The organism is Chryseobacterium sp. FW101-FHT12H09, assembly GCF_058790395.1.
The window spans coordinates 57,672-173,014 of sequence record NZ_JBYTCP010000004.1; the positions used below are offsets into that span (position 1 = coordinate 57,672).

Here is a 115,343-nt window from a genome sequence, read left to right on the forward strand (position 1 = left end):
GCTTTTTCTATTCCATTTAATAAATGGCGGTATTTACCACTTAAAAGCAATGCACAACCATATGCTGCATCTACGTGCATCCATATATTGTGATGTGCTGCAATATTGGCAATGTCTTCTAAAGGATCTACATTTCCAAAATCTGTAGTTCCTGCAGTAGCAATAATCCCGATAGGAATATTCCCCATAAGAATTTCCCTCTTCATGTATTTTTGAAGTAAAGTGATGTCCATACGGAACTCATTGTCTGTAGGAACCTTGACGATAGATTTCTCACCCAATCCCATTATTGATGCATTCTTTGAGTTGCTAAAATGAGCTTTATCAGAAATAAAGATTCTAAAACGGCTGGCTTCAGGTGGAAGACCATCCTGTTTAATATTGTGATTTAAATTCTTTTGAGAATAGCAGTCTCTCATCATCACCAATCCCATTAGGTTGCTTTGAGATCCTCCTGCGGTAAAAACACCATCACTTTCAGTTGTATAACCTAATCTTTCTGCAGTCCAGTCGATCAGTTTTCTTTCCATAAAAGTACCTCCGGCACTTTGGTCGTAAGTATCTTGGGAAGAATTGATGGCGCTGACAAGGATTTCTCCGGCCAATGCAGGGATGACGATTGGGCAATTAAGATGAGCAACATATTGAGGAAGATGAAAAGCTGTGGCATGCTTTACGTAGATATCATCTACCTCATTTAATAACTCTTCATAAGAAGAGAGTTTTTGATTCAGATCGATGTGCTGAACCTTCTTTTTCATTGTTTTAGCTTCGATACCGCTAAATGGTTTGTCGTTTCTATGAAGAAAAGTTCCAACTAGGTTTAAAGTGTCATTGATAGCGGAACGATAGTGATCATAATTATCTTGATGAAAAATGTTTTCAAATTTCCCCGAAAAGTGATTCAAAGTGCTATTTATCACTTCCCCGTGAGGCAAAATTTCGTTGTTCATATATTTATTTATAACGTTGATTGAATAAATTGTGGTTTTTTTATTTCTATATAGAGATGAAGTATCCATCTCGTAATCAATACGTTAAGTTTTAAATTTTTTCATTTTTTGTTTGGTACTTAATTAAAAATTCATAAATTTGACAACCCTATTGTTATTTAGAATAATTAAAAACAAATATAATAATTTAATCCTAACACAAAATTTTTTTTAATGAATTCTTTAAAAATTCTAGAAAAAAGCAGTTTGACTGCAGAGCGGCTACTTCCTGTAGCTATTGAAATTACAGATGGCGAGCGCAAGATGATCATGGAGGCAGTGGATTATCTTGAGAAAAAATATAGTAATTTCGAAAACCGTGAATTTGTAATGCAGGTCCATCAGCTTGCCTCTTACTTTTTACCGGAGAGATTGCTAAAAGTATTGGCTTCTTTTGCCAGTGACTTTTCTGAAAATCAGTATGGGGCTCTTATTTTCCAGGGACTTTTTGATATTGATCAGGAAAAAATAGGCAGTACCCCTGCTAATTGGCAATCAGCAGATTATTCAAAATTCAATCAATATGGATTTGCCTGTGCATTGATACACGGAGCTCTTCCGTCTAAACCGGTACAATATTATTCACAACGTAAAGGAGGTGGATTGATCCATGCGATCATTCCGGATGAAAAAATGCGTGAAACACAAACCGGATCGGGATCTGCAACTGATTTATATGTACATACTGAAGATGCTTTCCTTAAACATCAGGCTGACTTTTTAAGCTTTATGTATATCCGTAATGAGGAGCAGGTGCCATCAACCCTATACTCTATCCGTTCCCATGAAAATATCAGGGAAGAGTACAGACCTTTATTCGATCCTATTTTTAAGATCCCTAAGGATGCCAATTTACAAACCGAAGCAGAAGAAGTAGACACTTTGGATGCGGTTCTGTATGGTAACAGAGATCTTCCTTTTATGCGTTTCGATGCTGCAGAGCAATTGTTTAATCCAGATATCAAGCAGACTGATCTGGCACATCATGCGCTTAGCAAATTCTGGCAGGAAGCAAAAAACCTGATCTATTCAGATTTTACTCCTCAGGCTGGAGATGTTATCGTGGTGAATAACCATTTGTGTGCTCACGGACGATCTGCTTTCCGTGCCGGTGTGAAAAGTATCAACGGTGTCGAACATACCTGTGAAAGAAGAATCATGCTAAGGATGATGAGTAAGGTAAGTCTTCTTGATATGAGAGGACATACACTGAAAGAAGATCCATTCTTTGTTATAGAAGAGCATTTAGGTAAAAACTTTGCGAACTTCTAAGTAATCGAAAGATTTAAATTTTTAATAAAAAATCCTTTCTGAGCATTTGTTCGAAAGGATTTTTGCTTTAAATAATAAAAGAAATAGTATTTTTTTATCTATTCATTTTCTAATTGACGTATTACTTTTTCTAGATCACTTTTATTTAAATCTGTTTCTGTTTTGTTCTTCAGAATCTCTTTAAGTGCCAAAACATGTGCGGTTTTAAAAGCCTTTTCAGAAGTTGTGCTTATATCCGGACTAACTCCGGTATGTTCCCAGTTTCCACCTGTTATTGCTGCTGTTACTTTTCCAGTAGGAATTAATAGAAGATATTTATTCCCAATTATAAACGGATCTACAGGGTTAGCTGCTCCACCGGTATTTTCACCAATTACCTGGGCTAATTTATATGCTTTTAAAAAGTAAGCCAATCCTTCTGCCGCCGAGAAAGATTGTTTACTGGTAAGAATGTAAACATTCTTATTGAGATATTTTTGACCAGGCACTTTTGATAGCGTGTTATTCTGTACTGTTTTTTCTTTATCTCTGAAATAGGTGGAATACAAATTGGTTTTCTCTTTAAAGAAATAGCTGCAAAATAGCAAGAGCATTCCATTATCCCCACCTCTATTTTCTCTAAGATCAATAATTAATGAATTAGTATGGGCCACAAAATCCATTGCTGATGCTAACGTTTTGGCACTCGAATTGGGCTCTGCAAATCCTTTGAAATTAATATAACCAATATTACCTTCTAATCTTTTTACATTCTCAAAGCCAAAATTCTCAAGACTATTGTGAAAATCGTTTGAAGCGGTTATTTCTTTTGTAATTTTCCGATCTTCAGGATTGAAATTCTCCACGTATTTAACAAAAAAGTGTTGATCTTGAGATATTATTCTTAATTGTTTCGTAAGTTCTTCGGCAAGATTTTTTCCATTAAGAGATTCGAAATTTTTCAACTGAAGTTCAGAATCCAGTTTTTTATAAAGATCTTTGTCTAAATAGTGGTCTTTGACCTTTCCCAAAATCTCTTTTATGACCGGACTATTTGTATTCTGACAAAAAGAAGATAAAGAGTAAAGTGAAAAAGCAAGAATTAGTATTTTTTTCATTAGATTAAAATTTAATGTATGGCAAAAATACTTTCGTAGGCAAAGTGAGAATTGTAAAAAAGGAAACTCATTCAAATAAACAACCATATATTTTTCTGTTCGGTATTAACTTTCTTAAAAAAAGTACCCGGAGTTATTTTGGTAAGTTCTTTAAAATCCTTTATAAAATGAGATTGGTCATAAAAAAGATTTTCATAAGATAGTTCTGTCAGGTTTTTTATTTGTTTATTCTGTATCAGTGCCTTTCTAAAACGATGTACTTTCCGATATTCAGAAGCAGATTTAGCGAGATAGCGTTTAGAAATTTTATTGACATACTGACGAGTTATTCCATTCTTCTGAGCGATATCTTCGATACTAATATCAGTTTCAAGGTTCTGCGTTATCTTTTTTACAAAGCTCAGATCCTTCTCTATAAATTTTGAAAGCCAATAATCTTCTAGTTTTTGTATTTGTGTTTCCCGGTCTGATTCATTGAGAATAGAATTCACTATTTCCGGAAAGTCAGAGGCAATGATTTCATCTTCAAGAAATACAATATTCTCATTATTGAAAAAATGATATATTCCTAATGGTTTAAAATAAATCGTAATTTCATTGATAGCTTGTATGTAGTATATCTCAGTAGAGCTGGTACACCGCGAAACGAGGTCAACAAGTACATTTTCTTCAGGAGATTGGGAAATTTCTATTTTATTTTCATTCTCCATTACTTCAGCATTCTGGCAAGCTGATACAATAAAAAAGTTATTGGGAAATGTAAGATACCGTAAGGCATGATCAGGATCATCTTTAGACATAAAATAATATCCCTGGATATATTTTCTTAGTACTGGATTCGCAGGTTGGTAAAAATGGATTTTCATTAATATTATGTACAGAAATAAAATAAAGGTCTTTATGGTAAAAATACAAATAGAAAAGAAGAAACCCGAAGAAATTCTTCAGGTTTTATGCAATGATTCTTTTTTTTTAAAATATCTCACTAAATACCGCATCCATCAGCATCACAGGCATTCTCTCCATTAGAAAGATCGGTAAATGATGAAACAGTTTCTTTGTATGTTTGCTGAAGTGCATTTTCAAAAACGTCAACAGGTTGGGCTCCTGATACAGCATATTTACCATTTAAAACGAAAAACGGGACACCTGTAATTCCATTATTTCTTGCCTGTTGAATATCTTCATTCACTTCATGAGTAAATTCCTCTGAAGTTACAGCCTGCTTTGCTTCCTCTCTGTCAATACCCAATGAGTCTGCAATAGATACTAAAGTGTCAGGATCACCTACATTCTTACCGTCAATAAAGTGAGCAATAAATAATGCTTCTTCCATTTCATTAGACTTATGATACTTTTTTGATAAGTGTAGAAGTTTATGAGCAGAAAAAGTATTGGTGATTAAAGCTTTTTCAAAATTAAAATCAATTCCAGCACCTTTACCCATTTGTGCTACCTGGCTGATCATTTGACTAGCCTGAGCCTCAGGAAATCCTTTCTTTTCTCTAAAATAAGTAAGGGTGTTTTTCGTTTCTGATGGATTCAGTGTCGGATCCAGTTGAAAACTCTTCCATTCTACTTCTACCTGATCTTTAAAGGGTAACTTTTCTAAAGCCTGTTCAAAATTATTCTTTCCTATATAGCAAAACGGACACATAACATCCGACCAGATTTCTATTTTCATTGTATTTCTTTTGATAAATTTAATCCTGCAAAGTTACCAAATATTTTTAATGTAACAAAATTTATTACATTTAACTGTTTCTTGCTGTCACCATTTTCTTTTTTCTCTCTATCATGCTTCTTAACCCTATCATCAGTAAGGCTAGCAGTCCAAAAAAAAGCCCGATCCATGGATTATACTGAACGTCATAACGGATAATCATCCAGCCTCCGAGTGTTGTTCCAAGAGTTACTCCCAAATTACCAAATGAAGTAGCCAGACTATTGGCAAACTCCAAAGAATTCGGTGCTGAAGAGATCATATAAGTGGACGCATTAAGAAAACTCGGGGAATACAGAAACCCCCAAATTCCAATGGCAATAATAGTCATGATCATACTTCCATCAGACCAATATAGAAGTACAGGCATAATAATAGTTCCTGAAAGAAAAAAAGCTGTAGTAAGTGTTATATTTTTGCTAAGCATTTTTCCCGCGATCCAATTGGCAATGACCCCGATAATTCCAAATAAAAAAAGCATATAACTCACCATGGTAGAATCCATCCCCTTAGCTTTATTCAGATAATCTGCAAAATAACTATAGGTAGAAAACCAAGCGGTAATCATAAAAAAATTCATTGCTGTGCTGATTATAAAAGTAGGCTGTGTAAGTATTTTAATCTGGCTTCCGTATGTTTTCTTTTCTTTTACAGGCATAGAGGGCAATACACAATAAATGGCTATTAGTGCAATTAAACTTACAATGGACTGGATGAGAAATGAATATTCCCATGACCACAAACTAGCAATCCAGGTTGCAAAAGGAACCGTAGTAACCATTGCAATAGCTACCCCACTAAATACAATACCCATAAGTTGATTACTGTATTTTTTGTCAGCCTGTGATACCGCAACAGACAATGCTGTTGCAATATAAACAGGCTGTAAGAAAGCAGGTAAGATTCTTACAAGCATTAAAAGCCAAAACGGAGGAGAAAAATAAGAGACAATTCCGGTGATAAGAAATATAAATATCGCAGTAAACATTACACTTTTACGGTTAAATCCTGATGTCAATAAGGTCATAAAAGGTCCTGTTAAAGCAATGATTAAAGCGAAAGCACTTAGTAAATAGCCTGCTTTATCTATGCTTATTTTGTAATAGTCTGCTATTTGTGGTAAGATTCCAATGACTCCAAATTCGGTCGTAATGACTGCAATAAACCCCAGACATCCAATATATGCATACTTTTTCATCCCTGCTTTTCTGTGATGGTTTCAAAATTCTGACAGGCAAAAATCGCCATCTCATCTACAGCTTTCTGAACTTCATTTAGAATTTCTCCCATATGCATAAAGCCATGAACCATATTTTTATAGAAGCTGATATGGACAGGGATCCCTGTATCTTTCATATGCTGTGCCAGTTCTTCTCCTTCATCTCTTAATGGATCATGCTCTGCTAAAATAACCATAGTAGGGGGTGTATTTTTAAAATCTTCAATTAGTATAGGAACTGCTAAAGGATCAAGTTGGTTTTCTCCCGTAGGATAATAATGTTTCCAGGCTTCAATTCCACCTTTTTTGTTTAAAACAGGTCCATTTTCATAGATTGACCAGGAGTTTGTATTGAGTTTATTATCAGCTGCAGGATAAATTAAGATCTGAAACTTAAACAGCTCCCCTAGCTGTGTTGAAACACTAGTAGCAAGTGCTCCGCCTGCACTGTCACCTATGATCCCAATCTGATGCCTGTCGATCCCCAGAGATACAGCATTATCAACAACCCATTTTACGACATGAGTACAATCATTGAGTCCGGCAGGGAAAGGATGCTCCGGAGCCAATCTATAATCTATAAAAATGACAACTGACCCAGTTTTATTGGCTAATTTCCGAACGACAGCATCATGGGTTTCAAAGCCCCCCGCAATAAACCATCCTCCATGTATATAGATGATGGCTGAAGAGCTTGGATTTTCCCTTCCTTTTGGACGATACACTCTAGTTGGTATTTCATGTTTTCCGTGGGTAATATTGAATTCCTCAATCATCTTTACAGCCTCTTTTTTTTCACTCAATTGAAACGTCATGGTATCAAGGTATTTTCGGGTTTCTTCTAATGGATTAAATGCATTGAATAGCTGTATTTTTTCTAAATGATTTAAAATTTGAGTTATCGGTAATGTTAATTGCATTTTTCTTTTTATTTTATGTTAAATATTTTATTGCAGGAAACTTTAGCGCTATTGTTCCCATTACTGAATATTTTCAGTTTGCAGGGACAAAATTAATTTTCAAATCTTACATTTGCACTGTATACAGTGAATTGTATGGGACTAACAAATTTGTAAGCCATGGGGGAAATAAAAGAAAATTCGACAAATAGCATCAATAGAAAATACATACAGGAATGTGATCTGTCGTATGCAGTTTGTAAAATTGGAGGAAGATGGAAATTATTGATATTAAATCAATTAAAGGATAATAAATTGCGCTTCAGTGAAGTCCGCGACCGAATTTGCGGAATCACAGAAAGAATGCTGACGCTACAATTGAGAGAGCTGGAAAAAGAAAGTCTTATCAAGAGAACTGTGTATGCTGAAGTTCCAACAAGAGTAGATTACGAATTGACAGATATTGCCAGAGAACTGATCCCGATATGGGAAGTGTTGGAAAAATGGGGTGAGAAACACCGGAAATTAATAAAAAACGGACATTAACAACTGATCTTAAAAATTAAAGGAAATCACAAATAGTATTTTAACCGGACACAATTAAGAATTACTGGTCACTTTTTTATTAAATAATATGTGGGCTATCAAAGCCAGAAGTCCGAAACTAGCCCCTACAAAACATACTCCATTCCACTGTGCGTAATGCCAGGCAATGGAAGCCAGCCAGGTTCCAAGTGATCCACCAATGAAATAAAAAACCATATAAACGGTATTTAATCTGTTGACTGCATTGGTTTTAATTAAAAAATAATTGGTCTGATTCATAATATGGCTTGATTGAACACCAAGGTCAACAAGGATAACACCTACAATCAATCCCCAATAGGTTTCACCTGCAAAATATGTAAATGCCCAACTTCCCAATACAATCAGTAGTGAATATAGGATAATCCTGTTCAGATCCATAAATTTTTGAAATTTCCCAACTTTAGCGGCAGCTAATGCACCAACCGCTCCTGCCAATCCGAAACTTCCTACAACAGATGAACCGGCATTAAAAGGAGCTTTTTCCATATGAAAAGCCAGAGATGTAAACAATGCACACATTGAACCGAAAGCCATTGCTCCACGGAAAGAGGCCAATTGTAAAACAGGTTGTGTTCTGGCTAAGTGAAATACAGAGCGCATCAGTTCTTTATAAGTCCCTTTGAAATTAGGAAGCAGATCCGGAAGCATTTTATATACCGCGATCCAGACAACGATCATTACACCCGCAGCAATGCCAAACATGGCTCTCCAACCCCATATTTCACCCACAATTCCTCCTACAAAACGTGATAAGAGAATGCCCATCAGTAAACCTGACATCACCACTCCAATATTGGAAGACCGCTCTTCATCAGATGAGAGCTCAGCAGCGATAGGCACAAAAAGCTGGGGAATTACAGAAGTCATCCCAATTAGTAAACTGGCAGCATAAAGCATCCACAAATGAGTGGCAAAAGTCATCCATAAAAGTGATCCGAAAACCAGAAAAAGATCTACCAGTATCAGTTTTTTACGTAGAAATTTATCCCCAAGAGGGACAATTAGTAAAAGTCCTAATGCATATCCTACCTGAGTAAGTACAGAAATTTTACTTGCAGCACTTTCAGAAACATCCAGGTCGTCAGAAATAAGAGCCAGTAAGGGTTGGTTATAATAATTATTTGCAACTACCAGTCCTGAAATAATAGCCATTAGCCAGATTACAGTACGTGAAATACCAGGAGATGAGCTCGTCTGCATAGCAAAATTTTAAATTTAAATTTAATGAAAGAAATTAGTGAACTAAAGAATGGAATATCTTTTAGATAGACACAAAGATACCTATTTATATGAAAAATATTTCTTAAAGATCCAGCTGTCTTTGAAATTCTTCCAGATATTTTGCAATATGAAGACCGTCAGCCAGACCGTGATGTGCTTCAATAGAAACAGGCAGGTATTTTCTCCCCTTGCGGATACTAAATTTTCCAAACGTAATTTTGGGGATAGATTCTGTTGGATCAAGATTAGTAGGATGTAACAAAGCACTGAAAGTATTCCACGGAATGGTAGAATGTCTTATTAAAGCTTTAGTCACAGTATCGGTACTCAATCTTAACCCTGAAGAATTTTGTACCGCTTTAACTTCTTCCTGAAGTTCAGCATTAAAAGTTTCAAATTGTTCTGAAAAAGGAATAAATGAAAAACCAAAGGTTCCATCAGCTCGGGCAATGGTGGTTCCGGCGTGGATGACATCAAATAGAACAACCTGATCATCTACGATCCGCATTTTTAATTCATTCACAGAATTTATTGCGGCCATTGATTTATGAAGGTAATAGGCAAAAAAAGAATAGCCATTTGCTTTTACCGTATCATAAGCCGTAGTACAATCTACTTCTGTTGTAAAACCAAAATATGGACTTGCCATTTTTGAAAAAAAATTAAAATGTTCTTTTCTGTTCCATTGTTCAACATCGATGATCTTCATTTTACTTACTGCTTTATCATTTCTGCAAATTTCCGTAAGTTTTCTGATTATAAAAAATTCCAAGATGAAAAATTTAAGCTTATTTCTACCATAAGATTGATATGTAATATTTATATTAATTAATGAATTTAAATAATAAAGGATCTGATTTAAATATTGTTTAACCACATATTTCCCTAAATTTATATGATGTAATAATGATAAAGTTTCAGAGTACAAAATGTGCAGTTTTAACACAAATCATCGATGTCAATTTATGATAAGTTGCTGTCTGTCATCAATACTTTTTACATTATACATTAACACAAAAAATATGAATTACAGAAAATTAGGATGCAGTGAACTGGAAGTCTCAGCGATCACGCTTAGAGCTTGGGCTACTGGAGGTTGGATGTGGAAGAGCAAAGATCGAAAGGAAGCTGTTGAAGCAATTAAAGCGTCTCATGATGTTGGAGTGACTTCTATTGATACTGCCCCAATTTATGGACAGGGAGCCAGTGAGGAAATTGTTGGAGAGGCTATTAAAGGATTTTCTCGTGATAAAGTTCAAATTCTCACAAAATTCGGGATGCGTTGGGATTTGGAGAAAGGAGATTTTGCAATGAAAAGCTATGATCATAATGGAAATGCGATCGAAGTTTATAAATATGCGGGAAAAGAAAGCATTATTTATGAATGTGAACAAAGCTTAAAGAGATTAGGAACTGATTATATTGATCTGTATCAAATTCACTGGCCAGATTCTACCACTCCCATCGATGAAACTTTTGAGGCTGTTTTAAAATTAATAGAACAGGGAAAAGTGCGTTTTGCAGGAGTTTGTAATTATACTGCATCACAGATACAGCAAGCCGAAAGAACGCTTCCTTTGGTTTCTAACCAAATTCCATTCAATATGGTCAACCGCACCGTTGAAAGCGAAACAGTTTCTTACTGCATAGATCACAACAAGTCTGTGTTGGCTTACAGCCCATTAGAAAGAGGATTGCTAACAGGGGAAATACATTCCGGTTATGAGTTTAAACCCGGTGATCATAGAGCTAGTTTACCTCATTTTCAACCCCAATTTGTTGAAAAAACAAATGTCTTTTTAGATAAAATTAAACCTATTGCAGAACAGCATAATGCAAGTTTGAGTCAGTTGGTTTTAAGATGGACTATTGAAAGACCTGGAATCACTATCGCCTTAGCAGGAGCCAGAAATGTGGAACAAGCTGTTCAAAATGCAAATGCAATTCATATTAATTTAAGCAAAGAAGAACTGAAAACAATCGATGATCTGGTAAATACTTTTTAAAAACTAAAGATTAAAAGTTGAAATTATCGACCATAATAGTCTTTTCTCTTTACTCTTTACTCTCATTATCATTAATATTATAAAAGCTATGGAAAATACAAAATTAGGGTTTATTGGATTAGGAAATATGGGAAATCCAATGGCCAAAAATCTGGAAAAAGCGGGATTTCCGCTATCTGTTTATAACAGAACAATTGAAAAAGCGGAAGACTTTAAAGAAAAATCAACAGTTTACAGTAAGGTTTCAGATGTGATTAAAAACAGTGATGTTATTTTTACAATGCTGACCAATGATGATGCAGTAAGAGCAGTATATGAAGAAATACTATCAGTAGATATTCATGGTAAACTGTTCGTTGATATGAGTACTATTTCTCCTGAGGCAAGTAATGATATTTCTTCCGCTGTTAAAATAAAAGAAGCCGGATTTATTGATGCTCCTGTTGCCGGAAGTACAAAACCTGCTGCTGATGGTACCCTGATTATTATGGTAGGTGGCGAAGAAAAAGATGTAGAGCGTGCACAACCTTATTTACAAAAGCTTGGAAAAACCATCAAGCATTTGGGAGAGAATGGAAAAGGAATTGCTGCAAAATTATCAGTAAACTATTTCATATCTACCCTATATCAAGGACTTGCTGAGACTGTTTTATTTTCGGATAAGCTAGGAATAGAACGTAAAGATATGCTGGACATTATTAATGAGAGCGCAAGTGGTAGTGGTGCTACAAAAGTTAAAACACCACTACTGGTGAATGATAACTATGAACCGGCATTTGCATTAGATCTTATGTTAAAAGATATTCTTCTCGCCAAAAAAGCGGGAGCTGATTATCCATTATCAAAAACATTAATTGATACCTACCAGTCGGCTCATGATGCGGGATTTGGAAAAGATGATGTGATCGGTATTATCAATTATCTGAAAAAATAATCATTATAAAAACATGGTATGAACACGGATATTTTTAAAGGAACTCTTTGGACTGCTAAAAAAGTAGATGAGATCTATATTGTAAGTGTAAAAGACAGGTCAGGTATTGTAGAAGCATTGACGGACTTTGTTAAGGTTCAAAAAATACAGTCCGGAGAGATAACAGGAATAGGTGCAGTAAGCGAGGCAACACTTCGGTTTTTTGTTCCTTCGACAAAAAATTATGTCGATAAGACTTTCAATGAACAAATGGAGGCCTCTAATATTTCAGGAAATGTTTCAGTAATGGATGATAAACCACTACTCCATTTGCATATCACGTTGGGAAGACAGGACTATACCGCTTTGGCAGGACATCTCTTGGATGCAAAGATCCGCGGTGCAGGAGAATTTATTTTTTATCCTTTGAACACAAAAATGGTAAAAGTTAAAGATGATGAAGTTGGGATTAATTTTTATGATTTTGAAAAATAATGCTCCAAATCCAATCATAAAAGATACTATATATATGCACTTTTGTATGCATAAAAAGAGAACTTAACAAATACAAACAATGAAATTGGTTTTGAAGCCATCAGAAAATCAAGCCATCCACGATTTGGTTATACCTTTGGTGGATTCAGTTAAGTAGAATTTTGTTTTCCTTATGATCTTTGTATCATCAATTAAGATCAAAAAATAAAGAAAATGGAAACAAAAAAAGTATGGTTCGTTACTGGTGCCTCTAAAGGATTGGGACTTAATTTAGTTAAAAAATTACTAGCCGAAGGATATCGTGTAGCAGCAACGAGTAGAAATGCGGATTCTCTGATTAAAGAGATTGGTAGTGCATCTGAAACATTTTTACCCCTGGAAGTCAATTTGAAAGAGAATTCAAGTGTTAAGGAGGCTGTTGAAAAAAGTATAGCTCATTTTGGACAACTTGATGTTATTGTAAACAATGCCGGATATGCGCAGGTTGGTTCTTTAGAAGAGCTTTCTGATGAGGAATCACGTGAAAATTTTGATGTTAATGTATTTGGAGCATTAAATGTTGTCAGAAATGTAATGCCTTATTTACGAAATCAGAGATCAGGAAATATATTTAATATTTCTTCAGTAGCAGGTTTCTCCGGAGGTTTTGCAGGTTGGGGGATCTATTGTTCCACCAAGTTTGCTATGGCAGGATTTACAGAAGCACTGGCAGAGGAAGTTAAAGAATTTGGCGTAAAAGCTACTGTTGTATATCCTGGATATTTTCGTACAGAATTTCTTACAAAAGGATCAATCAGAACTCCTGAAAATGCTATCGAAGATTACAAAATGGCACGTGAATCTCAACAACTGCATCTTGATACCATTAATGGAAATCAGATGAATGATCCAGAAAAAGGAGCAGAAGTTCTCATTGCGATGAGTAAAGAAGAGCATCCACCTGTACATTTGTTATTAGGAAATGAAACGATTGATTTACTTAAAAATAAAATCGATATCCTAACCCAAGATGCTGAAAAATGGAAAAATTATACCCTATCTACAGCTTATACTGAACTTTCATAAAAAGTACCTATGAACAATACGATAGAAGAAACAAAAGAATATATCGGAATGTGGGTAACCAAAGACGGTCACATCCGCCATGAATTATTACCCGACAATCGATACGACGAAGCCCGTGGTTCGCGTGAAAGTGCCTACCAGGGAAGTTATTGGGTTTCAGGAGATCATATTGATTATAAAGATGATACTGGATTTACCGCAGACGGCGACTTTAAAGATGGGATATTATACCACGGTGGTATGGTTTTTTATAAAGAAAATTGATTTACTAAATTAGCACGATGGAAAAGATGTTTCGCTTTAATTCGATTTCCGAGTTTCATAACTTTTGTAATCTACCTGGTCCTGAACATCCATTGATCAGCCTGATTGATTACAGTAAGGTTTCTTATCCTATAGATGATAATGAAATGAAATGGATTCAGAATTTCTATTCTGTAGGCTTAAAAAGGAATGTTAATGCCAAATTCAACTATGGCCAGCAACAGTATGATTTTGATTCGGGGGTTCTGTCATTTGTTTCTCCACTTCAGTTTTTAAAAGTAGAGATCAATCAAAATGTAAAAGTAGAGCCAACGGGCTGGATACTTCTTATACATCCTGATTTTCTATGGAATACTTCACTGGCAAAAAAGATAAAATCGTACGAGTTCTTTCAATATTCAGTAAATGAAGCTCTTTTTTTGTCAGAAAAAGAAGAAAATGCAATCGCTGAAATTCTAAAAAACATTGAAAAGGAATATCAATCCAACATCGATAAGTTCAGTCAGGAATTGATAATTGCCCAATTAGAATTATTGCTTATCTATTCCGAACGATTTTATGAGCGACAGTTTCTAACCAGGAAAAAATCCAATCATGAGATTCTTGAACGATTTGAAGAGACCTTATCCCGGTATTTCAATAATGGGCATATCCCGGAAAATGGTTTGCCTACGGTAAAAGCTATTGCTGAAGAAATGAATATATCCCCCAATTACCTTGGAAGCTTATTACGGATTCATACGCAGCAGAACACCCAACAGCATATCCAGAACAGACTTATTGAATATGCTAAAGAGCGGTTGAGTACCACGAATTTGTCTGTTAGTGAAATTGCTTATGAACTTGGTTTTGAACATCCACAATCATTTAGTAAACTTTTCAAACAAAAAACGACCCAATCCCCTTTGGAATTCAGAAAATTTTTCTCGTAAAAGCATTTACGAAATGACCATATACAAGGTGAGCTGTTTATTGCAGCTCATCTTTTTTTAACTAATTTATTCTGTTAGATTCTTGTATAAAAGAAAGATACGTTTTTAACCTTGCATGAAAGAAAGTATCTGTCATAAATAGAACCAGGAATAGAATAATAAAGCCAAATGAGAGACCCTTCATGTAGCAGCTGTCAAAAAGTAAATATATGGAAAGTATGAATAGAGAAACCCAAATTGTTTTAAAAATGACATAACTCTTACTATCTTTTTTCGCTTTGATGTATTCTTTCGTAAGAGTTAGCTGATGATTTTTTGAATATTCTTTTTCAACCCTTTGTATCTCTTTACCTTTGGTTACCAAAAGATAGCCTCCATAACTTAAAAGCATTAATGATAAAATACTTAAAGGGATAATAAGCCCTTTAAAAAAGACATCACTTGTTTTAGTTGAATAAAAAATAAGAGGAATACAAAAAATAATAATACCGGCTATCATCAGTTTAGCCTGAATTAAGTCTCCTTTAGTCCAATTACTAAACTGTTGAATAAAATCCATTATAATACAATTGATAAATTAATTCTAATCAGACTTCAGTGGTTGTTACTCCAAATTTCTTTTTAAACGAATAATAGAAATGCGACAAATTCTCAAACCCAAGATCAAGATAAATATCAGTGGGTTTTTTATTTTGATGTTTAATTAAATAATAGGCTTCTTCCAATCGTTTTTCTTTAAGCCATTTTTGGGGAGGTATGCTGAATGCTTTTTGAAAATCACGCTTAAAACCAGATAGACTGCGGCCTGTTAATTTTGCAAAAGCTTCGACAGGTAAGTTGAAAATAAAATTCTGATTCATGAATTCTTTTAAATCAGTTTTATATGGCTCAGAAAAATCAAAAAGCAAATTCTTAAAATCAGGATTACTTTGTAAAAGAAGCTCAATTGCTTCCTTTACTTTTAACGAAGCTAGTTTTGAGCTTGCATTTTTAGTTTTATCAATATAGGGAATCAGAGAAACAAAATACTTCGTAAAAAAATCATCCGACTCAAAAAAGAATTTTTGTTTATTCTTAAATTCGTTATCAACAATAATTTTGTTTTCTGCTGCATATTGCTGAAGTGTATTTTTATCCAGAGTAATTGAAATAAATTGATACTGGGTTTCTTTAGAAGGATGTTTTATAGTTCTTACAAGTTGATTTTTTCTGACCAGAACAACTGTATTTTCTTTAATAATAGTCTTGCCCTGATCATGAAAAGCATGAGTCTCACCAGATAATTGGAATCCTAAAAAATGATCTGGAATAAATTCTTCCATTCCCCTGTATTTTTCAAAAGCACAAGAGTATACCAATCGATCAAATATTATTTCAGAACTTTTTGTCATAATACAAATATCTGAAATTTAAAAAATACCAGCAGCCCCTTTGTTTGCTATTTCCTTATCCTGCTCCGGCGAACCTCCGGAAGAGGCAATAGCTCCTATTATTTTTCCCTCTTTATTTTTAATAACCACGCCACCTGCTATTGTTAAAAGTCCGTCGTTAGAATTTAACATACCATATCCATGAATGTCAGCACCTGAAACAATAGTGCCCATTGTATCACTGTCGACACCGAACATTACTGCAGTTCGGGCTTTTTTAATAGCAAAATCGATGACGCCATAAACGCTGTCCAGTCTTGCAAATGCGACCAAATGTCCTCCTGTATCTACTACGGCAAGGCTTACAGGAATATGTAAAGATTTTGCTTTTTCTATGGATGCATTTATTGCAATTGTTGCTTCAGAATAAGTGATATTCATTTGTTTTTTTTATTTAATGATGTTAAATGAATGCGTAAACAAAAATATTTACGCATTCTCTGAATATTGAATATTGTGTTTTAACTTTTTACACTCCAGGCTTCTGTTTGTAATTGTTTTACAAAATCCTCTGTTTCTTTAGGGTGTAAATTTCTGAAATTACTATGATCATCTAATGCAACATTTACAATTACATCAGCCATAGATTGTGGATCAAGTTGGTTGGCAAGAGCTTCAGTAGTTCCTGCAAAAACTGATTCTGGGGTGAAATTTACCTTAGGATCATACCAATGCATAATAGAATCTACTCCCCTATCATTAAATCCAGTTCCAAAAACTCCCGGATTACAGGTTGCTATTTTGATGTTAAAAGGTTCTAATTCTGTCTTAAGACCTTCTGCGATAGCCTCTAAAGAATGTTTTGAAGCACAGTAAGCAGCAACGTAAGGAACAGTCCAAAGACCTCCCATTGATGATGTAAAAACAATTTTACCACCTTTCTTGTCGATAAATTTTTTAATAAAACCTTGAGCCAGCTCCAAAGCTCCGAATACATTTACTTCAAACATAGAACGGATCAGATCCAGAGGCTGCTCAGCAATAGGTCCTCCTTCCATGATACCGGCATTACTTATTAAAATATCAATATCATATTTTTTTAAAGTATAAGCAATGTCTTTAGGATTGGTCACATCTAATTTATCAACAGTCATCTGAACACCCTGTTCTTTGGCTTCTCTTATTAAATCACTCATCTGCGGGTAAACCTGTGTCGTCGCAATGACATGGTGTCCCTTTTTAGCTAGATCGAAAGCTGCAATTTTACCAAAACCACTTGCAGCACCTGTAATTAAAATTGTTTTACTCATTTTGTATTTTTTATTCTGTTTAGTTAGTAAAACAAATTTCAACTTTATGTGAACTTATGTTATTGGTGGAAAGCCCAATGTTTTATTGCTGGAAAGTTCAATCTAAAAAAATGTTATTTTTAAATATTTATTGGTGATTGGTCAGCTTTTTGAATGATAAAATCAACCAAAGTCATATAAATACCAAAAGTTTTTATAGATCATAATATATTATTCATTGAAACTAATTACATTCACAAAAAAAGGAATTTATTGTCCTCAAGGTCAATTTTACATAGATCCCTGGCGGCCTGTCGATCTGGCGGTGATCACTCATGGACATGCAGATCATGCCCGTTGGGGAATGAAAAAGTATTTTTGCCACCATTTTACCAAACCTATTTTATACCAAAGAATAGGACCTGAAATTGAATGCCAGAGCGTAGGTTATGGTGAAGTTACAATAATTAATGGAGTCAAGGTTTCTCTACATCCTGCAGGCCATATCATAGGATCTGCCCAAATCAGATTAGAGTATAAAGGATATGTAAGTGTAATTTCAGGAGATTATAAAGTTCAGGATGATGGATTAAGTACTCCTTTTGAATTGGTAAAGTGTCATGAATTTGTGACTGAAAGTACTTTTGGGCTTCCCATTTACAACTGGTTGGAAATTGAAGATCTTAATAAAAAACTTCAAAATTGGGTATTAAGAAATAAAGAAAACGGGAAAACATCTGTTTTTGTGGGCTATTCTCTTGGAAAAGCACAACGTATTATGAAGGCAATAGAAGGATTAGGAAAAATCCATGTTCACTATTCTATTGGGAAGCTCAATGAAGCTTTTGAAAGTGTGGGAATAAAACTTCCTGAATATGAGGTTCCTGACTTTAAAGAAAGTACCAAGCATCTGCAAAGTGAAATTGTTATTGTTCCGCCGGCTTTATTAGACAGTAATATCATTCGTAAAATACCCGAAGCGGCGACAGCCATCTGTTCAGGATGGATGCAGGTTCGGGGTGCCAGAAGATGGCGAAGTGCTGATGCAGGATTTGCAATGAGTGATCATGCAGATTGGGGTGGATTACTGCAGGCTGTAAAAGCTACTGAAGCAGAAATTGTTCATGTTACCCATGGGCAAACGGAAGTTTTTTCAAAATACTTAAATGAAATAGGTGTTAAAGCTGATGTTGTACAAACTCAGTTTGGTGAGGATGAAGAAGAGGCTGAAAAAGAAAACATTGAAAATCCTGAGCCATGAAACATTTTGCAGAATTGATCAATGCTTTGGAAAGCACTAATAAAACCAACGCTAAAATAGATGCGATCATCGATTATCTTGAGCGTGCACCTGAAGAAGATAAAGTATGGTTTATTGCTTTGTTTACCGGCAAAAGACCCAAAAGAAATGTCAATACAAATTTAATGAAGGAATGGGCATTGGAAATTACCCAACTTCCCTTCTGGCTTTTTCAGGAGAGTTATTCATCTGTAGGTGATCTTGGTGAAACACTTTCCTTAATTCTGCCACAGCCTACAGAAAAAATAGAGCGGACTCTTTCACAGTGGATGAATGACATTGTAAATCTGAAAGATAAAACTGAGGCCGAAAAAAAAGAATTCGTTTTACAATCGTGGAATGGGCTGGATTATACGGAGCGACTGATTTTCAATAAATTATTAGGTGGAAGCTTCCGTATAGGTGTTTCCGATAAAACATTGATCAATGCTCTGACAAAATATTCAGGGCAGGAAGCAAGTGCATTAATGCATAGCATGATGGGAAAATGGAATCCTGGTGAAGTTTCTTTTCAGGAATTGATCTCAGCAGAAAAAGTGAATGCTGACAACTCTCGTCCTTACCCATTTTGTCTCGCCTATCCTTTGGAAAAAGAACTTTCCGAATTGGGAGAACCTAACGAATGGCTGATCGAATATAAATGGGATGGAATACGTGGTCAGATCATCAGAAGAAATGATGAAGTTTTCATCTGGTCCCGGGGTGAAGAACTGATCACTGAACAGTTTCCTGAAATTGTAGAAGCTGTAAAGGCTATGAAAGGGAATTTTGTTTTAGATGGAGAAATACTTGCGGTAAAGGATGGTAAGGTTTTAAATTTTAATGAATTACAGAAAAGGTTAAATAGAAAAAATGTTACTAAAAAGATGCTTACTGATATTCCTGTTGAAGTATTTGCTTATGATTTAATTGAACTTGAAGGCAACGATCTACGGGTGAAGCCCATCTCTGGAAGAAGAGCTATGCTCGAAGAATTATTCCTTAATGAAAATCCTGAAAAAATTCGGCTTTCAAGGGTTATTGAATTTGAAAAATGGGATGAATTAGATCAAATCAGAGAAAGTTCACGGGATATTAATAGTGAGGGATTAATGCTTAAACAAAAGAATTCTCCTTATCATTCAGGACGAAAAAAAGGCGACTGGTGGAAATGGAAGATCAATCCAATGACCATTGATGCAGTATTGATCTATGCCCAGAAAGGAAGTGGAAGGCGAAGTGCTTATTATACTGATTATAGTTTTGCTGTAAAAAATGGAGATTCTCTGGTAACAATTGCGAAGGCCTATTCAGGGTTAACGGATAAAGAAATTATGGAGGTCAGTCGTTTTGTAAATAAGAATGCTATTGAAAAATTTGGGCCGGTCCGCACAGTAAAAGCTGAGCTTGTTTTTGAAATTGCTTTTGAAGGAATAGGCTTCAGTAGTCGCCATAAAAGTGGTGTAGCATTGCGTTTTCCAAGAATCGTACGGTGGCGGAGAGACAAAACGGTAAATGAAATAGATGATCTTGAAGAAATAAAAAAACTGATACAATAATTTGACTGCTTTTGAAAATACCAATGGATTTAAGGTCATTCAGCAATGGATGGCTGAAAAAGGTAATTCCCCTTTCAAATTTCAGACAGATACCTGGTGGAAGTTTGGAAATGGATACAGCGGAATGGTTATTGCGCCAACAGGATTTGGAAAAACTTATTCTGTATTTTTAGCTCTGATCACTGATTTTCTCAATCATCCTGAAAAGTATAAAAAGGGACTGAAAATGATCTGGATCACTCCTCTTCGATCCCTTTCTAAAGATATTGCAAAGGCAATGGAAGAGGCTATCAATGAGATAGGACTGGATTGGACTGTTGGAGTGAGAAATGGCGATACTGATCCCAAAACAAGGCAGCAACAGGTCAGAAATATGCCAGATATTCTAGTGGTAACTCCTGAAAGTTTACATCTTCTTTTGGGTCAAAAAGATCATTTGAAATTTTTCAAAAATCTCCATTGCATTGCGGTTGATGAATGGCATGAACTATTGGGTTCCAAACGGGGTGTAATGGTAGAACTGGGTATTTCACAGGTTAGAAAGTATGTTCCTTTATTAAAAATTTGGGGAATTACAGCAACAATCGGTAATCTGGATGAAGCACTGGAGGTCTTAATTCCATATGATATCAAAAAAACAAAAATTACTGCGAAACAGCAGAAAAAAATTGACATCATTCCTGTATTTCCGGATGAAGTCGAAATTTTACCATGGGCAGGGCATTTGGGGGCTAAGCTTGCTGATAAAATTGTTCCTATTATTCTTGAATCTAAATCTACGATCGTATTTACCAATACCCGGAGTCAGAGTGAAATGTGGTATCAGTTATTGCTTAATGCATATCCTGATTTTGCGGGCCAGATTGCTATTCATCACAGTTCTATTGATGCTCATTTAAGAATCTGGATCGAAGATAATTTAAGCAGTGGTAAATTAAAAGCTGTTGTTTCTACTTCATCTTTAGATTTAGGTATCGACTTCAAACCTGTTGATACTGTGATTCAAATAGGTTCTGCTAAAGGTGTGGCCAGATTTCTGCAACGCGCCGGACGAAGTGGACACTCTCCTTTTGAAACCTCTAAAATCTATTGTGTTCCCACACATTCTCTGGAACTGATTGAAGTGGCTGCCTTAAAAGAAGCCGTAAAACAAAAAGTTATTGAACCTCGTGAACCTCAGGTGTTGTGCTTTGATGTTTTGGTACAGTTCCTGATGACTTTAGCTGTTGGTGACGGATTCTTTCCTGATGAAACCTATGAAAGAATTAAAAAGGTCTATACTTTTCAGGAGATGACTCCTGAAGAATGGAAAGAGATCATTGATTTTCTTACTATTGGCGGCAGTGCATTAAAAAGCTACGAAGAATTTCATAAAGTAGTGATTATGGATGATGGGTTATTTAAAGTGACTTCCAGAAAAATAGCTATGCTGCACCGGATGAATATGGGAGCGATCGTAAGTGATGCAATGCTAAAGGTTAAATTTATTTCTGGTGGTTATATTGGAATGATTGAAGAATACTTCATTTCAAAGCTTAAAAAAGAAGAAAAATTTATTTTGGCCGGAAGAGTTCTTGAAGTAGCAATGGTTAAGGATATGACCGTTTATGTACGTCTGTCGAAAGGAAAAGCCTTAGTTCCCAGTTACCTTGGCGGAAGATTACCTTTAAGTTCCAATTTGAGTACTTTTTTAAGGGAAAAGCTTTCCGGGGCATTGAATCCTGCTTCTTCAGAAAAAGAACTTAAATTTTTGCATCCTCTCCTTGTCAGTCAGGAAAAAACATCCCATATTCCGAAAGAAGATGAATTTCTGGTGGAACTGATTAAAAACAAAGAAGGGTTTCATTTGTTTATGTACCCTTTTGAAGGACGTCTGGTGCATGAAGTCATGGCTGCATTAATTGCCTTCAGAATTTCTAAACTCGCTCCTATTTCCTTTTCAATGGCCATGAATGATTATGGTTTTGAGCTGTTCAGTGATAAAGAAATTCCTTTAAATGAAGGCAACCTGGAGAAGATTCTAACCCGTGATAATCTGATGGTTGATGTTATTTCAAGTATTAATTCTGCTGAAATGGCACGTAGAAAATTCCGCGATATTGCCGTTATTTCAGGAATGGTTATCCAAAATTTCCCTGGACAGCAACGATCAAATAAAGCCTTACAAAGTTCAGCGGGACTCATTTTTAAAGTATTTGAAGATTATGATCCAAATCACTTTCTTGTAAGACAGTCTTATACAGAAGTTTTTAATATGCAGCTACAAGAACAAAGACTTGTAGAAGCCTTCAAAAGAATTGAAAAATCGAAAATTATTTTAAAATATTCTAATACTTTTACACCGTTAAGCTTCCCAATTAAAGTAGATAGTCTTCGTCAGACTCTTTCAAGCGAAGGTTTAGATGCGAGAATACAAAAATTGATAGAACAGGCGGGTAAGAGAAGAGAATAAAGAGTTGAAATATGGATATTGACGATTTAGAAGTTAGATTTAATAGATTAGCTATACCTGAATCCCGGTCTGGAAATTCAGAAAGCTCTCGAAAATAAACATGTATATAGCCACAAAAAATATCAGTATTCAAAATGAAGTTTTTACTTTAACGAATCAGCGTGCGTTGTTTTGGAAAAAAGAAAAAGCATTGATTCTGTCAGATCTTCATATTGGAAAAACGGCTCATTTTAGGAAAAATGGAATTGCACTGGCAAATCATGTGATGAAGAGTGACCTTGAGAGATTGTCGGTACTAATTGCTTATTTTCAGCCTGAAAAATTTATTGTTGTCGGAGATCTGCTGCATGCGGGAAACAATTCTGATGTCGAAGAATTTTGTGAATGGCGAAATCAATACTCCAAACTGAAGTTTTATCTTATTGAAGGAAATCATGACCGTATTTCAAAGGAGCTGGAAGAAAAATTATGTCTTGATTTTAAAGCAAAAATTTTAGAATTGGCAGATATTCTTTTTATTCATGATTTTGATAGGTTCAATCCGAAGTTTCAGATTACAGGACATATTCATCCTGGATTTGTCATTAATTCCACTGTTAAAAATATCCGTCTACCCTGTTTTGTACAAACTACACATCAATTATTACTTCCCGCTTATAGTGAGTTTACAGGATTAGATACAAAAAATCTCCCTAAAGGAGGAAGATTCTATGTTTTTACGGATGCTGAGATCTACCAAATCTAAGCTTTATTCTAATATTTTTTTCATCATGAGATCGGTCTGTTCCTCATTTCCTAAACGGAAAATATGTTTATCGAATTCGACAAAACCATTCTTTTTATAAAAATTCACGGCTCTAAGGTTCTCCTCCCAAACTCCTAACCATATGTAAGCTTTTTTCTGTTCTTTTGCCACATTTAAAGCTTTGTCATAAAGGAGTTGGCCAACCTTTTTACCATGATGACTGCTTCTTACATAAATCCTTTCAATCTCAAGTGATGTTTTATCCTGCAGTTCGGTTTGTGCAGTGCCTGCATTAAGTTTTAGATAGCCAATTGGGTTGTCTTCTTCCCAGGCGATAAAGAAAAAAGAATCCGAATTATTTAGTTCATCTGTCAGCTTTTCTTTGTTAAAGCTTTTTTCAAGATAGAGATCCATTTCCTCCTTCGAATTATCTCCGGAAAATGTTTCTGAGAAAGTTTCTTTTCCAATGGTCTGCAGCGTTTCCCAATCCTCCAGAAATGCCTGATTTATGATTATTGAGTTCATATTCACTTATTGTTTTAATTCTACTCATACAAAATTACGAATACCATATAAAATAGTCTTGTATACCCTGATGAAATTTAATTTTTTTTGGGCCATAATCGGTTTTGGCGATAGCTTAAATCGAAAAATAAAGTTTTTAATATTTAGAAATATTCAGGAAATTTGTATCATGAAAATCATCCCGTTAAAAGAAGGCAATTTTGTAGCCAGCCCAACAAAAGACTTTAGTCTTTTAACGACAGAAAAAACAGATCTGGCTCAGGGAATAAAAATGTCTGTACAGCTCTTCCTTATTATCACAAAAAATGACTTTATTATTTTAGATACTGGTTTAGGCTGGAAAAGTGAAACCGGTAAAACAATCGTTTCAGAGATTTTAAAGAGAGAAAATATTAACCCAAAACAAATTACGAAGGTCCTGCTCTCCCATCTTCATAAAGACCATATTGAAGGAGCAATACAATATACGGAAGACGGTTTTGAAGCGACATTTCCAAATGCTGATATTTATATTCAAAAGCGCGAACTTGATTATGCTATGGAGAATAAAGGAAATCCTTCTTTTGATTTTAAAACACTCGAAAAACTGATCCAACTTCCTAATATCATCTGGATGAACGATGACAAAGGATCTATTACTGATGAAATCTCTTATGAAGTGGTTGGTGGACATACGCCTTTTATGCAGGTTTTCTGGATTACCGAAGATGGAGAAACTGCTTTTTATGGTGCTGATGATCTTCCGCAAGAAGCTTATTTACGGTATCATCTTGCCTATAAAAGTGATTTTGATGGTAAAAAAGCAATGGAACTAAGACAGATCTGGCAAAAAGAAGCTGAAGAAAACCATTGGAAAATACTATTTTATCACGATCTTAATAAGCCATTCATTCAATTTTAGCAGGATTCTATAAATTATTAAACCACTTATAAATATCTACCTCAGATGGAATAAGCAGTTTCTTTCGAAGTCTGTTCTTTCGGTTCTGAACAGCTTTAGGCGTTACATACGTATAGGTTGCTACTTCTTTTGTAGATAAATTTAGTTTTAAATAAATACAGAAAATCAATTCTGAGTTTCTCAGATTAGGTTGTATAGCGAATATTTTATCAAAAAAACCAGGATAAACTAGTCTGAATTTATTCAATAGACGGGGGGAATTTTCTTTGGCTAATGCTATAATTTCATCTTGAGCAAAAATTTTTTCGTTTAAATCTTCTAAATTGAATCCAGGTTTTTCGTTTTTCATAATATTGTTCTCATCTCTGCTAGTTCTGTAGCTTTTTTATTGTTTACAGAATTAAATCCACTTTTTCACTATTATTATCTGTCTCTTCGCTGTGTCAAATTAATATTGCCAGTACAAACAGTAAGATACCAATTGATGTTTTTAATCTACTATTTAAGATTTCAACATGTCTCAAAAATAAAATCTACTATAATGAAGACAAAGAAAGAAAAAATGATTAAAATTTTGTTGAATTGAAATACCACATAGATACCACGCGAACCCTTATATACACGGAGTCTGCTTTATCTTAATTAATTTTTTCTAAAATTTATTAGTTTTTAAAGTGAGAATTCAAATTTACACCAATACCTAATTTATTTTTTATGATTACAATCACTGTATATAAAATTTACTGGTCTCTTTAAAGCCCGCAAAATAGTAAAAAAATACGAAGCATGGTACCTATGTGGTATCTCTGTTTTAGGAAATTTGGAAAAAATATTTTCTCTTTACTTAAATGAATTAAGAAGCTCATGTAAGATTAGCTTAAAAGATATAGTATGTCTAAAATATCTTACTCTTTTAGAGTATTAAATAAATCACAATGTGGTTCTTTTACAGGACTTTAGATGAACTTACTAGTCAGAATTATAAAAATAAAGAAAGAAAAGCTTTAAAAAAAATTGTGAACAGAAAAAAATCTATTAATTTTAAAAAAACTAACCATCATGAATTCACAAATCGTTACGGGTAACCTATGGACGGCTCACAAAATAGAAGATTGCTATATAGTAAAGCTTCAGGATAAGGCCAATATCACAGAAGCTTTAAATGATTTTATAGCGTATGAGAAAATTAAATCCGGAAATATTTCGGGAGTTGGTATTGTAAAAGAAATGACGCTTCGCTTTTTAGATCCCACTGTAAAACAATATTTATACACCCATCTTAATAATCCAATAGATGTTCAGGATATTTCGGGTTGTATTTCAGAAAGTGAAGGAAAACCTGTATTATTTTTAAATGCTACTATGGAATGGAAAAATGAAACCACTTTATCAGGTCAGTTAATGGATGCTAAAGTGTATGGATGTACAGAATTCCTTTTTTATTCCATTAATAATACTGAAATGTTCACGGAGAAATGTTTAAACCTTGGCAAGACAAGTTCTTGGAGTTTCAATTAATAATCCCCCATTACCATAATCTTTAATCGATCTTTATTGTATAAGGATCGGATTGTGCTTTAGGGATCCACAGCCAGCCATCTTCTGTTTTGCCGATATATCCGATTCCCGGCCATGGAAGATGGCAGGTTGTTACCAGTCTTTTATCATTATAGCAGTTGTCAAAAATCTTTTTTCTTGTTGTAACACCTTCTTCAAAATTGATATCCCACTGCGTACCCCAGTCGGGATGATTGATCAATAAAGGGGAATGAACAATATCTACGAGATGGGTAATCGATTGATTTTCTGAAAATACATGAAAGATAATATGCCCCGGTGTATGTCCTGGTGCAAATTCTGTTTTTAAACATGAAAAAAGGATATCGCCGGGTTCAAAGATTTCCAGATCATTTTTAATGGCCCTAAGTATTTCTGTCTGTAGTTTTCCTGTTGGGTAAGAAGACATTTTACTCTTAGAAAAGTCTTTTTCATCATTATTCCAGAAGCTATATTCCGGAGCAGAAATATAATATTTTGCATTGGGATATATTCTTCTACCTTCTTTTGAAAGAATTCCGCCAATATGATCCCGGTGAGCATGGGTGATTAGGATATCTGTAATCTCTTCAGGTGAAATTCCTATTTCTAAAATACTGTTCTGAAGCCATCCCGCATTAACGGGATCATGATAACCTTCTCCTGTATCAACAAGAATGTACTGATTTCCCTTTTTGATCAGAAGTGTCGTGATAGGCATTTCATAATCAGATTCGGATAAGTGGAGAGTTTTCAATGCATTCTGTACCTTTTCTTTTTCTATTTCAGGAGCTAGAATTGGCTGTGGATCTCCGATTCCAAAATATCCATCTGATAAAACATAAATCTCAATCTCTCCCATTGGAATTCTGACCGATGCACTTCTTTTTGATCTCATTTACTTTGCTGAATTTGATTACTATCTTATCAATATTAAATAGCAGATTTAAATAAAGACCACCAGATCGGATATGATCTGGTGGTAAATGTTTATTTATACTGTAAAATTAAATAATTTTCAGCTATTAAAGTCTATCAAAGTTTCAAAATTAAAGGGTTAATTCTTGAAATATATTTAATTATTTAAATAAGAGTTTCTTAAATGCTTCAGCAGCAAGATGTACCTGTACAGCCCAATCATCCGCAGCGTCACTTCCTGCATCATCGGAAATGTACTTCAGGCATAAAAACGGAATTTCTTCTTTCATAGCAATAAGAGCTAAAGGATAAGCTTCCATATCCACGATGTTATAATCAATTTCTACATGATCCATTTCAAAACTGTCTCCACTTCCACATGTTCCTTCTTTTACGTTATCCATTTTCAATCCATATTCCAACACTGGTGGAATTCCTGATAATGGAGTTTCGTATTTTTTAAAACCAAGTCCTCTTACATCCATATCACGTTGAATAAACTTCGTACAACAAACGATATTTCCCTTACTAAAAGTCTTACTTCCCGCAGAACCCAGATTAACGATGAGCTTGGGTTTCCTTAAATAGATTTCTTTTGTAAGTGCCGAAGCTGCATTTACCTTTCCTATTCCTGTGATCAGTTTATGAGTGTCATCAAAAAGATCAGCTGCTTCAGATTCCAGAGCAAAAACAAAAAGGATATCAGAAATGGAATATGTATGTTCAGTATTGATTGTTATCATGAGTGAATAATTTAGAAATAACGGTTGCAAATATATTATAATAACAGGATGTATTCATCAAAAAGGGCATAAAAAAAGCTGAACAAATCGTTGAACAGCCTTAATTGTAAAATATGGTAATAACTATCTCAAAAGCTTCTTACCAAGCTTGATACTATACAATGTAATAAATACTGTAATCACAAGGAATAAGGCTCCTATCCAGGGTGTACTACCAATTCCTAAAGATGATGTTACGATAAGTCCTCCGGAATAAGAACCAATAGCAATTCCTATATTAAAAGCGGCAATATTAATTCCTGATGCAACATCTTCTGTTCCCGGCAATTCCTTTTCTGCTATCTGAACGACCAAAAGTTGTAATCCCGGAACAGTAGCAAAGGATAATGCTCCAAGGAAAAATAATGTTATAATACTTAGTATTGGGCTGTGTACTGTAAAGTAAAATAAGAAAAGTACGATACCTTGAGCAATAAACATCCATAATAAGGCTTTCAAAGGATTTTTATTGGCTAATCTTCCCCCGATAAGATTTCCTAGCGCGATAGCAATACCGTAGATCAGCAGGATAAGTGTAACTAAAGATTCTTTCAATCCTGTAATTTCCTGTAGGATTGGAGACAAATAGGTGAAGACTACGAACGTTCCTCCATATCCCATTGCGGTCATTAGAAAAGCAAAAATCAAACGTTTATTCGTCAATACTTTTAGCTGTTGTTGGAGAGATGCTGTCTTTCCGTTTTGTAAATGACCAGGAACAAGGATCATACTGGCTATTAAACCAATAATTCCCAGAATAGCCACTCCAATAAAGGTTGCTCTCCATCCAAAATGCTGCCCTATAAATGTTCCCAGCGGAACCCCGGTTACAATAGCCAACGTTAATCCCGCGAACATAATGGAAATTGCCGTCGCTCTTTTTTCTTCAGGAACCAGAGATGCAGCAATGGTAGATCCAATGGAAAAGTAAACGCCATGTGCAAAACCTGTTAAGATTCTGGCTAAAATTAAAGTAACAAATCCTGGTGCTATAGAAGCTAATCCATTTCCGATTACAAACAATAGCATGATTGAAACCAAAAGTGTTTTGCGAGGTACCTTTCCTGTTAATGCTGTTAATACAGGTGCTCCGATAGCAACTCCTATTGCATACAAGCTTACCAGTAATCCTGCTGATGGTATGGATATTCCAAGATCTCCGGCTACGGTAGGTAAAAGCCCTACAATAACAAATTCTGTAGTTCCAATACCAAATGCGCTGATCGTTAATGCCCATAATGCAGCAGGAAGTCCTTTTCTTATCTTTTTGTTTCCTGTTTTACCAGAAACTGAAATTTCATTTTGATAGTTCATTGTATTATGTTTTTCACTGTTATTTTAACAGGACAAATTTCCGACGAAATAATGTATTATAAAAATAACTTAAATAGTAGTTTATTATCAGAAAAATAATAGATAAAAAATAAGCCTACTACTGCTTTATCTGTGAATTGAATTTGAAATGATTAAAAAAATTGTTTATTTGTAGAAAATACCAACCAGTATCTAAATGAAAAAATCTGAAGCCACCCGACTGAATATTCTGCAAAAGGCGTTTGAACTCATTTATTCTCATGGATATCAGACGACAAGTGTAGATGAAATCATTGCCACTACTCAGGTAACAAAAGGTGCTTTTTATTATCATTTTAAAACAAAAGATGAAATGGGGCTCGCTATCATTAATGAGTTAATGAGATCTTCATTTAAGAAAACTTTTATAGATCCATTTCAAAATACCGATAATCCGTTGGATACTATTTATCAGTTAATGAATTTTATGCTGATGGAAAATGAATTTTTGAAGGTCCAATATGGTTGTCCTACAGCTAATCTCACTCAGGAAATGGCTCCATGGAATATTGAGTTTACAAAAGCATTGAATGATCTTTCAAAGCAATGGGAAGATGCTATGATTAAATCCATTGATCATGCAAAAGAAACCGGAAAGGTGAACAAAAATGTGGATTCTAAAGGAATTGCTGTTTTCGTAATGTCAGGGTATTGGGGAGTCAGAAATTTAGGAAAACTGGAGAATAACAAATCAGTATATGTAACTTATTTAAAGCAACTTAAGGCTTATTTTAGCACAATGCAATAATTTTTTTCAACAAAAACATACTAATTAGTATGTTTTTGTTATATCTTTGTCTGCGTATTAAAAATGATCTATGTACCAAACGCTTACTTTCCTCCACTCCATCTTCCGATGGTTGGTTTTACTAAGTCTTATTTACACCATATTCAGAGCTTATAAGGGATACTCTTCGGACAAAGAGTTTTCTAAAAGTGATGATTCATTAAGACATTGGACAGCCACTATTGCGCATATTCAGCTCGTTTTAGGAATTACACTCTACTCCCAAAGTCCAATTGTTTCCTATTTCTGGAAAAACTTTGCGACAGCAAAAGAAAGTTTTGATCTGTTATTTTTTGGACTGATCCACATTTTCCTGATGCTCATTTCCATTGTACTTATAACAGTAGGATCATCTTTAGCAAAACGTAAACAAACAGATAAGGACAAGTTTAAAACGATGCTTATATGGTTTGGTATCGGGTTGCTTATCATTTTTATCGCCATTCCCTGGCCCTTCTCACCTCTTGCAAACAGACCTTATTTCAGATAATTATGACAGATTTATTTAAAACTAAAATCGGACGTCTCCGAATTCTCGCTATCCTGGAAGGAATTTCATTATTAACGTTAGTGTTCATCGCTGTCCCATTGAAACATTGGATGGGAAATCCCACTTTTGTAAGGATAATGGGACCTATCCATGGGACATTGTTTCTTTTATTTCTTTTCAATACCCTAAGTGTCGGTGTTGAACAGCATTGGAAGTTTAAAGAAACCACATGGAAAGTTTTACTTGCATGTTTTATTCCCTTTGGAACCTTTTATATCGACAAGAAAATATTAAGTAAGTTATGAAAAGCTTATTGATTTTCTGGGGAATTCTCCTTGTTATCTATGTAAGCTATCGCGTTTACCGATACCAAACATTGGATAACGGATTACCCCAACTAGTAAAAAAAGGGGCAATTATTCTTGATGTAAGAACGGAAAAAGAATATGAAACAGGACATATTGAAGGTTCTGTTAATATTTCTCTGGGAACGATCAGGGAAAGATATATTGAATTAGATAGGGAAAAAGCATATATCACAGTCTGTTCACATGGTCTTAGAAGTGTAAAAGCTGAAAGCATTTTAAAAGAAAAAGGTTTTACAAAAATATATAATGGAGGTGCATGGAGTGATCTGGAGAAAAGCTTAAAGAAAGAATAAAAAAAATCGAAAGAGCCTAAAAACTCTTTCGATTTCTATCAGAATAACTGAACTCTGTATTTTATACTTTTTGTTTTGCTTCAGATAGATTTACCGGTTTTCCCAGTGCTCCGAATTCATGAAGATCACCAAAAACTTCAATTCTAATCGATTGATCAATTCCTCCAATTCTAACAGCGTCAAAACCATTGTCATGAATTAGTTTTTCAACCTGATCATCAATGCTTGTATCGTCGGTTGCATAAAATAAGACTGATCTATCGGGAGTTTGATAAGCCGCATCAGATAAAGTTCCCGCTCCTAAAGTTCCTAATGCTTTAACTAGTTTTGCGCTTTTGGGTAAGAAGCTCTTATTAATTTCTCCTGCTGATTCTTTTTCTCCAATGATTTTTTTGAATCCACCGTTTTCAGCCGGAGCAATAGGATTTGAAGGATCTACAATAATTTTACCTTCTAAATCTGCAGCATATTCTTTCATAAATCCAGCGATTGTTCCAAAAGGAATGGCCAAAACTATAATATCTGCAGTTTTTACGGCTGTTGGAATATCACTTGATTCAGTGTTCCATTTTTCAGAAAGCTCTTTTGCCTTTTCTACATTTCTGTCCGCAGCAATAAATTTATTATTAGACTTTGCCATATTTCCGGCTACAGCCTGTCCGATATTTCCTAAGCCAATTACAGCTACTTTTGATGATGTTGTCATAATGATTTCTTTTTAAAATTTATACTACAAATATCTGCTGAAAGAAGATCTGCTTCCAATAAACTAAATTAAGAAATACTATTGATCTGGTTTAAGATTTCGGTTTAACAAGTCTGTTTCTTAATCTGCTTAGGAATTCCGGAGTAATTCCTAAAAAGGAAGCAATCTGTGTCTGTGGCAAACGATTAGACAGCTGAGAATAGGTTTGCATAAAAGAAAGATACCGCTCTTCGGCTGTAGAACTTATATTTTGCAGCAATCTGTTTTGTAAAGTAACAAAACTGTTTTCAAGCAAAACTCTGAATATCCGGTCGAATTTTGGTGCCGTTTTGTATAGTGTAATTAAATTTTCATGACTGATCTGCAAAACCATAGTATCTTCTAAAGCATCAATATTAAGTTCTGAAGGTTGCTTTTTGTGAAAGCTTCGGATGTCATTTATCCACCAATTTTCGGGAGCAAACTGGATAATATGGGTATTTCCTTTTTCGTCTATTTTATAAATACGTAAGCATCCACGGACTACAAAATTAAACTGATTGCAAACATCTCCTTCCTGAAGAACATATTGCTTTTTTCGGTATAATCTGGGTTTGAAAAGTTCTGTAACAAGCTCGCGCTCCTCCACATTCAATGGAATATGTCGATTAAAATAATCGATTAAGGGTTCTACTGAAGCTTGTACAAGATTTTCTTTCATAAATATGGATTTTATAATAACAAATTTACTATTCCTTCCTTAATTATAATTGTTTTTATCCTGTTACCTTTTAATAAAAGCTTAATTAAACAAAACAAAGGAGTACATTGGAAGTGCTCCTTTGTTAATTAACCAAACCTTTATTTTTAATTATTCATTTTCTGATGTAAGCCAAACCACTTTTTGTTCCGATTGATGCTCCTGACCAATAATATCTCTGTATAATTCGGGTCTTCTTGCTTTGATATAACGGTAACCTCCAGCTTGAGTCAATTTTTCGGGATTGATAATAGTTGTTACAAAAGAGTCTTCAAACGAATGACATTCTGCAAGAATATCTCCAAAAGGATCGATGATCATTGAACAGCCATTCTTTAACTGATTATCATCCATTCCGATGGGATTGGAGAAAACAATATAGGCCCCGTTATCATAAGCTCTTGATGGCAGCCATTTCATCAGCCAGTCTCTTCCTTTCATTCCATCAAACTCAAGGCGTAAAGAGGTAGGGTCAGTTTCCCGGTTCTCCCAAAGTGTTGGATCTACAAATCCTGCTCCAGGTCTTGAAGAAGGCGTACACATGGTGACATGGGGCATGAAAATAACATCTGCTCCCAAAAGTTTAGTAGCTCTCACATTTTCAATAATATTATTGTCATAACAGATCAGAATTCCAAACTTCCATCCATAGATCTCAAAAACACAGTATTCCTGTCCTGCTGTAAGGTGTGGGTTTATAAAAGGATGTAGCTTCCTATATTTAGCCACCAAACCATTTTTATCTACACATATGTATGCTTTAAACAGGTTGTCGTGCTCATCTTTTTCAAAAAGACCTGCTAAAATGGTAATATTATTTTGAGTAGCAATCTCCTGTAACTTTTGGACGCTTTTACCGTCAGGAATCAACTCAGCAATGTCAAGCATTTCCTCTCTATTAAGCCTTCTGGCAAAGGTGTAGCCTGTGATGGAACATTCATGGAAAGCAATAATATGCGATCCTTTAGCAGCTGCTTCTCCGCTTAACTTTTCTATTATTGAAAGATTATATTCTTTATCTCCGCTTTTGTTTTCGAATTGTGCGGTTGCGATTTTAAGATTGATCATATTTTTTTGAGCAAAATTATATGACAAGAAGATCTAAAAATTGTAAAAAACCGACATTTGCTTATTAAGCTCTATTTTGAGTGATTCTTTTTTTCTCTTGCGGATTTTGCAGATTAAGCAGATTTCTATTAAATAAAACTTTAGAACGATACGAAATAAAAATCATTCTCAAACATCCGAGTAATCTGTGAGATCTGTGGGAAATAAAAATCTTAATGAAGCTCTATAAAGTTTACGGCTAATTTATTCTTAGTTTTAAGATACTGAGAAGGAGTTAATCCTATGGTATTTTTAAATTCTTTGATCAAATGGGATTGATCTGAATAGCCTGCTTCATAAGAAAGATTGGTCATACTTGCTTTGTCTATGTCATTTTTCATGAGACTTAAAAAGTGATGAAGCCTGATGATCGTGTTGTACTTTTTGGGTGATATTCCAATATGTTCTTCAAACTTTCTTTCAATATGCCTTTCTGAATATCCGGTGAAATATTCCAGATCTTTTAAGGAGATTGTTCCTTTATTTTGAAGGAGGTACTGTTGAGCTTTTATAAGCCATGAATCCGAAGTGTCTTTTTTAGAAATAAGTTTTAGGAAAAAGTCATTTAATGCATTAATTACAGATTGAGGATCTGCCTTATTATACAGACTTTCCTGAAACGGAATCAACTGATCTTTCAGGATATCTGAGGCTGAAATTATTTCATTTTTAATTTCTTTAGCGGCAACATTAAAAAGTAAATTAAAGAAATAAGGTTGAAAAACGACTGCCAATAATGAAAACTTCCCTTTTGTTGTAAGATCTTTATACTGTGTTGGCTGCCCGTAAAAAAAAGATGATGGTAAATTGGTTTCCGCGTTATCTTGCATATTGATATCAGCAGAAATGATAAGTCCTGTGTTTCCGTCGGCAAACAACCGTAAATTTTTACTGACCTCTTCAGGATTTTCTAAAAAGATATAATGTTTGATATAAGATGCTAATTGCTTAGGTGGCGAAATTTGCATTCTTCAAAATTAATCAAAAATAAACAAACAGGCGGCCTCATATCTGAGACCACCTATTTAAATCTAACTGAATATTTATTTAATGGGTATATTTTTGCTTTAAAATAGCGATTTCATTGGGGCCTATTCCCATTTCTACCTGGAAAAAGTTTTCTACACTTCCGTATTTTTTGCTGATAACAGCAAAGAAGTTCCTGATCAGTTCCGGTCTTAATTCCATCTGTTTTTTGATCTCATCATCACTCATTCCGGACATTTTAGAAAGCCCGGAGTACATTTGCTTCATCGTTGGATTTTTTGAAAGATAAAAATTAGATGCGACATAATCACTCTCTATTACTTCCTGGGGAACTCCTAATATTTTAAGAAATAATGCGGAGGCCATTCCTGTTCTGTCTCTTCCACCGGTACAATGATACAAAAGAGATTCGTTAGGCTGTAAGGTAAGTAGCTTTACAAATAGTGGTCTGTATCTTTCTCCAAAATAGGGTAATCCTCCTTCACCATACATGTCAAACAGAAAGTTTTTATCCTTCAGGAATTTTACCATATCCTGAGCTGTCGGTAGATTATTACTTCCTGCCGGACAAAGAAGATAACTTGTATTTTGCGGAAGCCTGTCCGGAGCTTTTTTAGCTTCTTCAATCCCTCTGAAATCTACTACAGTTACAATTTTTTTGTCTTTGAAGGTTTTAAGATCTTTATCCGATAATTTATCGATGGCATCACTTCGGTATACTTTTCCCAGTGCGACTTCTTTACCATCTGTTGTTTTATAGCCTCCCGTATCTCTGAAATTATAAGCGCCTTCCATTTTCACGACACGACGAAGGCTGTCACTGATCTGTGCATTTACTGTCGTACCCAAAACAACCATCATGGTCATTGTTATTCCTAATTTTTTCATGTATATTATTTTAAAATATTTGCCAACGAACTCCCATTTGTCCTCTGCTTCCATACCATTCATTTGAGGTTACCCTTTTCTTATTATCACCCATATATAACCTTAAGCTTTCATTGCTTAAGTTGTTGAGTTCGATGAAGATTTTTACTTTTTTACTGATATCATAACTTGCAGAAAAATCGACAGTAAAGTTTTTATCTGACCAGATGTAATAATCAGGACCTAATTTTTGATTGATCGTTTCCACTGATTTCCCTCTATAATTTCCAGCCAGACGGATCATTAATTTTTTACTTTCGTAATATAAGATAGCATTAAAGAGGTTTTTAGACTGATTGGGAAGTGTTGTTTTATCGAAGTACTGAATACCGTCTACAGTTCGGGGAACTTCAACGGTTGAGTTTATAAATGTATAATTAAATTCGACTCCAAAGCCATTCCAGAATCCTGGTAAAAAGTCGAGACGCTTATTGATTCCTGCTTCAAAACCAAATAGATTAGAATCCTGAAGGTTTTTAGATTGAGTGACCATATAATCTGTTCCACCGATATTCAGCATAGAGGTGTCTGAAAATACAATATTTGAAATTTTCTTATAAAATAAGCCCCCTGAAAGAATCCCGATATTATTGAAATAATATTCTGCCATCATGTCAAAATTATGACTGAAAGTAGGCTTCAAATCAGGATTTCCTCTGGTAATGGTAAATGGATTTGATGTATTATCAATACTGGATCCCGGCGACATATCTCCAAAATTTGGTCTGATGAATGATTTGGTATAAGCAAATCTTAAACTTACTTTAGGTGAGAAATTATATCGTAAATGAATCATAGGCAGAAATGCATTGTAATTGCTTTCTATCACAGATGGACTGATAACTGTTGTAGCAGGAGTTCCTTCTTTTGTTGCTTTAGCCCCATTCAAAGTCAACCTTGTTGTTTCATTTCTGAATCCACCAACGATTTTAAATTTTTCACTGGCTTTAATTTCAGCCATTGCGTATGTTGCGAAGACAGACTCTTCTCCTGTATAAACACTGGTAGCATTAGATTCCAAACTTGAAAAGTCTCTGAAGCCAAATTGTTGAAGAAATTCAGGGGAGAACATCTGGAAAAGCTGATCTTTTGTTGGTGGATTCATAATGTATGAATTATAATTTCCATTCATTCCATTTAAGAAGCCGGTTCCTTTTGGAGGATCTGTAGTTGTCAGTTGAGAAAGGCTTAGTAATGCCGGAGAATTTGGAATTCCTAAAGATGCACCAGGAAGAAAAACAGCATTGTATCCGAAAGTGCTTGTACGTTCTTTGTCCCGGTATTTTGCTCCTACTTTTAAAGTTATATTGGAATTGATATCATATTTCAAATTCACCCTTGCAATCTTATCTCTTTCATTGTTGTCCAATTTAGAAATGACCACTTGTGATAACAGTAATTTATTAGGACTCATTACTTCATTAGGATCTTTCACATCTGATCCGTAATCCATATATTCACCCCCTATCCCATTAGGAGAATCGAATCCCCAATACCGCTTTCCATCACTGGAAAGATTATTGAATCCACTATTTATTTTTTGTCTGAAGGTGGAGATCGGAAGCCCTTTAATTTCATTGGTAGGTGGTGTATCCAGGAAATATTTAGCCTGATAATCACTTAACATCCAATCCAAACTTAATTTAGAAGAAAGACTATGCTCGCCCCCTAACTCCATTCCATACAATTCAGTCTGATAATGAGAATATCTGAAATTATATTGATAACGACTGTTTGTATAATCTACATAAGATTCATAAACAGGACGGATATCGTCGAATTTATTAAACATTCCCCGGAAATAAACCTTATTATTGGCATTGAATTTATATTCCAATCCACCATTCAATCCTATGGTTCTTCTGGTTCCCATATATCTTTTCATCATGATGGTACTGATCGACTTTTTCTGAAGATCAGTTGCTGCTCCGGTGTTATAAGTAACATCAAACGAATCTGCTCCCCATTGTCTATCCCAGATTGCTCCCGACAGGAGTACCCCTAATTTATTCTTGAAAAAACGGTCGCCGTACACTATCGATCCATTATAAGTTCCATCTTGAGAGAACGTATTATATCCTCCTGCACCACTTACAATCAATGTTTTCTTTGCTGGAGCTGTTCTAGTAATGAAATTGATGCTACCACCGATTGCATCACCATCCATGTCTGGAGTTATAGCTTTGGAAACCTGTACAAACTGGATCAATTCGGAAGGAATGACATCAAGAACAAAAGAGCGGTTTCCCAGAACATTAGCACTAGGTAAACGATTTCCATTGAATAATGCCGATGTCCAGGAAAAAGGAGTTCCTCTTACAGTAGCCTGATCTGCTTCACCATGATATCTGGCAACAGCAACTCCCTGAACCCTTTGTACAGCTTCTGCAGCATTTCGATCCGGAAGCTTTCCAATAGCATCAGCTGCAATAACCTCCATAATAGCGTTGTTGTTCTTTTTTATTTCATAAGCTTTAGCTTGGGTTAAGGCATTAGATCTGGTAAATACCACTTCCTGTATACTTCCTGTCCTGTCTTTTGTTGATTTTTCTTCTGGAGATATAGTGATGTATCCGATATCATTAGTTCCTTCTTTAATGGTAACAGGAAAAATTTTTGTTTCGTAGCCAATGTATTCTACTTTAAGGTTCATCTCGCCTAATTTTGGGGATAGGACATTGAAATCCCCATCTAAAGAAGAAACGGTTTTGGCATCAGCATCTACAATCGAAATATTAGCTCCGGGAAGAGCACCATTTGTTTTGCCTACAACAGTACCTTTTATGGTTTGTGCATGGATGGTTCCAAAAGAAGCAATTAAGAAAAAAGCGGATATCTGAATGATCCCTGACCTTCGTTTTGAAAAATCAATAAAATAGTTCATAGATTTTTTTTGATGACAAAATTGGACAGATTCTTACTTTATATCGTCCTTGAAAAAAAATCATATTCAGAAACGTGTCACTTGTTGGCTTAGGACCTTTAATGTATTGAATATTAAGTATTTATGCTAATTTAACTAATTGTTATTTATTTATGAACTCAATATTAATAATTTAATAAAAACTTTAATAGATAAATAATAATTTCATAATCACTAAGTCCTTTTTTTGTATTTATTTTTGTACAAACCTAAGGAATGCAGTATATCATTATCATCGGAGCTTTTCAGGCACTTGTGGCACTTTGGCTTTTACAGTTCAGGGAGAAAAAATCATCTTCGAATTATCTGTTTATTTTCCTGCTTTCGGCAATTGCCGTCCATTTAACAATTAAGTTTGTTATATTCAATTTTATTCCTGATGAGAGTATCAGGCAGCAGATGAATACGTTTATTGGCGTCTGTTATGGTCCTTTAATTTATTTATATACTTTAAGCAAAACAAAAAAGAGATTTTCTATTGCTCGTAAATGGTATATTTTCATCCCACTCTTTTTATTGATGATTGCTTATTTCACAATCTCATGTGTCTTCGTTATTCTAAATCATGTTGATCAGAGACTGCTCGATCTATACAATAATTTGAGCTTAAATTTAATCTTCATCATTAATCTATACTACCCTGTAAAAAGTATTTTAATTGCGCGAAAAGCTAAGTTTAAGATTCTGGAAAAGATTGAGTATGATGCTATACTGAGGATCTCTTACTGCCTATTATTAATGGAATCCGGAGTTGTTATTTCCAAAAGTTTGCTATATATCTATCCTGAAGAAGCTCAGATCATTACTATTTCGATTAGAAGTATTGCCTACTTTTTATTATTGGTGATTTGTCTATTGATCATAAGGAAAAGCCTGAAAACTGAAATTGTTTCTCTTCCTCAAACCCATTCCGATGATAGGTTAAAAATATCCATAGTACAAAATTCCACAAAGGACAGTCCATTAAATACGGTTGATTATGATTTAAAATTCAATGATTTATGGCAGAAAATGGATAATTCGATGAAAAAACAACAGCTCTTTAGAAACTGTGATCTAAATCTAGATGAGCTGGCACACCAAACAGAAATCAATAAATATCAGATCAGCGAAATGCTGAATGGTTATAAGAACAAGCCCTTCTACCGTTACATCAATGAATACCGCATTGATTATTTTAAAAATATTGTAGAAAGAGCTATTGAAAAGAATGAGAATATCAATTTTTTATCCTTTGCTTATGATGCTGGATTTAAATCTAAATCTTCTTTCAATCGCTATTTTAAAGAGATAATCGGACAAACCCCTTCCGCTTATTATAAAAGCCTGATACAGGAAAATAAAGAATCAGGATTTGGTAATTTATATGGTAGAAGCGTTTAATTTTCAGAGTTTAAACTTTTTCACAATCCAGGGTAAGGTTAGCCCCTGTCCTAATAGCGAGATCAGAACCACAACTACAGATAGAAAAATAATTTCATTACGCATTGGAAAAGGTTCACCTTCATTAATGGTTGTCGGAAGACCTAATGCAATAGCTAAAGAAACAATTCCCCGCATTCCGGACCAGGTTATAATAAAGCTGGTTTTAGAATCAAATAAAGCCTCTTCACTAATCCTCCTTTTCCCCTGAAAAGCTTTTTGAAGATTGAACTGTTGTAGATATACCCGCGCCATTCTGATCAATAAAGTGACGATAACAATTATTCCTGCATAACCGGCATATGTCCATAACTGAATTTGAGGCATTTTCTTTAAAATAATAGGGAATTCGAGGCCTATCAATAAAAATATCAACCCATTAAGAAGAAAAATAATAATATCCCAAAAATTACGTGATTGTTCCTTAACATGATCAGGAAATTTTGTCCTGCTCAATTTAGACATTCCTAAACCAAGAACAACAACAGCAATTACTCCTGATACTTTGAAATGCTCCGCAATAAGATAAGTTACGAAAGGCATTAAAAGAATTAAACTGTTTACCACCATTGCATCTTTACGAAAGAAGCCGATCGTTAAGGCTAAAGCTCTAAAAATAATCCAACCAACCAGAAAACCACCACCTAAAACACATAAAAACTCAACAGATGCTTTCCACGTTACGAAGGCAACTCCCGTTACGGCAGCTACTGCAAATCGATAAGCAACCAAGGCTGAAGCGTCATTAATTAGACTTTCCCCTTCCAATATGGTCATTGTTTTATGAGAAAGACCCAACCCTTTTGTTACACCTAATGCAGCGACAGCATCGGTAGCAGAAAGAATAGCCCCTAAAACAAAAGCCAATGGCCAGGTCATTCCCGGAATTAAATAATAAGCTAATACAGCAATTCCCGCCGTTGTCATAAAAACAAGTCCTATTGCCAACGTACCAATCGTATTGAGATTGGTTTTAAACTGTTGAAACGAAATATTAAAAGCGGCATCGTATAATAACGGTGGAAGAAAAAGTAACATAATGATCTCTGGATTCATTTCAACTTCAGGCATAGCGGGTACAAAACCTATCATTACACCTACAATTAAAAGTAACATCGGTACGGGAATCTTTATTTTACCCGCCAAACCGGATACCCCGATCATCAAGGCCATTATCACTAAAATGACAGCATAGTTTTCCATCAGGCTTATCGTATTTCAGAAAGTTTACAGTTATAATTGATTGTTGAACTTATAAAAGTAACAAAAATAATTATTTCGAGTAAAGCTCTATATTTTTTATTAGTCATTTTAAACGGAAGACTATTGAAAAAAAACAGATAGAGCTCTTTAATGGAATGTAAATTTTGATATTATAAAATATGGTCAGGTTTTTGAAGTATTAACTCTGAAAATGATCATTCATTTCATCCTATATTTTTAACCAATCACTCAAAATATTATATTATGTCAACAAAAAATATTACCCATCTAGAGGCAATTAAAAAAATTCAGGAACTTTCTACGAAAGCAAGAATTTGTATGTTTTGTACTGAACTAGAGACAGTTCCGGTCAACTCACGACCAATGACTCTACAGGAAACAGATGACAATGGAAACCTATGGTTTATCAGTAGTGAGACCAGTAATAAAAATTTCGAAATTAAAGAAGACCGCAGAGTTCAGCTTTTTTTTATGAATAATGATGATTCACAGTATCTCTCCGTGTATGGTGTTGCTTCTGTGTATAAAGACAAAGCAACCATTGAAGAAAAATGGTCAGCTATGGCTAAAGCATGGTTCGATGGTAAAGATGATCCAAATGTATCTATTATTCGGGTAGAGCCTAAAGAAACCTATTATTGGGATACAAAGGCCGGAAAATTAGTGAGCATTTTAAGTTTCGTGGCAGCCGCGGTTACAGGAATTAAAACAAATAACTCTGACGGCATAGAAGGTAATGCCACTTTATAATAGAAAGTAAAAAAGAGGCTGTCGCAGAAAACAGCCTCTTTTATTTATTTCTTTACATCTTCCAGTGACGCTCCAAAATTAATATGCAATACATTTCCATTAGGAGTAACCAGAGCAGGAACAGATTGTACACCTGCCCTCTCAGCTGCCTTGATCTTGTCTGTGTCTTCTCCCAAATGAATGATTTCTACATTTTCGACGCCGATAATGTCGATGATATCGTGTTCCGCACTAAGACATACAGGACATCCTGCATGATAAAAAACTGACTTTTTCATTATGGATATTTAAGGTTTTTAATAATTATTTTTAATTCTTCAACTTCTTTTTCCGGTAAAGGTTTTAGAGGGCTTCTTAAGTTTCCGCCTTCTTCGCCCAAAATATTAAGACCCGCTTTTACTGTTCTTGGAAGTCCTTTAGCCACAATGAATTTGAGTAATTCAACTTGCTTGTAAAAGATATCCTGCGCTTCTTTTAATTGGTTATTTTCAATGGCATTATACAAGCCTATAGTGAGTTCAGGAATTAAATTAGGTGCTGCTGTACACCATCCTTTTGCTCCTGCAGCAAATGCAGCAAGTGCTAACGGATTTGAACCATTATAGAAAGCAACATCTTCGCCCAGTTCTTTTCTCAGATAGTGCATTCTCTGGATATCTCCTGTACTTTCCTTGATCATGGTAACATTAGGGATTTCCAGTAGTCTCTTTAATAAAGCAGGAGACATATCTACTCCACCGGTTGCAGGATTATTATAGGCCATAATAGGGATGGATATTTTGCTTGCTACCGCATCATAATGAGCAACGATTTCATCTTCTGTTAGTTTCCAATAGCTCATCGGAATAATCATTACTGCATCAGCACCTGCTTTTTCTGCAAACCGGGCATGATAAACCGTTCTTTCGGTCGTGAGATTAGAAACTCCTACAAGGGTTGGAATCCTTCCGTTTACCTGGTTTATTGTAGTTTCAGTAATTGCCTCTTTTTCCTCATCGGAAAGATATGGCAGTACTCCTGTACTTCCTAAAGGAGCAATACCATGATTTCCTGATATTACTAATCTTTCAACAAGTCTTTTAAAGAGTGGAATATCTATTTTCTCGTTATGGTCAAAAGGAGTAATGGGATACGCAATGATCCCTTTAAATGGAACATTTTTCATGTAATTTCTTTTTAGTTGATATTAATAATCTAATGCAAAGACTTCAAATGGATAATATTGATCTTTATAAATGACAAATATGCTGTAATGTGTGTTTTTTTGAGTGCCATTTATGCTTTGTATCAATGAAATTTACTTCCTAATCTCTTCCTTCTTCTTCTCTTAGTGCAACTCCTAAATTCTGTAATTGGGGTGCATTTTCACAGGCAATATATTTAGCCGGTTCCGTATCACTCAAATTTTGATGCTTATGCCATCCCCAAGATGGAATATACACTGCATCACCTGCTTGCCACTCCACTTTCTCACCTTCTATTTCTGTCCAGCCTTTTCCTTCGATAACATACAATACAGTCTCATAAGTATGGCGGTGTTTATTGGTTTGTTGCCCAGGTAGCAAACCTCCGATGGTCATACTCACATTTTTACTGGGTAGATCGACAAAGAATACGGGATGTTTTCTTTCGGTTGAAAATTGATCGTGTTCACCAGCTTTTTCTACATTTTTATGAATGAGGTGACTTGGTTTTTGGTACTCGGGTCTGGCAAAAGTTTTGTGAAAGTCTTTTGAACTGAATTTTTCATTTTCCATGATTTAAAAAATTTAATGTTTCTTGCATTATTGCTTTACAAAAATATTTTATATTTGGACTAGTTAAATGATTCAGTTTTAATAAAAATAGATAGTCCAGATGTTGCGTCCTTGGAAATTGGAATTCAAAATAGATAAGAAATTAGCAAAAGCAGTATATCTTCAAATTGCAGATACTATAATTGCAGACATACAATCCGGAAGGTTAAAAGCAGGAGATGCTCTTCCGGGAAGCCGTATTCTGGCATCTATGCTGATGGTCAACAGAAATACCATAGTTGAAGCTTATCAGGTCTTGATCAATGAAGAATGGGTAATCTCAAAAGAGAGAAAAGGAATTTTTGTATCTGATCAATTGCCCTCGTTAGGTATAAGATTTAAAAATGATAAAAAAGAGACCAGCGAGAATACAAATTCTGCTGATCCATTTTTAATCAATTTTGATGATGGTCATCCGGATAGTAAAATAGCGCCTATAACTGAACTCGCGAGGGCTTACCGGCAAATATTCAACAGAAAAGCCAAATGGCAGATGATGGGCTACACTGAGGTACATGGAGATATCGAATTCCGTAAGGCCATCTCCCAGATGCTCAATCACCAAAGAGGAATGAATACCAATGAAAATGAAATTTCAATTACCAGAGGAAGTCAGATGGCCATGTTTCTTACCGCAAAAAGTCTGCTAAATCCTGGTGATCATGTAATTGTTGAAAATCCTGGTTATAAACCAGCCTGGAAAGCTTTTGAACATGCTGGAGCAAAACTTTTACCCATATCAGTCGATCATGAAGGCTTAATGGTGGAAGATATTATGAGACTTTTAAATAAGAAAATAAAAATAAAAGCTATTTACGTAACCCCTCACAGACAGTATCCTACTACGGTTACTTTAAGTTTAGCTCGAAGATTGAAATTGATTGAACTTTCAAATGCACACGGGATTACCATCATTGAGGATGACTATGATAATGAATTTCATTTTGGATATCGTCCTATTCTTCCACTTTCAAGTTTTCCTGAATTAAACAATTACGTCTACATTGGAACGATGAGTAAAGTTGTCGCTCCGGCATTAAGAATCGGATATTTAGCTACTAAAAATCAGATACTTCTTCAAAAAATAGGCGAACTACGAAAAATAATAGATGTACAGGGGGATGTTATTATGGAACAGGCTGTTTTGCAGCTTATAAAGGATGGAGCTATTAAAAAGCACATAAAAAAAGCAACGATCCACTATAAAAATAAAAGAGATTTTGTAGATGACCTTTTAAAAAGACATATAAATGAGCATGCAAATTTTAATCTACCAGATGGTGGATTAGCTTTCTGGATTGTACCTAAAGTAAATATAAACTGGGACAATGTAACTGTTTTACTACTAGATAATAATATTAAAATAATACATCCTGAGAGATATAGCTTTAAAGAGTCCGTAAACGGATTCAGATTAAGTTATGGTTCACTTTCTGAAGACCAATTGGAGCAAAGCATAAAGATCATTGGGCAAATATTGAGTGGTCAAAAATAGAATGGCTCTCCTATTGGAAAGCCAATTTAAATAAGAATTTCTATACAGTTATTCTTGTAAGTTTAACATTAAAAATTTTTAACCAAGCCAATTCCAACATTCCCCTGTTGATAAAAAGGCATTATCATGGTTTGTGATTTTTCCTTCTTACCACCCAAAAGGCTATTTATTTTTGGATATAACCAATATGCTAATTCCGTAGATAAAATACCAAAACCGGCACCACCTACTACATCTCCAAACCAATGCTTATTATTTAACATCCGGTATACTCCCGTAAAAACAGCCAATGAATATCCTGAAATACCTAACCAGAAATTGGTGTCTTTATATTCCCTGAACATAAACTGGGCAGAAGCAAAAGCCATTGCAGTATGACCGGAAGGAAAAGAAAGGTTATTGGAACCGTCCGGCCTTTCCTCCTTGGCAATATGCTTAAGAGGCATTACAATGGCAGAAGAGATTAACAAAGAAGTTCCATAGATAATACTTCGGTCCCTGAAGTTATGTTTTCCTTTTATTCCTGCGGCATTTAAACCATAAACAAGAACAGCTGGTGCAAATTGAGTGTAATTATCCAATCTTATATGATCAGGTTTATGTTCACTGATTTCGTACTGTGTTGAAGAATTCAGGTTTTTGAGCTCTTTGATTCCTAAGCTTGCAACACCATAGGTAATTAGTGCCGTCGGTATGATAAGTTTTTTATAAGTAAACTGATGGCTTGTATCATTCCTATCCAATGGTAAGGGAGCAGATGTACTGTCTTTAACAGTACTGACAGCCAAACTATCCTGAGCATTGATATTTTGAAAGCTTGCGAAAATTAAAACCAAGCTTACGATTAAACTTTTCATTTGAATTTTGTTGAATTAAAATTTATAACTGTATCCCAATCTGACAACCTGAGTTTCATAATAATCATCACTGGTATATCTGAATCCGGCACCCTGTATTTGTTTTTTTATGACCATTGTATTCAATAGATCGGAAGCATTAAGAAACAATTCTCCCTTACCATTTTGAATTGACTTTTTCATACCCAGATCCATCGAAAACCTTGAACCTATTCTTCCCTGCGGAATAATATCAGGAGCCAGATAAACTGCAGTAAGCTGTGCACTGATCCCCTTAGAAAATTTAAAAACATTATTTAATTTTATATTTCCTGAAATAGCAGTCTGTTGATCAGCAGAAAAAATATTCGGTCGTGGATATAGATTTTCAACGGTAAAAGCATTGATCTGATTTCTGTACATATTTCCGTTGATATTGAAAGAGTAAACTGATGAAATCTTTTGATTCCAGATCGCTTCAATTCCTGAATTGTAACTTTTTCCTGCATTCTGAAATATGGCATATATCAGTGTGCTTTCAGGAACAATACTTGAAATTCTGGTAATCGTTCCATTTGAAAAACGATGATAAAATGAGGAATATAAATAGCCATTATCCCAATTGTACTTATATCCCAACTCTATTGAATTTGTAAATTGAGGCCTCAGTCCCGGATTTCCTACTTTAATGATTTCAGCATCATCATATTTAGGGAATATGCGGATATCTACTTCATTAGGACGGTCTACTCTCCTGTTATAAAATATAGAAAATTTATTCCGGTCATTTAGTTTATAGGCAACCCTAAGGTTGGGAAATGGTTGCGTGTAGTTATATCCACTACTTGTATAAGTTGGGTGGTTAGGATTTACATCATATTGAATTCTTACATATTCCATTCTTAACCCCAATTCAGCTTCCCATTTTTTATTTTCAAAAACATAATTACCATATATAGCCGGAATTAATTCTTTATAATTTGCCCATCCTCCGGCATTAGCGTCGATCACAGAATTTATTCCTGGTATAAAATTCATATTTGTAGGAATACTTCTGTTTCTCAGTTTAATACCAGCTTCAATTCGTCCGTATTTAAGAGGTTTTACATAATCAATATTAAAGTCATACACCTGTTCGTCAGATAAAAGCTTAAAAGCATCAGTACCTGAAGATAAGGGCAGAAAATTGTCGTAGAAATACTTTTCATCTTCCCTATGGAATGTATAATTAAAACCAATATTCAAGAGATGCCCGGCTTCTTTAAACTTATGCTGATAGGCCGCAGTAGCCATTACGGTAGTTTTCAGTTCATCTTCTAAAAATTGCCATAAACGGAGCCTTTGAGAAAGGTCACCATTAAAAAATGGCTGATCACCCTTGTCTGTAATCTTTTCACTTCCATAAAGCCCTGAAATGGTAAGCGTGTTCTGACTGTCAATATTCCAGTCTATCCCTGATTTTGTTGTCAGAAAATTAGTATTTCTGTTTCTTTTTAGCTGAGAGTTAATAACTGTTCCATCATCATAAGTACGGGTTACAAATTCGTTTTTATTAAGTGTTTCTGTGTATAAATTATCAGCCTGTAAAAAGACATTTATTTTGTTTTTCCTGTAATTAAGGGAAACAGAAGGATTTATTTTTGGAGTTGTCGTATACTGTGGTCTGATCGTTGGAAGATTTTGTTTTCTTTCCCAAAGAGAACCTAATCCCAATGTTAATCCCACTTTACCATTCCAGCCATTTTGTTTATTTTTCTTCATAATAATATTGATAATTCCGGCATTTCCATTGGCATCATACTTTGAAGATGGATTATTAATGATTTCAATTTTATCAATAGCTGAAGCAGGAATATTATCCAAACCGGTCTGACTTCCAAATCCTGTTAAGGCAGTTTGTTTACCCTCAATTAAAACCGTTACCTTATCATTTCCCCGCAGCTGAATTTTACCATCCTGAACGGTAATACCGGGTAGATTCTGCATGCTTTGAAGTACAGATCCGCCATTCTGACTGATATTATCGGCAACAGAATAGGTTTTCTTATCAAGCTGATTACTTACCTCGTTTTTTCTACTGCCTGTTAGCACAACTTCTTCAATTTTTGTCTCCTTAGCATTACTATTTGATTGAAGTTCTATAGGCGGAATATCCAGGAATTCTGAAAGACTGCCAATAAAAAGAGACTGGGTATGGGAATTATAGCCTGCCATAGAAATTTCTATCAGATAATTTCCTGGTTTTATTTCGGTAAGAGCAAATCTACCCTCTTCATTAGTAATTGTTCCGGAAATAAATACACTGTCTTTAGGAGATTTTAAAACAATGCGGCTGTAAGGAAGTCCGGAATGATTGGTATTGCTTACAATCCCTGAAACAGTTACTGAGGAAACCTGAGCAATGGCAAAAGAGGAAAACAACAATACTATTGAAAATATGAACAGCTTGATTCTAATCATTATTTTTAGTCTTTAATCTCTCTTAAAAATTTTCCGTCAATGTCAAAAATTAGGTCATTTCCATTTACCTCTGCCTCATAAGTTATAATACCTTTTGAATCTTTTATTTTTGCAGCCTCTTTTATTTTCTGATTAGGATAGTTTTTAAGAATGAATTGTTTAATTGATGCAGAAAGAGCATTAACATTGATAGGGACTTCTGTTTCGATAATGTTTCCTGAGGCATTGAACAAAACGGATTGCTCCAATCCTTTTGATAGGAATCCCGCTTCATAATTGTCCTTTTCTTTTTCCCATTTTACTTTTTTAGCTTCCGGATACTGTTCCTGTAATGCAGAAGTAACAGACACCGGAACACTTTTATGTTGGATTTTTTGCGCATGTATTAAAACAGCACCGGCAATGACTGTTAAAATAACCATTAATTTTTTCATTGTATTACATTTTAATTTATGATACAATGATCGGATATGATTTAGAAGAAATTTAGAATATCTGGTCTTGAGATTTCAAATTCTTTATCTCTTTATGCGAAATAAGGATCATTAAAAACAATAAGGCCAACGATACTAAGGATGCATTAAGAGTTCCAAGATCAAGCCCACCCTTTAAAATGGGTTTAGTAAGGAAGTCACCGAATGTAGCGCCAAATGGTCTCGTAAAAACAAAAGCAATCCAAAATAGGAGAACATGATTAATTTTTGTGAAATAATGAACTAGAATAACGATAAGAATAATTATTCCGGTGACAGACGCTCCAGTTAGGTAAGTTAACCCCAAATTGTCGCTCAGAAAATCACCAAATGCCGTTCCCAGACTATTTGAAAAAAGAATGGCTATCCAGTAATATATTTCCTTAGACTTTTCAAAAATAGGATATACTTCAAGATTTTTATATTTTCGGTACCATAGGAAAAGGGTTGCTAAAAGCCCAGTGATAAGGAGTAAACTTCCCAATAGATATCCGGTTTTTAATGTTCGGTCTATAAAATCTGAAATTTCTGTACCCAATGTTGTTGTTCCCACAATGACCAGCCAGTAAACAATAGGAATATATCTTTTTACCTTTAGCTGAATGGATATCGTGATGATAAAGAGTAAAAATGTGATAAAAATTCCAATTGTATAACCAAAATTAAGGGTCATAGAAATAAAATCACCCAGAGTCTCCCCCAAAGTCGTAGCCGTTATTTTCATCAACCAGAAAAGAAGACTTATCACAGCTACTTTATTCAGTGTTCTCATATTTTTTTATTCAAAGTTCATCCTCAATTTTGTAGATATTTCGAATAAAATGAATAATAGAAAACGAGCCTTAAAATTTTATAGAGAAAGTATGTTGATTATCTTTAAAGTAATAATCTAAAATCCATCCCTGATGAGTACAGATCTCTTTTACAATAGCCAACCCTAACCCACTCCCATTATGATCTGTAGATGCTTTTGAAAATCTTTTAAACAGATTGTCTCCATTTAATGAAAAAGATCCTGAATTAGAAATCATCATCTGTTGCTGAGAAAGTTCGATCCTAGATGTTCCATTAGTTGACGTATGTCTTACTACATTAATCAGAAGATTGTTAATAAGAGTTTCAGTTAAAGTCCTGTTTCCGGTAGCATATACGCTATCCATAATTTCAGCCTGAATCTCAATATGCTTTTGATCAAAATGCTCCTTCAATATTTCCAGACTTTGATGAAGCAGTTCGCTTAAAGGTAAATTTTCATTTTCCGCAAATTGGAGATTTTCAATTTTTGCAAGTAATAAAAGATTTTTATTAATCCTCGAACTTCTTGTTAAAGCCCTGTTGATCTCTTCAGCAATCTGATACTGTTTCTCAGTAAGATCTTCATTTTGCATTAAAATATCAAGTTTATTTTTGATAATAGCTAAAGGAGTCTGTAATTCATGAGAAGCATTTTCAGTAAATTCCTTCTGAGTTTTATACACTGAAACATTATGTTCTATCAGTTTTTTTAATGATAAATTCAATTCTTCAAATTCAATAATATCTGTTGAGTCAAATTCAATTTTGTTTTGAGTGTTAAGATTGAAAGTCTTTAACTTTTCTAATGTATTTCTAAAAGGTTTCCATATAGAAGTAGAAAGTTTTCGATTTAAAAATAAGAGTCCTAAAACAATCAGCATAAAGAAAAAAACAGTGATAGCAGCAATAAGAGCAATTGTCTCATGGGATTCTTCAATATTAGTTTCTACTGTAAATAAAAAGGGTTTATGATTAATATAAACTACTTTTTTTAGACATCTGTATCGTTCTATTTCGGGCTTATCTACGAATGTTTTTTGTTTTTCTACTGTAAAGGTTTGTTCTTTTTTTAAGGAATTAAAAGGAATTTGTTCAATATTAGTTCCAGGCTGAATTTTGTTCCATAGAAGAACACTTTTTTCGAGTTCTGATTCCGAGAGATTCAAATGATTAAATTCAAAAGCGGTCTTTTCTACAATAGTAATATTGTGCTCGTCCAATTCCCCTTTCCAAATGGCATCCACAACCCAATAATAAACAGGAATACTAATGATCAATATGATAAGCACATAGATCAGAAAAGGTTTTGTCGTTTTACTTAGAAGTGGTTTCAATGGAGTTTACAGTTTAGAAATTAGAAATTAGAAATAAAATTACAAATTATTGAGAATGATAGTCTTCTCTCTCATTAGTCCCTGCTTCCCATTTATATCCTGTTCCATAAACTGTTTTTAAATAATGTTCACAGCCTGCATCATAAAGCTTTTTCTTCATGTTTTTCACATGTGCATACACAAAATCATGATTGTCAAGCATATCAGCGAAATCACCTGAAAGATGCTCTGCTAAAGTACTTTTAGAAATTACTTTATTTTTATTTCCTATGAAATAAATAAGCAGATCAAATTCCTTTTTAGTAAGAGCCACTGTTTTATCGTTAATTAATACGGTTTTAGCAAGAAGATCAATTTGCAGTTCATTTTGCTTAATGATATTCGAATTGTTAAACTGCTTTCTTCGGATAATAGAATAGATCCTGGCCATTAGTTCAGAGAGATGAAAGGGTTTGGTAAGATAATCATCAGCGCCCAGCTGTAAACCTTTGATCTTATCATCCAATGCATTTTTAGCAGAGATAATAATCACACCATCCTGCTTGTTCTGTTTCTTTAACTCTTCTAATATGTTCAGTCCATTACCATCTGGAAGCATAATATCCAATAAAATACAGTCATATTGAAACAACTCTATTTTATTCATTGCTTCGTGAAACGTGGTAGCAAATTCACATAAATAACTTTCCTCTGAAAGATATTCAGCGATGCTTTTTGCCAGTTCAGTTTCATCTTCTATGATCAGTATTTTCATTGGACCAATTTACAGATCCAATTTAGAAGAAATTTTGAATATAATAAAATAGCTGTAAAATATTAATGAAATTAATTTTTTGATGGCTGAAAGTTGATTTTACTGAATTTATTTTAAGATCAATACTTGGTTAAGTTCACTTTTAAAACATCCCAGAATAAATTCTGTAAAATATAATTGAGCATCTAGAGCTTGTGTTTTATGATGTAATTCCAGTCTTTTCGTTAAAATAATTTCGCCTTTATATGAAAAAGAGAAATAGCAGAAAATTTTATATGATGAACTTCTTACAGGAGTACAGTAACCTGTAATAGCAATGGACCAATCCGTTTCAAATGATTTTGCAACATTTAATGCCATCGTTTCTGCTATATTTTCTGATACACAATCGTATACTTCTGCCTCCTCCTTATCTATATTGAGAAATTTTACTTTTTCAGACATTGTATAAGCCGTGATTCCGCCATTATAAAACAATGAGCTACTGGGCATTTGCGAGAAAGCAAGTTGCAATAATCCTGAAGTTACACTCTCTGCTACAGATATCGTTTCCCCGGTGGTCAGTAGGGACTGACTGATGTATTCAAGTAAATTTTGTTGAAACTGCATAATCATAATTTTTATGTGATTGGTAATACCCTTTACTTAAACGCTAAATTTTCTGCACTTACAATAACTTTAAATAATACTTTGATTTACAACACATTAATCTATCTCTAATGGTTAGATCTGATTAAAGTATTCTCACAAAACAATCATGTAATGACATAACTATTTGTAAACATCAATTTATTACTCAATGTTTTTTTAAGTATTAAAGTAGCATTTATCCTGAAATAGAATATCAAAGATAGATCAACCAGCTTCCCATTCTTATGATTTGAGTCATGTTTCTAATAGAGAATTCTTCTATTTTCAAATTTTAATAGATTTTCCTTGCCCATTTTTTTTAAAGTTCTGATAACGGTTTCTACCCTTAAACCCGTTAAATTTGCAATCTGTTGACGGGTAAGTTCTATAGGAAAACCAAACTGACAGTCATTTTCAGAATAGCTCTTTAGATACTCCATTAATCCTTTAAGTCTTAATGTTGGATTTTGATAAGCCATATACTGTGTCATCAATACTTTATAATATAATCTTTGAGAAAGACAGGCATTCATTCTTAGGGAAACCTCAGGATGCATTTCCAATAGTTTCAGGAAATTATCCTTTGATATTCTAATGATTTCTGATGATACTAAAGCGGTTGCATCAGTTGGATAAACTTTATCCAAAAAAAGTAATGAATCTCCAAAACTCTGATTTTTACCTAGAATATTTTGAATGAATTCTTTTCCTTCCTCATTGTAATTATTAAGTTTTACTTTGCCTTCAGCAATTTGAAAGTAATGAAGAGCATGATCATTTTCTTTAAAAATCAATTCTCCTTTTTTGTAGGTTTTATTTTCAGCACCAAAAGAATATAAAATCTCATGGTCAATGTTCATACAGCTAATTGTTTTCATAATCTTGTTTTTATCACTTAGAAAAAGAAAAATAGTAAAAATCATTGATTAATACAAAGGTTTTCATTAATCTAAGATAATAGGAATTTTCCAGTATTGGCTATTATTAAAAGGCTATTAATACAAAAGCCACACCATCATCTTCGAATAGGTTTTAGGTAATTTTAAAGTTAGAAATTAAATTTTTGTAAACTTTTTGTAAACAGATTCTCACAATTAACTTCCAATGAAGCATTTACCTGTTAACATTGGTTTTAGAGGGAAATGCTATGATTTTAGAAGTATGAATTATGATTAATTTCGCATCCTGTTTGCTGATTGGTTTAAAAATAAATCAGCTTAAAAAAGAAAGTATGACTTCCAATTTAACAAAAATCTCTACGCTCATTTTATTTGTATTCTCTCTACACGGATTTGCACAAAATCCTAAAGTCCATTCTCACAATGATTATGAGCAGAAGATACCATTCTGGTATGCGTTGGGATCTGGAGCATCCTCTATAGAAGCTGATGTATTTCTGGATAATAATGAGCTGTATGTTGCTCATCATGAAAATGGAATCAAAAAGGAAAGAACACTAGATGAATTGTATCTGAAACCCATCGAGAAAGCTTTAGAACTTAATTTAGCTTCCGATCGCCCTATTCAGATTCTCATTGATATTAAGACTGATGCCGAGCCAAGTCTTCAAAAAATTGTTTCAGAAATCCAGAAACATCCCAAGATTGCCAATCAAAAACGCTTTACTTTTGTTATTTCAGGGAATCAGCCTAAACCGGAAAAATATAACTCTTATCCCGATTTTATAACATTTGATTATCAGAGTTTAGCAGATCTATCTCCAAAACAATGGCAAAAGGTAGCTATGATCAGTCAGGATTTTAAAAGATATTCAAACTGGAATGGTAAAGGAGGTTTAATGATTGATGACCTCCCTAAAGTACAGGATATTATAAAAAAAATTAAAGCATTCAAAAAACCAATACGTTTCTGGGCTACTCCGGATTCAAAAACCTCTTGGGAATTTTTTGTCAATGCAGGGGTTGACTACATTAATACGGATCATCCAAAAGAATGTGTGACCTATGTTCAGAATTTAAAAGACCATACATTTAAAAACAGTCTTTTTTCTGAGATTTACCAACCAAAGTTTTTGTATGAAAATAAAAATGAACTGGTAAAAAATGTAATCTTACTCATTGGCGATGGAAACGGACTTTCTCAAATTTCCGCATCTGTTCTGGCTAATAAAGGACAGCTGACACTAACACAACTGAGGAATATCGGATTCATTAAAACAACGGCTGTAGATAATTTCACCACAGATTCAGCAGCCGGTGCTACGGCATTTGCAACCGGTAAAAAAACAAACAACCGTTTTATAGGTGTGGATTCTGAAGGAAAGTCTATACAAAACCTTACGGAGGTGCTCTCTGAAAAAGGATTTAATACAGGGGTCATTACTACAGACGAAATTGTAGGAGCCACACCTTCAGCATTTTATGCACATCAAAGAGACAGAGGTATGGAAAAAGAGATAGCTTCTGATCTTAGTAAAAGTAAACTGACTTTCTTTGCTGCAGGTGGCAAATCAAAAGTCTCTGATCTGTCAGGTTTTTCTAAAGTAGATCAGCCGAAAGATATTGCCGAAAGCAAATCCCCACGATTAGCTTATTTTATGTCAGAAAATGGTGTTCCATCAGTTTTAAATGGCCGTGGAAATCTTTTACCAGAAGTCGTTCAAAATGGTTTACAGTTTCTTAAAAATAAAAATAAACCTTTCTTTATAATGATAGAAGGTGCGCAGATCGACAGCGGTGGTCACGCCAATAATGTTGGAACAATCGTTACCGAAGGAATTGATTTTGATAAAGCGATTAGTCAATCAATACAGTTTGCTGATCAGAATCCCGGAACTTTAGTGATCATTACTGCTGATCATGAGACTGGTGGATTCAGTATTCCTCACGGTAATCTAAAAAACAGTATAATTGAAGGTGACTTTACTACAGAAGACCATTCTGCTACGCTAATTCCCGTATTTTCTTATGGTCCAAAAGCTGATCTTTTTATGGGTGTTTATCAGAATAATGAAATTTTCCATAAAATTTTAAAAGCCCTGAATATAAATAATTAATAAAATAACCTGGTAATATAAAAAGACCGCCTCACCTGCGGTCTTTATTTTTTATAAAAATAGATTATTTAGCGAACTTTTTTGTTCCTGCAACACACAGAATTACGCCAATCGTTACTCCAAGCATGCCTATGCTTACGGGTTCATGAAGAAAATATGCCGCTAAAGCCAATCCAAAAAATGGCTGTAATAGTTGTAATTGACCTACTGTACTTATTCCTCCTTGTGCTAGCCCTTTGTACCAGAAAATAAAACCAATGAACATACTGAATAAGGAGATATAAGCCAGACCAAACCATGCTTGATTGCTCACAACTTGAATATCTTTAGGAAAATATATAAAAAACAATGGAATCATTAAGGGTAAAGCGAGGATCAAAGCCCACGAGATCACTTGCCATCCACCCAATGTTCTGGATAATTTCGCTCCTTCAGCATAACCTAATCCACATAAAATTACAGCTGCCAACATCAATATATCGCCTATCGGAGAGGCGGAAATTCCTTGTGAAACAGCAAATCCTATAACCAACAGGCTTCCTACAATAGAGAAAAACCAAAATACAGGATGAGGACGCTCCCCACCCCTGAATACTCCAAATACAGCTGTTGCTAATGGAAGCATTCCCAAAAATACAATAGAATGCGCAGAAGTTATATACTGAAGTGCTAAAGAAGAGAGTAACGGAAAGCCGATAACACAGCCTATGGAAACTAAAATCAAAGGTAATATCTGTTCTTTTGCAGGTCTCTTTTCCTTATAAATTAGAATAACAGCCAAGGCAAGTATCCCAGCGATTGCTGCTCGTGCGATTGTTACAAAAATAGGACTCATATCCATAACAGCTAATTTTGTCGCAGGTAAAGATCCACTAAATAACAATACTCCGATGAAGCCATTAACCCATCCATTGACTGCCTGATCTTTTGAAATTTTATTTGTAATCATTTTATATTTTTTGAATAGGTCAAAATTATAGAGGATAAATAAATAAACACAGTCTCAGTTTTGTATATTTGCATGAGCACAGTTTGAAAATATGAATAAAGAATTTTTGTACACAGAGATTACCAATGGATTGGCTTCACAGATCAGGAATGGGGTTTTAAAACCTGGAGATAAATTACCTTCAGTAAGAAAGCTATGCCTTGAGCATCAAATAAGTATGAATACAGCAAAGCGTGTATTTCTCGAACTGGAATCACAATCACTGGTTGAATCTAAACCACAGTCAGGCTATTTCGTCAGTCAGTTGCTTTCCATCAAACTACCCCTTCCCGAAGTAAGTCGTCCCTCATTGATCGCTAACAATAACGAACCCGACGAACTGATCAGTAAAGTCTATGAAAATATGGGTAAAAATAATCTCACCCTTTTCTCAATAGCTATTCCTTCAGGAGCCCTACTTCCTCAAGCTAAACTTAAAAAAGAAATTATTCAGGCCACCAGAGAGCTGAAATCAGGAGGAGCCGAATATGAGGAACTTCAGGGCAATTTAAAATTAAGAAGAATGATTGCTCAAAGATCATTAGCATGGGGTGGAAATTTTCACGAAAATGATCTGGTAACAACAAATGGGGGGATGAATGCCTTGTCTTTTTGCCTGATGGCTTTGGGAAAACCCGGAGATACAATAGCAATAGAAAGTCCTTGTTATCCCGGAATATTACAGTTGGCCACAGGTTTTGGTCTTAAAGTATTAGAATTACCTACTCACCCTGCTCATGGGATAGAAATTGAGGCCTTAAAAAAAGCAATTCCCAAAATCGATATCTGCCTGCTAATTCCTAATTTTAATACTCCTTTGGGAAGCTGTATGTCTGATGAAAATAAAAAAGAAGTTGTAAAACTCCTTTCTGAAAATAATATTCCACTCATCGAAGATGATGTTTATGGTGATATTTATTTTGGATCACACCGTCCGAAATGCTGTAAATCGTTTGATAAAGAAGGAAATGTTTTATACTGCAGTTCGGTATCAAAAACCCTGGCACCAGGTTATCGTGTAGGTTGGATTGCTCCCGGAAAGTATAAGGATAAAATACTGAAGCTTAAACTACTCCATTCTACCTCTTCCATTGCTATTGTAAATGAAGCGGTAGCCAATTTCCTAAAAACCGGGAAATATGAAAAGCATCTACAGGAACTTCGCCGAACTCTTCAGACTAATTACCAGAATTATGTACAAACCATTATTCAGTATTTTCCGGAAGGTACAAAAACCAGCAGGCCACAGGGTGGACTCTCCCTTTGGGTAGAATTTGATAAAAAAATACAGACCAGAAAACTATATGATCTGGCCATTAAACAAAATATCAGTATTGCGCCCGGAAGGATGTTTAGTCTCCAGGATCAGTTTGAAAATTGTATGAGATTGTGTATTGGTCTCCCATGGTCAGAGGACACACAGCAAAAATTAATTGAGGTCGGAAGACTTGCCAAAATGATCGACAGACAGTCTTAATCTACAACGAAATTTTTTCTCGCTAGTTCTTTTCTTACCCGGCTTAAACTTTCAGGAGTAATTCCCAAATAGGAAGCAATCATCCATTGTGGAACCCTTAACAGTAAGTCTGGATACATTTTGATGAATTTTAAGTATCTTTCTTCGGCAGTTTCCCCCAACAAAGAATTGATCCTGTCCTGAAGGCTTCTTACATGTTTTTGTATTAAAATATCTCTTCTTTCAGCACTATCCGGAAATTGAGAAACCAGTTTATTAAAGAAATCCGGGTGTAAAAACAAGACTTCAGAATCTTCAACGGCTTCTATATAGTACACAGACTGTTCGTTGAAGTAAATACTCGTTCTGTCAGAAATGAGCCAGCTCTCAGGAGCGAATTGTATAATATGCTCTTTTCCGTTTTTATCGATGGAATACATCTTCAAAAGCCCTTTCTCCACGAAAAAAACATAGCGGCAGATTTCACCGTATTGTAAAAGAAATTGGTTTTTGGGTATCTTTTTTACCTCGTAATGTAAGCTACAGCTGTTTACCTGCTCTGTGGGAACATTTAAAACTTTAGCTAAATAGTTATTAATATTCTTCATCGTGTAATTTGGGTTATGGATATATCTTGGTGTGAAGCGTTGTTGACTGCCTTTCCGCTTTCTATTACGATCAACTGTGGGCTTTGATGGGTTACATCAAGATCTTCCGCAATTTTATTGGAAATAGACCTGTAAGCAAGGAGATCTAAAAAATAAAGATCAACGTCAGTACCAAGGTTTTTAATTTCTGATTCAAAATTTCTCAATACTGTTTTACTGATGAAACAACTGGTAGAATGTTTGAATATTGCAATTTTATCATGATACGAGTTTTCAATAGCTTTTGCTAAATCTTCCTCAGATTGTATTTTTTTCCAGAAAGATTTCTCTTCAGGTTTCTCTTCTTTTCCACCAAATATTTTATCAAAAAAACTCATATATTAAATTGTTTAAGATGATGATTGAGGTGCTTATACTCCAAAAAGCCCCAGTCGCTTTCGGTCATTTTTCCAAAAAGCTCATGCTTTTCTGGTAGATTATGGTGAGTATAGTTTTCCCAATATTCATTCATTGTTTTTAAAAGCCCTTCTCTGCTTTCATTAAAGTCACATTCAAAATTAACGATTAGTTTTTGAAAAGTCGGCATATTTCGGGGAATTCCATTGTTAAAAATCTGCATCTCTACTTTTGTAAGAATTCCTATTGTCCCAAAAAGAAGGTTAACAGGAGGAAGGTTGATCTTTCTTAATGAAATCTGAAGAACCAGATCACAATGTTTTAGCATCTGTGAAACGTTCATTTTGCCCCACTTATGTTCATAACTCTCGGTCAACATAGAGATTCTGTTGATGATTTCATCAAAATAAATACGATTGTGAAGACTCTTTTTTACCAACCTTTTTCTTTCTTCAGATTTTCAATATGAGCAAAATGATGATTACAATGCCAGGCGTAGAAAGCAAGATAGTATCTCAAATCATAATCCTGATTATTTTCCGGATGATGAAAAGTTCTTTCAAACTGTTTATTAGTTAACGTTTTAAGCAAAACATGCCATCTTTGATGTGTTCCTTTGATCATTCTCATAGCAGGCTTTACAGGGATGTTGATGCTATCCTGGAGTTCAGCCCATTTTGCTTCTTCATATGGTTTTATGGTTGGATTATCTTCCGTTAAAGCCAATTTAAAACGAATATAACTATTGATATGACTGTCAGCCAAATGATTAACAAGTTGTCTTACTGTCCAACCTCCTTCTCTGTAAGGGGCATCTAATTGATCGTCTGTAAGATCTTCAATAAGCTCCCTTAATTTATCCGGAAAGTTTTTGATCACTTTCATGTACTTATCCAATTCAATATCACAAATATGATCAGGTTTTTCAAACTGACCTATCGGATATCTCTTTTGTTCTAAATTACTCATTTTTAATTATCTTGGTTAATATGTTCTTATCTTTTAAGGAGGCAATAGACAATTTTCTATCCTTCTGAAACTTGACCTAAAATTACTACAAGAAAAGCAACAAAGCAATAAGTAGTAAAAGAATAAGAAAAATAACCTTAGGATCTATATTGTTTTACAGAAAATTGAATCTTTAATCTATTTATGTTTCAAAATTTAAGATAAAAAAACTTCAATTCTATTAAAATTGAAGCTCTTGTTATTTAAATTCATCCACTAATAACCATGCAGATCAATACCTTCTGTTCTTTGTAAAGTCACTTTTTTACCCATTTTCTTTTGAATCACTCGAAAGTGCTGCAATTCATCATCCGTCAGAATGGTAATGGAAGTCCCTTTTTCGTTGGCACGACCCGTTCTACCGATACGGTGGATATAATCTAAGGGTGAACGTGGCAGTTCATAATTAATAACGCAAGGTAAAGACTCGATGTGAATACCACGGCCAAGTAAATCCGTAGCGACCAAAATTTGAGCTCCGTTTACTTTAAACTCTTCTAAATTATTTCTACGGGCACCCTGTGACTTCTGTCCGTGAATAGCTACTGCTTTAATTTTATTTTTTTTAAGCTTTTCAACTAAATTGTCTGCAGATTTTGTAGAAGAAACAAAAATTAACGCCTTTTCAACCTTCTTTTCTTTAATTAAATAACGTAAAAAAGGGCCTTTATTTTCAGGAGAGACATGATAAGCCAATTGCTCAATATTATCAATTTCAACTTCTTCTTTTTTAATTTCAATAATCGTAGGATTAATCGATAAACGCTCTTTCATTTCAGAAACCTTATCATCTAAGGTCGCCGAAAACATAGTCGTTTGTTTCATTACGGGCATCAGAGCGAAAAGCTTATTCATTTCTTCTCCAAACCCTAATTGAAACATTTTATCCGCCTCATCAATTACTAAATGTTTAATTTCTGAAATACTCAACGCCTTATGATCTATTAAATCTAACAAACGGCCAGGCGTTGCAATAAGAACTTCTACCCCAAACATTCCCTTCATCTGTGGATTGATAGAAACACCACCATAAACAGCCATTGTACGGATCTCACGCTTCAGATTCTCTGTAAAAGTTCTGAAAACTTCATCTATTTGAATCGCTAACTCACGGGTAGGAACCAATATTAAAACCTGAACATTACGATCTTTTTTAACCTCTAAGTTTTGTAATTTTTCTAAAATAGGCATCACAAAGCTAGCCGTCTTTCCGGAACCGGTTTGTGCAATTCCCATCAAATCCTTTCCTTGCAGAATAACAGGAATAGCCTGCTCCTGAATTGGAAAAGGCTTCAGATAGCCCAACTTTTTGATAGAACGAATAATGTGGTGTGATAATCCCAAAGACTCAAATGACATAGAATACTTATTTTGCTGCAAAGATAAGCTATTGATATTTGGTTTACACGTGAAACTAAATTATGCCAATGATTATTAATTGTACAGGTACATTCAGGCTATTAAAATTTACATTTTGGAAATTTCTTTTATTCCTGATTGCTCATTTTATTCATTTTAAATTTTATTGTTGTCGTTTTGTCCGATAATTTATTTTTGGACAAATTTTTGAGTATTAGTTTTTGTAAATTTATCAAAAATTCGAGAAATCTAAATATGAAAAAAGCGTTAATAATAGTAGATGTGCAGAATGATTTTTGTGAAGGTGGAGCCTTAGCTGTTCCGGGAGCCAATGAAATTATTCCCTATATTAATCTTCTTATGGAAGAAAATGAATACGATCAGATTGTTTTAACCCAGGATTGGCATCCTGCAGACCATAAAAGCTTTGCAAGTAATAATGGAAAAAAGGTTGGCGAAAGTATTATTTTAGGAGGAGTCCCTCAGTTTATGTGGCCTGATCACTGTGTTCAGGGGACTTTTGGAGCCGAATTTCATAAAGATCTGAACAGAGATAAAGTAACCCATATTATTCAGAAAGGTAAAAATACTGAAATTGATGCCTACAGTGGTTTTCAGGATAACAATCACTTTATGAAAACCGGTCTTGATGACTTCTTAAAATACCACGACATACAGCTCCTAGAAATTGTAGGTTTGGCAATGGACTATTGCGTAAAATTTACTTGTACAGATGCTGTAGCTAATGGATACGTAACTTGTCTGCATTTTAACGGAACCCGTGCAGTGAATGTAAAACCGGATAATGGAAGGGATGCAATTTATGAGATGATCCAAAAAGGAGTTACCATTTTAGGATAGTTTTAAATTTCAAAAAATATAAAAAAGCGCAGTAAATATTTACTGCGCTTTTTGCTTAAATAACCTTGAAATTTATAAATCATTAAACACATCGTTATAAGATAATTATCTACATTTGGAAAAATCTCTTCAATGAAAAAAGTTATTTTGTCAGCAGTATTTTTTAGTGCATTTTTAGCAAAAGCCCAGACCTCGCCTGCCAATGAATTTAAATATTTGGAATATGATATCCAAAAGATTCAAAGCTTATATAAAAGCCACAAAACTTCCGTAAAAGAAGTGGTTGAGGCGTATTTAAAACGAATTAATGACATCGACAAAAATGGAGTTCAGTTAAATTCTATAATTACTATAAATCCCGATGCCCTTAAAATTGCGGACTCTCTTGATCATCTTGATCTAAAATTAAAGGACAAACCTTTATTCGGAATTCCTGTCTTATTAAAGGATAATATTGATACACACGATAAAATGCCAAATACAGCTGGTTCTTTAGCTTTAAAGAATTCGTTCCCTTTACAGGATAGTTATCTGGCAAAAAAATTACGGGAAGCAGGTGCCGTGATCATTGGAAAAACAAATCTCAGCGAATGGGCTAATTTTCGGGGTATGAAATCTACGAGTGGCTGGAGTGGTCTTGGTGGATTAACCAAAAACCCTTATATCCTGGATAGAAATACCTGCGGATCTAGTGCCGGTTCCGGAGCAGCCATTTCAGCCAATCTTGGTATTATTGCCATTGGAACAGAAACCAATGGATCTATTGTCTGCCCTTCCAGCCTCAACGGAGTGGTAGGACTGAAACCTACAGTAGGCTTAATTTCAAGAAAAGGGATCATTCCAATTTCAAGCACCCAAGATACACCCGGGCCAATGGCCAGAACAGTAAAAGATATTGCAATTAGTCTCGGAACAATAGTCGGTGAAGATAAAAACGATATTAAGACAGTGGGGTCCAGTCAGTTTTTACATAAAGATTACACGAAATTTCTAACCTTAAATGGACTTAAGGGTAAAAGATTCGGTTATATAAAAGGGATTACCAATGGTGCCAGCAAAAAAGTAGATGAATTATTTTTAAAAACCTTACAAAACTTAAAAGATCAGGGCGCTATTATTGTAGAGATAGGAAAAGAGCTTATTTCTGAGGAAGTACAGCAGAAATCTTTTGAACTGATGGTTGCAGAATATAAAGATGGACTTAATGATTACTTTCAATCTTTAGGAAAGAATGCTCCAATAAAAAATATAGATGAACTGATTGCTTTCAATAAAAATAATAAAGAAGAATTACAATATTTTGGACAAGAGTTTCTGATACTTTCAGCAAAAGGAGATGGAACAAAAGACAAAAATTATGCAAATGCTGTAAAAGTAGCTAAAGAAGGAAGTCAGGATAATGGAATTGATTTCGCAATGAAAAAATACACATTAGATGCCATCATTGCCCCAACCACCACAGAAGCCTGGAAAACAGATTTAAAAAATGGGGATCATTATTCGTATGGAAGTGCAGATGCTGCTGCTATTGCTGGATATCCAAGCATTACTTTACCTATGGGATATGTTGATGAACTACCCGTTGGTATTTCATTTTTTGCCGAAAAATGGCAGGAAGGAAAATTGATTACTATGGCTTATACTTTTGAACAGAGTAATCCACAACGAAAAGTACCTCAGTTTTTAAAATAAAAATAAAACTCCGGTTACAAAAAACTATTATCATTAATTGGAATGGGCTTCTTTATCACACTCTATTGATGACAATTTATGTTTATAACAGAACTAGAAAAACAAAACAGAAGTCAAAATACAGTACAAAAAAAAGCGTGGTCATATTTGACCACGCCTGTATTTTTAAATGCTATGTTGTTTTGGATCGCGATTAAAAGTCTTAATTCATCACTCAAAACAGATAACTCTTAAAGCATTTTTAAGTTGTTCACCTCTAATTCTGAAAGAATTCTCCAGTGTCCTCTTTTGATATTTTTCTTTGTCAATCCTGCAAACATCACTCTGTCTAAGGCTTCAACTTCGTATCCTAATCTTTGGAATATTCTTCTGATAACACGGTTCCATCCAATATGGATTTCAATCCCAACCTCATTTTTAGGTTTCCCTTCGATATATGAAATTTGATCTACCACTGCTACACCTTCATCAAGACGAATACCTTCAACAATTAGCTTCATGTCTTCATTGGACAATTTTTTATCCAATGTTACATGATAGATTTTTTTAGCATCAAAAGATGGGTGAGTTAGCTTCTTTGTCATGTGTCCGTCATTAGTAAGAAGAATAACCCCCGTTGTAGAACGGTCCAATCTTCCTACAGGAAAAACACGGTAAGGAGAAGCATTAGCAACAAGATCCATTACAGTTTTTCTTGCTTTGTCATCTTTCGTTGTAGAAATATATCCTTTAGGCTTATTTAAAAGTACATAAACCGGTTTTTCAGGAGTGATGTTTTGCCCGTCAAAGATCACTTTGTCACTTTTCTGAACCTGGTAGCCCATCTCAGTAACTACTTTTCCGTTTACTTCTACCAACCCTTGTGTGATCAGCTCATCAGCCTCTCTCCTGCTGCATATCCCTGAGTTTGCGATGTATTTATTAAGACGGATCGTATCCTTATGAATATCTTTTTCGATTTTGCTTAATCTTCTTTTCTGTACAAAAGATCTTGCTTTGTCTTCATCTCTTTCATTTCCTGCAGAAGCTCTTCTGCCATACTTTAAGCTGCCTCGCTCATATTTATCTCTACTGTCGAAACTTTTTCCGCCTCTTTTTGGAGCTGGTTTCCCGTAAGTCTTTCTTTCTCTGCTTTCGCTTTGATTAGTAATATAAGGTGGTCTCTCAGATTTTGGGTTACGATCTTCATCTCGGCTTTCAAAATTTGTTTCACCTCTCCTAGAATCAGGTTTTTTAAAAGGTCTAGAGCTGCCATCTGTGTCTCTATCACTTCTACTGAAAGGCTTTTTCTCAAATTTTGAATTGCCACTTTCATTTCTATCTTTTTGTCCAAAACTTTTGTCACCGCTTTTCGAAAATGGTTTTTTGAAAGGTTTTGATTCTGAAGAATTTCCAGATTTAGGAGCACGAGAACTGCCTGAATTTCTAGTTGAAACTCTGGGTCTTTTAGGTTTTCCTGAATTATTATTGTCTCTGCTCATTCTAAATATTTTTGCAAAGATAGTAATTTAGTTATGAGTTAAAAATTAAGAATCATAACTTTGCGATATTGTTTTACAATTAATTATATATTATTCCGGAAATGATAACACTATTAAATGATCAGTTTTCTCAATTAAATGCTTTTTTACATGGAAAATCTTTCAGTAAAATCTTTATATTAGTTGATGAAAACACGCATGAATACTGCCTTCCTGTTCTTTTAGGCAATATGGAAACGGATTTAGGTTTCGAAATTTTGGAAATAGAGGCAGGCGAAGAAATGAAAAATATTCAGACTGCCAATCAGCTTTGGGAGATTTTAACGGAAATGCAGGCCGACAGAAAAGCATTGGTTATTAATCTTGGTGGTGGTGTTATTACTGATATGGGTGGTTTTGTTGCTTCTACTTATAAAAGAGGCGTTCAGTTTATTAATATCCCTACTACCCTTTTATCAATGTGTGACGCTTCTATAGGCGGAAAAACAGGAATTGACCTGATGCATTATAAAAATATGGTGGGAACATTTACATTCCCTGAGCAGATTTTTGTATACCCACCATTTTTGGAAACCCTTCCTTTTAAGGAGTTAAGAAGTGGTTTTGCTGAAATGCTGAAACATGGTTTAATTGCTGATAAACTGCATTGGGATAATCTGATAAAAATTCAAAAACTTGATGTAGAAGCATTACTTCCTCATATTCAGACCTCCATGGCTATTAAACAGGACGTTGTTGAGCAGGACTTTCATGAAAAGAATGTTAGAAAAACACTGAACTTCGGCCATACTATTGGTCACGCCATCGAAAGTTCTTGCCTGGAACAGGGAAATCCTATTCTGCATGGTGAAGCTGTTGCTGCAGGAATGATTTGCGAAGCACATCTTTCTCATCTCGAAGGCTTGATCTCAAAAGTAGACTCAGAAATGATCATTGATAACGTTAGAAGATACTATCCTTATTTAGATATCAGTGACTTTAAAGATGAAGATCTTTCTGCATTATTACTGAATGATAAAAAGAATACCGAAAAGAAAATTAATTTCTCCCTGCTTTCAGGAATAGGGTCATGTGTTTATGATCATGAATGCAGCCAGGAAAATATAGAAAAGTCTCTTCATTTTTATAGAAAACTAAATGATGCCTAAAAGCTTTTTGAGAATATAAAGTAGAATCCTGATTGTAAAAATCGGGATTTTTTTATAGAATTTATTTGAGCATAGTGAAAAGATAACACCAATACATGGACTTCTAACGGACATTGAACCCTATTTATCATATATCACATAGATCAGCATTAACCTTTCATACAATAAGTAAAGTCTAAAAGGATTTATTAAAATAGCAAGTGATTTTCGCGATTACTAGTATTTTTTTTACCAAAATTAAGGTATAGTTAAATTTAAGTGATTTTTAAGTTGTGTTAAACAAACATTTGTTTAATGTAAATTATCATCTGATAATCAATGATTTGAGTTTGGATCATGATCATTTCCTTTGTTTTAGCCTACCTGATTTTTGTCATATTTCATTCTTTGGCATCCAATTTGAAAGATACTCCCCGTCAACGGAAAATTGACAGTAGTAAAATTTAAAATTAAGAAAGTAAAATATTAAAAAATTAAAGTTATGAAAAAGTTAATTTTAGGATTAGCAGTAACTGCAAGTTCATTCGCATTTGCTCAGCAAACAACATCAACTTCTACTTCATCTTCTAGCCCAGTTACATTTGGTGTTAAAGGAGGTATGAACGTTTCATCTCTTTCTAAAGATAATGGTTTGGATGATCAAAAATCTAAAATAGGTTTTAATGCTGGTGTATTTGCAAATATCCCAATTGCAAGTTCTTTCAGTATCCAACCTGAGGTTCTTTATTCTCAGTATGGTAATAAAACTGATTATACTGTATTAGGTACTAAATATTCAGCTTCAACAAAATTAGATTATATTACTGTACCGGTAATGTTCCAGTATAATTTTATTCCTAATCTTTATGTAGAAGCAGGACCTGAATTTGGATTAATGGTTAGTGCCAAAAATAAAGTGAAAAATGAAAGTAATGGTAACTCATCTACGACCGATAATTATAAAGATAATTTAAATACCTTTAATTTTGGTATTGGTCTAGGTGCAGGATATTACTTTACTCCAAACTTTGGTGTTACAGCAAGATATGTAGCAGGATTAACAGATGTAGCTAAAAACAGACCTAGTGGATCTGATGCAGTAAGAAATAATGTATTCCAGGTAGGTTTAGCTTACAAATTCAAATAAGCTTAAGAAACACATTCAGATAACAAATTTTGATTTCAATAAAATGGTTAGATTTACTGGTTAAATCTAACCATTTTTCATATATTTTCAATAGTTCTACTCCATTGGTAAGGTACTTGCTCCGATAGTTTAAATTTTAAAAAAAATTTAAACTATGAAAAAATTATTACTAGGTTTAGCTGTTATTTCAAGTTCTTTATTCTTTGCTCAGAAATTTGGAGTAAAGGCAGGTCTCAATCTTTCAACGATCAATACCAGTGATTCTAAAGCAAAAGCAGGATTTTATGGTGGCGTCCTTATGAACGTTCCTGTTGCACCCCATTTTAGTGTTCAGCCAGAAATCTTATACAACGGTATAGGGACTAAGGTTAAAGGGAATAATGATCTTCAAACCAACTTGAATTACATTTCAGTTCCTGTTATGTTTCAATACAACCCTACTCCACAATTTTATCTTGAGGCGGGTCCTCAATTTAGCTTTCTGATTGATTCTAAATTTAAAAATGGCTCAACGTCAGTAGACGGAAAGGATTATATTAAAAGTTTTGACTTTGGAATTGGTATCGGCGCAGGATATTTCTTTATCCCAAGCCTTGGTCTTACAGCAAGATATATAGCTGGTGTTGGAGATGTTATCAAAGAAATCGGAGGTATGCAACCTAAAGGAAAAAATAATGTTTTCCAGATAGGATTAGTGTATAAATTCAAATAAACTTCAGAATTAAATTTTGAATTTTTATAAAACAACTTGGGTTTCAATCATTAATTTTAAGAAATCACATGTATATTTTAACTATTTTAACATTTTTTGGCAAGAAATTTGCATAAAATAGCTAAGATTAAAAAACAATTTAAACTATGAAAAAATTATTATTAGGATTAGCAGTTGTTGCAAGCTCGCTAACATTTGCTCAAACATTTGGAGTTAAAGCCGGTCTTAACATTTCTACGGTTTCTGGTGATGATACTAAAGCAAAAGCTGGATTTTACGGAGGTGTTTTAATGAACGTCCCTGTTGCTTCAAGTTTTAGTGTACAGCCTGAAATATTATATAATGGGGTAGGAACAAAAGAAGATGGAAATGGTAATGGAAAGTTGAATTTAAGTTATATTTCAGTTCCGGTAATGTTCCAATATAATGCTACCCCACAGCTTTACCTCGAGGCAGGACCGCAATTCAGTTTCCTGATCGATTCCACTCTTAAAAGACAATCCGTATCAGTAGATGTTAAGGATGCTCTTAAAAGTTTTGATTTTGGTATAGGATTAGGTGCAGGATATTTCTTTACCAAAAACATTGGTGTTAATTTAAGATATGTAGCAGGTGTTACTAATATTACTAAAGAAGTAAATGGTTTTCAGGCTGATGGAAAAAATAATGTATTCCAAGTAGGTCTTACTTACAAATTCAACAAATAACACTGTTTTAATTACGGTATAACCGGTTAGATTTACTTAAATCTAACCGGTTTTTTATTCTATAAGTTGACATTCTTTTTATTTTCATTAATACTCTATTCTTCTATTCTCTCATATTCTTTTAAAACCACTGTACATTGTTTCATGAAGATCCGTGATTTGATACTTCTATTATAAGAATTAACAGATAATCTTTATATTATTTAATGCTATTTGTTTTATTAAAATGTAATAAAGTAACCATAAATGATAAGTAAATAAAGTATTTGGCATCGTAGATTTAAACATTAAACTATAACATTTATAAGAAAAAGCATGGCAATGATCGATGAATAAAGATAATATTAAAAAATATTTCAAAAAATGCACATATTTTTTTTCAATTGAATTTAACTTAAAAATTTAACCAAACAATTGAAATTAACTAAAAAAATCCCCCTCAAGTGTAATATTGAAGATTGTTTTAAATAGGCGCTTCTTGACATATCTTACTGCAAATCATCAAATTATAATTATGGCAAGCCTTTTGCAAAATACATCGAGTCTGAATGAATAATCCAGGCGAAAAGAAATAGTAAAATTAAAAAATTAAATTATGAATAAGTTATTTCTAGGACTAGCAATAGTTGCTGGCTCATTAGCTTTCGCTCAAGAAACACAAACGACAACGACTACTATTACCACCGTTAATAAGGAAAAGGAACCTATTAGATTTGGTATTAAAGCAGGGGCAACTTCTGCTTATTTCAGTCAGCAAAAATTAAGTGCAAACAATCAGAAAATAGGATTTAATGCAGGTGCTTTCGTAAATATCCCATTATCTAAACAAATTAGTTTACAACCGGAGGTATTGTATAACCAATTAGGGGCAAAGAGTGTTCTTTCTTCTTCTGAAGTTACAACAGGTGCTACAACTGTAAAAAGACAGTCAGATTTTAAAACTACATTGAATTATATTTCAGTTCCATTAATGGTACAGTTTAAACCAGTAGATAATTTTTATTTCGAAGCTGGTCCTGAGTTCAGTTATTTCATCAACGGAAAAAACAAAGGTGAAACAACTGTTACAAGTACTACAGCAGGTATAACCACTACTCAGAGAGAATCTACTTCTGAAACCATTGATAAAGATAACATCAACAAATTCAATTTCGGTTTAGGTATTGGTCTTGGTTACTACTTTACTCCTAATTTAGGAATTAACGCAAGATATGTTAACAGTTTAACTAAGATTGATAATAACCGACCTGCAGCTGAAAACAACAACAGAGCATTTCAGTTAGGTTTGAACTATAAGTTTTAATAACCACAACCAATTTTTTAACCATAAAATGCAGCTTTTTGCATTGTAAAATGGCTGGAAGAACTTCTTCCAGCCATTTCTATTGAATCAAGAAAGTAAAAATAAGGTAAAAGTTTATTCAAATATTCGTGGATCATCACTAATCAATCCATCTATTCCCATACCTTTTAGTTCCTTTAATCTCTCTTTAGTATTAACGGTCCATGGTATAACTTTCATCCCCATTGTATGGCATTCCTTCACCAATTCAGGAGTAACAAGAGACTGATCCGGACTGTAGATAGTAGGAATAAAGCTTAGAAACTTCATATCTCCGGATACACCATTAAGATGATTCGGGTATAGTTTGAATTTCTCTGCTGGTATGTTTTTAAAGTAATACTGTTGTTGTGCGAGCTTTTTATCATCAACTTTTTCAACCAGTAAAGCCGTCATTATTTTAGGATATTCTTTATGGATAATTTCAAGTGTTCTTGGATCAAAAGATTGAATAATAACGCGATCTTGAATCTTTTTTTCTAAGATAACCTTCATCATCAGATCCATAAATTCTTTTGGTTCCGGGTGAAAGATATTATCAGAGAAAGGACGGGTTTTAGTTTCTATATTATAGAAGGGCAAAGGTCTTTTCAACTCTCGGGAATAAGTCTCACATGCATCTATTACCTCTGAAAAAAGAGGTTTCTGTACCTTCATTTTCTTCTGATCAGGATAATTGTCAAGTTTTTTTAAGCCTACATCAAATGTTTGAATTCTCGCATAAGACATATCATAAATTTTATAGTAAAAACCAGAGTCTTTGGGAATATAGGTTCCATCAGGCTTTGTTACCAGTTCAGGTGAAAGAAAAGCATCATGGGAAAGAATTACTTTTTTATCCTTTGTGATGGCTAAATCCATTTCAAGTGTGGTAATACCCATTTTTAATGCATTCTTCATAGCTGGGATTGTATTTTCCGGATATAGAGATTTGCCTCCACGGTGTGCCTGCTTATCGAAAGATTGAGCAGAATACAATTGAACAAATACAAGAAAAATAGCTGTGAAAAATGTGTGTTTCATATCCTGAATTTTCATTTTACAAAATTAAAACTTACTTGTGCACTATGTAATACAAGAATATTAAGCTTATGCTACATTTATATGAAAAAACAAAAAGTTGAGCCCTCAAATTTGGATTTATGTTTTACAGAATAAGAAAGGCCAGATAATTATATCTGGCCTTTTTTTTATTTAATGTAAACAATTAATTAAACAGTTCTAATTCCTCTCCTTTTGCTACAGGATATTCTTCTGTAAAACATCCAAAGCAATGATTAGAAGAACCTAAAATCTCCTTAAGATTGTCGGTGCTTAAAAACTCTAAAGAATCAACTCCTAAATAATCTCTAAGCTGTTCTGTTGTCATATTTGCAGAAATCAGATCATCTTTAGACGGTGTGTCAATTCCTAAATAACAAGGTGCGATGATAGGTGGTGAAACACTTCTAAAGTGGATTTCTTTTACACCAGCGTCTTTTAAGATCTTAACCAACCTTTTGGAAGTAGTACCACGGACGATAGAATCGTCGATGATCACTACCCTTTTTCCTTTGATCTCAGAAATGATAGGATTCAACTTTAAATTGACAATCCTTTCTCTCATTTCCTGAGTAGGAACAATGAAACTTCTACCAATATATCTGTTTTTGATCAAAACTGGACGGAAAGGTATTCCTGAAGCTTTAGAAAAACCAATTGCAGCTGGTACTCCAGAATCCGGAACTCCAATTACTAAATCGGCATCTACAGGTGCTTGCTCCCAAATTTTCTCACCAGACTTTTCTCTGATCTCATAAACATTAATATTTTCTAATGTAGAGTCGGGTCTTGCAAAATAAATATATTCAAAAGAACAGATTCTCTGTCTTCCTTTATCATTAACCATATAAGAATGTAATCCAGTTTCATTCTCATTCGTATATACGATCTCTCCAGGTAAAATATCACGAACATATTGTGCTCCAACAGCATCAAGAGCTACAGACTCAGAAGCTACTACATATGATTTCTCATCAATAGCTCCTAATACTAAAGGTCTGATCCCATTGAAATCTCTGAATGCAAAGAATTTATTTCTCGTCATTCCTACTACAGAATAAGCTCCTTCGATCTTTTCCATAGTTGCTTTGATTGCTCCTCTTAATCCTAAATCAAGATTTTTTTGAATTAATCTCAATATTACTTCAGAATCAGAAGTTGCTCTGAAAACAACTCCTTCAGCTTCCAATTCAGCTTTTAATTCTTTCGCATTGGTTAAGTTACCGTTATGTGCAATCGAAAGTATAATCTGGTCATATTCGTTTTTCGCGAAAAATGGCTGAAAATTGTACTTCTTTTTGTCTCCTGCAGTGGTATAACGAGTATGCCCTATTGCAGAATTTCCCATAAAAGCTTCAGGATTCTGAATATCTTTATAAACATCTAAAACCAATCCCTCATCTTTCATATTGTTGATCCTTCCGTCTTTCAGAACGGAAATACCACAAGCTTCCTGGCCTCTGTGCTGTAATGCAAAAAGCCCGAATTGAGAAAGAGAGAACGTATCCAGATCATTATCAGAATATAATCCGAAAATCCCACACTCCTCATTGGGAGCATCAAGTCTTTCTTCTTCATTGGTTCTGAAAAGATTCCTACCGTAGGCCTGGTTTTTAAACTGTTTTAAATATTCACTTTTATGAATGTCTAAACTTTCCATTTTTTCTAAATATTAGAAGTTAGATCTTAAAATTAAGTCTAAGTTAACTTCAAATTATAATTTTAAACTTTTCTGTAATGAATAAATCAGAGGCTATTATACAGCATCTGAGATCTACTGACTGAAATTATTTACCTAGTAAAGTTTTCAATCTGTTATAAATTTCAACGTACGCTTCAGTTACTTCTCCTAAGTCTCTACGGAAACGGTCTTTATCCAATTTCTTCATAGTGTCCTTATCCCATAATCTACAAGTATCTGGAGAAATTTCATCGGCTAAGATGATCTCACCATCTGAAGTTTTACCTAACTCGATTTTGAAATCTACAAGGATGATATTCATCTTATCAAATAGATCGATCAAAATTTCGTTGATATCTGAAGTTAACTCATACATCTCATCAAGTTCTTCATAAGTAGCTGCACCTAAGAAAACAGCATGGTGATCATTGATTAGTGGATCTCCTAATTCATCCTTCTTATAACAGATGTCAAAAATAGTTACCGGAGATTTTATTCCTTCTTCTACCCCTAATCTTTGAGCCATACTTCCTGCAGAATAGTTTCTTACAACCATTTCTAAAGGAATAATGGATACTTTTTTTACCAATTGTTCTCTTTCGTCCAATTGTTTAATGAAATGAGTTTTAATCCCTTTTTCATTTAAATACTCAAAAATCAAAGTAGTGATCGCGTTGTTCATTTCGCCTTTCAGATCAACTTGTCCTCTTTTCTGAGCATTAAAAGCGGTAGCATCATCTTTAAAACGCACTACTACTTGATCAGGATTATCGGTAGCAAACACTTGTTTAGCCTTACCTTCGTACAACATTTCTTTCTTTTCCATTTTCTAAATTGTCTTTTATAGTTAGATTTATAATTATTTAATTAAAATTCCTGTTAGAACAGCCATTCCAAAACTTAAAAGTGTGCCGACGAGTACATACTCCGTTAACTTTCGTTGTTTGGCCTGTGCAAGATCACTGAATCTGAAAACAGATTTTGCAGCAACCATAAAACCTACGCCTTCCCAATGATTCACTAAAATAAAAATGAATACCAGTAGACGTTCCAAGATCCCTATATATTTTCCGGCACTCGTAAGAGATTCGGTTTGTATATTGTTTTGTGCTTCAGCAACCGGAGTCCATGAAGACAATAATATTTTAATGATAATAGATGATGGAGTCGTTAAAAATAAAACAGCCATCAATACTTTTAAAAAATCCTGATTTTCTAAAATTTTAAGGTCGAATTCCTTAAAATAGAATGAAACTCCGACGATTACCAAAACATGAAGGAATTGATCAATAAAAAACCATCTTTTTTTTGTTTTTACATTTTGAAAACTTAGCTTACATACATCAATAATAAAATGAGAAACTCCCACTAAAATAGCGATCCACCAAAGCTGCAGATCCCAAAGGAAAATGAAAGTTAAAACAGTATGAATAAGAATATGTAAGTATAAATATTTGCTTTTCAGCTTACGATTTTCTTTATCAGCAACCCATGAATTTGGCTGAAGAAGAAAATCTCCGAGTAAATGTGCCAATATGAGTTTAGTGAAAATCATTTTACAGTTCTGAAATTTTCTTTCTAAAATATTGATTAGTTTCTATAATAAGGTCATAATTTGCACGTTTTAACCTCTGGCTTACCGAGGATTGTGAGATGGCAAATTTTTTGGCAAGATCTTCCTGTGTAATATCTTGATTCATGATCATTTCATGAATAATTTCGGCTGTAGCCATTGTCCAGTTATCAAAATCCTTGGATGACCACTTCAAGAGCATGTTAAGATCTCTATCTACCGCCTCATTAGAAGTCTTAATAGCAACAGTATCTCCGTCACTCTTCAGTCCATTAAGCAGTCTTCCGGAATGTACATATGCCGTTCCATTGGATTCCGTAATTTTTTCAGATGAAAAATTTTCTTCACCAATACCGATGGCCATTCTTACATCTAAATTTTCCTGACTTTTTATAATAGATTTTATGGCAAGAAAACGCCAGAAAACTTCATCGATAGTACATTTGAATTGGAATTCGTCACCTCTGTAAATTTCCCATGTTAGGGGTGAGCTTCCCCAATTCTCCAGGAGATTCTTTAGTTTGGTGATCCAAACTTCTGTGTCTGCATGTTGCGAATTTATAATATCACCGGTAATGACCGCTATCATTTTGCAAATATAAGCATAATTACTTATAAATAAAAGATATAAGCAGAAACACTTATAGATATTAATTATTAGTGAATCTGCTTATATCGATTATCTCTAAAACAGAAGATTTTACGGGATTTAGAGATTATAAAATAAACGTGTAAAATCTATTTTCATTATATTTTGTTATCCTAAAACAGGTATCTTCTTTAAAATTATTTCTTAATAAGCTTATATGTTTTGTCATCTAACTTCAACAAATATATTCCTGGCTGTAGATTTTGTACTGAAATATTGGTCTTGTTTTTAAATGGCAGCTTTTCAGTAATAATGCTTCTTCCTGACCAATCTATGATTTGAGCTATTTTTATGTTTTCTGTTTTTCCACTTACAAAAATACGATCCTGTACAGGGTTTGGATAGATTTTGAATGTATCATTTTCAACAAAACGAATATCAGGTAATGCAGACAAAGTTCCCAGATCCTCACAATAATTACTGGAATGAATATCCCATTCATTAATATTGAAAGAATTTGTTGGTTGATTAATACTTGCTTTTCTATATAAAGAGACATTACCCAGCACTGAAAAATTAGATTGAGATTTTATTCCGATGGCATCAACTGTTAATGACTTATATCGCAATTCAAGGTATTGACTTCCAGAATAGGTCATTTGAGGAGCTGCTGTAACAAATTTAGCTTCGTCATTTGTATAGCATGAAAAATTAGCATTTGGATTTAACAAAACAAAGGCTTCATTATCTTGAATAATCCCTTCCAATTCGTAAGGAGCTGGAAAGTAATAATTGTTTGTGCTCGAAAACTGAATTGACAACCTATAATCACTTAAATTAACCGGATGTCCGGTTCTGTTTGTAATTTCTATTGCTTTATTATCTGATGTTCCTTCTAAATATTTAGAGATAAAAAGGTCTTTTGCATAGACATCAGAGGCAAGTGTATTTACCGAAATCACATTACTATCCGGCGAAAGTAAGTACCCATTATCGTATGCCTTTACGGTAAAAGAATAATTTGTAGAAGGTAAAAGATGATCAATGCTTATAGAAGTACTTTTTGTAGAAGCGACCAGTGTTCCATTTTGATAGATTTTATATCCAATAACATCTGAGCTTGAACTTGGCAGCCAACTTAGCGTTGTAAAGTAATTACTTATCTGAGTTGCGTTAAAATCAGATGGAGCCTGAGGAGCAACATTATCCGGGGTTTGATTCCAAATAGCATTTACCCATTGTGGATGATCTATAAATGGATTCCTATTCTTCTGGATTGCATACACCGCATTATTTCTGTCAATTTCTCTTTGGGAAACAGGATCTTGTGTATGCCATTGAAGCAACATTGCAATATAAGCATCGTCAAAAGCCTTTTCCTCAGTACCATTTAAAGGATTGGTGTCCGAGGCTGGATTTGAATTATTATTAAAGTTAAAAGTACTTAATTTCCCTTCATATCGGACAGCGAAATACAATAGACTCCTGGCTACATCTCCTTTAAACTCATCAATAGGTTCATAAACACGACCTGTATATACATAATTAGGAATGGCACTTTTTCCGATCTTTGAGGAATTGGTAAATGTATAAAATACATTAGAAGGTGTGGTCATAGAAATTCCGTAAGGATAATTACTTCTTAACTGATTGATTCTCGCATCAGTAGGGACAACATAAAACAGATCGGAATACATTGGATAGTTGCTGTAAAAAGTGCTTTGAGGCATCATATGCTCCCGATTCCACCCTAGTCCTTCAGCAGATGAACTTCCTATTAAATTAGCTGTTGTATACTCGTAAGCATCAGGGCCTGTCGGGATTTCAGAGTACATATCCAATAACAAAGTGGTATTGCTTGCGTCATGATCATAATATACATCCAGATCAGTCTGATTATAATAATTGGTAAGATCACCATAATGCCAACTGATATTCTTTGCTGAAATAATATCATGCAGTTTCGACTTTAGAGCGTAACCCGTAAGCCCGGTTGTTCCGTCATAATATCCAGCAGGAGCTTGTGCGAAAATAAAAGACGAAAATAAAATGACAGGAAATAAAAGTTTTTTCATATTTAAAATTAAAGCTTTAAAGTAGAGAAATAATTCATTTACAAAGGTCTCCTGATTATTAAAAAAATATTAAATCTCCTGTTGTAAAAAACTGATAATTAAATTATTGCAAATGTAATATTGTCGCCGGAACAATTATTTTTAGTATTTCCACAATTTAAGTATCTTTGAGCACTAACTATTTACTTATTATATGAATACAGAGATTATTGAGAACATTAAAATGATAGCAGAAACAGCGAAGGAATTTGCTGAAAAAAATATCAGACCCAATATTATGGAGTGGGATGAGAGCCAGACTTTTCCAAAAGATTTATTTCATCAGTTAGGAGAAATGGGCTTTATGGGAATTGTTGTTCCTGAGCAGTACGGAGGTTCTGGGTTAGGTTATCATGAATATGTTGCTATCCTGGATGAGATTTCTCAAGTAGATCCTTCAATCGGACTTTCTGTAGCAGCACACAATTCTCTTTGTACCAATCATATTTATGAATTCGGGAATGAGGAGCAGAGACATAGATGGTTGCCTCAGTTAGCAAGCGGAAAAGTACTTGGGGCTTGGGGATTAACAGAACATAATACAGGTTCAGATTCAGGAGGGATGTCTACAACTGCTGTGAAAGATGGTGATGAATGGATCATTAATGGAGCTAAAAACTTTATTACTCATGCTATTTCAGGAGATATTGCCGTAGTAATGACAAGAACAGGAGAAATTGGAGCTAAGAATAACTCTACTGCTTTTGTTTTAGAAAAAGGAATGCCAGGTTTTACTTCGGGAAAAAAAGAAAACAAACTGGGAATGCGTGCTTCCGAAACAGCAGAACTAATCTTTGATAATGTTCGTGTACCGGATTCTCATCGTTTAGGAGAAGTTGGAGAAGGATTTAAGCAAGCTATGAAAATTCTTGATGGAGGAAGAATTTCTATCGCTGCTTTAAGTTTAGGAACTGCAAGAGGTGCTTATAAAGCAGCTTTAAAATATGCTAAAGAAAGACATCAGTTTGGAAAATCAATTGCTAGTTTCCAGGCTATCAACTTTATGCTTGCTGATATGGCAACTGAAATTGATGCTGCAGAACTTCTTATTCAAAGAGCTGCAACATTGAAGAATGCAAAGCAAAAAATGACAAAAGAAGGTGCTATGGCAAAACTATATGCATCTGAAGCTTGTGTGAGAATTGCTAATAATGCGGTTCAGATCTTTGGAGGTTACGGATATACGAAAGACTTCCCAGCTGAAAAGTATTACAGAGACTCTAAACTTTGTACCATCGGAGAAGGAACTTCTGAGATCCAGAGATTAGTAATAGGAAGAGATATTACCCAATAATTTAATTCGAATACCATGATTAAACAAGCCCTTTTAGGTGAGTTTTTACATGAAGCAGAAAATAGCAGAAGAATTTTAAAAGCCATTCCTGACAGTGCTCTGGATTGGAAACCTTCAGAAAAAAACTGGACCACAGCCCAATTAGCGTCCCATATAGCAGAAATATACAACTGGTATGAATATACATTCAATCAGGACGTTTTTGACATGGGAGTGTATCAGTATGATAAAGGAGATATTTCCAAAGCCGAAAATATTGTCGCTAAGTTTGAAGACAACGTTGCCAAAGCTCAACAAGTTTTAGAAAACTGGGATGAAAAGACTTATCTTAATGAATGGAAAATGGAAATGCACGGAAAAATATTCTTCCCGCCTACTCCAAAAGTTCAGGTAATTAGAGGTTTTCTGTTTAATCATTTGTACCATCATAGAGGTGAATTGGTTGTCTATTTAAGATCAACGGGAAATAAAATTCCCGGAATATACGGACCCACAGCAGACGATAGAATATAATTTTAGAATTATTTCACCGATAAATGAATAGCACACGTATTTTATGTGTGCTATTTTCTTTTTTTGATACAATACAAATTACCGCATATTCAATGTATCGAATAATATTTTAAATCAACTTTCAAAAATCTTCTTAAAAAATTTTGTTTTTCGTAATGAATTTTTTATTAGCTTTGATATTCCACAATCAAAATAAATATTTTATGAAAAAACAATTAACTCTGATCGGAGTGCTTTTTATGACGGGCATTTCTTTCGCGCAGACTGATCGTCTCTGGTCTCAAAGCTCACAAAAAGCATCTACAAATGTTTTTGAGAACAAAACCAGCATTAGTGATCCCAAAGTTTACACTCTGGATATTAATGGCTTAAAGAATGTACTTTCAAGAGCTCCTAAAAGACTGGCAGTTGGAGAGAAATCAGAAATCATCGTTTCCTTCCCTAATTCTGAAGGAAAGATGGAAAACTTTAAAGTAAGAGAAAACTCAAACTTTGATCCTCAACTGGCAGCCAGATACCCGGATATCAAATCGTATGTTGGTGAAGGTTTAGGAGATTCTAATTCCACTGTCTATTTCAGTATTTCTTCATTAGGGCTTTCTTCTATGGAAATCTACGGTGATAAATCAGCTGTTTTCATTGAACCCTACACAAAAGATCTATCCACTTATGTTGTTTACAAAAAATCAGACAAAAAAGATGATCTCAACAAATTTGAATGTACTGTAATTGATGTTGCTCAAAAAGGGATTGACAACACCAGTCTTGCAGCCAGACCAAATGCGGATGATGCAAAATTAAGAACATTCAGACTGGCTCTTTCCTGTACAGGAGAATACACCACTTATTTCGGCGGTACAAAAGCCAATGCTTTAGCAGCAATGAATAACACAATGACCCGTGTAAACGGTGTCTTTGAGAAGGATTTTGCAGCAAGAATGGTTCTTATCTCTAATAATGATGCTGTAATTTATACCAATGCTTCCACTGACCCATATTCTGCAGCATCCGGAATGAGCAGCTGGAACTCACAACTTCAAAGTACTTTAACTTCCGTGATTGGTGAAGCTAATTACGATATTGGCCACTTATTCGGTGCTACCGGAGGTGGAGGAAATGCCGGCTGTATTGGCTGTGTATGTACAAATGGATCTAAAGGAAGTGGGTACACCTCTCCTGCAGATGCAATCCCTTCTGGAGACAACTTCGATATTGATTATGTAGCTCACGAAATGGGGCATCAGTTTGGAGGAAACCATACATTCTCTATGAGTAATGAAGGAACAGGTGCCAATATGGAACCTGGATCAGGATCAACTATTATGGGATATGCAGGAATTACCGCCCAGGATATCCAACCCCATTCCGATGCTTTTTTCCATGCGATAAGCATCCAACAGATTACCAATAATATCAAAGCTAAAACCTGTCCGGTAAGTACTGCAACAGGAAATTCAATTCCAACAGCAAACGCAGGTTCAGACTATACTATTCCTAAAGGCACACCATTTATGCTGACAGGAACGGGTACTGATGCAAATGGTGATTCTTTAACGTATGTTTGGGAGCAAATGGATAATGCATCCTCCTCTCAAACAGGAGCCAGCTCTGCAGCAAGTGCAACAAAAGCTTCAGGTCCTACATTCAGATCATGGACTCCAACTACTTCGCCAACAAGATATTTCCCTAGAATGGCTTCTGTATTAACTGGTGCTACCACAACGGCAGGATCAGAAATTACAGTTGAAGCATTATCTAATGTAGCCAGAGCTCTGAACTTCAGATTTACGGTTCGTGATAACAGAGCTGGTGGTTCAGGAAATAATTCTGACGACGCTGTGATCACAGTAAACGCTACTGCAGGACCATTCAGTGTTTCTTCACAAAATTCAGCAACAACATATACGGGTGGAACTTCTCAAACGGTAACATGGAATGTTGCAGGAACTACTGCCAATGGAGTGAATGCTGCTAATGTAGATATCCTTTGGTCAACTGATAGTGGGAATACATGGACTACCCTATTAGCCGGAACTCCAAATGATGGTACTCAAGCGGTGACTATACCAAATGCTTCTACAACAACTGGAAGAATTATGGTTAAAGGTTCCGGTCACATCTTCTTTGATGTAAATAATGCCAACATTACTGTAAACGCTGGATCTGGAGGAACAGATGTTATAGCTCCTACAGCACCTACCCTTGCAGCTTCTGGAACGACTTCTACAACTACCAATCTTTCATGGAGCGGAGCTACAGATAATGTAGGAGTTACAGGTTATGATGTATATCAGGGAGGCTCATTAATTGGCTCTACTGCTACTACTTCGTATACAGTAACAAGTTTAAGTCCAACCACTACTTACAGCTTTACAGTTAAAGCAAAAGATGCGGCAGGAAACACCTCTGTATCTAGCAATTCTGTAAGTGTAACTACTCTTGGAGGAGGTACTGTAACCTATTGCTCTGCATCTGCAAATAATACGGCTGATGAAAGAATCGGAAACGTAAAATTCGGAACCATTAATAACAGCTCTACAGGAACTGCAGGATACGAAAACTTCACTTCTGTTTCTACCAATGTAACAAGAGGAAGCGCTTATACGGTTTCTATAACTCCAGTATGGACTTCGACAGTTTACAGTGAAGCATACGCGGTGTATATCGACTATAATCAAGATGGTGACTTTACTGATAGCGGAGAGCTAGCCTGGACAAAATCAGGATCTACTACAACGCCGGTAACAGGAAGTATTACAATTCCGGCTTCAGCAACTTTAGGGGCAACAAGAATGAGAGTAATGATGCAATATAGCTCTATTCCATCATCATCTTGTGGAACTTACACCTATGGACAGGTTGAAGATTATACTCTAAATATTGGTTCTTCAGGAAGAGGAGATATGCTTAATACTCAGGATTTATTGACTGAAGTTAAATTATATCCTAATCCGGTAAGAGATATTTTAAATATCTCAAATACAACATCAGAAGAATATAAGATCTTCGATATGGGTGGAAAACTAATCAATTCAGGAAAACTTGAAAAAGGTACTGTAAATGTGAGTCATCTTATAAAAGGTGCTTACATGATTCAGATTGGCGAAATCGCTAAGAGATTTATTAAAAATTAATTATTTATAATTAAACCTTGTGAGGGCCGTCTAGAAATAGACGGCCTTTTTTATTGCAAATTATAGAATCCAGTCTTTAAAATGTAAAATATTATCATAAATTACAGATACTAATGAATTTAATTTATAAATAATATTTTATTTAAATAAAATATTTAATATTTAAGTTTTTTGATTAAATTTATCATTCAGTATTATTCTTTTATTGTACCGTTTACCCAACTTGTATTTAAGGGAGCATCAGCTCTTTTTTTGACGGTAAATCACCTTACTTATTTCTGTGATCCTGCTTTAAAAAACACGTGCAACAAACTTGTTGGCAAGGAAATACCTTCTCAAATTGATGCTACATGCAACCCTTCAAATAATACTCACTCAATTTTTACATTTAAAAAACTATTAACTATGAAACATTTATTTAAGTACATCTTCTTCTTAGCTATTGCATTTTTTTCAATTGCCTGTAGTTCTGACAGAGATGATGAAATCGACAACACAAATGGAGTCACACATGTGTTCTACAAAAATGCTGATGAATTTGCTTTAACATATGATACAGCTGGGCTTGTTAATCAGACGATTAGAAATCAGGCATTTGATTTATACAAGCAAGGTAAATGGAGCGAACTGGAAGCATTATTTAAAGCCAATAATTTAAATGGTGGATGGCCACCTGCAAATGGAGGATACAATATCGTAGATGATGTTTCTTTTCAGGCTGGACAGAAATTTGACAGATACAGCGGAGCTATTAATTATAATGGAACTGGAATTCCAACTTTAGGGGGAAGTTTTACAAGTCCCATAGTAAATGGATATGTTTACACCTTCTCACAAAGAGCATTAAATCAACCTGAAAATGCTTATGATTTTTATTATGAGATCGATGTTTTAAATAATTCATTACCTTTCAAATCTCAAACAGCAGATGTCATTCCTTGGTTCAATCAAATAGGTGGCGGTAAGCAAACGATGTGGAAAATTCCTATAGATCCTGCTACCGGTTATCAGAAAACATGGAATAAATTAGCTGCAGAAGGATATGTGAAAATCACTATTAAAAAGAGTCCAAGTGGTCACTATAATAACTTAGTAGGGACGGTTATTCAGCAATAAATAAACTCAAATGTATTCAATATCAAAAAAAATAAACATTGGTGAAAAAGTTCCTGTTGATAAGGATATTTTCACAAATGATGAAATCACTCCGGCAGCTGTAACCAATTTCACCTGTTGCGAATGTGGCCATAAAAATACCATTGAAATAGTCCCATATCAATCAGGTTTTCCAATCCTTCAAATTTATAATGAAGATAAAGTATTATCAAAAAATGAATTATTAAAGAATGGAGCTGTTGCTGAAACCTCACAAGGCATGTTGCATTTTGGAGCGTTAACGGTAAATAACTTACCAACTTTATATTTTGGAACTGACTGCTCATTTTGCCATTCAAAATATTTTTGTGTATTTAGTTACGGAGAAAAGCAACCTGGATTAACGGTCTTAAACATTTCAGGAATCTGGAGATATGAGAATTTAGAATAGTCGATCCTACACGATCAACAAAGTCTTTTTTATATACTATAAGAGAGGCTGTCTGATAATAGGCAGCCTTTTTTGTTTAATTAAAAGTTGAAGGCTAAGATCTTAGAAATTAAAACCACATAAACATAATCTATTACTCTCACCACTAAAATCCAGTATTTAATATCTTGCATCTGACTTTAATTTTTCAAAATCCTTTTCTATCTTTGCTTTAAATAAAAAAATTCATGGATAAAATTGATAGTCTGAACCAAGTAGCAGAATTCCATACTACTTTTAAAGCCCCTATTTTAGAAACCCCACAAATCCCTTCTCAGGAAAGGTGCAGTCTTAGAGTTGAACTTTTACAAGAGGAATTAAATGAATTAAAACAAGCTATTGCAGATAATGATATCGTAGAAATTGCTGATGCTTTGTGTGATCTGCAATATGTTTTGAGTGGTGCTGTTCTGGAATTTGGACTTGGCAGTAAATTTGTAGAGCTATTCAACGAAGTTCAGCGTTCTAATATGTCAAAAGCTTGCGACAATGAAGAACAGGCAAATGAAACAGTTGAGTTTTATAAAGAAAAAGGAGTAGAATCTTTTTATGAAAAGTCAGGAGAAAAATTCAATGTTTACAGACAGGCGGATCATAAGGTATTAAAAAATAAATACTACTCTCCTGCTGATTTAAAAACGATCATCGACAAATAAAATATGAAAAAATTTATTACAAATATTGTTGCCATTTCAAGTCTCGTTTTGGCTGCCCAACAGTTCAATGCTCAAAAAGTAGTGATGAACCGTGAGGTAGAAACTCAAAAAGACGGGAAAATGCTTTTGGGAAACCAGCTAAAAGAACAATTTCTAAAAGAGCCTTATGCCGATTGGTATGTGAAAGAGCATGATGAATATGCACTTGACCAGAAAGCCATCGCTGAGCTGAAGAAAGCCAAAATAACCTCTTATAATATTACTGTTTTCATGGGAACCTGGTGTGAAGACAGCCATAGGGATTTCCCAAGGCTAATGAGGATTTTAGAAGAAGTGAAATTTCCTGATAATAAGCTGACTATTATTGCTGTCAATCGTAAGAAAGAGTCTCCATCGGGCGAAGAAGGTCTTTATAACATTCAAAAAGTTCCTACGATCATTGTAGAAAAATATGAAAAAGAGATTGGGAGAATTATAGAAATGCCTAAAACAGGTTATGTTGAAAGAGATTTGGTTGACATTTTGAAAAAAGATGACAAATCCGTAATTCGGGAAATATTTAAAAAATAAATATTGAAAAATAATAAACTAATACTATCATTTGCAGCAGGAATTCTTGTCATGTTATTCCTGTTTTTTGGTCTTAAATCGTGTTTTAATTTTGGTGGAAAAACGGAAAAATCAGATTATTATATTCTGACCAACCAGATTTCTAAAATGAATAAAATGGTGGTTTTAGAGCAGAATACTTCCAGCATGCAAAAAACGAAAATGGGTTATGAGGTATTTGGAAATGAAGTTTCAAGTAACAGCATCATTACCTATACCAAGACCAATGCTCAGGTTTCTTATGATCTTAATAAGATGAAAATGGAAGTTGATTCTATCAATAAAAAACTGATCATTACTGAATTGCCAAATGCAGATGTCAGAATTACACCAAGCGTAGAAATACAGTCTTTGGATGATTCTTTTTTAAATAGAATTACAGAGAAAGATATTAAGAATGTCACTCAGAAAGCAAAAGATACAGCCATTAAAACAATTGATGAAAATCGATTAAGAAATGAGGGCCGTAAACAGCTTATGGAAAATCTTAATAATATTTTCGTTTTGGCAAAGGCTTTGAATTATACCATAGAAGATAAAACAGGTCAACTAGGTATTTTAGCACTTTAAAACTTAAAGCTATGAATTCAAAAGACAATAACAAAAAGAAAGAATCTACAAACGCTGCAGAGTCGAAAAAACAAAATGAGGATTTTCCCAATATCCCGGCGTCCTCTAAGAAGACTAATCCACCAGATATTGATAAAGAAGATATTGAAAAATCTTCTAAAAATAAAACCGGAAAAACGGATAATACTAAACAATAAAATATGAATAGTCTGCTTCAAAAGAGGCAGACTATTTCAATATAAAAAAAATAAAATCAAACTTCTCGTTATACAATTGTAGATTTTCCGATCTTAATATTCTCAAAATTATAATAAGATTTCTCAGAAAACTTAATATAATCAGCAATAAAATCCCCTACTTCACTTGTAGAATAAGGCTGCTTGGCATTAAGATCAACGGTTACATATTTATTCTCAATAGCATGTTCCACAGATTCCCTTAATTTATTTGCCGCCTGTTCCAATTGCAGATAATCAAGCATCATGGCTGTACTCAATATCGATGCGATAGGATTGGCAATTCCCTTTCCTTTTGCCTGCGGATATGAACCGTGTATAGGTTCAAACATCGCATTAGAATCACCTATAGAAGCTGAAGGCAACAATCCGATCGAACCTCCTATTACACTGGCTTCGTCGGAAATAATATCACCAAACATATTCTCTGTTACGATAACATCAAATTGTTTCGGATTAAGAATTAACTGCATTGCAGCATTATCAACAAACATAAAATCCAATTGAACCCCAGGATAATCCTGAGCAACCTCTTTACAGATCTTTCTCCACAATCTTGAGGTATCCAACACGTTAGCTTTATCAATAAGTGTTACTTTGTTTTTCCGCTTTTGTGCCTCCTGAAAAGCCATATGAACAATTGGAATAATATCTTCTCTGCTGTATTTGCATACATCATATGCGTAAGCTCCTTTTTCTTCGGTAAATTTCTCCCCAAAATAAATCCCACTTACCAATTCCCTGAAAATCTGAATATCTGTCCCTTCAATGATCTCTTTTTTCAAAGGACTTTTCTCAATCAGTGAGGAATATGTTTTTAAAGGTCTGATGTTAGCAAAAAGCCCCAGCTCTTTACGAAGTTTTAGCAGGCCTTGCTCAGGTCTAACCTTAGCATCAGGGTTATTGTCGAATGAAGGATCTCCGATAGCTCCGAAAAGAACTGCATCTGAATCTTTACAGAGCTCCAGTGTTTTCTCCGGTAGCGGATCACCAGTCTGATAAATAGCTTCGGCTCCTACCACTCCATATTTGAACTGAAAGTTGCACTGGAAAACTTCTCCGATTACTTTTAAGATTTTCACACTTTCATTAACCACCTCCGGACCAATCCCGTCTCCGGGAAGAACCGCTATTTTAAAATAATTATTGCTCATAAACTTTTTGTGTTTTTAATTCGAATTCTTTTATTGTGTTTTTTTTACTGATTAAAAAATCAATATCATCATATCCATTCAGAAGGCAGATCTTTTTGTAAGAATCAAGTTCAAAGCATTCAGTTTTATTTTTAAAACTAATCGTTTGCTGCTCCACATCAATAATTACTTCCTCTTCAGGATTCTCTGTAATATCTTTTAGAATATCTTTTAAAAAATCCTCCGAAACTTTTACGGGCAATAATCCGTTATTTAAAGCATTTCCTTTAAAAATATCGGCAAAATAACTTGATACAATCACCTTGAAACCAAAATCAGTTAAAGACCAGGCTGCATGTTCACGACTGCTTCCACAACCAAAATTATTACCTGCGACTAGAATTTCTCCTTTGTACTGAGGTTTATTTAAAATGAAATTAGCATTCGGTTCATTGGTATGAACATCATATCTCCAATCCCTGAACAAATTATCTCCGAATCCTTTTTTGTCTATACTTTTCAGAAATCTTGCAGGAATGATCTGATCAGTATCTATATTTTCTACAGGCAATGGAATTGCACTGGATTTTATAATAGTTAGCTTTTGCATTTGTTTGGTTTAAAATATTCTAAATGAAAGACAATTCTTTTTATGTACATTTTTAAAAGCTGCTTTTGAGAAAATAATTATTCAATTCTTACAAAAGCAGCAATCTTTAACATCCTCTATATGTATTTTATGTCTTATTGATTAATTTAAATTTTCAAAGGCAGTAATTTTGCCTTCTATAGCTACTTTAGCAGCCGTTAATGGACTTGCCAGAATAGTTCTGGCGCCTTGTCCCTGTCTGCCTTCAAAATTCCTATTTGATGTTGAAACGCAATATTCACCTTCCGGTATCTTATCATCATTCATAGCAAGGCAAGCTGAGCATCCCGGCTGCCTGATCTGAAATCCGGCTTCACTGAAAATCTTATCGAGTCCTTCTTCATAAATCTGTTTTACAACAAGCTGAGATCCTGGAACAATTAAAGCATTAACATGTTCAGATTTACTTTTCCCTTTAATATATTCGGCTGCTGAACGGAAATCTTCGATTCTAGCATTTGTACAACTTCCAATGAATACGTAATTCACTTCAATATCAGAGGGAGATTGCCCAGCCTTTAATCCCATATACTGTAATGCTTTTTCTTCTGATTCATTTTGTGGTACAGGAATTACATCATACAATGAAATTCCCATTCCCGGATTGGTTCCATAGGTGATCATAGGTCTTATTTCTGAAGCATCAAATGTAAATTCGGCATCAAAAACAGCGTCTTCCTCCGTTCTAAGACTTTTCCAATAGGTAAGTTTTTCTTCCCATTCTTCCCCTTTTGGTGCAAAGGGTTTTCCTTTTACATATTCAAATGTGATCTCATCCGGTGCTATCATTCCTCCTCTGGCTCCCATTTCAATACTCATATTACAGACTGTCATTCTTCCTTCCATCGACATTTCTTCAAAAACAGATCCTGCATATTCACAAAAATATCCTGTCCCGCCATTGGTTCCTACTTTAGAAATGATATAGAGAATAACATCTTTTGGCTGAACATGATCCTGAAGCTTTCCATTTACCGTTATTCTCATCGATTTCGGTTTGTTAAGCAACAGACACTGACTGGCAAAAACCTGCGCCACCTGACTTGTTCCGATCCCAAAAGCGATCGCTCCGAAAGCACCATGTGTAGAGGTGTGACTATCTCCGCAAACAATACTCATTCCTGGTTGGGTAATTCCTAATTCCGGAGCAATGATATGTACAATCCCCTGATAATGATGTCCAAGCCCATACAATTCAATATTGTTTTTCTTACAGTTTTCCGTCAGCTGTTCCACTTGATTCCTTGATGATTCATCACGGATCGGTAACTCCTGGCTGAGTGTAGGAACATTATGGTCCGCTGTAGCCACAATCTGTTCCGGTCTGAAGACTTCGAGGTTTCTGGATTCAAGCTCTGCAAAAGCCTGTGGGCTTGTTACTTCATGAATCAGATGTTTATCGATATATATAATCTGTGGTCCATCCGGAACGGTTTCTACAACATGAGCGTCCCAGACCTTATCAAAAAGCGTTTTATTATTGTTCATTTTTAGTTTGATTTGATTAGAAAATAAATAGAGATCTTTTAACTGATTTTTCTGGTCAATGCTGTCATCATCAGATTAAGATCTTCGTTATCTATTTCTTTTTTCATATCTGCTACTTTTAAAAATTCTTTGTATAAAAAGTCGAGTTCATTTTTAGTAACATCAAACCCGATATGTTTAAAACGATAAGCTAAAGCCGATCTACCACTTCTGGCAGTAAGAATAATGGAAGACTCACTTACCCCCACATCCTCAGGATTCATAATCTCATAAGTTTCTCTATTTTTGATGACCCCGTCCTGATGGATACCAGAACTGTGGGCGAAAGCATTAGCTCCAATGATTGCTTTATTCGGCTGCACAGGCATTCCCATAAGATCTGAAACTAAAAAGCTCATCTCATTAAGCATTTTAGAATTGACATCGGTATGCAGGTTTAGATTCTTGTGTTGCTTCAGAATCATGACGACTTCTTCCAATGCTGTATTTCCGGCTCTTTCTCCCAAACCGTTGATCGTACATTCGATTTGTCTTGCTCCATTGATCACTCCGGCAATAGAATTTGCAGTTGCCAGTCCTAGATCATTATGACAATGACATGATAAAACGGCTTTGTCTATTCCACTTACATTTTCTTTTAAATACTTAATTTTTTGTCCATATTCTTCGGGTAAGCAATATCCTGTTGTATCAGGAATATTTAAAACTGTTGCTCCAGCCTTAATAACAGCTTCGCAAACTCTTGCTAAAAATTCATTGTCTGTTCTTCCGGCATCTTCAGCATAAAACTCGACATCTTCTACAAAACTTTTAGCATACTTTACAGCATCTACCGCCCTTTCTAGAATATCCTCTCTTGTAGAATTGAACTTATATCTTATATGAGAATCTGAGGTTCCAATACCGGTATGGATTCGCGGTCTTTTGGCATGCTGTAATGCTTCAGCAGCAATTTCTATATCTTTTTTATTGGCTCTGGTCAATCCGCATACTTTTGCATTTCTAACCAGTTTTGAAATTTCAGAAACAGAATGAAAATCTCCCGGACTTGATACCGGAAATCCGGCTTCAATTACGTCAATCCCTAGTTTATCAAGCCTTTCGGCTATAATTAATTTTTGTTCTGTATTCAGCTTACATCCCGGAACCTGTTCCCCATCACGCAATGTGGTATCAAAAATTTCAATCTTTTCGGAATTCATAATGAAGTTTTTTACTTAATTTTGATTCAAAACTAAGGCTTGCATATTTTTTATATTTTCAATTTTAATGAAAATTACAATATTCAAATAATGAAAAACTAAATGTAATAATATGATATCCAAACATTTAAATTAGCAAATTTTACAATGGCAGAATTGCAGAAAGACTTCTTATTTGTACTTATTAAATCATTAACAACTTCCGAAAAGCGACAGTTCAAGCTTTATGTTAACCGTTTAGGAATTAACGTGGATGCTAAATTCCTTTTGCTTTTTTCAGAACTGGACAAGATGAGTGAGTACAATGAGTCTGTTATAATAGAGAAAAAAATTTCAACGAAGCAACAGCTTTCTAATCTTAAAGCGCACCTTTATAAACAGATTTTGGTAAGCCTCCGTATGAACCCCAGTCACCAAAACTATAGGATTCAGCTCCGCGAACAGCTGGATTTCGCTAATATACTTTATCAGAAAGGACTCTATAAGCAGGCTCTGAAAATATTAGATAAAACAAAGCAGTCGGCATTAGAATTAGACGAAAAGAGTATTGCATCAGAAATCATAGATCTTGAAAAAGTAATCGAATCCCAATTCATTACGCGAAGTATAAATGGTAGAGCCGAAGAATTGATAAAAGAATCAAAAGCGATCAGTAAACAAAATCAGTATACTACAGAACTTTCCAATCTTTCATTGAAATTATATAGTGAGATGTTAACACATGGCTATGTAAAAAATGATGCAGACCGACAGGAAGTATTAGAAATCTTTAATGCACAGATAAAAAATATAAAACCTTCTAAGCTTAATTTCACAGAAAAGCTATGGTATTACAAAGCTCATGTCTGGAAAAACCAACTGTTACAGGATTATAAATATACATTGAAATATGCCTATCAATGGGTGGAATTGTTCCATCAGAAACCTGAAATGATCTTCAGCCATCCGGTTTGGTATATTAAAGGGAATACCTATTTACTAAAGATCCTTTTCCTATATGGTAATATTGATATTTTAGAGAAACAGTTTGAAATTTTTAATAAAACAGTTTATTCACCAAGCTTTGCTCAAAATGAAAACTTACAGGCACTTACCTTTCTTACCTATTCTAATACTTTAATGAATATCCATTTTGTAAAAGGCGAATTTTTTAGCGGAACAAAACTTATCCCTGAAATTGAAATGAAGATGGATAAGCTTAGGGATAAGATCGATGAGCACCATTTCATGATTTTATATCTTAAGATGGCAGCTATGCTTTTCGGAAGTAAGAAATATAATGAATCCATGCGTTACTCTATGAAGATCATTGAATCTAAAGGGAATGTGCAGGAAGATCTTTTGTTTCATACCAGAATTCTGATCTTAATGTCAAAACACGAATCGGGAAATGATGAAGATTATGATGAGTTTATAAAAGCGACTCTCAAGTTTGCCTTAAAAATGAAAAAGCCTGAAGAGTTTCACTTTGAAAGTATCAATTTTTTCAAAAATCTGAATAATTTAGTTCCGGATGACAGGCAAAAAGCTTTCGAAGCATTTGATCAAAAACTTGAAGAATATTCAACCAATGAGTATTATAGAAGATCTTTATTTTATATTGATATCCATGGTTGGATAAAATCCAAAGTTCAGCATGTAGATGTTATTGAAATTATAAAACAAAAGGTCCGGTATAAAAGGAAAAAATAAATATAAAAGGTGGCTGAGGCTCTCGAAGCCACCTTTTAATACCCCCAAATTATCTATAATCTTTTTATAAATTCCAGTGCATTTTTATGACTGATTTTCTCCATAAGCCCTGGAGAAAAGTCTTCAGATAACTTTTTATTGATCGAATTATAAGTTGTAGCATCTTGAAATTCGTCAAAGAAAAAGGGATATCTTGACTTATCCGGATGCTCTTTATCGAAGAAAAAATCACCTCCGTATGCAATACAATCTTCAGCGCCTAGGGACAGTGCATATTGAATATGTTCATAAAGTCTTTCAGGATGATGATGGTCAATATAATCTTTAATAAAATTAAGCCCGATCAAACCCTTTCTTTTGATCACTTCATTCACTAATTCATCGGGAAGATTTCTATTATTTTTATATACACTTCTATAGTTAGAATGGCTTGCCAGAATAGAAATTTTATAATTTTTCTGATCCGTATAATTAAGAATATCATAGGCTAACTGATCACTTGTATGGGCTAAATCAATAGCAATCTTTTTATCTGCTATATAATCGATCAATATTTTACCATCTTCTTTTAGTCCGGCTTCGGAATTATTTCCACCTCCAAAACGGTTTTCAGAATGATGAGTAATTCCTATATATAAAACCTTCTGAGTATTGTTAATAATAGTTTCCAAATTTTTAAAACCTTCCTCCAAACTAGAATCTTCTTCACAAAATGATGATGCATTTTCAATAGAAGCAAGAACTCCTACCCGATTCGAATTTTCACTATTGCTGTAATTCTGAGTGTTGAATAGAAAGAAATCATCCGTATTCAGTAAATCAGCAAACACTTCACTTTGCCTGCTCCCTTCTGTTATACTGTTCTTTCCTGTAGCAGAATAAATTGCCATTACCTGTAGCTTTACATTCCCTTCTTTTAAATAGGGTAATGAACAGCCTAACTGTTTGTCATGGATATCAGATTTTGGATCTAATAAATAATAAAGTAAATCGCAGTGTAGATCTATATTGAATGTGCTCATGAGTAAAATCTCTATGTTTTTTTATAAATATATTTAAAAATTTTAATGTCTTTTTTTGAAAAAAAGAGATCATGAAAAATAAAACGACAAAAATCAGTAAATGTTTTTCATATTTCTTCATTCAAATATACGTTAATATACTATTTTAAATAAAAAATGCGTATTTTTGCATCTTAAAATTTCATAGTAAACAATGATAAAAATTACACTTCCAGACAATAGTGTCAAAGAATTCGACGGAGAAGTTACTTCTCTAGATGTGGCAAAATCTATAAGCGAGGGATTGGCTAGAAATACCATTTCCGCAATTGTTAACGGCAAACAAGTAGAGATTACCACACCTATAACGACGGATTCTACGGTACAGCTATTGACATGGAATGATGATCTTGGAAAGAAAGCTTTTTGGCATTCTTCTGCCCACCTTTTGGCGCAGGCAATCCTGGAATTTTATCCAAATGCTAAGTTGACTATCGGACCTGCTATTGAAAGCGGTTTTTATTATGATGTAGATTTCGGTGACGAAAGTTTATCTGAAAAGGATTTTGAGAAAATTGAAAAGAAAGTATTGGAAAATGCTAAAAAAGGTTCTACCTTCTCATTATATCCTGTTTCTAAAGAAGAAGCATTAAAAACATATGCAGACAATCCGTATAAAGTAGAATTGATCTCTAATCTTAATGATGGGGAAATTACTTTTGTAACCCATGATAATTTCACAGACTTATGTCGTGGCGGCCATATTCCAAATACAGGAATTGTAAAAGCTGTAAAAATATTAAATGCAGCCGGAGCTTACTGGAGAGGAAATGAGAAAAACCCTCAGTTGACAAGAGTATATGGTATTTCTTTCCCTAAACAGAAGGAACTTACTGAGTATCTTGAAAAATTAGAGGAAGCAAAAAGAAGAGACCACAGAAAGCTAGGAAAAGAATTAGGAATTTTTGCATTCTCTGAAAAAGTAGGTGCCGGACTTCCGTTATGGCTTCCAAAAGGGACTGCTTTAAGAAGAAAATTAGAAAACTTCCTTAGTGATGCTCAGAAAAAAGGCGGTTATGAGTTTGTAATGTCTCCACATATTGGTTCAAAAGAACTTTATGTAACTTCAGGACATTGGGATAAATATGGAGCAGATAGCTTTCAGCCTATTAAAACGCCTAATGAAGGAGAAGAGTTTTTACTAAAACCAATGAACTGTCCTCACCACTGTGAAATCTATAAAACTTCACAATGGAGCTATAGAGATCTTCCAAAAAGATATGCAGAATTCGGAACAGTTTACCGATATGAGCAAAGTGGAGAGCTTCACGGTTTAACAAGAGTTCGTGGATTTACTCAGGATGATGCCCATTTATTCTGTACTCCGGATCAGCTTTCAGAAGAATTCGAAAAAGTAATAGATTTAACACTTTATGTTTTTAAATCTTTAGGATTTGAGGATTTTGTAACTCAGGTTTCTTTAAGAGATCCTGAAAACAAAGAAAAATATATCGGTTCTGATGAGAATTGGGAGAAAGCAGAAAATGCGATTATCAATGCGGCACAGAAAAAAGGATTAAAGACAGTTATCGAATATGGTGAAGCGGCATTTTATGGCCCTAAACTGGATTTCATGGTGAAAGATGCTTTAGGAAGAAAATGGCAGCTGGGAACAATCCAGGTAGATTATAATCTTCCGGAAAGATTTGATCTTCATTATATAGGAAACGATAATGAAAAGCATAGACCGGTAATGATTCACAGAGCACCATTTGGTTCTATGGAACGTTTTATTGCCATATTATTAGAAAATACTGCAGGTGATTTTCCATTATGGTTAAGCCCTGATCAGTTTATAATTCTACCGATAAGTGAAAAATATGTAGATTATTCAAAAAAAGTTTCACAATTTTTGGAAAATCACGATATTAGCGGTCTGATTGATGACAGAAATGAGAAGACAGGAAGAAAGATCCGTGATGCGGAAATGAAAAAAATCCCTTTCATGCTGGTTGTCGGTGAGAATGAAGAAAACGACGGTACAATTTCTGTAAGAAGACGTGGAGAAGGAGATCTCGGCGTAATGAAGATGGAAGATTTCGTCAATTATTTTAAAAAAGAAGCAGCAATATAAGAAAGCTGTTAAATAGAAAGTTAACCAATAAAATTTAAAACAATAGCACAAAGATTTAACAACAGAGGCCCAATGCGTCGTCCAGTACAGGAGGATTTGCATCAAATTAATGGTAAAATCAGAGCCCGTGAGGTTCGTTTGGTAGGTGACAATGTTGAACCCGGAGTTTACCCATTAGATAAGGCTTTGCAGATAGCCAAGGAACAAGAATTAGACTTGGTTGTGATTTCCGACAAAGCGGAACCTTTTATTGCAAGAATATTAGACTATAAAAAGTTTTTATACGAGCAAAAGAAAAAACAAAAGGAACTTAAAGCGAAGCAAATAAAAGTAGTTGTAAAAGAGATCCGTTTTGGACCTCAGACTGACGACCACGATTATGAATTTAAGAAGAAGCACGCTGAAAAATTCCTGGAAGAAGGTTCAAAACTTAAAACCTACGTATTTTTTAAAGGACGTTCAATTATCTTTAAAGATCAGGGAGAGATCCTACTTTTAAAACTTGCGCAAGAACTTGAGCATGTAGGTAAGGTAGATCAATTACCTAAATTAGAAGGTAAAAGAATGATTATGATGATGAGTCCTAAAAAACCAGCAAAATAATTTAATTAAATCTTGTATTTAATTCGCCAATATAAAACCTCAAATTTCTTTGAGGTTTTTTATTTTATCAGATTTTGACGAAAATATCCTATGTTAAGGTTTACAATTGAGAATAGATTTAACTTTGTTTTAGAAATAATAGATAAATAATCTACAAGGCAATAATAATTATTAATCATAAAATATAAAACAATGAGTACTATTCAATTAAAAGACGGAACAGAAATTTATTACAAAGATTGGGGGAAAGGTCAACCTATATTCTTTCACCATGGATGGCCGTTATCCAGCGATGATTGGGATGCACAAATGTTATTTTTTTTAGAAAAAGGATATAGAGTGATTGCTCATGACAGAAGGGGTCATGGAAGATCTACGCAAACTTCGGAAGGACATGATATGGATACTTATGCATCCGATGTGGCAGAAATTGTAACTGCATTAGACTTAAAAGATGTTATTCATGTTGGTCATTCCACTGGAGGTGGCGAAGTGATCCGATACGTAGCCCAACATAGCAAAGGCAGAGCTGCAAAAGCAGTTTTAATAAGTGCAGTAACGCCGATTATGGTAAAAACGGATAATAATCCGAACGGAATTCCAATGTCTGTTTTTGATGAGATCCGTCACAATACGGCAACACAGAGACAACAATATTTTGTAGATTTCTCATTGGCTTTTTATGGATATAACAGAGAAGGCGCAAAAATCTCTCAGGGTATTCGTGATAACTGGTGGAGACAGGGAATGATGGGATCCATTAAAGCTCATTATGACTGTATAAAAGCGTTTTCTGAAACTGACTTCACAGAAGATCTTAAAAGCGTAGATGTTCCCGTATTAGTATTACATGGAGAAGATGATCAAATTGTACCTTACGAAATTACAGGTGTTGTAGCTGCCAAGCTGGTAAAAAATGGAAAACTAATTACCTATCCTGGCTTTCCTCACGGTATGCCTACTACAGAAGCAGAAACTATTAATAAGGATCTGCTGGAATTCTTTCAATCTTAATCAGAAAGTACATTATTATAAATTGTAAAACCCCGATTAAAAAAATCGGGGTTTTTATATTAAAATCACTTAAGTGTGTAAATTTAATCACTTGAAAATACGATAAATAAAGCATTTATTTGAATTTATTAAGTCTTTGAATTGTGACTTAATACTGAATTATTTATATTTGCGGCGTAAAAATTATTTATGAAAATAAAATTATTGACTTTCGTAAGTCTTTCGATGCTCTTAGCATCTTGTGGTCAGGATGACAGTCTTGACAATGTAACAGTCGAAAATGGAAAAGTACAAACAACTGCGAATGCGAATAAATCTATTCCTGGTGGCGGTCTTACAACTTTAACACTTATTTCGGAAACAACCAATCATCCGCAAATATTAAATGCTGAGGAGTCAATTAGTTTAGAGAATAATGGCAGTATCTACCGACTTGTCATGCAAGGAGATAGTAACCTTGTATTATATCGTGAAAAACCAGGTAGTTACACGGTTTTATGGGCATCTAATACGGTAAGGAACCAGGGCACTCCTAAACTTATTGCACAAAATGATGGTAACCTTGTTATTTATAATAACAATAATCCTCTTTGGGATTCCAATAGTGCAGTTACAGGTAACGTTTCTAATCCACATATTAAGCTTCAACTTTATTCAAGAGGTGGTTATTTCATTGGTAACGGCCTTAGAATTAAAGTTATTTTGGGTGGAAATAATGAAGAAAGAAGAGAAATAGTTGTTAGAGATTTCGACTAAGGTAATTAAATTATAGCCCCTCTTATAAAGAGGTGTTTTTTCGAAGTCATAGAAAATCATAGGTTGTTAAAATTTGAATTGATATTTTTTGTATCTTTGCACCCTATTATTCCTAAATATTACTAGGAAAGAAGACAGAGATATTGATAACAAAATAATAAAAAAGCAAGACAATGCCAAAATTAAAAACGAAATCAGGTGCTAAGAAACGTTTTGCCCTTACTGGTACAGGTAAGATCAAAAGAAAAAACGCTTACAAAAGCCACATCTTAACTAAAAAAGAAACTAAGCAAAAGAGAAATCTTACGCAAACTTCTTATGTTGCTGCAGTGGACGTAAAAAGTGTTAAACGTCAATTAGCAATTAAGTAGTTTTTATAAATCTATATTCGGTTTATAGGAATTAAAACAATTCAGAATTTTTAACCCTGAAACGGAGCAAATAAGTGTAATGAAACAGTTTACCGCCCTTTTCAAAAAAACAATTTAAATTATGCCTAGATCAGTAAATGCAGTAGCTTCAAGAGCTCGCAGAAAAAAAATCATGAAACAAGCTAAAGGTTTTTTCGGTAGAAGAAAGAACGTTTGGACTGTAGCTAAAAACGCGGTACACAAAGCAATGCAATATGCTTACCGTGGAAGAAAAGAGAAAAAGAGAAATTTCAGATCACTTTGGATCACTCGTATCAACGCGGGAGCTAGAGAACATGGAATGTCTTACTCTCAGTTTATGGGAGCTCTTAAAAAGAACGATGTAGAACTTAACAGAAAGGTTTTAGCAGATTTAGCAATGAATCACCCTGAAGCTTTCAAAGCAGTTGTAGATCAAGTAAAATAATGTAAAATTTTTTGTTATCAATATAAATCCTGAGTTTTTTGCTCAGGATTTTTTTATTATTTACATTTGTTTATTAAATATATAATAATTCTGTAATCTTATTATAAAGTGAAAAAATTAACTACTCTACTCCTTTTTTCTATTGCTGCTTACAGCATACAGGCACAAAGTTTTATTCAGGCTTATCAAAGCAGAGCAACCCAGGTTTCGCAAACCAATATTACAGCTAACCTGCACGAATTTGACAATCTGGGTGTAAAAACCACAGGTTCTGTTAATAATACCAATGCTTTAAACTGGATCAAGAATAAATATTTAGCTTATGGATATACAGCAAGTCAGATGACCGAAGATCCTTTTACGTTCGGAAATACAAGTTCTAAAAATCTAATTATTACAAAAACCGGAACTGTTTATCCCAATACCTATGTTATTATCTGTGGACATTATGATACAATAGTAGGGACTGGTGTTAGCGACAATGGAAGTGGCACTTCTATTATACTTGAAGCTGCAAGAATTTTAAAAGATATTCCTACTGAATATTCAATTAAGTTTATTCATTTTTCTGGCGAAGAACAGGGATTGATAGGAAGCTACCATTATGCAGATAATGTGGTATTTCAAAATGATGTACGCCAGATGAATGTAAGAGTGGTATTTAATATTGATCAGGTAGGTGGACAATTGGGAAATAATAACAACACCATAAAGTGTGAGAAAGGGGTAAATGGAAGTTCTTCTAATAATGCTACTTCAAGTGCTTTCACTCAGCAACTGGCTAATTGTACAGAACTATACTCTCCTCTTCAGACAGCGATTACGAATGCTTATGCCTCCGATTATATTCCTTTTGAACAAAACGGAGATATTATTACAGGTTTCTATGAGAATATTAAAAGTAATAACGAACATACAGTGAATGATACTTTTGCTAATATAGATCCCACCTATGTTTTCAATGTTGGTAAAGCAGCGGTTGGAGCTCTTCAACATTTTGCGGTAGCAACTACATTGAATTTGGGAACCAATGAAACAGAAGGCCAAAGATCTATAGAATCTGTCAAAATTTATCCTAATCCAGCAAAAGATGTATTAACTATTGATCTACCTGATACTATTAAAGATTTTGATTTTGAATTAACAGACCTTGTAGGACGATCATTAATTAAGCAGCAAAATCAAAAGACAATTAATGTTTCATCTTTAGTAAAAGGAGCTTATTTAGCGATTATAAAAACCGGAGATCATACTGCCGTAAGAAAAGTTATGATTGAAAAATAATCCGATCACTCTTAAAAAGTAAAATATATAAAATTTAAAAAATGCTTTTATTACTGTCAATAGAAGCATTTTTTATTTATAACATAAAATTTATCTTTATTTGTTATGATTTTATTATTACTTTTACAAAAAATCACCTAACAATGAAAAATATAATTACTTTTCTTTTTCTTGGTTTTCTAAGCCAGCAATTACAATCTCAAACTTTTATCCAAGCCTATCAAAATAGAGCTAACCAGGTTACCCAAACGAATATTACAACGAATTTACAGCAGTTTCAAAATCTTGGTGTAAAAACTACGGGCTCTGCTAATAATGCCAATGCCCTTACCTGGATTAAGAATAAATACCTTTCATACGGTTATACGGCAAGCCAGATCGTAGAAGACCCTTTTTCCTTTGGAAGTACCAGTTCTAAAAATCTTGTTATCACAAAAACAGGAACGGTATACCCAAATAAATATGTTATTATTTGTGGACATTTTGATAGCATTTATGGCCCAGGGACTAATGATAATGGAAGTGGAACTTCTATTATATTAGAAGCGGCCAGAATTATGAAAAATGTTCCTACTGAATATTCAATCAAGTTTATTCATTTTTCTGGGGAAGAACAAGGATTATATGGAAGTTACCATTATGCTGATAATGTAGCTTATCAAAATGGTGTTCGTAAATTGGATATAAAATTGGTCTTCAATCTGGATCAGGTAGGTGGTAAAATGGGTAACGTTAATAACAAAATTTACTGCGACCAGGATCAGGGTGGACTAAGTAGTAATAATGCTGCATCTGCCGCAGTTACTCAGCAATTAGTAACATGTACAACTTTATATTCATCACTTCAAACGGGTATTGATCCTGCTGAAGACACAGACTATATTCCATTTGAAGAAAAAGGAGAAGTGATTACTGGTTATTTTGAATATAAAAGAAGTAATTACCCACATTCTTCTAGTGATACCTTTGCCAATACTGATCCTGTATACATCTTCAATGTAGGGAAAGCAACTGTTGGGGCTCTTCAGCATTTTGCCGTAGCAACTACAGCATCATCAATAGTTTTAGATACTAAAGAAACAGCTATAAATACATTAGAATCTATAAAAATATATCCCAATCCCGCAAAGGATTACCTTTCTTTGGAAGTACCAGGTACAGTGAAGGATTTCAGTTTTGAGATTACAGATCTGTTGGGACGTTCACTGCTTAAACAGGAAAATCAAACGAAGATTAACGTTTCAGGTTTAAAAAAAGGTGTTTATCTGGGAAACCTTAAAGCTGATGATCATACAGTAGTTAGAAAAATTATGATCGAATAATGAATCATACAAACAAATCTATAAAAATAAATCCCTTTCTAATACTGGAAAGGGATTTGTTTTTATAATGATTCATATATATTCAGTGTCGTTCCAATTAAATCTGTATTAAAACAGAAAGTATCACTTCCAACACCTTTACTCTGTTTTCTTGTATTGAGGTTTTTGCGGTTGAGTTTATTTATACAATCCGCTGATTTCTCAACTGTAAAATCTTCTCAACATCCTCTAAAGCGATATCTTTTGCCTTCAACAAGATTAAAAAATGATACATTAGATCAGCAGCTTCATTTTTAAATAAATCGTCATTATCATCTTTAGCTTCTATAACTAATTCTACAGCCTCCTCTCCTACTTTTTGAGCTACTTTATTAATTCCTCGCCTGTATAATGAATAGGTATAAGAATCTTCTACTTTCTCATCGATTCTATGACCGATTTTCTCTTCCAATTCATATAAAAATCCTTTAGAATCTTTTTCTCCGAAACAACTGAAACTTCCGGTGTGGCAAACTATATTTTTAGGAATAACTTTAATAAGGATTGTGTCCTGGTCACAATCGATATCAATACTTATTACCATTAAAAAATTACCCGATTCTTCACCTTTAGTCCAGAGCCTGTTTTTTGATCGACTGAAAAAAGTGACAATTCTTTCTTTTTTTGTTTTATTAAATGCCTCTTCATTCATATAGCCCAGCATCAAAACCTGTAATGTCCTATTGTCCTGGATGATTACCGGAACAAGACTATTTTTATTAAAATCAATCATCGTCTTATTTGTATTTTTTGAATTAATAATTCTTCCTTTAAATCCTTAATATGAACTTCTCCAAAGTGAAAAATACTTGCTGCCAATGCGCCGGTAGCTTTTGTCTCTTGAAATACTTCCTGAAAGTCTTTTATTGTTCCAGCACCTCCTGAAGCAATGATAGGAATATTAATTGCCTCAGACACTGATTTTGTAATTCGTAGATCAAAACCTTTTTTAGTTCCATCTCCATCCATAGAGGTTAGTAGAATTTCACCCGCTCCAAGTAATTCAGCTTTTTTTGCCCATTCTACAGTTTTTAGTTCTGTAACCTCCCGACCACCTTTTATATATACCTTATCTTCACCATTCTCAAATCTGGTATCAATTGCAACCACAATACACTGACTCCCAAATTCTTTAGCCAAATCAGAAATAATATCTGGATCATTGACAGCCGATGAATTGATACTGATCTTATCAGCTCCTGCTTCCAGTAATTTTCTAACATCATCTACAGAGGAAATTCCACCACCAACTGTAAAAGGAATACTTAATTCCGTTGCAATTTCCCTGACAAGCTCCACAAAGGTTTTCCTTTTTTCAATAGTTGCCGTAATATCAAGAAAAACCAATTCGTCAGCACCCTCATCCTCATATTTTTTTGCGAGGCTTATGGGATTCCCTGCATTTCGGAGCCCTTCAAAATTAACTCCCTTTACCGTAGTTCCATCCTTAATATCCAAACATGGAATAATTCTTTTTTTAAGCATTTTCAATAAAATTTTGAAGTTCTTTTAATGTTATTTTTCCTTCATAAATAGCCTTTCCAATGATCGTTCCCGAACAACCGATTTCTCTCATGTTATAAACATCCATCATTCCGGAAATCCCACCACTTGCCACAAGTTGAATTGAAACATTATCTAAAATCTCTTTATATAAATCCATTGAAGGCCCTTCCAACATTCCATCTTTGGAAATATCTGTACAAATTACCTGCTCAATCCCCTTCTTCCTGTACTGAAGTATAAAATCAATAACATCTTTATTACTTTCTGTCAACCATCCTGAGGTTTTTATTTTCCTATTTTCACAATCAGCTCCAAGGATAATTTTTCCAATTCCATATTTTTTAATTAAATCATAACAAAATTCAGGATCCTGAACGGCAATACTTCCAATTGTTATTTGATTGGCACCGGCATCGAATGCTGTTTCAATATCTTTCAGAGTTTTTAGCCCACCTCCAAAATCGATCTGCAATGATGTTTCTCTGGAAATTGATTCTAATACTTTGTGGTTCACTATATGTTTGGATTTAGCACCATCGAGATCGACTAAATGAAGAAATTGAATTCCAAAATCTTCAAATTCTTTAGCCATTTCCACAGGGTTTTCATTATAAATCTTTTTAGTGCTATAATCTCCCTTGGAAAGTCGCACACATTTTCCATCAATAATATCTATAGCAGGAATTATTCTCATACTTACAGTTTTAAAAAGTTTTCAAGCAATTGAGCACCTGTTCTCCCAGACTTTTCAGGGTGAAACTGCATAGCAAAGAAGTTATCCTTTTGCAGTGATGCACTGAAAGGTAAAATATAGTTACATCTCGAAGTGGTATATTCGGATAGCTCACAGTAATAGCTATGAACAAAATAGACATCCTTATCTTTTTCAAAATCTGAAAAAACAGCAGATCTCAAATCTGTAATACCATTCCATCCCATGTGAGGTACAATTTCTCTTGATGGAAATTTCTTTACATTAATATCAAAAATTCCCATTCCAACTGTATCTCCTTCCTCATTATTTTTACACATCAACTGCATTCCCAAACAAATCCCTAAAACAGGCTGTTTTAAAGTTGGAATAAATGTATCCAACCCTTTACCTTTGAGAAGTTTCATCGTTGAAGAAGCTTCACCCACTCCTGGAAAAATGACTTTTTCCGCTTTTTCAATCAATTCAAAATCATCCGTAATAACAGATTCTTTATTTAATCTGCTTAAAGAATTCTGAACAGACTGAACATTCCCGCCATTGTATTTTATAATTGCAATCATCCTATAAACTTCCTTTAGTTGATGGTAAATTAAAATTCTTATCGGTCTGATTCACGGCCATTTTTAAAGCTTTAGCAAAAGCCTTAAAAATAGATTCAATCTTATGATGTTCATTACTACCCTCCACTTTAATATTTAAATTGGATTGAGAAGAATCAGTAAATGATTTGAAGAAATGTGAAAATAATTCGGTCGGAACATCACCAATTTTTTCTCTGTTAAATTCAGCATCCCAAACCAACCATGGTCTACCCCCAAAATCAAGAGCAACCTGCGCCAGACAATCGTCCATTGGAAGTAAAAACCCATATCTTTCGATTCCTTTTTTATTCCCCAAAGCTTTAAGAATTGCCTGGCCTAAAACAATAGCAGTATCTTCAATTGTATGGTGCTCATCTACCTGCAGGTCTCCATTTACCTTAATGATAAGATCTAAATTTCCATGTTTCGAGATTTGCTCCAACATGTGGTCAAAGAAATGTAAGCCGGTTGAAATTTTAGAATTTCCTTTGCCATCAAGATTGACTTCAATTTCAATATCCGTTTCATTTGTTTTTCGGGATACCTTAGCCTGTCTTGGAATCTTTTTTAGAAACTGATAGATCTCTGACCAGTCTTTTGTAGAGAGATCTGCTTTTACATTGAACGTTTCACCCATATAAATGGCTTTTGATCCCAAATTTTCTGCCAACTGAACATCTGTTATACGATCTCCTATTACATATGAATTCTTAAGATCGTAATTTCCATATATATATTTTCCAAGCATTCCCACTCCTGGTTTTCTGCCAGGTAAATTTTCGCTTTCAAAGCTTTTATCAATTAAAATATCACTGAAAATAATACCTTCATTTTTTAAAGCATTCAGCATTTTTTCATGAGGTATTATAAAATCTTCAAACGGAAAACTCTCTGTACCTAATCCATCCTGATTGGTAACCATCACCAGCTCATAATCTAGTTCCTTAACAATTTTGGAAAGATTTTGAAAAACTCCGGGATAGAACTCTAGCTTTTCAAGAGAATCAACCTGAAAATCAGTTGGCGGTTCTATGATCAAAGTGCCATCGCGATCTATAAATAATACTTTTTTCATGATTCAAGCTTTTTTAAAATAGTGATTAAACGAATATTTTCATCTCTCGTCCCAATATTAATCCGAATACAATTCGGAATGGCTGGTGCCCTTTTATTCGTCAATACTTCACTTTGTAGTAGCTTTTGATATACATTGTCAACATCATTAAACTCTACTAAAAAGAAATTGGCATCAGTAGGAAATACTTTAGTAACAGATTTGATATTTCTGAATTCACTTTCCAACCATGCTTTTTCCTTTAAAATATTTTCTACATTTTTTTGAAATTCATCTGCATTATCGATACTTTTTAAAATCAATTCCTGACTTAAAGAATTTACATTATAAGGAGCTTTTACCGTATTGATCAAACGGATGATCTCTTCTGTAGCACAGGCTATTCCTACCCTCGCTCCAGCTTTTCCCCAGGCTTTAGAAAAAGTCTGAAGAACGATAAGGTTCGGGTATTTTTCAAGAAGTTTGAGACTAGATTGTTTATCTGAAAATTCAATATATGCTTCATCTACAACCACAATTCCTTCAAAATTCTGAAGATAAAATTCAATATCATCTACACTGTTTCCCGTGGGATTATTTGGTGAACAAAGGAAAAATATCTTTGGTTGGGCTTCTTTAGATACTTTCAGGAAATCTTCCTTTAGAATCTCAAAATTTTCATCAAGATTTACCTTAAAAACCTTATTTTCATTAATTGCCGCATAAAAGGCATACATTGCAAAAGATGGGTCCATCATCAAAATAGCATCTTTTTTAGGTTCACAAAAGATCTTGATGATTAAGTCAATAAGTTCATCACTTCCATTTCCTACTGCTATCTGCTGAGGACTTAGATTTTTAAAATCTGCTATTTTTCTCTTAAGCTCTTTTTGAGTCGAATCAGGATAACGGTTAAATTCTCCAAAAGGACTTTCATTAGCATCCATTAAAACTGGAGTTTCAAACTCATTATGATCTCTAAAACTTATATAAGGCTGTAATTCTAAAATGTTCTTTCGTACAAACTGACTGATTGTTAATTGCTTCATTATTTTTTATATTTTAATCGAATTGAAACGGCATTTTTATGGGCAAATAATCCTTCTGCTTCTGCCATTATCTCTATTGTTTTTCCTAAATTCTGTAACCCTTTTACTGAGAGCTCCTGAAAAGTAATTTTCTTTACAAAGCTGTCTATTGAAACTCCACTATAATTTTTTGCAAACCCGTTGGTGGGAAGTGTATGGTTAGTACCGCTGGCATAATCTCCAGCACTCTCACAGGAATAATTTCCAAGAAACACAGAACCGGCATTTTGAATAGATGGAATATGTTTTTCAAAATCACTTAAGGTCAGTATAAGGTGTTCCGGAGCGTATGAATTACTAAATTGGATGGCTTCTTGGGCAGTATTCAGCAGAATAAAATGACTGTTATTCAATGATTCTTCTGCTAATTTATTTCTTGGAAGCTTTTTAACCTGTTCGTGTACTTCTTCAATGGTTTCATTAAAAACTTTTAAATCCGTTGAAATAAAAACAACCTGGCTATCACTGCCATGTTCAGCCTGAGAAAGTAGATCTGCAGCACAAAATGCCGGAATAGCCTGTTGGTCAGCAATCACTAAAACCTCACTTGGTCCTGCAGGCATATCGATCGCAACACCATAATTTTGAGCATATTCCTTTGCGGCAACAACAAACTGATTTCCAGGTCCAAAAATTTTGTATACATTAGGTATACTTTCAGTTCCTAAAGTCATTGCTGCAATTGCCTGTGCTCCACCGATCTTAAATATTCTGGTTACTCCACAAAGCACTGCTGTATAAATAATAGCGGGATTTACATTTCCATTTTTATCTGGAGGCGTACATAAAATAATTTCGTTACATCCAGCTAATTGAGCAGGAATAGCCAACATAAGAACCGTAGAAAATAAGGGTGCCGTTCCTCCGGGTATATAAATTCCCACTTTTTCAACAGCACGGTTTTCCCGCCAGCATATTACCCCTTTTGTGGTTTCAATCTTTTCAATCTCAACCTGTTGTGAAGTGTGAAACTTTGTAATGTTTTGCATTGCTACCTGAATAGCTTCTTTCAGTTCATCACTTATTAAAGAGCCCGATCTATCAATTTCTTCCTTTGAAACTGTAATACTTTCAATTTCTGTAGAATCAAATTTTTTAGTGAACTCCAGCAAAGCTTCATCACCATTTTGTTCTACTTTTTTGAAAATTTCGGAAACTATTCCTGAAACTTCTTCTTTTTTGAGAACAGGTCGTTTTATGAGTCCTGCCCATGTTTCTCTTTGAGGATATCTATTTATAAACATATTAAATCACCATTTTATCGATTGGAATTATTAGAATATCCTGAGCTCCATTTTCTTTGAGCTCATCAATGACTTCCCAGAATCTTTCTTCGTCTATAACTGAATGGATGCTACTCCATCCTTTTTCAGCCAAAGGAAGTACTGTGGGACTTTTTAGAACTGGCAAAACATTAGAGATATCCTGAATCTTTTCATTGGGGACATTCATCAGGATATATTTTGATTTTTTTGCTTTTAAAACGGCTTTGATCCTAAATAGAAACTTTTCCAGAATGTTTTCTTTTTCTATATCCAGTTGTAGATTCTTTGCCAATACAGCTTCGGAACTAAGTAAAGTAATGGTCTCTCTCAACCCATTTTTGAACAGGGTACTTCCGGAACTGACAATATCACAGATTCCATCGGCCAAACCAATATTTGGAGCAATTTCTACAGATCCTGAGATAACATGGATATCTGCAGAAATGGAATTTTCTGTTAAGAATTTCTTGAGGGTATTTGGATACGAAGTAGCTATTTTCTTTCCCTGGAAATAACTGAGTTCATCCGTTTCTATTTCTTTGGGAACTGCAAGAGAAACCCGACACTTTGAAAATCCAAGTTTCTGAACAATTTCAATTTGCTTTTCTTTTTCTATCAGTAGGTTCTCACCAACAATGGCAATATCAACTACTCCATCTTCCAGATATTGTGGTATATCAGAATTTCTGAGATACATAATCTCAAAGGGAAAGTTATCAACCGAAACTTTTAGTTGGTCTTTTCCGTTGTTAATGAAAATTCCGCAGTCTTTCAAAAGCTGTAAAGAATCTTCATAAAGTCTGCCGCTTTTCTGAATGGCAATTTTTAATTTACTCATTGTTGCACTTATTGTGTCTGAGTAAATAAAAAGTATTTTTGAAAAATTTCCGCGAAGAATTTAGAAACAAAAAAACCGTCTGTTACTCAGACGGTTTTTAATTATTTTTGATTTTAACACATGTTATTATCAATCAATTCCGTCTTAGCAGAGATGATGATAATAATGATGTAGTGTTAAAAAATTCGGTTTCATTTGTTGAAAATTGTGATACAAATGTAGGACTTATTTTTAAATATCAAAGTTTTTTTTAAATAATTTCCAGATATAAATTCATCAGTTCGTTGGCAATAGGCTCATCATTAAACTTCTGAACAAACTCAAAACCCTTATCAGCACGACGTTTTCTTTCAGACTCATTGTCCCACAGAAATTGTATTTTGGATTGAATATCCAAGTGATTTTCCGGATTGATGTATACAGAATCTTTTCCACCTGCTTCAGGCAGACTGCTTGTGTTACTCGTTATGGTGACTGTTTTTGAAAAAAGCGCTTCAATAATGGGAATTCCAAATCCCTCAAACAAACTTGGGTAAATAAAAATATCTGCAAGTTTATAAATAACGGCTAATTCATCCATAGAAACTCCTTCTAAGAAATGAACCTGCTCTTCCAGCTTGTTTTTTTTAATGAAAGCTTCTACTTTTTTATAATAACCCGTTTTTCTTCCAACCACAACCAAGGGAATTCCGGTTCCACTGACTGCCTTCACAATATTTAAAAGGTTTTTCCGCTCTTCAATCGTACCCACATTTAAAATAAACCTTTCAGGAAGCTTAAATTTTTCTTTTGTGATCTGAATCAGTCCTTCGGATTGCTGTTCTTTAAAAGCCTTATGACATCCCTGGTAGATTACTTTTATTTTATGTTCCGGGACTTTTAAATACTGAACAATATCAGATTTCGTCTGCTCGGAAATAGCAATTATTTTATCAGCATTCTGAGCCGCTTTTTTAAATTTCCACAAATGAATTTTACAATCAAAAAACGAGTAATATTGAGGATATCTTACAAAAATAAGATCATGGATCGTTACGATTTTTTTTATTGATTTTTTGTCCCATTTTAAAGGTAATTCCCCTGATAAACCATGAAAAATATCGGCATTAGCTTTTTGAGCGTCTTTGCCCATTTTAAACTGGCGCGACATATTCCCTTTTGAAGTTTCAACAAAATGAACATTCGTATTCTGCAGAATATCTGCTCCTCGGTCGGATCTATTTTTATTGATTAAAAGATATTCATTATCAGGAAAATATTGAGAAAGAATTCTTACAAGATCTCTCGAGTAATTCCCCAATCCTGATGTATTATGGAAAAAACGTTTTGCATCAAAAGCAATCTTCATGATTCTATCTTTTTTTGAAATTCCTGGAACGTTCCAAAGCTATACTTTTTATCCTTAAGCCAGCCAATAAATTGATCAAATCTCTCCACCATATCCTTTCCGGAATTTTTCACCGTAAACCCAGGAAGTTTAAATGCTTCATCTTTAATTTCTGCAAATTCCCAGGGGTGAAAGTATATATTAAGGTAATTATCTTTTTTCAGGCTATCTGAAGCTATTTTTTTATAGATCGACAATGGAAAATTATGAAAGCTCAACCAGAACAAAGGGATTCTGAAATTGGGTGAAACAGATGCTGGGATCTGAGTGACATTACCTTCTTTAAAATAGGTTCTTGATACTTTTAAATTATTGTATCTACCCGGTAAAAAAGTTGGATTAATGGAAGAATTATAAGAATATCCTGCTCGCTCAACGGAAGTTTCATTGACAGGCATCATTCTAGGCATTCTAAGCCCGGTAACTTTTGTTGAAAATAATTCTTCTAACTTTTCTCTGGATTCTTTTAAATGCTTTTCTTCAAATTCAGAATGAAACCAGGTGTGAGAAGCCAACTCATGCCCTTCCTGCAATAATCTTTCAATTAAATGTTTACTATTTTCCGCAAAAACTACTGTAGAAAAAAAAGTAGCTTTTACCTGATGCTTTTTAAGAAGATCAAGAATTCTTTCCAATCCTGTTTGTGAAATCAAAATCTGCCTTTCAAAAGGAATTTCTCCTTTATATTCTAATGGCATATCAAATTCTTCAATATCAAAACTCAATAAAACCATTTATAAATTTTTATTTTTAATAATATAATTAGGTCTTTCTTTGACCTGTTTGAAGATCTTCCCTAAATATATCCCTATGATTCCAAGGATAATTAATTGTAAGCCACCAAAGAATACAATCGTCATAATCAGGGATGCCCAACCAGAGATTTCAGTATGGGTGACAAAAGAATGAATAACATAAATCCCATACCCCAATACTGAGATTGCGGAGAATAAAAAGCCTAAATAAGCTGCTATATATAGAGGTTTTACACTGAAAGCCGTTATACCAGTAAATGCAAAGGTGACCATCTTTTTCAGATTGTAACTACTCTCACCTGCAACCCTTTCGTTTGCTGTAAAATCAATTGCTGTTTGCTTAAATCCCATCCAGCTTGTTAAGCCTCTTAAAAACAAATCATCTTCATTGAACTTTCTCATCACTTCCACAGCACTAGCATCTAATAATCTAAAATCAGATCCACCTCCTTTAGTAAGATTTACATCTGATAGGCTGGATAATAATTTATAGAAAAAATCGGATGTTTTTCTTTTAAAGAAAGAAATCTCCTTAGGATAGGTTCTCACCGTTAATACGACATCATATCCTTCTTCCCATTTTTCGATCATTTTAGTAATCAATTCTGGTGGATGCTGAAGGTCTCCGTCCATAGAAATTACTGCATTTCCATGGGCAAGGTCCATTCCTGCTTTTACGGCTGGCTGATGTCCAAAATTCCTTGAAAATTCAATAAATTTTACTTCATCATATTGTTGGGATAATTCTTCAAGTTTTTGTTGTGTAGCGTCTCTGCTGCCATCATTTACAAATATAATTTCAAAATCATAGTTGCTTAGTCCAGAAAAAACCTCTTTGATCTTTTGATGGATCATAGCCACATTTCCCTCTTCATTATAGGCAGGAATTACAATAGAAATTTTTTTCATATGATCAATTCAGGCTGTAATTTTTTTCAAAATCTTTAGTTAAAAGCTCATAAACAACTCTCAACCAAACTACGATACAAGGTACAGCTTTTAATGAATATTTGATGATGTAATCATTTTTAACCGATTTCGGAAATAGATCAGAAGTTGAAAAACAAGTGAAAATAATCACGAAAATCAATAGTCCTGTAATAAGAGGTGTTCTCTCTTTCTGAAGGAAAAACCAGATCATTACACCCACTACAGCAATAATATAAGTTGGAGATTCTGAACTGGAACTGAACAATACCAAAAACAGTAAAGTAGAAGCTAAAATCATCAACTGAAAGGCATAATGTTTATATTGTTTAATTCTAATATAAGGTAAAGCAAATAGGGGTAAGCCAAAAGCTAAAAACACAAGATTAGAAATTGAAGCATCTCCAAGAATCCTTCTAACAAAACCCATTAATGAAATATCCTGCATATTTCCCAATACCTGATTTTCATTGTTTTTTTCTACAATAGAATGGAACCAGTCGGCATAGCTTTGTATTACAAACTGCGGGCTGGAATAGATCATAGGAATGACAAAGAATAGTGCTGCAATTACCAATCCTGAAAGAATAAATTTTGTTTTATTTTTAATAAAGAAAAACTGGGTTAATCCAACGATACCATATATTTTCACAAAAACACCAATTAATATTGCCGTAGCTGACTGCACTTCTTTTCGTTCATAAATATAGACCGCTGACAATATTAAAAGACCGGTTAGAGCTACATTAAACTGTAAACTTAAAGCGGCTGTAATATATTCCTGAAGGCATAACAATCCGAAGATTGCTTTTTTAGAATCTGAAAATGGTAATTTATAAATTGCAAATACAAACACAAAAGTATTAATCAGATTCCAGAGAGAAATTCCAAGCCAATCGGGCATTCCTGCAAATGGAGCAATCAGGAGGCTAAAAAAAACTCCATAATGATTTAGATCAAAATAGAGGTCAGGATAATGAATAAATAAATTCTTCTGATTAATGGTATTAAAGAATACATTTTTAAAAATCAGATAATTATTGATCGCATAATCTCCTCTTAAATATTTGGAAATTGCAGTAACCACTGATATAATAAGATAAACCCCAAATATATATTTAGGGTTTAATATGAATTTTAAAACTTTTTCTTTCAAAATTGTGCGTATTAGGTAAGTTAAGGCTTAAACAGCTACGTTGTTCTCCCTTAAAGCATCGTTAAGAGAAGTCTTCTTATCTGTAGATTCCTTTCTTGTACCAATGATCAGTGCACATGGAACCTGATATTCTCCAGCAGGATACTGCTTTGTATAACTTCCTGGGATCACTACTGAACGTGCAGGCACTCTTCCTTTGATTTCGATAGGTTGATCTCCGGTTACATCTATAATTTTAGTAGAAGCTGTTAATACTACATTAGCTCCTAATACCGCTTCTTTTTCTACGTGAACTCCTTCTACCACGATACATCTTGAACCAATGAAACAATCGTCTTCAATAATTACAGGTGCAGCCTGTAAAGGTTCTAAAACACCACCGATACCAACACCACCACTTAAGTGAACATTTTTACCAATCTGTGCACAACTTCCTACAGTCGCCCAGGTATCTACCATTGTTCCTGAATCTACATAAGCTCCGATGTTTACATATGATGGCATTAAAATTACTCCGGAAGCAATAAATGCACCTTCTCTGGCAACAGCATGAGGTACAACCCGCACTCCTTTTTCAGCGTAATTTCTCTTTAAAGGCATTTTGTCATGAAATTCAAAAGGACCTACTTCTATAGTTTCCATTTTCTGAATTGGAAAATACATTACTACAGCTTTTTTCACCCATTCATTAACCTGCCATCCATTATCTGTAGGCTCAGCAACACGAAGTTCTCCGGAATCTAATAAAGCTATAACCTCTCTTATGGTCTTCTTGCTCTCTTCATTTTGTAATAAATCTCTATTATCCCAGATGTTTTCAATAGTTTGTTGTAACGACATGCTTCTAATTTAAATTATTTTTTCGAATATAAGTAACGACCCTGTAGGTACGTCATTTCAGGCGATAAAAGTACAAAAGTTTGTCGTAGTATACAAGTTTGAAAAAATGACAAATATTAAGAAATTAACAATATTAGTCATTTAATATAATCAGGATCCGGTACTTAATTTCTCTATTCACAAACAATAAATTCCATTGTTTTTTCAACATGCTTTCCTTCAGTTATTGGTTTTGCATATTGCTTTGTGCTATACTTTGTTAAATAGACCTGATTAATAGAAGGAGTAATGTCCACAAGATCATCGGGAATATGTGCATTAATATTCAATATGATATCTCCACATTTTATTTGTCCACGGGAATCTTTTAAGAAGCTGTTGTACCAACTATTTTCTGCAAATCCCCAGGAGCGGGCAAAAATTCTACCATTTACAACCACCATCCAGATGTCTAAAAATGTTTCACGTTCTAAACCTGCTTTTATTCCACTAATATCGTTTTCACAGATGTATTGTAAAGCTTTTTTCTTATTCATTATCTTTTAATTTTTCACAAAACTAAAATGAATGAAAATACAATGAAATATTATTATTCAGTTGGTGGAAAATATTATTCTATTAGATAATATATGGATGTGGATTGATTTATAACATCATTTCGTCTAAAGCTTTCACCAAACAATCCCTGTAACTTTTTGCAACAGCAATTTTTAGATCTTTAGAAATGATTTGGTTGTTTTCGAAAGATTCTATGTTTGTCAGATTCACTATATATGAATTATGAATACGCATAAATTCATCTGGCAAACTTTCAATTAAATCTTTAAGTGTTTTATAATAAATGTATTTCTTATCATAGGTAGTGAAAATCTCAACGTAATTTCCAAGGCCTTTTATCATGATAATATCGTTAAAGAAAAGCTTAATCAGTCTTTTATCTGTTTTAATAAAAGCAAACGTTTTGTTTTTCATCTATCTTATTAAATCATTTACTTTTTAATACAGCTTTTTTCACAGAACTCTCTGCGCGTGTAGATAAGCTTTGTTCCAGTACTTTTCATTTAACGAAGATATCATTACCCCTTTTGAAGTTGAGGCATGGATAAATTTGATCTCACCATCACTTCCGATATCATGGACAATACCAACATGTGACACTCTGCTACCTCCTGCTGTAGCAAAAAATAACAGATCACCAGGCTTCACTTCACTGATATCAATTTTTTTACCGGCATCAGCCTGATCAGAAGATCTTCTTGGTAATTTCTGGTCATTTTCTTCAAATACTTTCACTGTAAAACCGGAACAATCAAATCCTGATGAAGTATTACCACCAAATTTATAGGGTGTTCCAATATATTTTTCGGCATCTTTCAAAATACTATTGATAGAACTTGGGACTTTTCCACTAAAATTAGAATCTAATTTTCTTAAGTTCTCAGATTTTGCAACCGTTTTTGTTGTATTCTTTTTTGAGGAAACATTTTTACTGCTTCCACATGAAATCACTAACGAAGTTGCAATCAGCAAAGCAGCTAACTGCTTTATTCCCTTTTTTTCAATAAATAATCCTGGTGTCATATCTGTCTGATTTTTACCTATGTACGTAATTATTGACAAATATACATTTTATATTTTAATTATAAATATTCTATACTATAACTATATCATAAATATATGTTAAAATATTGTATTTAATTAATTATCATTATATTTGAATCAAATTTTGGAAAAATGGCCACATATGAAAGCTTAATAAAAATAACAGGATCTGTTGGAGATCTTGTCTTTTATACACTGAACGGAAAAAATATTGTTCGGAAAAAAAGTGGTTTTAATAAGAACGCTTTCAAAAAGAGTCCTTCGTATGAAAAAGTAAGACAAAACAGTT

At 34.2% G+C, this 115,343-nt stretch carries 118 protein-coding genes (2 of these 118 cut by a window edge); 49 read left to right on the forward strand and 69 right to left on the reverse strand.

Annotated features, from left to right (window positions below; translation table 11 throughout):
• On the reverse strand, positions 1-953 hold the 5' portion of the coding sequence (locus AC3WRL_RS15840; protein WP_261512186.1) for a pyridoxal phosphate-dependent decarboxylase family protein. The gene continues 571 nt to the left of window position 1, outside the view; the window shows 953 of its 1,524 coding nt (coding positions 1-953); it begins with the start codon at positions 951-953; its stop codon lies off the left edge, out of view.
• A 213-nt stretch (positions 954-1,166) separates the two neighbouring features.
• Between AC3WRL_RS15840 and AC3WRL_RS15845 the strand changes: the two genes are divergently transcribed.
• Positions 1,167-2,264, forward strand: coding sequence for a TauD/TfdA family dioxygenase (locus AC3WRL_RS15845; RefSeq protein WP_492330720.1), 1,098 nt, complete (start codon positions 1,167-1,169; stop codon positions 2,262-2,264).
• Positions 2,265-2,362: 98 nt separating this feature from the next.
• Here the strand turns inward: AC3WRL_RS15845 and AC3WRL_RS15850 are convergent, their stop codons facing one another.
• From AC3WRL_RS15850 to AC3WRL_RS15870, 5 genes are all read right to left on the reverse strand, one after another.
• Positions 2,363-3,361, reverse strand: coding sequence for a S41 family peptidase (locus tag AC3WRL_RS15850; protein WP_492330721.1), 999 nt, complete (start codon positions 3,359-3,361; stop codon positions 2,363-2,365).
• Positions 3,362-3,432: 71 nt separating this feature from the next.
• Positions 3,433-4,227 carry a helix-turn-helix domain-containing protein gene (locus AC3WRL_RS15855; protein ID WP_214824987.1) on the reverse strand — a complete coding sequence of 265 codons (795 nt, stop codon included), beginning with the start codon at positions 4,225-4,227 and terminating at the stop codon, positions 3,433-3,435.
• A gap of 119 nt (positions 4,228-4,346) precedes the next feature.
• Positions 4,347-5,045 (reverse strand): DsbA family oxidoreductase, encoded by a 699-nt coding sequence (locus AC3WRL_RS15860; RefSeq protein ID WP_214824990.1) that lies wholly within the window; start codon positions 5,043-5,045, stop codon positions 4,347-4,349.
• Between the two features lie 70 nt (positions 5,046-5,115).
• A complete protein-coding gene (locus tag AC3WRL_RS15865) occupies positions 5,116-6,282 on the reverse strand; it encodes an MFS transporter (RefSeq protein WP_492330722.1) in 1,167 nt (388 codons plus the stop codon).
• Positions 6,279-7,223 (reverse strand): alpha/beta hydrolase, encoded by a 945-nt coding sequence (locus AC3WRL_RS15870; RefSeq protein WP_492330723.1) that lies wholly within the window; start codon positions 7,221-7,223, stop codon positions 6,279-6,281. Before AC3WRL_RS15870 ends, AC3WRL_RS15865 begins: the two co-directional genes overlap by 4 nt.
• A gap of 159 nt (positions 7,224-7,382) precedes the next feature.
• On the opposite strand from AC3WRL_RS15870, the gene AC3WRL_RS15875 reads away from it, so the two are divergent.
• Positions 7,383-7,748 carry a winged helix-turn-helix transcriptional regulator gene (locus AC3WRL_RS15875; RefSeq protein ID WP_214825000.1) on the forward strand — a complete coding sequence of 122 codons (366 nt, stop codon included), beginning with the start codon at positions 7,383-7,385 and terminating at the stop codon, positions 7,746-7,748.
• A gap of 54 nt (positions 7,749-7,802) precedes the next feature.
• Here the strand turns inward: AC3WRL_RS15875 and AC3WRL_RS15880 are convergent, their stop codons facing one another.
• Positions 7,803-8,990, reverse strand: coding sequence for an MFS transporter (locus tag AC3WRL_RS15880; RefSeq protein WP_492330724.1), 1,188 nt, complete (start codon positions 8,988-8,990; stop codon positions 7,803-7,805).
• Between the two features lie 103 nt (positions 8,991-9,093).
• Positions 9,094-9,783: a CatA-like O-acetyltransferase gene (locus tag AC3WRL_RS15885; RefSeq protein WP_492330725.1), complete on the reverse strand. Its 690-nt coding sequence runs from the start codon at positions 9,781-9,783 to the stop codon at positions 9,094-9,096.
• Positions 9,784-10,033: 250 nt separating this feature from the next.
• On the opposite strand from AC3WRL_RS15885, the gene AC3WRL_RS15890 reads away from it, so the two are divergent.
• The 6 genes from AC3WRL_RS15890 (at position 10,034) to AC3WRL_RS15915 (ending at position 14,686) form a co-directional block, all read left to right on the forward strand.
• Positions 10,034-11,017 carry an aldo/keto reductase gene (locus tag AC3WRL_RS15890; protein WP_261512166.1) on the forward strand — a complete coding sequence of 328 codons (984 nt, stop codon included), beginning with the start codon at positions 10,034-10,036 and terminating at the stop codon, positions 11,015-11,017.
• A gap of 88 nt (positions 11,018-11,105) precedes the next feature.
• Positions 11,106-11,951 carry an NAD(P)-dependent oxidoreductase gene (locus AC3WRL_RS15895; RefSeq protein ID WP_214825006.1) on the forward strand — a complete coding sequence of 282 codons (846 nt, stop codon included), beginning with the start codon at positions 11,106-11,108 and terminating at the stop codon, positions 11,949-11,951.
• An 18-nt stretch (positions 11,952-11,969) separates the two neighbouring features.
• A complete protein-coding gene (locus AC3WRL_RS15900; RefSeq protein ID WP_214825007.1) occupies positions 11,970-12,425 on the forward strand; it encodes a PPC domain-containing DNA-binding protein in 456 nt (151 codons plus the stop codon).
• A 213-nt stretch (positions 12,426-12,638) separates the two neighbouring features.
• Complete coding sequence (locus AC3WRL_RS15905; protein WP_214825010.1) at positions 12,639-13,490, forward strand: SDR family oxidoreductase; 852 nt, start codon at positions 12,639-12,641, stop codon at positions 13,488-13,490.
• A 9-nt stretch (positions 13,491-13,499) separates the two neighbouring features.
• The gene (locus AC3WRL_RS15910; RefSeq protein WP_251040450.1) at positions 13,500-13,754 is read left to right on the forward strand and encodes an Atu4866 domain-containing protein; all 255 of its coding nucleotides are present in this window, start codon (positions 13,500-13,502) and stop codon (positions 13,752-13,754) included.
• 17 nt (positions 13,755-13,771) lie between these two features.
• The gene (locus AC3WRL_RS15915; RefSeq protein WP_214825013.1) at positions 13,772-14,686 is read left to right on the forward strand and encodes a helix-turn-helix domain-containing protein; all 915 of its coding nucleotides are present in this window, start codon (positions 13,772-13,774) and stop codon (positions 14,684-14,686) included.
• 61 nt (positions 14,687-14,747) lie between these two features.
• Here the strand turns inward: AC3WRL_RS15915 and AC3WRL_RS15920 are convergent, their stop codons facing one another.
• The 4 genes from AC3WRL_RS15920 to AC3WRL_RS15935 form a co-directional block, all read right to left on the reverse strand.
• Complete coding sequence (locus tag AC3WRL_RS15920; protein ID WP_492330726.1) at positions 14,748-15,245, reverse strand: hypothetical protein; 498 nt, start codon at positions 15,243-15,245, stop codon at positions 14,748-14,750.
• Positions 15,246-15,273: 28 nt separating this feature from the next.
• A complete protein-coding gene (locus AC3WRL_RS15925; RefSeq protein WP_214825019.1) occupies positions 15,274-16,077 on the reverse strand; it encodes a helix-turn-helix domain-containing protein in 804 nt (267 codons plus the stop codon).
• Positions 16,078-16,095: 18 nt separating this feature from the next.
• Complete coding sequence (locus tag AC3WRL_RS15930) at positions 16,096-16,497, reverse strand: GlcG/HbpS family heme-binding protein (protein WP_214825022.1); 402 nt, start codon at positions 16,495-16,497, stop codon at positions 16,096-16,098.
• 80 nt (positions 16,498-16,577) lie between these two features.
• The gene (locus AC3WRL_RS15935) at positions 16,578-17,366 is read right to left on the reverse strand and encodes an SDR family oxidoreductase (RefSeq protein WP_492330727.1); all 789 of its coding nucleotides are present in this window, start codon (positions 17,364-17,366) and stop codon (positions 16,578-16,580) included.
• 217 nt (positions 17,367-17,583) lie between these two features.
• Here AC3WRL_RS15935 and AC3WRL_RS15940 point away from each other — a divergent pair, with 217 nt between their 5' ends.
• From AC3WRL_RS15940 to pdeM, 4 genes are all read left to right on the forward strand, one after another.
• Entirely contained in the window at positions 17,584-18,606 is a 1,023-nt protein-coding gene (locus AC3WRL_RS15940) for a ligase-associated DNA damage response exonuclease (protein ID WP_214825028.1), read from the forward strand.
• Positions 18,603-20,183, forward strand: a complete 1,581-nt coding sequence (locus AC3WRL_RS15945; RefSeq protein ID WP_492330728.1) for an ATP-dependent DNA ligase — start codon at positions 18,603-18,605, stop codon at positions 20,181-20,183. Before AC3WRL_RS15940 ends, AC3WRL_RS15945 begins: the two co-directional genes overlap by 4 nt.
• Before the next feature lies 1 nt (position 20,184).
• Complete coding sequence (locus AC3WRL_RS15950) at positions 20,185-22,635, forward strand: ligase-associated DNA damage response DEXH box helicase (protein ID WP_492330729.1); 2,451 nt, start codon at positions 20,185-20,187, stop codon at positions 22,633-22,635.
• 100 nt (positions 22,636-22,735) lie between these two features.
• Positions 22,736-23,380, forward strand: coding sequence for a ligase-associated DNA damage response endonuclease PdeM (gene pdeM, locus AC3WRL_RS15955; protein ID WP_492330730.1), 645 nt, complete (start codon positions 22,736-22,738; stop codon positions 23,378-23,380).
• A gap of 3 nt (positions 23,381-23,383) precedes the next feature.
• Here pdeM and AC3WRL_RS15960 read toward each other — a convergent pair whose 3' ends face one another.
• On the reverse strand, positions 23,384-23,905 hold the full coding sequence (locus AC3WRL_RS15960) for a GNAT family N-acetyltransferase (protein ID WP_261512157.1): 522 nt from the start codon (positions 23,903-23,905) through the stop codon (positions 23,384-23,386).
• 169 nt (positions 23,906-24,074) lie between these two features.
• Between AC3WRL_RS15960 and AC3WRL_RS15965 the strand changes: the two genes are divergently transcribed.
• Positions 24,075-24,806 (forward strand): MBL fold metallo-hydrolase, encoded by a 732-nt coding sequence (locus AC3WRL_RS15965; protein ID WP_492330731.1) that lies wholly within the window; start codon positions 24,075-24,077, stop codon positions 24,804-24,806.
• A gap of 7 nt (positions 24,807-24,813) precedes the next feature.
• Here AC3WRL_RS15965 and AC3WRL_RS15970 read toward each other — a convergent pair whose 3' ends face one another.
• Positions 24,814-25,155, reverse strand: coding sequence for a helix-turn-helix transcriptional regulator (locus AC3WRL_RS15970; RefSeq protein ID WP_214825034.1), 342 nt, complete (start codon positions 25,153-25,155; stop codon positions 24,814-24,816).
• A gap of 710 nt (positions 25,156-25,865) precedes the next feature.
• Between AC3WRL_RS15970 and AC3WRL_RS15975 the strand changes: the two genes are divergently transcribed.
• The gene (locus tag AC3WRL_RS15975) at positions 25,866-26,324 is read left to right on the forward strand and encodes a PPC domain-containing DNA-binding protein (protein ID WP_261512156.1); all 459 of its coding nucleotides are present in this window, start codon (positions 25,866-25,868) and stop codon (positions 26,322-26,324) included.
• Between the two features lie 22 nt (positions 26,325-26,346).
• On the opposite strand, the gene AC3WRL_RS15980 is transcribed toward AC3WRL_RS15975, so the two are convergent.
• The 3 genes from AC3WRL_RS15980 to AC3WRL_RS15990 form a co-directional block, all read right to left on the reverse strand.
• Entirely contained in the window at positions 26,347-27,240 is an 894-nt protein-coding gene (locus tag AC3WRL_RS15980; RefSeq protein ID WP_492330732.1) for an MBL fold metallo-hydrolase, read from the reverse strand.
• 181 nt (positions 27,241-27,421) lie between these two features.
• On the reverse strand, positions 27,422-28,003 hold the full coding sequence (locus AC3WRL_RS15985) for a 5'-methylthioadenosine/S-adenosylhomocysteine nucleosidase family protein (protein WP_214825041.1): 582 nt from the start codon (positions 28,001-28,003) through the stop codon (positions 27,422-27,424).
• Positions 28,004-28,126: 123 nt separating this feature from the next.
• On the reverse strand, positions 28,127-29,356 hold the full coding sequence (locus AC3WRL_RS15990; protein WP_251040452.1) for an MFS transporter: 1,230 nt from the start codon (positions 29,354-29,356) through the stop codon (positions 28,127-28,129).
• A 196-nt stretch (positions 29,357-29,552) separates the two neighbouring features.
• Here AC3WRL_RS15990 and AC3WRL_RS15995 point away from each other — a divergent pair, with 196 nt between their 5' ends.
• The 4 genes from AC3WRL_RS15995 (at position 29,553) to AC3WRL_RS16010 (ending at position 31,333) form a co-directional block, all read left to right on the forward strand.
• Positions 29,553-30,143, forward strand: coding sequence for a TetR/AcrR family transcriptional regulator (locus AC3WRL_RS15995; protein WP_492330733.1), 591 nt, complete (start codon positions 29,553-29,555; stop codon positions 30,141-30,143).
• A gap of 70 nt (positions 30,144-30,213) precedes the next feature.
• Positions 30,214-30,672: a hypothetical protein gene (locus AC3WRL_RS16000; RefSeq protein ID WP_214825047.1), complete on the forward strand. Its 459-nt coding sequence runs from the start codon at positions 30,214-30,216 to the stop codon at positions 30,670-30,672.
• Positions 30,673-30,674: 2 nt separating this feature from the next.
• Positions 30,675-30,977, forward strand: coding sequence for a DUF3817 domain-containing protein (locus tag AC3WRL_RS16005; protein WP_214825050.1), 303 nt, complete (start codon positions 30,675-30,677; stop codon positions 30,975-30,977).
• Positions 30,974-31,333, forward strand: a complete 360-nt coding sequence (locus AC3WRL_RS16010) for a rhodanese-like domain-containing protein (RefSeq protein WP_214825053.1) — start codon at positions 30,974-30,976, stop codon at positions 31,331-31,333. The genes AC3WRL_RS16005 and AC3WRL_RS16010 overlap by 4 nt, the downstream gene beginning before the upstream one ends.
• A gap of 61 nt (positions 31,334-31,394) precedes the next feature.
• Here the strand turns inward: AC3WRL_RS16010 and AC3WRL_RS16015 are convergent, their stop codons facing one another.
• The 6 genes from AC3WRL_RS16015 to AC3WRL_RS16040 form a co-directional block, all read right to left on the reverse strand.
• Complete coding sequence (locus tag AC3WRL_RS16015; RefSeq protein WP_492330734.1) at positions 31,395-32,039, reverse strand: NADPH-dependent F420 reductase; 645 nt, start codon at positions 32,037-32,039, stop codon at positions 31,395-31,397.
• Between the two features lie 91 nt (positions 32,040-32,130).
• Positions 32,131-32,739, reverse strand: coding sequence for a Crp/Fnr family transcriptional regulator (locus tag AC3WRL_RS16020; RefSeq protein WP_214825059.1), 609 nt, complete (start codon positions 32,737-32,739; stop codon positions 32,131-32,133).
• A 150-nt stretch (positions 32,740-32,889) separates the two neighbouring features.
• Complete coding sequence (locus tag AC3WRL_RS16025) at positions 32,890-33,846, reverse strand: nitrilase family protein (RefSeq protein ID WP_214825062.1); 957 nt, start codon at positions 33,844-33,846, stop codon at positions 32,890-32,892.
• A gap of 212 nt (positions 33,847-34,058) precedes the next feature.
• The gene (locus tag AC3WRL_RS16030; RefSeq protein WP_492330735.1) at positions 34,059-34,853 is read right to left on the reverse strand and encodes a DUF6597 domain-containing transcriptional factor; all 795 of its coding nucleotides are present in this window, start codon (positions 34,851-34,853) and stop codon (positions 34,059-34,061) included.
• 79 nt (positions 34,854-34,932) lie between these two features.
• Entirely contained in the window at positions 34,933-35,760 is an 828-nt protein-coding gene (locus AC3WRL_RS16035) for a tyrosine-protein phosphatase (protein ID WP_214825068.1), read from the reverse strand.
• A gap of 10 nt (positions 35,761-35,770) precedes the next feature.
• The gene (locus tag AC3WRL_RS16040; protein ID WP_492330736.1) at positions 35,771-38,683 is read right to left on the reverse strand and encodes a TonB-dependent receptor; all 2,913 of its coding nucleotides are present in this window, start codon (positions 38,681-38,683) and stop codon (positions 35,771-35,773) included.
• Positions 38,684-38,938: 255 nt separating this feature from the next.
• On the opposite strand from AC3WRL_RS16040, the gene AC3WRL_RS16045 reads away from it, so the two are divergent.
• Positions 38,939-40,105 carry a helix-turn-helix domain-containing protein gene (locus AC3WRL_RS16045; protein ID WP_492330737.1) on the forward strand — a complete coding sequence of 389 codons (1,167 nt, stop codon included), beginning with the start codon at positions 38,939-38,941 and terminating at the stop codon, positions 40,103-40,105.
• Positions 40,106-40,108: 3 nt separating this feature from the next.
• Here AC3WRL_RS16045 and AC3WRL_RS16050 read toward each other — a convergent pair whose 3' ends face one another.
• Positions 40,109-41,347, reverse strand: coding sequence for a Na+/H+ antiporter (locus AC3WRL_RS16050; RefSeq protein ID WP_214825078.1), 1,239 nt, complete (start codon positions 41,345-41,347; stop codon positions 40,109-40,111).
• Positions 41,348-41,611: 264 nt separating this feature from the next.
• Between AC3WRL_RS16050 and AC3WRL_RS16055 the strand changes: the two genes are divergently transcribed.
• Positions 41,612-42,118, forward strand: a complete 507-nt coding sequence (locus AC3WRL_RS16055) for a pyridoxamine 5'-phosphate oxidase family protein (protein WP_214825081.1) — start codon at positions 41,612-41,614, stop codon at positions 42,116-42,118.
• A gap of 44 nt (positions 42,119-42,162) precedes the next feature.
• Here the strand turns inward: AC3WRL_RS16055 and AC3WRL_RS16060 are convergent, their stop codons facing one another.
• The 3 genes from AC3WRL_RS16060 to AC3WRL_RS16070 form a co-directional block, all read right to left on the reverse strand.
• On the reverse strand, positions 42,163-42,396 hold the full coding sequence (locus AC3WRL_RS16060) for a thioredoxin domain-containing protein (protein ID WP_261512151.1): 234 nt from the start codon (positions 42,394-42,396) through the stop codon (positions 42,163-42,165).
• Positions 42,396-43,283: a dihydrodipicolinate synthase family protein gene (locus AC3WRL_RS16065; RefSeq protein ID WP_214825087.1), complete on the reverse strand. Its 888-nt coding sequence runs from the start codon at positions 43,281-43,283 to the stop codon at positions 42,396-42,398. Before AC3WRL_RS16065 ends, AC3WRL_RS16060 begins: the two co-directional genes overlap by 1 nt.
• A gap of 139 nt (positions 43,284-43,422) precedes the next feature.
• The gene (locus tag AC3WRL_RS16070; RefSeq protein WP_214825090.1) at positions 43,423-43,875 is read right to left on the reverse strand and encodes a cupin domain-containing protein; all 453 of its coding nucleotides are present in this window, start codon (positions 43,873-43,875) and stop codon (positions 43,423-43,425) included.
• Positions 43,876-43,975: 100 nt separating this feature from the next.
• Here AC3WRL_RS16070 and pdxR point away from each other — a divergent pair, with 100 nt between their 5' ends.
• A complete protein-coding gene (gene pdxR / locus AC3WRL_RS16075) occupies positions 43,976-45,409 on the forward strand; it encodes a MocR-like pyridoxine biosynthesis transcription factor PdxR (protein ID WP_492330738.1) in 1,434 nt (477 codons plus the stop codon).
• Between the two features lie 68 nt (positions 45,410-45,477).
• On the opposite strand, the gene AC3WRL_RS16080 is transcribed toward pdxR, so the two are convergent.
• From AC3WRL_RS16080 to AC3WRL_RS16115, 8 genes are all read right to left on the reverse strand, one after another.
• The gene (locus tag AC3WRL_RS16080) at positions 45,478-46,266 is read right to left on the reverse strand and encodes a phosphatase PAP2 family protein (RefSeq protein ID WP_492330739.1); all 789 of its coding nucleotides are present in this window, start codon (positions 46,264-46,266) and stop codon (positions 45,478-45,480) included.
• A gap of 15 nt (positions 46,267-46,281) precedes the next feature.
• Positions 46,282-48,705 carry a TonB-dependent receptor domain-containing protein gene (locus AC3WRL_RS16085; RefSeq protein ID WP_492330740.1) on the reverse strand — a complete coding sequence of 808 codons (2,424 nt, stop codon included), beginning with the start codon at positions 48,703-48,705 and terminating at the stop codon, positions 46,282-46,284.
• Between the two features lie 5 nt (positions 48,706-48,710).
• Positions 48,711-49,139 carry a PepSY-like domain-containing protein gene (locus AC3WRL_RS16090; RefSeq protein ID WP_492330741.1) on the reverse strand — a complete coding sequence of 143 codons (429 nt, stop codon included), beginning with the start codon at positions 49,137-49,139 and terminating at the stop codon, positions 48,711-48,713.
• A 52-nt stretch (positions 49,140-49,191) separates the two neighbouring features.
• The gene (locus tag AC3WRL_RS16095) at positions 49,192-49,950 is read right to left on the reverse strand and encodes a COG4705 family protein (protein WP_492330742.1); all 759 of its coding nucleotides are present in this window, start codon (positions 49,948-49,950) and stop codon (positions 49,192-49,194) included.
• Positions 49,951-50,020: 70 nt separating this feature from the next.
• Entirely contained in the window at positions 50,021-51,307 is a 1,287-nt protein-coding gene (locus tag AC3WRL_RS16100; protein ID WP_492330743.1) for a sensor histidine kinase, read from the reverse strand.
• Between the two features lie 46 nt (positions 51,308-51,353).
• Complete coding sequence (locus tag AC3WRL_RS16105; protein WP_214825110.1) at positions 51,354-52,061, reverse strand: response regulator transcription factor; 708 nt, start codon at positions 52,059-52,061, stop codon at positions 51,354-51,356.
• Positions 52,062-52,169: 108 nt separating this feature from the next.
• Complete coding sequence (locus AC3WRL_RS16110) at positions 52,170-52,670, reverse strand: CinA family protein (RefSeq protein ID WP_214825113.1); 501 nt, start codon at positions 52,668-52,670, stop codon at positions 52,170-52,172.
• 284 nt (positions 52,671-52,954) lie between these two features.
• Positions 52,955-53,569 carry a Crp/Fnr family transcriptional regulator gene (locus AC3WRL_RS16115; protein WP_251040453.1) on the reverse strand — a complete coding sequence of 205 codons (615 nt, stop codon included), beginning with the start codon at positions 53,567-53,569 and terminating at the stop codon, positions 52,955-52,957.
• 353 nt (positions 53,570-53,922) lie between these two features.
• Here AC3WRL_RS16115 and AC3WRL_RS16120 point away from each other — a divergent pair, with 353 nt between their 5' ends.
• A complete protein-coding gene (locus AC3WRL_RS16120) occupies positions 53,923-55,707 on the forward strand; it encodes an alkaline phosphatase (RefSeq protein WP_261512145.1) in 1,785 nt (594 codons plus the stop codon).
• A 64-nt stretch (positions 55,708-55,771) separates the two neighbouring features.
• On the opposite strand, the gene AC3WRL_RS16125 is transcribed toward AC3WRL_RS16120, so the two are convergent.
• Entirely contained in the window at positions 55,772-56,656 is an 885-nt protein-coding gene (locus AC3WRL_RS16125) for a DMT family transporter (RefSeq protein WP_214825122.1), read from the reverse strand.
• Between the two features lie 91 nt (positions 56,657-56,747).
• On the opposite strand from AC3WRL_RS16125, the gene AC3WRL_RS16130 reads away from it, so the two are divergent.
• Positions 56,748-58,172 carry an aminotransferase-like domain-containing protein gene (locus AC3WRL_RS16130; protein ID WP_261512144.1) on the forward strand — a complete coding sequence of 475 codons (1,425 nt, stop codon included), beginning with the start codon at positions 56,748-56,750 and terminating at the stop codon, positions 58,170-58,172.
• Here the strand turns inward: AC3WRL_RS16130 and AC3WRL_RS16135 are convergent.
• The 5 genes from AC3WRL_RS16135 to AC3WRL_RS16155 all read right to left on the reverse strand — a co-directional run bounded on the left by AC3WRL_RS16135 (position 58,169) and on the right by AC3WRL_RS16155 (position 61,522).
• The gene (locus AC3WRL_RS16135) at positions 58,169-58,759 is read right to left on the reverse strand and encodes a Crp/Fnr family transcriptional regulator (RefSeq protein ID WP_214825124.1); all 591 of its coding nucleotides are present in this window, start codon (positions 58,757-58,759) and stop codon (positions 58,169-58,171) included. The genes AC3WRL_RS16130 and AC3WRL_RS16135 overlap by 4 nt on opposite strands.
• On the reverse strand, positions 58,756-59,136 hold the full coding sequence (gene ytxJ, locus AC3WRL_RS16140) for a bacillithiol system redox-active protein YtxJ (protein ID WP_492330744.1): 381 nt from the start codon (positions 59,134-59,136) through the stop codon (positions 58,756-58,758). Before ytxJ ends, AC3WRL_RS16135 begins: the two co-directional genes overlap by 4 nt.
• Positions 59,133-59,594 (reverse strand): DUF1569 domain-containing protein, encoded by a 462-nt coding sequence (locus tag AC3WRL_RS16145; protein ID WP_251040454.1) that lies wholly within the window; start codon positions 59,592-59,594, stop codon positions 59,133-59,135. Before AC3WRL_RS16145 ends, ytxJ begins: the two co-directional genes overlap by 4 nt.
• Positions 59,588-60,124 carry a YfiT family bacillithiol transferase gene (locus AC3WRL_RS16150; protein ID WP_492330745.1) on the reverse strand — a complete coding sequence of 179 codons (537 nt, stop codon included), beginning with the start codon at positions 60,122-60,124 and terminating at the stop codon, positions 59,588-59,590. The genes AC3WRL_RS16145 and AC3WRL_RS16150 overlap by 7 nt, the downstream gene beginning before the upstream one ends.
• 255 nt (positions 60,125-60,379) lie before the next feature.
• The gene (locus tag AC3WRL_RS16155; protein WP_261512143.1) at positions 60,380-61,522 is read right to left on the reverse strand and encodes a DEAD/DEAH box helicase; all 1,143 of its coding nucleotides are present in this window, start codon (positions 61,520-61,522) and stop codon (positions 60,380-60,382) included.
• Positions 61,523-61,777: 255 nt separating this feature from the next.
• On the opposite strand from AC3WRL_RS16155, the gene pncA reads away from it, so the two are divergent.
• Together pncA and AC3WRL_RS16165 are read left to right on the forward strand one after the other, a co-directional pair.
• Positions 61,778-62,383: a bifunctional nicotinamidase/pyrazinamidase gene (gene pncA / locus AC3WRL_RS16160; RefSeq protein ID WP_214825133.1), complete on the forward strand. Its 606-nt coding sequence runs from the start codon at positions 61,778-61,780 to the stop codon at positions 62,381-62,383.
• 132 nt (positions 62,384-62,515) lie between these two features.
• Positions 62,516-64,075, forward strand: coding sequence for an amidase (locus AC3WRL_RS16165; protein WP_492330746.1), 1,560 nt, complete (start codon positions 62,516-62,518; stop codon positions 64,073-64,075).
• Between the two features lie 230 nt (positions 64,076-64,305).
• Here AC3WRL_RS16165 and AC3WRL_RS16170 read toward each other — a convergent pair whose 3' ends face one another.
• Positions 64,306-65,226 carry a pseudouridine synthase gene (locus AC3WRL_RS16170; RefSeq protein ID WP_214826193.1) on the reverse strand — a complete coding sequence of 307 codons (921 nt, stop codon included), beginning with the start codon at positions 65,224-65,226 and terminating at the stop codon, positions 64,306-64,308.
• A gap of 431 nt (positions 65,227-65,657) precedes the next feature.
• Between AC3WRL_RS16170 and aroB the strand changes: the two genes are divergently transcribed.
• The 5 genes from aroB (at position 65,658) to AC3WRL_RS16195 (ending at position 70,552) form a co-directional block, all read left to right on the forward strand.
• Entirely contained in the window at positions 65,658-66,704 is a 1,047-nt protein-coding gene (gene aroB / locus AC3WRL_RS16175) for a 3-dehydroquinate synthase (protein ID WP_492330747.1), read from the forward strand.
• Positions 66,705-67,185: 481 nt separating this feature from the next.
• A complete protein-coding gene (locus tag AC3WRL_RS16180; RefSeq protein ID WP_214825142.1) occupies positions 67,186-67,830 on the forward strand; it encodes a porin family protein in 645 nt (214 codons plus the stop codon).
• 154 nt (positions 67,831-67,984) lie between these two features.
• Positions 67,985-68,542, forward strand: a complete 558-nt coding sequence (locus tag AC3WRL_RS16185) for a porin family protein (RefSeq protein ID WP_492330748.1) — start codon at positions 67,985-67,987, stop codon at positions 68,540-68,542.
• A 146-nt stretch (positions 68,543-68,688) separates the two neighbouring features.
• Positions 68,689-69,249: a porin family protein gene (locus tag AC3WRL_RS16190; protein WP_214825157.1), complete on the forward strand. Its 561-nt coding sequence runs from the start codon at positions 68,689-68,691 to the stop codon at positions 69,247-69,249.
• Between the two features lie 595 nt (positions 69,250-69,844).
• Complete coding sequence (locus AC3WRL_RS16195) at positions 69,845-70,552, forward strand: porin family protein (RefSeq protein ID WP_214825160.1); 708 nt, start codon at positions 69,845-69,847, stop codon at positions 70,550-70,552.
• 114 nt (positions 70,553-70,666) lie between these two features.
• On the opposite strand, the gene AC3WRL_RS16200 is transcribed toward AC3WRL_RS16195, so the two are convergent.
• The 6 genes from AC3WRL_RS16200 to AC3WRL_RS16225 all read right to left on the reverse strand — a co-directional run bounded on the left by AC3WRL_RS16200 (position 70,667) and on the right by AC3WRL_RS16225 (position 77,550).
• The gene (locus tag AC3WRL_RS16200) at positions 70,667-71,614 is read right to left on the reverse strand and encodes a glycerophosphodiester phosphodiesterase family protein (RefSeq protein WP_214825163.1); all 948 of its coding nucleotides are present in this window, start codon (positions 71,612-71,614) and stop codon (positions 70,667-70,669) included.
• A 184-nt stretch (positions 71,615-71,798) separates the two neighbouring features.
• Positions 71,799-73,292, reverse strand: coding sequence for an amidophosphoribosyltransferase (purF, locus tag AC3WRL_RS16205; RefSeq protein WP_214825166.1), 1,494 nt, complete (start codon positions 73,290-73,292; stop codon positions 71,799-71,801).
• A gap of 127 nt (positions 73,293-73,419) precedes the next feature.
• The gene (gene purC / locus AC3WRL_RS16210; protein WP_034686328.1) at positions 73,420-74,139 is read right to left on the reverse strand and encodes a phosphoribosylaminoimidazolesuccinocarboxamide synthase; all 720 of its coding nucleotides are present in this window, start codon (positions 74,137-74,139) and stop codon (positions 73,420-73,422) included.
• Between the two features lie 33 nt (positions 74,140-74,172).
• A complete protein-coding gene (locus AC3WRL_RS16215) occupies positions 74,173-74,868 on the reverse strand; it encodes a DUF3307 domain-containing protein (RefSeq protein ID WP_492330749.1) in 696 nt (231 codons plus the stop codon).
• 1 nt (position 74,869) lies between these two features.
• Positions 74,870-75,475 (reverse strand): SatD family protein, encoded by a 606-nt coding sequence (locus tag AC3WRL_RS16220; protein ID WP_214825172.1) that lies wholly within the window; start codon positions 75,473-75,475, stop codon positions 74,870-74,872.
• A gap of 197 nt (positions 75,476-75,672) precedes the next feature.
• On the reverse strand, positions 75,673-77,550 hold the full coding sequence (locus tag AC3WRL_RS16225) for an endonuclease (protein ID WP_492330750.1): 1,878 nt from the start codon (positions 77,548-77,550) through the stop codon (positions 75,673-75,675).
• Positions 77,551-77,743: 193 nt separating this feature from the next.
• Here AC3WRL_RS16225 and AC3WRL_RS16230 point away from each other — a divergent pair, with 193 nt between their 5' ends.
• From AC3WRL_RS16230 to AC3WRL_RS16270, 9 genes are all read left to right on the forward strand, one after another.
• Positions 77,744-78,883 carry an acyl-CoA dehydrogenase family protein gene (locus tag AC3WRL_RS16230; RefSeq protein WP_214825178.1) on the forward strand — a complete coding sequence of 380 codons (1,140 nt, stop codon included), beginning with the start codon at positions 77,744-77,746 and terminating at the stop codon, positions 78,881-78,883.
• Between the two features lie 15 nt (positions 78,884-78,898).
• Complete coding sequence (locus AC3WRL_RS16235; RefSeq protein ID WP_492330751.1) at positions 78,899-79,396, forward strand: DinB family protein; 498 nt, start codon at positions 78,899-78,901, stop codon at positions 79,394-79,396.
• A gap of 203 nt (positions 79,397-79,599) precedes the next feature.
• Entirely contained in the window at positions 79,600-82,530 is a 2,931-nt protein-coding gene (locus tag AC3WRL_RS16240) for a reprolysin-like metallopeptidase (RefSeq protein ID WP_214825183.1), read from the forward strand.
• 405 nt (positions 82,531-82,935) lie between these two features.
• Positions 82,936-83,646, forward strand: a complete 711-nt coding sequence (locus tag AC3WRL_RS16245) for a glycohydrolase toxin TNT-related protein (protein WP_214825185.1) — start codon at positions 82,936-82,938, stop codon at positions 83,644-83,646.
• A gap of 10 nt (positions 83,647-83,656) precedes the next feature.
• Positions 83,657-84,076 (forward strand): hypothetical protein, encoded by a 420-nt coding sequence (locus AC3WRL_RS16250; protein WP_214825187.1) that lies wholly within the window; start codon positions 83,657-83,659, stop codon positions 84,074-84,076.
• 227 nt (positions 84,077-84,303) lie between these two features.
• Complete coding sequence (locus tag AC3WRL_RS16255; RefSeq protein WP_214825189.1) at positions 84,304-84,771, forward strand: pyrophosphohydrolase domain-containing protein; 468 nt, start codon at positions 84,304-84,306, stop codon at positions 84,769-84,771.
• 3 nt (positions 84,772-84,774) lie between these two features.
• Entirely contained in the window at positions 84,775-85,341 is a 567-nt protein-coding gene (locus AC3WRL_RS16260) for a thioredoxin domain-containing protein (protein WP_214825191.1), read from the forward strand.
• Positions 85,342-85,344: 3 nt separating this feature from the next.
• Positions 85,345-85,950 carry a DUF4230 domain-containing protein gene (locus AC3WRL_RS16265; protein WP_214825193.1) on the forward strand — a complete coding sequence of 202 codons (606 nt, stop codon included), beginning with the start codon at positions 85,345-85,347 and terminating at the stop codon, positions 85,948-85,950.
• Positions 85,951-85,961: 11 nt separating this feature from the next.
• Positions 85,962-86,147, forward strand: coding sequence for a hypothetical protein (locus AC3WRL_RS16270; RefSeq protein WP_492330752.1), 186 nt, complete (start codon positions 85,962-85,964; stop codon positions 86,145-86,147).
• 68 nt (positions 86,148-86,215) lie between these two features.
• Here the strand turns inward: AC3WRL_RS16270 and leuB are convergent, their stop codons facing one another.
• The 4 genes from leuB to AC3WRL_RS16290 all read right to left on the reverse strand — a co-directional run bounded on the left by leuB (position 86,216) and on the right by AC3WRL_RS16290 (position 90,658).
• Positions 86,216-87,340 carry a 3-isopropylmalate dehydrogenase gene (gene leuB, locus AC3WRL_RS16275; protein WP_261512128.1) on the reverse strand — a complete coding sequence of 375 codons (1,125 nt, stop codon included), beginning with the start codon at positions 87,338-87,340 and terminating at the stop codon, positions 86,216-86,218.
• Complete coding sequence (leuD, locus tag AC3WRL_RS16280) at positions 87,330-87,929, reverse strand: 3-isopropylmalate dehydratase small subunit (protein ID WP_214825200.1); 600 nt, start codon at positions 87,927-87,929, stop codon at positions 87,330-87,332. The genes leuB and leuD overlap by 11 nt, the downstream gene beginning before the upstream one ends.
• 141 nt (positions 87,930-88,070) lie before the next feature.
• Positions 88,071-89,456 carry a 3-isopropylmalate dehydratase large subunit gene (gene leuC, locus AC3WRL_RS16285; protein WP_492330753.1) on the reverse strand — a complete coding sequence of 462 codons (1,386 nt, stop codon included), beginning with the start codon at positions 89,454-89,456 and terminating at the stop codon, positions 88,071-88,073.
• A gap of 38 nt (positions 89,457-89,494) precedes the next feature.
• Positions 89,495-90,658 carry a 2-isopropylmalate synthase gene (locus tag AC3WRL_RS16290; protein ID WP_214825204.1) on the reverse strand — a complete coding sequence of 388 codons (1,164 nt, stop codon included), beginning with the start codon at positions 90,656-90,658 and terminating at the stop codon, positions 89,495-89,497.
• Positions 90,659-90,805: 147 nt separating this feature from the next.
• Between AC3WRL_RS16290 and AC3WRL_RS16295 the strand changes: the two genes are divergently transcribed.
• Positions 90,806-92,350: a hypothetical protein gene (locus AC3WRL_RS16295; RefSeq protein WP_492330754.1), complete on the forward strand. Its 1,545-nt coding sequence runs from the start codon at positions 90,806-90,808 to the stop codon at positions 92,348-92,350.
• 53 nt (positions 92,351-92,403) lie between these two features.
• On the opposite strand, the gene AC3WRL_RS16300 is transcribed toward AC3WRL_RS16295, so the two are convergent.
• Positions 92,404-93,372 (reverse strand): dipeptidase, encoded by a 969-nt coding sequence (locus AC3WRL_RS16300; protein ID WP_492330755.1) that lies wholly within the window; start codon positions 93,370-93,372, stop codon positions 92,404-92,406.
• Positions 93,373-93,565: 193 nt separating this feature from the next.
• Between AC3WRL_RS16300 and thrS the strand changes: the two genes are divergently transcribed.
• From thrS to AC3WRL_RS16340, 8 genes are all read left to right on the forward strand, one after another.
• Positions 93,566-95,485 (forward strand): threonine--tRNA ligase, encoded by a 1,920-nt coding sequence (gene thrS, locus AC3WRL_RS16305; protein ID WP_214825211.1) that lies wholly within the window; start codon positions 93,566-93,568, stop codon positions 95,483-95,485.
• Between the two features lie 72 nt (positions 95,486-95,557).
• Positions 95,558-96,088, forward strand: a complete 531-nt coding sequence (infC, locus tag AC3WRL_RS16310; protein ID WP_214825214.1) for a translation initiation factor IF-3 — start codon at positions 95,558-95,560, stop codon at positions 96,086-96,088.
• A 192-nt stretch (positions 96,089-96,280) separates the two neighbouring features.
• Entirely contained in the window at positions 96,281-97,102 is an 822-nt protein-coding gene (locus AC3WRL_RS16315) for an alpha/beta fold hydrolase (protein WP_214825217.1), read from the forward strand.
• A gap of 189 nt (positions 97,103-97,291) precedes the next feature.
• The gene (locus tag AC3WRL_RS16320) at positions 97,292-97,858 is read left to right on the forward strand and encodes a hypothetical protein (RefSeq protein ID WP_214825220.1); all 567 of its coding nucleotides are present in this window, start codon (positions 97,292-97,294) and stop codon (positions 97,856-97,858) included.
• A 173-nt stretch (positions 97,859-98,031) separates the two neighbouring features.
• Complete coding sequence (gene rpmI, locus AC3WRL_RS16325; RefSeq protein WP_214825223.1) at positions 98,032-98,229, forward strand: 50S ribosomal protein L35; 198 nt, start codon at positions 98,032-98,034, stop codon at positions 98,227-98,229.
• 121 nt (positions 98,230-98,350) lie between these two features.
• Complete coding sequence (rplT, locus tag AC3WRL_RS16330) at positions 98,351-98,695, forward strand: 50S ribosomal protein L20 (protein ID WP_214825226.1); 345 nt, start codon at positions 98,351-98,353, stop codon at positions 98,693-98,695.
• A 108-nt stretch (positions 98,696-98,803) separates the two neighbouring features.
• Entirely contained in the window at positions 98,804-99,979 is a 1,176-nt protein-coding gene (locus AC3WRL_RS16335; protein WP_492330756.1) for a M28 family peptidase, read from the forward strand.
• Positions 99,980-100,122: 143 nt separating this feature from the next.
• Positions 100,123-101,301 (forward strand): M28 family peptidase, encoded by a 1,179-nt coding sequence (locus tag AC3WRL_RS16340; protein ID WP_214825231.1) that lies wholly within the window; start codon positions 100,123-100,125, stop codon positions 101,299-101,301.
• A gap of 181 nt (positions 101,302-101,482) precedes the next feature.
• On the opposite strand, the gene hisIE is transcribed toward AC3WRL_RS16340, so the two are convergent.
• From hisIE to AC3WRL_RS16420, 16 genes are all read right to left on the reverse strand, one after another.
• Positions 101,483-102,073 (reverse strand): bifunctional phosphoribosyl-AMP cyclohydrolase/phosphoribosyl-ATP diphosphatase HisIE, encoded by a 591-nt coding sequence (gene hisIE / locus AC3WRL_RS16345; protein ID WP_492330757.1) that lies wholly within the window; start codon positions 102,071-102,073, stop codon positions 101,483-101,485.
• Positions 102,070-102,825: an imidazole glycerol phosphate synthase subunit HisF gene (gene hisF, locus AC3WRL_RS16350; RefSeq protein WP_492330758.1), complete on the reverse strand. Its 756-nt coding sequence runs from the start codon at positions 102,823-102,825 to the stop codon at positions 102,070-102,072. The genes hisIE and hisF overlap by 4 nt, the downstream gene beginning before the upstream one ends.
• A complete protein-coding gene (gene hisA, locus AC3WRL_RS16355) occupies positions 102,818-103,540 on the reverse strand; it encodes a 1-(5-phosphoribosyl)-5-[(5-phosphoribosylamino)methylideneamino]imidazole-4-carboxamide isomerase (RefSeq protein ID WP_261512119.1) in 723 nt (240 codons plus the stop codon). The genes hisF and hisA overlap by 8 nt, the downstream gene beginning before the upstream one ends.
• Positions 103,541-103,542: 2 nt before the next feature.
• Positions 103,543-104,121: an imidazole glycerol phosphate synthase subunit HisH gene (gene hisH, locus AC3WRL_RS16360; protein WP_492330759.1), complete on the reverse strand. Its 579-nt coding sequence runs from the start codon at positions 104,119-104,121 to the stop codon at positions 103,543-103,545.
• A gap of 1 nt (position 104,122) precedes the next feature.
• Positions 104,123-105,217: a bifunctional histidinol-phosphatase/imidazoleglycerol-phosphate dehydratase HisB gene (gene hisB, locus AC3WRL_RS16365; RefSeq protein WP_492330760.1), complete on the reverse strand. Its 1,095-nt coding sequence runs from the start codon at positions 105,215-105,217 to the stop codon at positions 104,123-104,125.
• Positions 105,214-106,245 carry a histidinol-phosphate transaminase gene (hisC, locus tag AC3WRL_RS16370; protein ID WP_492330761.1) on the reverse strand — a complete coding sequence of 344 codons (1,032 nt, stop codon included), beginning with the start codon at positions 106,243-106,245 and terminating at the stop codon, positions 105,214-105,216. Before hisC ends, hisB begins: the two co-directional genes overlap by 4 nt.
• Positions 106,245-107,528 carry a histidinol dehydrogenase gene (gene hisD / locus AC3WRL_RS16375; protein ID WP_492330762.1) on the reverse strand — a complete coding sequence of 428 codons (1,284 nt, stop codon included), beginning with the start codon at positions 107,526-107,528 and terminating at the stop codon, positions 106,245-106,247. The genes hisC and hisD overlap by 1 nt, the downstream gene beginning before the upstream one ends.
• A 1-nt stretch (position 107,529) precedes the next feature.
• A complete protein-coding gene (gene hisG, locus AC3WRL_RS16380; RefSeq protein ID WP_261512116.1) occupies positions 107,530-108,387 on the reverse strand; it encodes an ATP phosphoribosyltransferase in 858 nt (285 codons plus the stop codon).
• Between the two features lie 250 nt (positions 108,388-108,637).
• Complete coding sequence (locus tag AC3WRL_RS16385) at positions 108,638-109,735, reverse strand: glycosyltransferase family 4 protein (protein ID WP_492330763.1); 1,098 nt, start codon at positions 109,733-109,735, stop codon at positions 108,638-108,640.
• Positions 109,732-110,508: a polysaccharide deacetylase family protein gene (locus AC3WRL_RS16390; protein WP_214825259.1), complete on the reverse strand. Its 777-nt coding sequence runs from the start codon at positions 110,506-110,508 to the stop codon at positions 109,732-109,734. Before AC3WRL_RS16390 ends, AC3WRL_RS16385 begins: the two co-directional genes overlap by 4 nt.
• The gene (locus AC3WRL_RS16395; protein ID WP_492330764.1) at positions 110,509-111,438 is read right to left on the reverse strand and encodes a glycosyltransferase family 2 protein; all 930 of its coding nucleotides are present in this window, start codon (positions 111,436-111,438) and stop codon (positions 110,509-110,511) included.
• A 4-nt stretch (positions 111,439-111,442) separates the two neighbouring features.
• Positions 111,443-112,612: a glycosyltransferase family 87 protein gene (locus AC3WRL_RS16400; protein ID WP_214825265.1), complete on the reverse strand. Its 1,170-nt coding sequence runs from the start codon at positions 112,610-112,612 to the stop codon at positions 111,443-111,445.
• A gap of 27 nt (positions 112,613-112,639) precedes the next feature.
• Positions 112,640-113,452: a 2,3,4,5-tetrahydropyridine-2,6-dicarboxylate N-succinyltransferase gene (locus AC3WRL_RS16405; protein ID WP_492330765.1), complete on the reverse strand. Its 813-nt coding sequence runs from the start codon at positions 113,450-113,452 to the stop codon at positions 112,640-112,642.
• 173 nt (positions 113,453-113,625) lie between these two features.
• Positions 113,626-113,988: a DUF2255 family protein gene (locus AC3WRL_RS16410; protein WP_492330766.1), complete on the reverse strand. Its 363-nt coding sequence runs from the start codon at positions 113,986-113,988 to the stop codon at positions 113,626-113,628.
• A 109-nt stretch (positions 113,989-114,097) separates the two neighbouring features.
• Positions 114,098-114,424, reverse strand: a complete 327-nt coding sequence (locus AC3WRL_RS16415; protein WP_492330767.1) for a LytR/AlgR family response regulator transcription factor — start codon at positions 114,422-114,424, stop codon at positions 114,098-114,100.
• Between the two features lie 39 nt (positions 114,425-114,463).
• A complete protein-coding gene (locus AC3WRL_RS16420) occupies positions 114,464-115,033 on the reverse strand; it encodes a C40 family peptidase (RefSeq protein WP_492330768.1) in 570 nt (189 codons plus the stop codon).
• A gap of 153 nt (positions 115,034-115,186) precedes the next feature.
• On the opposite strand from AC3WRL_RS16420, the gene AC3WRL_RS16425 reads away from it, so the two are divergent.
• Positions 115,187-115,343, forward strand: partial view of a hypothetical protein gene (locus AC3WRL_RS16425; protein ID WP_492330769.1) — the start only. Its footprint extends 494 nt past the window's final position; only the first 157 of its 651 coding nucleotides appear in the window; its start codon is at positions 115,187-115,189; the stop codon falls past the right edge of the window.

What these genes read in the sequence shown, in the direction of transcription:
- AC3WRL_RS15845 (WP_492330720.1), top strand. Translation starts at nt 1,167, where the DNA reads ATGAATTCTTTAAAAATTCTAGAAAAAAGCAGTTTGACTGCAGAGCGG.
- AC3WRL_RS15850 (WP_492330721.1), bottom strand. Translation starts at nt 3,361, where the DNA reads ATGAAAAAAATACTAATTCTTGCTTTTTCACTTTACTCTTTATCTTCT.
- AC3WRL_RS15855 (WP_214824987.1), bottom strand. Translation starts at nt 4,227, where the DNA reads ATGAAAATCCATTTTTACCAACCTGCGAATCCAGTACTAAGAAAATAT.
- AC3WRL_RS15860 (WP_214824990.1), bottom strand. Translation starts at nt 5,045, where the DNA reads ATGAAAATAGAAATCTGGTCGGATGTTATGTGTCCGTTTTGCTATATA.
- AC3WRL_RS15865 (WP_492330722.1), bottom strand. Translation starts at nt 6,282, where the DNA reads ATGAAAAAGTATGCATATATTGGATGTCTGGGGTTTATTGCAGTCATT.
- AC3WRL_RS15870 (WP_492330723.1), bottom strand. Translation starts at nt 7,223, where the DNA reads ATGCAATTAACATTACCGATAACTCAAATTTTAAATCATTTAGAAAAA.
- AC3WRL_RS15875 (WP_214825000.1), top strand. Translation starts at nt 7,383, where the DNA reads ATGGGGGAAATAAAAGAAAATTCGACAAATAGCATCAATAGAAAATAC.
- AC3WRL_RS15880 (WP_492330724.1), bottom strand. Translation starts at nt 8,990, where the DNA reads ATGCAGACGAGCTCATCTCCTGGTATTTCACGTACTGTAATCTGGCTA.
- AC3WRL_RS15890 (WP_261512166.1), top strand. Translation starts at nt 10,034, where the DNA reads ATGAATTACAGAAAATTAGGATGCAGTGAACTGGAAGTCTCAGCGATC.
- AC3WRL_RS15895 (WP_214825006.1), top strand. Translation starts at nt 11,106, where the DNA reads ATGGAAAATACAAAATTAGGGTTTATTGGATTAGGAAATATGGGAAAT.
- AC3WRL_RS15900 (WP_214825007.1), top strand. Translation starts at nt 11,970, where the DNA reads ATGAACACGGATATTTTTAAAGGAACTCTTTGGACTGCTAAAAAAGTA.
- AC3WRL_RS15905 (WP_214825010.1), top strand. Translation starts at nt 12,639, where the DNA reads ATGGAAACAAAAAAAGTATGGTTCGTTACTGGTGCCTCTAAAGGATTG.
- AC3WRL_RS15910 (WP_251040450.1), top strand. Translation starts at nt 13,500, where the DNA reads ATGAACAATACGATAGAAGAAACAAAAGAATATATCGGAATGTGGGTA.
- AC3WRL_RS15915 (WP_214825013.1), top strand. Translation starts at nt 13,772, where the DNA reads ATGGAAAAGATGTTTCGCTTTAATTCGATTTCCGAGTTTCATAACTTT.
- AC3WRL_RS15920 (WP_492330726.1), bottom strand. Translation starts at nt 15,245, where the DNA reads ATGGATTTTATTCAACAGTTTAGTAATTGGACTAAAGGAGACTTAATT.
- AC3WRL_RS15925 (WP_214825019.1), bottom strand. Translation starts at nt 16,077, where the DNA reads ATGACAAAAAGTTCTGAAATAATATTTGATCGATTGGTATACTCTTGT.
- AC3WRL_RS15930 (WP_214825022.1), bottom strand. Translation starts at nt 16,497, where the DNA reads ATGAATATCACTTATTCTGAAGCAACAATTGCAATAAATGCATCCATA.
- AC3WRL_RS15935 (WP_492330727.1), bottom strand. Translation starts at nt 17,366, where the DNA reads ATGAGTAAAACAATTTTAATTACAGGTGCTGCAAGTGGTTTTGGTAAA.
- AC3WRL_RS15945 (WP_492330728.1), top strand. Translation starts at nt 18,603, where the DNA reads ATGAAACATTTTGCAGAATTGATCAATGCTTTGGAAAGCACTAATAAA.
- pdeM (WP_492330730.1), top strand. Translation starts at nt 22,736, where the DNA reads ATGTATATAGCCACAAAAAATATCAGTATTCAAAATGAAGTTTTTACT.
- AC3WRL_RS15960 (WP_261512157.1), bottom strand. Translation starts at nt 23,905, where the DNA reads ATGAACTCAATAATCATAAATCAGGCATTTCTGGAGGATTGGGAAACG.
- AC3WRL_RS15965 (WP_492330731.1), top strand. Translation starts at nt 24,075, where the DNA reads ATGAAAATCATCCCGTTAAAAGAAGGCAATTTTGTAGCCAGCCCAACA.
- AC3WRL_RS15970 (WP_214825034.1), bottom strand. Translation starts at nt 25,155, where the DNA reads ATGAAAAACGAAAAACCTGGATTCAATTTAGAAGATTTAAACGAAAAA.
- AC3WRL_RS15975 (WP_261512156.1), top strand. Translation starts at nt 25,866, where the DNA reads ATGAATTCACAAATCGTTACGGGTAACCTATGGACGGCTCACAAAATA.
- AC3WRL_RS15980 (WP_492330732.1), bottom strand. Translation starts at nt 27,240, where the DNA reads ATGAGATCAAAAAGAAGTGCATCGGTCAGAATTCCAATGGGAGAGATT.
- AC3WRL_RS15985 (WP_214825041.1), bottom strand. Translation starts at nt 28,003, where the DNA reads ATGATAACAATCAATACTGAACATACATATTCCATTTCTGATATCCTT.
- AC3WRL_RS15990 (WP_251040452.1), bottom strand. Translation starts at nt 29,356, where the DNA reads ATGAACTATCAAAATGAAATTTCAGTTTCTGGTAAAACAGGAAACAAA.
- AC3WRL_RS15995 (WP_492330733.1), top strand. Translation starts at nt 29,553, where the DNA reads ATGAAAAAATCTGAAGCCACCCGACTGAATATTCTGCAAAAGGCGTTT.
- AC3WRL_RS16000 (WP_214825047.1), top strand. Translation starts at nt 30,214, where the DNA reads ATGTACCAAACGCTTACTTTCCTCCACTCCATCTTCCGATGGTTGGTT.
- AC3WRL_RS16005 (WP_214825050.1), top strand. Translation starts at nt 30,675, where the DNA reads ATGACAGATTTATTTAAAACTAAAATCGGACGTCTCCGAATTCTCGCT.
- AC3WRL_RS16010 (WP_214825053.1), top strand. Translation starts at nt 30,974, where the DNA reads ATGAAAAGCTTATTGATTTTCTGGGGAATTCTCCTTGTTATCTATGTA.
- AC3WRL_RS16015 (WP_492330734.1), bottom strand. Translation starts at nt 32,039, where the DNA reads ATGACAACATCATCAAAAGTAGCTGTAATTGGCTTAGGAAATATCGGA.
- AC3WRL_RS16020 (WP_214825059.1), bottom strand. Translation starts at nt 32,739, where the DNA reads ATGAAAGAAAATCTTGTACAAGCTTCAGTAGAACCCTTAATCGATTAT.
- AC3WRL_RS16025 (WP_214825062.1), bottom strand. Translation starts at nt 33,846, where the DNA reads ATGATCAATCTTAAAATCGCAACCGCACAATTCGAAAACAAAAGCGGA.
- AC3WRL_RS16030 (WP_492330735.1), bottom strand. Translation starts at nt 34,853, where the DNA reads ATGCAAATTTCGCCACCTAAGCAATTAGCATCTTATATCAAACATTAT.
- AC3WRL_RS16035 (WP_214825068.1), bottom strand. Translation starts at nt 35,760, where the DNA reads ATGAAAAAATTAGGAATAACAATGACCATGATGGTTGTTTTGGGTACG.
- AC3WRL_RS16040 (WP_492330736.1), bottom strand. Translation starts at nt 38,683, where the DNA reads ATGAACTATTTTATTGATTTTTCAAAACGAAGGTCAGGGATCATTCAG.
- AC3WRL_RS16045 (WP_492330737.1), top strand. Translation starts at nt 38,939, where the DNA reads ATGCAGTATATCATTATCATCGGAGCTTTTCAGGCACTTGTGGCACTT.
- AC3WRL_RS16050 (WP_214825078.1), bottom strand. Translation starts at nt 41,347, where the DNA reads ATGGAAAACTATGCTGTCATTTTAGTGATAATGGCCTTGATGATCGGG.
- AC3WRL_RS16055 (WP_214825081.1), top strand. Translation starts at nt 41,612, where the DNA reads ATGTCAACAAAAAATATTACCCATCTAGAGGCAATTAAAAAAATTCAG.
- AC3WRL_RS16060 (WP_261512151.1), bottom strand. Translation starts at nt 42,396, where the DNA reads ATGAAAAAGTCAGTTTTTTATCATGCAGGATGTCCTGTATGTCTTAGT.
- AC3WRL_RS16065 (WP_214825087.1), bottom strand. Translation starts at nt 43,283, where the DNA reads ATGAAAAATGTTCCATTTAAAGGGATCATTGCGTATCCCATTACTCCT.
- AC3WRL_RS16070 (WP_214825090.1), bottom strand. Translation starts at nt 43,875, where the DNA reads ATGGAAAATGAAAAATTCAGTTCAAAAGACTTTCACAAAACTTTTGCC.
- pdxR (WP_492330738.1), top strand. Translation starts at nt 43,976, where the DNA reads ATGTTGCGTCCTTGGAAATTGGAATTCAAAATAGATAAGAAATTAGCA.
- AC3WRL_RS16080 (WP_492330739.1), bottom strand. Translation starts at nt 46,266, where the DNA reads ATGAAAAGTTTAATCGTAAGCTTGGTTTTAATTTTCGCAAGCTTTCAA.
- AC3WRL_RS16085 (WP_492330740.1), bottom strand. Translation starts at nt 48,705, where the DNA reads ATGATTAGAATCAAGCTGTTCATATTTTCAATAGTATTGTTGTTTTCC.
- AC3WRL_RS16090 (WP_492330741.1), bottom strand. Translation starts at nt 49,139, where the DNA reads ATGAAAAAATTAATGGTTATTTTAACAGTCATTGCCGGTGCTGTTTTA.
- AC3WRL_RS16095 (WP_492330742.1), bottom strand. Translation starts at nt 49,950, where the DNA reads ATGAGAACACTGAATAAAGTAGCTGTGATAAGTCTTCTTTTCTGGTTG.
- AC3WRL_RS16105 (WP_214825110.1), bottom strand. Translation starts at nt 52,061, where the DNA reads ATGAAAATACTGATCATAGAAGATGAAACTGAACTGGCAAAAAGCATC.
- AC3WRL_RS16110 (WP_214825113.1), bottom strand. Translation starts at nt 52,670, where the DNA reads ATGCAGTTTCAACAAAATTTACTTGAATACATCAGTCAGTCCCTACTG.
- AC3WRL_RS16115 (WP_251040453.1), bottom strand. Translation starts at nt 53,569, where the DNA reads ATGAAAACAATTAGCTGTATGAACATTGACCATGAGATTTTATATTCT.
- AC3WRL_RS16120 (WP_261512145.1), top strand. Translation starts at nt 53,923, where the DNA reads ATGACTTCCAATTTAACAAAAATCTCTACGCTCATTTTATTTGTATTC.
- AC3WRL_RS16125 (WP_214825122.1), bottom strand. Translation starts at nt 56,656, where the DNA reads ATGATTACAAATAAAATTTCAAAAGATCAGGCAGTCAATGGATGGGTT.
- AC3WRL_RS16130 (WP_261512144.1), top strand. Translation starts at nt 56,748, where the DNA reads ATGAATAAAGAATTTTTGTACACAGAGATTACCAATGGATTGGCTTCA.
- AC3WRL_RS16135 (WP_214825124.1), bottom strand. Translation starts at nt 58,759, where the DNA reads ATGAAGAATATTAATAACTATTTAGCTAAAGTTTTAAATGTTCCCACA.
- ytxJ (WP_492330744.1), bottom strand. Translation starts at nt 59,136, where the DNA reads ATGAGTTTTTTTGATAAAATATTTGGTGGAAAAGAAGAGAAACCTGAA.
- AC3WRL_RS16150 (WP_492330745.1), bottom strand. Translation starts at nt 60,124, where the DNA reads ATGAGTAATTTAGAACAAAAGAGATATCCGATAGGTCAGTTTGAAAAA.
- AC3WRL_RS16155 (WP_261512143.1), bottom strand. Translation starts at nt 61,522, where the DNA reads ATGTCATTTGAGTCTTTGGGATTATCACACCACATTATTCGTTCTATC.
- pncA (WP_214825133.1), top strand. Translation starts at nt 61,778, where the DNA reads ATGAAAAAAGCGTTAATAATAGTAGATGTGCAGAATGATTTTTGTGAA.
- AC3WRL_RS16165 (WP_492330746.1), top strand. Translation starts at nt 62,516, where the DNA reads ATGAAAAAAGTTATTTTGTCAGCAGTATTTTTTAGTGCATTTTTAGCA.
- aroB (WP_492330747.1), top strand. Translation starts at nt 65,658, where the DNA reads ATGATAACACTATTAAATGATCAGTTTTCTCAATTAAATGCTTTTTTA.
- AC3WRL_RS16180 (WP_214825142.1), top strand. Translation starts at nt 67,186, where the DNA reads ATGAAAAAGTTAATTTTAGGATTAGCAGTAACTGCAAGTTCATTCGCA.
- AC3WRL_RS16185 (WP_492330748.1), top strand. Translation starts at nt 67,985, where the DNA reads ATGAAAAAATTATTACTAGGTTTAGCTGTTATTTCAAGTTCTTTATTC.
- AC3WRL_RS16190 (WP_214825157.1), top strand. Translation starts at nt 68,689, where the DNA reads ATGAAAAAATTATTATTAGGATTAGCAGTTGTTGCAAGCTCGCTAACA.
- AC3WRL_RS16195 (WP_214825160.1), top strand. Translation starts at nt 69,845, where the DNA reads ATGAATAAGTTATTTCTAGGACTAGCAATAGTTGCTGGCTCATTAGCT.
- AC3WRL_RS16200 (WP_214825163.1), bottom strand. Translation starts at nt 71,614, where the DNA reads ATGAAACACACATTTTTCACAGCTATTTTTCTTGTATTTGTTCAATTG.
- purF (WP_214825166.1), bottom strand. Translation starts at nt 73,292, where the DNA reads ATGGAAAGTTTAGACATTCATAAAAGTGAATATTTAAAACAGTTTAAA.
- purC (WP_034686328.1), bottom strand. Translation starts at nt 74,139, where the DNA reads ATGGAAAAGAAAGAAATGTTGTACGAAGGTAAGGCTAAACAAGTGTTT.
- AC3WRL_RS16215 (WP_492330749.1), bottom strand. Translation starts at nt 74,868, where the DNA reads ATGATTTTCACTAAACTCATATTGGCACATTTACTCGGAGATTTTCTT.
- AC3WRL_RS16220 (WP_214825172.1), bottom strand. Translation starts at nt 75,475, where the DNA reads ATGATAGCGGTCATTACCGGTGATATTATAAATTCGCAACATGCAGAC.
- AC3WRL_RS16225 (WP_492330750.1), bottom strand. Translation starts at nt 77,550, where the DNA reads ATGAAAAAACTTTTATTTCCTGTCATTTTATTTTCGTCTTTTATTTTC.
- AC3WRL_RS16230 (WP_214825178.1), top strand. Translation starts at nt 77,744, where the DNA reads ATGAATACAGAGATTATTGAGAACATTAAAATGATAGCAGAAACAGCG.
- AC3WRL_RS16235 (WP_492330751.1), top strand. Translation starts at nt 78,899, where the DNA reads ATGATTAAACAAGCCCTTTTAGGTGAGTTTTTACATGAAGCAGAAAAT.
- AC3WRL_RS16240 (WP_214825183.1), top strand. Translation starts at nt 79,600, where the DNA reads ATGAAAAAACAATTAACTCTGATCGGAGTGCTTTTTATGACGGGCATT.
- AC3WRL_RS16245 (WP_214825185.1), top strand. Translation starts at nt 82,936, where the DNA reads ATGAAACATTTATTTAAGTACATCTTCTTCTTAGCTATTGCATTTTTT.
- AC3WRL_RS16250 (WP_214825187.1), top strand. Translation starts at nt 83,657, where the DNA reads ATGTATTCAATATCAAAAAAAATAAACATTGGTGAAAAAGTTCCTGTT.
- AC3WRL_RS16255 (WP_214825189.1), top strand. Translation starts at nt 84,304, where the DNA reads ATGGATAAAATTGATAGTCTGAACCAAGTAGCAGAATTCCATACTACT.
- AC3WRL_RS16260 (WP_214825191.1), top strand. Translation starts at nt 84,775, where the DNA reads ATGAAAAAATTTATTACAAATATTGTTGCCATTTCAAGTCTCGTTTTG.
- AC3WRL_RS16270 (WP_492330752.1), top strand. Translation starts at nt 85,962, where the DNA reads ATGAATTCAAAAGACAATAACAAAAAGAAAGAATCTACAAACGCTGCA.
- leuB (WP_261512128.1), bottom strand. Translation starts at nt 87,340, where the DNA reads ATGAGCAATAATTATTTTAAAATAGCGGTTCTTCCCGGAGACGGGATT.
- leuD (WP_214825200.1), bottom strand. Translation starts at nt 87,929, where the DNA reads ATGCAAAAGCTAACTATTATAAAATCCAGTGCAATTCCATTGCCTGTA.
- leuC (WP_492330753.1), bottom strand. Translation starts at nt 89,456, where the DNA reads ATGAACAATAATAAAACGCTTTTTGATAAGGTCTGGGACGCTCATGTT.
- AC3WRL_RS16290 (WP_214825204.1), bottom strand. Translation starts at nt 90,658, where the DNA reads ATGAATTCCGAAAAGATTGAAATTTTTGATACCACATTGCGTGATGGG.
- AC3WRL_RS16295 (WP_492330754.1), top strand. Translation starts at nt 90,806, where the DNA reads ATGGCAGAATTGCAGAAAGACTTCTTATTTGTACTTATTAAATCATTA.
- AC3WRL_RS16300 (WP_492330755.1), bottom strand. Translation starts at nt 93,372, where the DNA reads ATGAGCACATTCAATATAGATCTACACTGCGATTTACTTTATTATTTA.
- thrS (WP_214825211.1), top strand. Translation starts at nt 93,566, where the DNA reads ATGATAAAAATTACACTTCCAGACAATAGTGTCAAAGAATTCGACGGA.
- infC (WP_214825214.1), top strand. Translation starts at nt 95,558, where the DNA reads ATGCGTCGTCCAGTACAGGAGGATTTGCATCAAATTAATGGTAAAATC.
- AC3WRL_RS16315 (WP_214825217.1), top strand. Translation starts at nt 96,281, where the DNA reads ATGAGTACTATTCAATTAAAAGACGGAACAGAAATTTATTACAAAGAT.
- AC3WRL_RS16320 (WP_214825220.1), top strand. Translation starts at nt 97,292, where the DNA reads ATGAAAATAAAATTATTGACTTTCGTAAGTCTTTCGATGCTCTTAGCA.
- rpmI (WP_214825223.1), top strand. Translation starts at nt 98,032, where the DNA reads ATGCCAAAATTAAAAACGAAATCAGGTGCTAAGAAACGTTTTGCCCTT.
- rplT (WP_214825226.1), top strand. Translation starts at nt 98,351, where the DNA reads ATGCCTAGATCAGTAAATGCAGTAGCTTCAAGAGCTCGCAGAAAAAAA.
- AC3WRL_RS16340 (WP_214825231.1), top strand. Translation starts at nt 100,123, where the DNA reads ATGAAAAATATAATTACTTTTCTTTTTCTTGGTTTTCTAAGCCAGCAA.
- hisIE (WP_492330757.1), bottom strand. Translation starts at nt 102,073, where the DNA reads ATGATTGATTTTAATAAAAATAGTCTTGTTCCGGTAATCATCCAGGAC.
- hisF (WP_492330758.1), bottom strand. Translation starts at nt 102,825, where the DNA reads ATGCTTAAAAAAAGAATTATTCCATGTTTGGATATTAAGGATGGAACT.
- hisA (WP_261512119.1), bottom strand. Translation starts at nt 103,540, where the DNA reads ATGAGAATAATTCCTGCTATAGATATTATTGATGGAAAATGTGTGCGA.
- hisH (WP_492330759.1), bottom strand. Translation starts at nt 104,121, where the DNA reads ATGATTGCAATTATAAAATACAATGGCGGGAATGTTCAGTCTGTTCAG.
- hisB (WP_492330760.1), bottom strand. Translation starts at nt 105,217, where the DNA reads ATGAAAAAAGTATTATTTATAGATCGCGATGGCACTTTGATCATAGAA.
- hisC (WP_492330761.1), bottom strand. Translation starts at nt 106,245, where the DNA reads ATGAAGCAATTAACAATCAGTCAGTTTGTACGAAAGAACATTTTAGAA.
- hisD (WP_492330762.1), bottom strand. Translation starts at nt 107,528, where the DNA reads ATGTTTATAAATAGATATCCTCAAAGAGAAACATGGGCAGGACTCATA.
- hisG (WP_261512116.1), bottom strand. Translation starts at nt 108,387, where the DNA reads ATGAGTAAATTAAAAATTGCCATTCAGAAAAGCGGCAGACTTTATGAA.
- AC3WRL_RS16385 (WP_492330763.1), bottom strand. Translation starts at nt 109,735, where the DNA reads ATGAAGATTGCTTTTGATGCAAAACGTTTTTTCCATAATACATCAGGA.
- AC3WRL_RS16390 (WP_214825259.1), bottom strand. Translation starts at nt 110,508, where the DNA reads ATGGTTTTATTGAGTTTTGATATTGAAGAATTTGATATGCCATTAGAA.
- AC3WRL_RS16395 (WP_492330764.1), bottom strand. Translation starts at nt 111,438, where the DNA reads ATGAAAAAAATTTCTATTGTAATTCCTGCCTATAATGAAGAGGGAAAT.
- AC3WRL_RS16405 (WP_492330765.1), bottom strand. Translation starts at nt 113,452, where the DNA reads ATGTCGTTACAACAAACTATTGAAAACATCTGGGATAATAGAGATTTA.
- AC3WRL_RS16410 (WP_492330766.1), bottom strand. Translation starts at nt 113,988, where the DNA reads ATGAATAAGAAAAAAGCTTTACAATACATCTGTGAAAACGATATTAGT.
- AC3WRL_RS16415 (WP_492330767.1), bottom strand. Translation starts at nt 114,424, where the DNA reads ATGAAAAACAAAACGTTTGCTTTTATTAAAACAGATAAAAGACTGATT.
- AC3WRL_RS16420 (WP_492330768.1), bottom strand. Translation starts at nt 115,033, where the DNA reads ATGACACCAGGATTATTTATTGAAAAAAAGGGAATAAAGCAGTTAGCT.